General features: G+C 64.6%; 108 protein-coding genes and 1 riboswitch (2 of these 109 running past the window's edge). Of the genes, 51 read left to right on the top strand and 57 right to left on the bottom strand.

The features are described from left to right. The 3 genes from atpD to B6V72_RS12540 all read left to right on the top strand — a co-directional run. Window positions 1-780: the 3' portion of a F0F1 ATP synthase subunit beta gene (gene atpD, locus B6V72_RS12550; protein ID WP_075774504.1), read on the top strand. Its footprint begins 639 nt before the window's first position; 780 of the gene's 1,419 nt are visible here — the last part of the coding sequence; its start codon lies beyond the left edge, outside the window; it ends in the stop codon at window positions 778-780. A gap of 9 nt (window positions 781-789) precedes the next feature. Further along, entirely contained in the window at window positions 790-1,191 is a 402-nt protein-coding gene (locus B6V72_RS12545) for a F0F1 ATP synthase subunit epsilon (protein WP_088718889.1), read from the top strand. 106 nt (window positions 1,192-1,297) lie between these two features. Further along, a complete protein-coding gene (locus B6V72_RS12540) occupies window positions 1,298-1,648 on the top strand; it encodes an H-type lectin domain-containing protein (RefSeq protein ID WP_088735714.1) in 351 nt (116 codons plus the stop codon). A gap of 97 nt (window positions 1,649-1,745) precedes the next feature. On the opposite strand, the gene B6V72_RS12535 is transcribed toward B6V72_RS12540, so the two are convergent. After that, window positions 1,746-3,248, bottom strand: a complete 1,503-nt coding sequence (locus tag B6V72_RS12535; RefSeq protein ID WP_075774507.1) for a CoA-acylating methylmalonate-semialdehyde dehydrogenase — start codon at window positions 3,246-3,248, stop codon at window positions 1,746-1,748. A 115-nt stretch (window positions 3,249-3,363) separates the two neighbouring features. Between B6V72_RS12535 and B6V72_RS12530 the strand changes: the two genes are divergently transcribed. From B6V72_RS12530 to coaD, 3 genes are all read left to right on the top strand, one after another. Further along, on the top strand, window positions 3,364-4,263 hold the full coding sequence (locus B6V72_RS12530) for a LysR family transcriptional regulator (RefSeq protein ID WP_075774508.1): 900 nt from the start codon (window positions 3,364-3,366) through the stop codon (window positions 4,261-4,263). 89 nt (window positions 4,264-4,352) lie between these two features. After that, window positions 4,353-4,787, top strand: a complete 435-nt coding sequence (locus B6V72_RS12525) for a CBS domain-containing protein (protein WP_075774509.1) — start codon at window positions 4,353-4,355, stop codon at window positions 4,785-4,787. Window positions 4,788-4,877: 90 nt separating this feature from the next. Then, window positions 4,878-5,375, top strand: coding sequence for a pantetheine-phosphate adenylyltransferase (gene coaD, locus B6V72_RS12520; RefSeq protein ID WP_088721770.1), 498 nt, complete (start codon window positions 4,878-4,880; stop codon window positions 5,373-5,375). Here the strand turns inward: coaD and B6V72_RS12515 are convergent, their stop codons facing one another. The 7 genes from B6V72_RS12515 to purB all read right to left on the bottom strand — a co-directional run bounded on the left by B6V72_RS12515 (window position 5,376) and on the right by purB (window position 11,603). Beyond that, window positions 5,376-6,167 (bottom strand): YfdX family protein, encoded by a 792-nt coding sequence (locus B6V72_RS12515; protein ID WP_075774511.1) that lies wholly within the window; start codon window positions 6,165-6,167, stop codon window positions 5,376-5,378. Window positions 6,168-6,407: 240 nt separating this feature from the next. Then, window positions 6,408-7,409 (bottom strand): type I glyceraldehyde-3-phosphate dehydrogenase, encoded by a 1,002-nt coding sequence (gene gap, locus B6V72_RS12510; protein WP_088721768.1) that lies wholly within the window; start codon window positions 7,407-7,409, stop codon window positions 6,408-6,410. Between the two features lie 108 nt (window positions 7,410-7,517). Beyond that, entirely contained in the window at window positions 7,518-7,661 is a 144-nt protein-coding gene (locus B6V72_RS19200) for a hypothetical protein (protein WP_088718884.1), read from the bottom strand. A 31-nt stretch (window positions 7,662-7,692) separates the two neighbouring features. After that, window positions 7,693-8,694: a type I glyceraldehyde-3-phosphate dehydrogenase gene (gene gap, locus B6V72_RS12500; RefSeq protein ID WP_088726917.1), complete on the bottom strand. Its 1,002-nt coding sequence runs from the start codon at window positions 8,692-8,694 to the stop codon at window positions 7,693-7,695. 178 nt (window positions 8,695-8,872) lie between these two features. Further along, complete coding sequence (locus tag B6V72_RS12495; protein ID WP_240497731.1) at window positions 8,873-9,910, bottom strand: FliG C-terminal domain-containing protein; 1,038 nt, start codon at window positions 9,908-9,910, stop codon at window positions 8,873-8,875. A 135-nt stretch (window positions 9,911-10,045) separates the two neighbouring features. Beyond that, a complete protein-coding gene (locus B6V72_RS19195) occupies window positions 10,046-10,198 on the bottom strand; it encodes a hypothetical protein (protein ID WP_157771572.1) in 153 nt (50 codons plus the stop codon). Between the two features lie 100 nt (window positions 10,199-10,298). Beyond that, complete coding sequence (gene purB / locus B6V72_RS12490) at window positions 10,299-11,603, bottom strand: adenylosuccinate lyase (RefSeq protein WP_075774513.1); 1,305 nt, start codon at window positions 11,601-11,603, stop codon at window positions 10,299-10,301. Window positions 11,604-11,674: 71 nt separating this feature from the next. Between purB and B6V72_RS12485 the strand changes: the two genes are divergently transcribed. Both B6V72_RS12485 and B6V72_RS12480 read left to right on the top strand, forming a co-directional pair. Further along, window positions 11,675-12,091, top strand: coding sequence for a DUF6314 family protein (locus tag B6V72_RS12485; protein ID WP_088735713.1), 417 nt, complete (start codon window positions 11,675-11,677; stop codon window positions 12,089-12,091). A gap of 45 nt (window positions 12,092-12,136) precedes the next feature. After that, window positions 12,137-12,952, top strand: a complete 816-nt coding sequence (locus B6V72_RS12480) for a DUF3445 domain-containing protein (RefSeq protein WP_088735771.1) — start codon at window positions 12,137-12,139, stop codon at window positions 12,950-12,952. On the opposite strand, the gene B6V72_RS12475 is transcribed toward B6V72_RS12480, so the two are convergent. Then, window positions 12,949-13,263 (bottom strand): TM2 domain-containing protein, encoded by a 315-nt coding sequence (locus B6V72_RS12475; protein WP_075774515.1) that lies wholly within the window; start codon window positions 13,261-13,263, stop codon window positions 12,949-12,951. The two genes, B6V72_RS12480 and B6V72_RS12475, sit on opposite strands and share 4 nt — an antisense overlap. Window positions 13,264-13,659: 396 nt before the next feature. On the opposite strand from B6V72_RS12475, the gene B6V72_RS12470 reads away from it, so the two are divergent. After that, window positions 13,660-14,343 (top strand): sugar transferase, encoded by a 684-nt coding sequence (locus tag B6V72_RS12470; RefSeq protein WP_077701185.1) that lies wholly within the window; start codon window positions 13,660-13,662, stop codon window positions 14,341-14,343. 75 nt (window positions 14,344-14,418) lie between these two features. Here the strand turns inward: B6V72_RS12470 and B6V72_RS12465 are convergent, their stop codons facing one another. Continuing rightward, entirely contained in the window at window positions 14,419-15,108 is a 690-nt protein-coding gene (locus B6V72_RS12465) for a metallophosphoesterase (RefSeq protein WP_240497026.1), read from the bottom strand. A 226-nt stretch (window positions 15,109-15,334) separates the two neighbouring features. Here B6V72_RS12465 and B6V72_RS12460 point away from each other — a divergent pair, with 226 nt between their 5' ends. Together B6V72_RS12460 and B6V72_RS12455 are read left to right on the top strand one after the other, a co-directional pair. Then, a complete protein-coding gene (locus B6V72_RS12460) occupies window positions 15,335-16,531 on the top strand; it encodes a glycosyltransferase family 4 protein (protein WP_088735712.1) in 1,197 nt (398 codons plus the stop codon). 182 nt (window positions 16,532-16,713) lie between these two features. Next, window positions 16,714-16,983, top strand: a complete 270-nt coding sequence (locus tag B6V72_RS12455; RefSeq protein WP_088726797.1) for a hypothetical protein — start codon at window positions 16,714-16,716, stop codon at window positions 16,981-16,983. 5 nt (window positions 16,984-16,988) lie between these two features. Here the strand turns inward: B6V72_RS12455 and xrtD are convergent, their stop codons facing one another. Next, a complete protein-coding gene (xrtD, locus tag B6V72_RS12450; RefSeq protein WP_088735710.1) occupies window positions 16,989-18,569 on the bottom strand; it encodes a VPLPA-CTERM-specific exosortase XrtD in 1,581 nt (526 codons plus the stop codon). 81 nt (window positions 18,570-18,650) lie between these two features. After that, window positions 18,651-21,176: a tetratricopeptide repeat protein gene (locus B6V72_RS12445; RefSeq protein WP_088735709.1), complete on the bottom strand. Its 2,526-nt coding sequence runs from the start codon at window positions 21,174-21,176 to the stop codon at window positions 18,651-18,653. Window positions 21,177-21,420: 244 nt separating this feature from the next. Here B6V72_RS12445 and B6V72_RS12440 point away from each other — a divergent pair, with 244 nt between their 5' ends. The 8 genes from B6V72_RS12440 (at window position 21,421) to B6V72_RS12405 (ending at window position 29,058) form a co-directional block, all read left to right on the top strand. After that, window positions 21,421-22,377, top strand: a complete 957-nt coding sequence (locus B6V72_RS12440; RefSeq protein ID WP_168173048.1) for an AAA family ATPase — start codon at window positions 21,421-21,423, stop codon at window positions 22,375-22,377. Next, entirely contained in the window at window positions 22,377-23,885 is a 1,509-nt protein-coding gene (locus tag B6V72_RS12435; protein WP_088735707.1) for a hypothetical protein, read from the top strand. Before B6V72_RS12440 ends, B6V72_RS12435 begins: the two co-directional genes overlap by 1 nt. 15 nt (window positions 23,886-23,900) lie before the next feature. Next, window positions 23,901-24,758 (top strand): CpsD/CapB family tyrosine-protein kinase, encoded by an 858-nt coding sequence (locus B6V72_RS12430; protein WP_088735706.1) that lies wholly within the window; start codon window positions 23,901-23,903, stop codon window positions 24,756-24,758. A gap of 115 nt (window positions 24,759-24,873) precedes the next feature. Continuing rightward, complete coding sequence (locus B6V72_RS12425) at window positions 24,874-25,752, top strand: TIGR01459 family HAD-type hydrolase (RefSeq protein WP_088718872.1); 879 nt, start codon at window positions 24,874-24,876, stop codon at window positions 25,750-25,752. Between the two features lie 141 nt (window positions 25,753-25,893). Next, window positions 25,894-26,337 (top strand): MaoC family dehydratase, encoded by a 444-nt coding sequence (locus B6V72_RS12420; RefSeq protein WP_088735770.1) that lies wholly within the window; start codon window positions 25,894-25,896, stop codon window positions 26,335-26,337. Between the two features lie 29 nt (window positions 26,338-26,366). Then, window positions 26,367-27,305, top strand: coding sequence for a bifunctional riboflavin kinase/FAD synthetase (locus B6V72_RS12415; RefSeq protein ID WP_088735705.1), 939 nt, complete (start codon window positions 26,367-26,369; stop codon window positions 27,303-27,305). A gap of 257 nt (window positions 27,306-27,562) precedes the next feature. Continuing rightward, window positions 27,563-28,012 (top strand): YcgN family cysteine cluster protein, encoded by a 450-nt coding sequence (locus B6V72_RS12410; RefSeq protein WP_075774736.1) that lies wholly within the window; start codon window positions 27,563-27,565, stop codon window positions 28,010-28,012. After that, the gene (locus B6V72_RS12405) at window positions 28,009-29,058 is read left to right on the top strand and encodes a low specificity L-threonine aldolase (protein ID WP_088735704.1); all 1,050 of its coding nucleotides are present in this window, start codon (window positions 28,009-28,011) and stop codon (window positions 29,056-29,058) included. Before B6V72_RS12410 ends, B6V72_RS12405 begins: the two co-directional genes overlap by 4 nt. Before the next feature lie 13 nt (window positions 29,059-29,071). On the opposite strand, the gene B6V72_RS12400 is transcribed toward B6V72_RS12405, so the two are convergent. The 3 genes from B6V72_RS12400 to trxB are packed head-to-tail and all read right to left on the bottom strand — an operon-like array spanning window position 29,072 to window position 31,104. After that, window positions 29,072-29,617: a VOC family protein gene (locus tag B6V72_RS12400; RefSeq protein WP_088735703.1), complete on the bottom strand. Its 546-nt coding sequence runs from the start codon at window positions 29,615-29,617 to the stop codon at window positions 29,072-29,074. A 60-nt stretch (window positions 29,618-29,677) separates the two neighbouring features. Then, window positions 29,678-30,157: an RES family NAD+ phosphorylase gene (locus tag B6V72_RS12395; RefSeq protein ID WP_088735702.1), complete on the bottom strand. Its 480-nt coding sequence runs from the start codon at window positions 30,155-30,157 to the stop codon at window positions 29,678-29,680. Beyond that, window positions 30,154-31,104 carry a thioredoxin-disulfide reductase gene (trxB, locus tag B6V72_RS12390; protein ID WP_088718868.1) on the bottom strand — a complete coding sequence of 317 codons (951 nt, stop codon included), beginning with the start codon at window positions 31,102-31,104 and terminating at the stop codon, window positions 30,154-30,156. Before trxB ends, B6V72_RS12395 begins: the two co-directional genes overlap by 4 nt. Before the next feature lie 168 nt (window positions 31,105-31,272). Here trxB and B6V72_RS12385 point away from each other — a divergent pair, with 168 nt between their 5' ends. After that, entirely contained in the window at window positions 31,273-31,773 is a 501-nt protein-coding gene (locus B6V72_RS12385; protein ID WP_075774529.1) for an Lrp/AsnC family transcriptional regulator, read from the top strand. A 207-nt stretch (window positions 31,774-31,980) separates the two neighbouring features. On the opposite strand, the gene B6V72_RS12380 is transcribed toward B6V72_RS12385, so the two are convergent. Next, window positions 31,981-33,204: an MFS transporter gene (locus B6V72_RS12380; RefSeq protein WP_075774530.1), complete on the bottom strand. Its 1,224-nt coding sequence runs from the start codon at window positions 33,202-33,204 to the stop codon at window positions 31,981-31,983. 65 nt (window positions 33,205-33,269) lie between these two features. Here B6V72_RS12380 and B6V72_RS12375 point away from each other — a divergent pair, with 65 nt between their 5' ends. From B6V72_RS12375 to B6V72_RS12365, 3 genes are all read left to right on the top strand, one after another. Continuing rightward, entirely contained in the window at window positions 33,270-33,902 is a 633-nt protein-coding gene (locus tag B6V72_RS12375; RefSeq protein ID WP_075774531.1) for a DNA-3-methyladenine glycosylase, read from the top strand. Next, window positions 33,899-34,561 carry an alpha/beta fold hydrolase gene (locus B6V72_RS12370; RefSeq protein WP_088735701.1) on the top strand — a complete coding sequence of 221 codons (663 nt, stop codon included), beginning with the start codon at window positions 33,899-33,901 and terminating at the stop codon, window positions 34,559-34,561. Before B6V72_RS12375 ends, B6V72_RS12370 begins: the two co-directional genes overlap by 4 nt. Before the next feature lie 217 nt (window positions 34,562-34,778). Beyond that, window positions 34,779-35,378, top strand: coding sequence for an HNH endonuclease (locus tag B6V72_RS12365; protein WP_075774533.1), 600 nt, complete (start codon window positions 34,779-34,781; stop codon window positions 35,376-35,378). 96 nt (window positions 35,379-35,474) lie between these two features. On the opposite strand, the gene B6V72_RS12360 is transcribed toward B6V72_RS12365, so the two are convergent. The 4 genes from B6V72_RS12360 to B6V72_RS12350 all read right to left on the bottom strand — a co-directional run bounded on the left by B6V72_RS12360 (window position 35,475) and on the right by B6V72_RS12350 (window position 38,743). Next, window positions 35,475-36,953, bottom strand: coding sequence for a SulP family inorganic anion transporter (locus tag B6V72_RS12360; RefSeq protein WP_088735700.1), 1,479 nt, complete (start codon window positions 36,951-36,953; stop codon window positions 35,475-35,477). Between the two features lie 138 nt (window positions 36,954-37,091). Beyond that, window positions 37,092-37,769, bottom strand: a complete 678-nt coding sequence (locus B6V72_RS12355; protein ID WP_088735699.1) for a DUF1638 domain-containing protein — start codon at window positions 37,767-37,769, stop codon at window positions 37,092-37,094. Continuing rightward, the gene (locus tag B6V72_RS19190) at window positions 37,766-37,924 is read right to left on the bottom strand and encodes a hypothetical protein (RefSeq protein ID WP_166504540.1); all 159 of its coding nucleotides are present in this window, start codon (window positions 37,922-37,924) and stop codon (window positions 37,766-37,768) included. The genes B6V72_RS12355 and B6V72_RS19190 overlap by 4 nt, the downstream gene beginning before the upstream one ends. A 117-nt stretch (window positions 37,925-38,041) precedes the next feature. Further along, on the bottom strand, window positions 38,042-38,743 hold the full coding sequence (locus B6V72_RS12350) for a B12-binding domain-containing protein (RefSeq protein WP_088718864.1): 702 nt from the start codon (window positions 38,741-38,743) through the stop codon (window positions 38,042-38,044). Window positions 38,744-38,912: 169 nt separating this feature from the next. On the opposite strand from B6V72_RS12350, the gene B6V72_RS12345 reads away from it, so the two are divergent. Continuing rightward, window positions 38,913-40,007 (top strand): PA0069 family radical SAM protein, encoded by a 1,095-nt coding sequence (locus tag B6V72_RS12345; protein ID WP_088735698.1) that lies wholly within the window; start codon window positions 38,913-38,915, stop codon window positions 40,005-40,007. Window positions 40,008-40,128: 121 nt separating this feature from the next. Here B6V72_RS12345 and bmt read toward each other — a convergent pair whose 3' ends face one another. Beyond that, window positions 40,129-41,151, bottom strand: a complete 1,023-nt coding sequence (bmt, locus tag B6V72_RS12340) for a betaine--homocysteine S-methyltransferase (protein ID WP_075774538.1) — start codon at window positions 41,149-41,151, stop codon at window positions 40,129-40,131. A gap of 188 nt (window positions 41,152-41,339) precedes the next feature. Next, window positions 41,340-41,657, bottom strand: coding sequence for a DUF1476 domain-containing protein (locus tag B6V72_RS12335; RefSeq protein ID WP_075774539.1), 318 nt, complete (start codon window positions 41,655-41,657; stop codon window positions 41,340-41,342). Between the two features lie 270 nt (window positions 41,658-41,927). On the opposite strand from B6V72_RS12335, the gene purC reads away from it, so the two are divergent. The 6 genes from purC (at window position 41,928) to B6V72_RS12305 (ending at window position 50,453) form a co-directional block, all read left to right on the top strand. Next, window positions 41,928-42,689: a phosphoribosylaminoimidazolesuccinocarboxamide synthase gene (gene purC / locus B6V72_RS12330; RefSeq protein WP_075774540.1), complete on the top strand. Its 762-nt coding sequence runs from the start codon at window positions 41,928-41,930 to the stop codon at window positions 42,687-42,689. A 14-nt stretch (window positions 42,690-42,703) separates the two neighbouring features. Further along, on the top strand, window positions 42,704-42,943 hold the full coding sequence (purS, locus tag B6V72_RS12325) for a phosphoribosylformylglycinamidine synthase subunit PurS (RefSeq protein ID WP_075774541.1): 240 nt from the start codon (window positions 42,704-42,706) through the stop codon (window positions 42,941-42,943). Window positions 42,944-43,073: 130 nt separating this feature from the next. Further along, complete coding sequence (gene purQ, locus B6V72_RS12320) at window positions 43,074-43,742, top strand: phosphoribosylformylglycinamidine synthase subunit PurQ (protein ID WP_075774542.1); 669 nt, start codon at window positions 43,074-43,076, stop codon at window positions 43,740-43,742. 117 nt (window positions 43,743-43,859) lie between these two features. Beyond that, window positions 43,860-45,602, top strand: coding sequence for an ATP-binding protein (locus tag B6V72_RS12315; protein ID WP_075774543.1), 1,743 nt, complete (start codon window positions 43,860-43,862; stop codon window positions 45,600-45,602). 3 nt (window positions 45,603-45,605) lie between these two features. Next, on the top strand, window positions 45,606-46,937 hold the full coding sequence (locus B6V72_RS12310) for a sigma-54 dependent transcriptional regulator (protein ID WP_075774544.1): 1,332 nt from the start codon (window positions 45,606-45,608) through the stop codon (window positions 46,935-46,937). 597 nt (window positions 46,938-47,534) lie between these two features. Next, window positions 47,535-50,453 (top strand): Rne/Rng family ribonuclease, encoded by a 2,919-nt coding sequence (locus tag B6V72_RS12305; protein WP_088735769.1) that lies wholly within the window; start codon window positions 47,535-47,537, stop codon window positions 50,451-50,453. A 72-nt stretch (window positions 50,454-50,525) separates the two neighbouring features. Here the strand turns inward: B6V72_RS12305 and B6V72_RS12300 are convergent, their stop codons facing one another. Both B6V72_RS12300 and B6V72_RS12295 read right to left on the bottom strand, forming a co-directional pair. Further along, window positions 50,526-50,966 (bottom strand): 6,7-dimethyl-8-ribityllumazine synthase, encoded by a 441-nt coding sequence (locus B6V72_RS12300; protein WP_346394251.1) that lies wholly within the window; start codon window positions 50,964-50,966, stop codon window positions 50,526-50,528. 74 nt (window positions 50,967-51,040) lie between these two features. Continuing rightward, a riboswitch (FMN riboswitch) is annotated at window positions 51,041-51,187 on the bottom strand. 122 nt (window positions 51,188-51,309) lie between these two features. Beyond that, window positions 51,310-51,537 (bottom strand): sulfurtransferase TusA family protein, encoded by a 228-nt coding sequence (locus B6V72_RS12295; RefSeq protein WP_075774546.1) that lies wholly within the window; start codon window positions 51,535-51,537, stop codon window positions 51,310-51,312. A gap of 94 nt (window positions 51,538-51,631) precedes the next feature. Between B6V72_RS12295 and B6V72_RS12290 the strand changes: the two genes are divergently transcribed. After that, the gene (locus tag B6V72_RS12290; protein ID WP_088718859.1) at window positions 51,632-52,375 is read left to right on the top strand and encodes a cytochrome c biogenesis protein CcdA; all 744 of its coding nucleotides are present in this window, start codon (window positions 51,632-51,634) and stop codon (window positions 52,373-52,375) included. A 4-nt stretch (window positions 52,376-52,379) separates the two neighbouring features. Here B6V72_RS12290 and B6V72_RS12285 read toward each other — a convergent pair whose 3' ends face one another. From B6V72_RS12285 to B6V72_RS12230, 12 genes are all read right to left on the bottom strand, one after another. After that, window positions 52,380-53,804, bottom strand: coding sequence for a UdgX family uracil-DNA binding protein (locus B6V72_RS12285; RefSeq protein WP_088735696.1), 1,425 nt, complete (start codon window positions 53,802-53,804; stop codon window positions 52,380-52,382). Beyond that, window positions 53,804-55,039: a putative DNA modification/repair radical SAM protein gene (locus tag B6V72_RS12280; RefSeq protein WP_088735695.1), complete on the bottom strand. Its 1,236-nt coding sequence runs from the start codon at window positions 55,037-55,039 to the stop codon at window positions 53,804-53,806. The genes B6V72_RS12285 and B6V72_RS12280 overlap by 1 nt, the downstream gene beginning before the upstream one ends. Before the next feature lie 93 nt (window positions 55,040-55,132). After that, window positions 55,133-55,906 (bottom strand): DUF2189 domain-containing protein, encoded by a 774-nt coding sequence (locus tag B6V72_RS12275; RefSeq protein ID WP_075774550.1) that lies wholly within the window; start codon window positions 55,904-55,906, stop codon window positions 55,133-55,135. A gap of 105 nt (window positions 55,907-56,011) precedes the next feature. Next, window positions 56,012-56,749 (bottom strand): SDR family NAD(P)-dependent oxidoreductase, encoded by a 738-nt coding sequence (locus B6V72_RS12270; RefSeq protein ID WP_240497727.1) that lies wholly within the window; start codon window positions 56,747-56,749, stop codon window positions 56,012-56,014. A gap of 45 nt (window positions 56,750-56,794) precedes the next feature. Next, a complete protein-coding gene (locus tag B6V72_RS12265) occupies window positions 56,795-57,340 on the bottom strand; it encodes an AAA family ATPase (protein WP_075774552.1) in 546 nt (181 codons plus the stop codon). Between the two features lie 6 nt (window positions 57,341-57,346). Beyond that, a complete protein-coding gene (gene prfB / locus B6V72_RS12260) occupies window positions 57,347-58,471 on the bottom strand; it encodes a peptide chain release factor 2 (RefSeq protein WP_075774553.1) in 1,125 nt (374 codons plus the stop codon). Window positions 58,472-58,620: 149 nt separating this feature from the next. Continuing rightward, a complete protein-coding gene (gene tpiA / locus B6V72_RS12255; RefSeq protein WP_088726779.1) occupies window positions 58,621-59,364 on the bottom strand; it encodes a triose-phosphate isomerase in 744 nt (247 codons plus the stop codon). A gap of 83 nt (window positions 59,365-59,447) precedes the next feature. Beyond that, window positions 59,448-59,819 carry an iron-sulfur cluster assembly accessory protein gene (locus B6V72_RS12250; protein WP_075774555.1) on the bottom strand — a complete coding sequence of 124 codons (372 nt, stop codon included), beginning with the start codon at window positions 59,817-59,819 and terminating at the stop codon, window positions 59,448-59,450. A 24-nt stretch (window positions 59,820-59,843) separates the two neighbouring features. Next, window positions 59,844-60,587, bottom strand: coding sequence for a DUF3307 domain-containing protein (locus B6V72_RS12245; RefSeq protein ID WP_088735694.1), 744 nt, complete (start codon window positions 60,585-60,587; stop codon window positions 59,844-59,846). Next, entirely contained in the window at window positions 60,584-61,189 is a 606-nt protein-coding gene (locus tag B6V72_RS12240) for a hypothetical protein (protein WP_088735693.1), read from the bottom strand. Before B6V72_RS12240 ends, B6V72_RS12245 begins: the two co-directional genes overlap by 4 nt. A gap of 81 nt (window positions 61,190-61,270) precedes the next feature. Continuing rightward, complete coding sequence (locus tag B6V72_RS12235) at window positions 61,271-62,344, bottom strand: alkene reductase (protein WP_088735692.1); 1,074 nt, start codon at window positions 62,342-62,344, stop codon at window positions 61,271-61,273. 193 nt (window positions 62,345-62,537) lie between these two features. After that, on the bottom strand, window positions 62,538-62,903 hold the full coding sequence (locus B6V72_RS12230) for a DUF59 domain-containing protein (RefSeq protein WP_078519345.1): 366 nt from the start codon (window positions 62,901-62,903) through the stop codon (window positions 62,538-62,540). A gap of 387 nt (window positions 62,904-63,290) precedes the next feature. Here B6V72_RS12230 and prfA point away from each other — a divergent pair, with 387 nt between their 5' ends. From prfA to B6V72_RS12215, 3 genes are all read left to right on the top strand, one after another. Beyond that, entirely contained in the window at window positions 63,291-64,346 is a 1,056-nt protein-coding gene (gene prfA, locus B6V72_RS12225; RefSeq protein WP_075774738.1) for a peptide chain release factor 1, read from the top strand. After that, on the top strand, window positions 64,343-65,200 hold the full coding sequence (gene prmC, locus B6V72_RS12220) for a peptide chain release factor N(5)-glutamine methyltransferase (protein WP_088735691.1): 858 nt from the start codon (window positions 64,343-64,345) through the stop codon (window positions 65,198-65,200). Before prfA ends, prmC begins: the two co-directional genes overlap by 4 nt. 270 nt (window positions 65,201-65,470) lie before the next feature. Beyond that, window positions 65,471-66,241: a DUF4167 domain-containing protein gene (locus tag B6V72_RS12215; RefSeq protein WP_088735690.1), complete on the top strand. Its 771-nt coding sequence runs from the start codon at window positions 65,471-65,473 to the stop codon at window positions 66,239-66,241. A gap of 295 nt (window positions 66,242-66,536) precedes the next feature. Here the strand turns inward: B6V72_RS12215 and rsmA are convergent, their stop codons facing one another. From rsmA to lptF, 6 genes are all read right to left on the bottom strand, one after another. Further along, on the bottom strand, window positions 66,537-67,382 hold the full coding sequence (gene rsmA / locus B6V72_RS12210) for a 16S rRNA (adenine(1518)-N(6)/adenine(1519)-N(6))-dimethyltransferase RsmA (RefSeq protein WP_088735689.1): 846 nt from the start codon (window positions 67,380-67,382) through the stop codon (window positions 66,537-66,539). 9 nt (window positions 67,383-67,391) lie between these two features. After that, window positions 67,392-68,414, bottom strand: coding sequence for a 4-hydroxythreonine-4-phosphate dehydrogenase PdxA (pdxA, locus tag B6V72_RS12205; protein ID WP_088718850.1), 1,023 nt, complete (start codon window positions 68,412-68,414; stop codon window positions 67,392-67,394). Then, window positions 68,411-69,640 carry a peptidylprolyl isomerase gene (locus tag B6V72_RS12200; RefSeq protein WP_088718849.1) on the bottom strand — a complete coding sequence of 410 codons (1,230 nt, stop codon included), beginning with the start codon at window positions 69,638-69,640 and terminating at the stop codon, window positions 68,411-68,413. Before B6V72_RS12200 ends, pdxA begins: the two co-directional genes overlap by 4 nt. Window positions 69,641-69,732: 92 nt before the next feature. Continuing rightward, window positions 69,733-71,961 carry an LPS assembly protein LptD gene (lptD, locus tag B6V72_RS12195; RefSeq protein ID WP_088721737.1) on the bottom strand — a complete coding sequence of 743 codons (2,229 nt, stop codon included), beginning with the start codon at window positions 71,959-71,961 and terminating at the stop codon, window positions 69,733-69,735. Next, window positions 71,961-73,079, bottom strand: a complete 1,119-nt coding sequence (gene lptG / locus B6V72_RS12190) for an LPS export ABC transporter permease LptG (protein ID WP_075774566.1) — start codon at window positions 73,077-73,079, stop codon at window positions 71,961-71,963. The genes lptD and lptG overlap by 1 nt, the downstream gene beginning before the upstream one ends. Then, on the bottom strand, window positions 73,076-74,221 hold the full coding sequence (gene lptF / locus B6V72_RS12185) for an LPS export ABC transporter permease LptF (RefSeq protein ID WP_088735688.1): 1,146 nt from the start codon (window positions 74,219-74,221) through the stop codon (window positions 73,076-73,078). The genes lptG and lptF overlap by 4 nt, the downstream gene beginning before the upstream one ends. Before the next feature lie 179 nt (window positions 74,222-74,400). Here lptF and B6V72_RS12180 point away from each other — a divergent pair, with 179 nt between their 5' ends. The 3 genes from B6V72_RS12180 to B6V72_RS12170 are packed head-to-tail and all read left to right on the top strand — an operon-like array spanning window position 74,401 to window position 76,875. Further along, window positions 74,401-75,870: a leucyl aminopeptidase gene (locus B6V72_RS12180; RefSeq protein WP_088735687.1), complete on the top strand. Its 1,470-nt coding sequence runs from the start codon at window positions 74,401-74,403 to the stop codon at window positions 75,868-75,870. Window position 75,871: 1 nt separating this feature from the next. Then, window positions 75,872-76,330, top strand: a complete 459-nt coding sequence (locus B6V72_RS12175; RefSeq protein WP_088735686.1) for a DNA polymerase III subunit chi — start codon at window positions 75,872-75,874, stop codon at window positions 76,328-76,330. Between the two features lie 5 nt (window positions 76,331-76,335). Then, a complete protein-coding gene (locus B6V72_RS12170) occupies window positions 76,336-76,875 on the top strand; it encodes an N-acetyltransferase (RefSeq protein ID WP_240497725.1) in 540 nt (179 codons plus the stop codon). A gap of 3 nt (window positions 76,876-76,878) precedes the next feature. Here B6V72_RS12170 and B6V72_RS12165 read toward each other — a convergent pair whose 3' ends face one another. Then, complete coding sequence (locus B6V72_RS12165; protein WP_088735685.1) at window positions 76,879-77,694, bottom strand: MBL fold metallo-hydrolase; 816 nt, start codon at window positions 77,692-77,694, stop codon at window positions 76,879-76,881. A gap of 194 nt (window positions 77,695-77,888) precedes the next feature. Here B6V72_RS12165 and B6V72_RS12160 point away from each other — a divergent pair, with 194 nt between their 5' ends. Then, window positions 77,889-79,022 carry a sugar-transfer associated ATP-grasp domain-containing protein gene (locus tag B6V72_RS12160; RefSeq protein WP_168173047.1) on the top strand — a complete coding sequence of 378 codons (1,134 nt, stop codon included), beginning with the start codon at window positions 77,889-77,891 and terminating at the stop codon, window positions 79,020-79,022. A gap of 82 nt (window positions 79,023-79,104) precedes the next feature. Then, entirely contained in the window at window positions 79,105-80,232 is a 1,128-nt protein-coding gene (gene tgt / locus B6V72_RS12155) for a tRNA guanosine(34) transglycosylase Tgt (RefSeq protein WP_075774572.1), read from the top strand. Between the two features lie 7 nt (window positions 80,233-80,239). Here the strand turns inward: tgt and B6V72_RS12150 are convergent, their stop codons facing one another. The 7 genes from B6V72_RS12150 to cobA all read right to left on the bottom strand — a co-directional run bounded on the left by B6V72_RS12150 (window position 80,240) and on the right by cobA (window position 86,065). Next, the gene (locus B6V72_RS12150; RefSeq protein ID WP_088719388.1) at window positions 80,240-80,881 is read right to left on the bottom strand and encodes a hemolysin III family protein; all 642 of its coding nucleotides are present in this window, start codon (window positions 80,879-80,881) and stop codon (window positions 80,240-80,242) included. Window positions 80,882-81,268: 387 nt separating this feature from the next. Further along, window positions 81,269-82,087, bottom strand: a complete 819-nt coding sequence (locus tag B6V72_RS12145; RefSeq protein WP_088726766.1) for a ferredoxin--NADP reductase — start codon at window positions 82,085-82,087, stop codon at window positions 81,269-81,271. Between the two features lie 145 nt (window positions 82,088-82,232). Next, entirely contained in the window at window positions 82,233-82,604 is a 372-nt protein-coding gene (locus B6V72_RS12140; RefSeq protein ID WP_075774574.1) for a DUF934 domain-containing protein, read from the bottom strand. After that, on the bottom strand, window positions 82,601-83,371 hold the full coding sequence (locus B6V72_RS12135) for a phosphoadenylyl-sulfate reductase (RefSeq protein ID WP_075774740.1): 771 nt from the start codon (window positions 83,369-83,371) through the stop codon (window positions 82,601-82,603). Before B6V72_RS12135 ends, B6V72_RS12140 begins: the two co-directional genes overlap by 4 nt. Further along, window positions 83,358-85,025 (bottom strand): nitrite/sulfite reductase, encoded by a 1,668-nt coding sequence (locus B6V72_RS12130; protein ID WP_088735683.1) that lies wholly within the window; start codon window positions 85,023-85,025, stop codon window positions 83,358-83,360. Before B6V72_RS12130 ends, B6V72_RS12135 begins: the two co-directional genes overlap by 14 nt. Before the next feature lie 3 nt (window positions 85,026-85,028). Then, entirely contained in the window at window positions 85,029-85,316 is a 288-nt protein-coding gene (locus tag B6V72_RS12125) for a DUF2849 domain-containing protein (RefSeq protein ID WP_075774576.1), read from the bottom strand. Then, window positions 85,313-86,065, bottom strand: coding sequence for a uroporphyrinogen-III C-methyltransferase (gene cobA / locus B6V72_RS12120; protein WP_088735682.1), 753 nt, complete (start codon window positions 86,063-86,065; stop codon window positions 85,313-85,315). The genes B6V72_RS12125 and cobA overlap by 4 nt, the downstream gene beginning before the upstream one ends. A 141-nt stretch (window positions 86,066-86,206) precedes the next feature. On the opposite strand from cobA, the gene B6V72_RS12115 reads away from it, so the two are divergent. Continuing rightward, entirely contained in the window at window positions 86,207-86,668 is a 462-nt protein-coding gene (locus tag B6V72_RS12115) for an Lrp/AsnC family transcriptional regulator (protein ID WP_075774578.1), read from the top strand. Window positions 86,669-86,672: 4 nt separating this feature from the next. Here B6V72_RS12115 and B6V72_RS12110 read toward each other — a convergent pair whose 3' ends face one another. After that, window positions 86,673-87,863 carry a cytochrome P450 gene (locus tag B6V72_RS12110; RefSeq protein ID WP_088735681.1) on the bottom strand — a complete coding sequence of 397 codons (1,191 nt, stop codon included), beginning with the start codon at window positions 87,861-87,863 and terminating at the stop codon, window positions 86,673-86,675. Between the two features lie 121 nt (window positions 87,864-87,984). Here B6V72_RS12110 and B6V72_RS12105 point away from each other — a divergent pair, with 121 nt between their 5' ends. From B6V72_RS12105 to B6V72_RS12085, 5 genes are all read left to right on the top strand, one after another. Next, entirely contained in the window at window positions 87,985-89,733 is a 1,749-nt protein-coding gene (locus tag B6V72_RS12105) for an ATP-binding protein (RefSeq protein WP_088735680.1), read from the top strand. Beyond that, window positions 89,730-90,956, top strand: coding sequence for a sigma-54 dependent transcriptional regulator (locus B6V72_RS12100; protein ID WP_075774581.1), 1,227 nt, complete (start codon window positions 89,730-89,732; stop codon window positions 90,954-90,956). Before B6V72_RS12105 ends, B6V72_RS12100 begins: the two co-directional genes overlap by 4 nt. A gap of 220 nt (window positions 90,957-91,176) precedes the next feature. Then, window positions 91,177-92,187 (top strand): TRAP transporter substrate-binding protein, encoded by a 1,011-nt coding sequence (locus B6V72_RS12095; protein WP_075774582.1) that lies wholly within the window; start codon window positions 91,177-91,179, stop codon window positions 92,185-92,187. 113 nt (window positions 92,188-92,300) lie between these two features. Beyond that, window positions 92,301-92,984 carry a TRAP transporter small permease gene (locus B6V72_RS12090; RefSeq protein ID WP_075774583.1) on the top strand — a complete coding sequence of 228 codons (684 nt, stop codon included), beginning with the start codon at window positions 92,301-92,303 and terminating at the stop codon, window positions 92,982-92,984. A 3-nt stretch (window positions 92,985-92,987) separates the two neighbouring features. Beyond that, entirely contained in the window at window positions 92,988-94,376 is a 1,389-nt protein-coding gene (locus tag B6V72_RS12085; protein ID WP_088735679.1) for a TRAP transporter large permease, read from the top strand. A 315-nt stretch (window positions 94,377-94,691) separates the two neighbouring features. Here the strand turns inward: B6V72_RS12085 and B6V72_RS12080 are convergent, their stop codons facing one another. The 3 genes from B6V72_RS12080 to B6V72_RS12070 all read right to left on the bottom strand — a co-directional run bounded on the left by B6V72_RS12080 (window position 94,692) and on the right by B6V72_RS12070 (window position 97,401). Then, the gene (locus B6V72_RS12080; RefSeq protein ID WP_075774585.1) at window positions 94,692-95,237 is read right to left on the bottom strand and encodes a polymer-forming cytoskeletal protein; all 546 of its coding nucleotides are present in this window, start codon (window positions 95,235-95,237) and stop codon (window positions 94,692-94,694) included. After that, window positions 95,227-96,543: a M23 family metallopeptidase gene (locus B6V72_RS12075; protein WP_088735678.1), complete on the bottom strand. Its 1,317-nt coding sequence runs from the start codon at window positions 96,541-96,543 to the stop codon at window positions 95,227-95,229. Before B6V72_RS12075 ends, B6V72_RS12080 begins: the two co-directional genes overlap by 11 nt. Window positions 96,544-96,897: 354 nt before the next feature. Then, window positions 96,898-97,401, bottom strand: a complete 504-nt coding sequence (locus B6V72_RS12070; RefSeq protein WP_088735677.1) for a peroxiredoxin — start codon at window positions 97,399-97,401, stop codon at window positions 96,898-96,900. A gap of 179 nt (window positions 97,402-97,580) precedes the next feature. Between B6V72_RS12070 and B6V72_RS12065 the strand changes: the two genes are divergently transcribed. The 5 genes from B6V72_RS12065 (at window position 97,581) to lpdA (ending at window position 105,514) form a co-directional block, all read left to right on the top strand. After that, on the top strand, window positions 97,581-100,961 hold the full coding sequence (locus tag B6V72_RS12065; protein WP_168173046.1) for an AsmA-like C-terminal region-containing protein: 3,381 nt from the start codon (window positions 97,581-97,583) through the stop codon (window positions 100,959-100,961). Window positions 100,962-100,969: 8 nt separating this feature from the next. Next, window positions 100,970-102,031 (top strand): tRNA preQ1(34) S-adenosylmethionine ribosyltransferase-isomerase QueA, encoded by a 1,062-nt coding sequence (queA, locus tag B6V72_RS12060; RefSeq protein ID WP_088735675.1) that lies wholly within the window; start codon window positions 100,970-100,972, stop codon window positions 102,029-102,031. 87 nt (window positions 102,032-102,118) lie between these two features. Continuing rightward, the gene (locus B6V72_RS12055) at window positions 102,119-103,414 is read left to right on the top strand and encodes an MFS transporter (RefSeq protein WP_075774589.1); all 1,296 of its coding nucleotides are present in this window, start codon (window positions 102,119-102,121) and stop codon (window positions 103,412-103,414) included. A gap of 84 nt (window positions 103,415-103,498) precedes the next feature. Then, window positions 103,499-104,083, top strand: a complete 585-nt coding sequence (locus tag B6V72_RS12050; protein WP_075774590.1) for a DUF924 family protein — start codon at window positions 103,499-103,501, stop codon at window positions 104,081-104,083. A gap of 36 nt (window positions 104,084-104,119) precedes the next feature. Then, window positions 104,120-105,514: a dihydrolipoyl dehydrogenase gene (gene lpdA / locus B6V72_RS12045; protein ID WP_088735674.1), complete on the top strand. Its 1,395-nt coding sequence runs from the start codon at window positions 104,120-104,122 to the stop codon at window positions 105,512-105,514. A gap of 219 nt (window positions 105,515-105,733) precedes the next feature. On the opposite strand, the gene htpX is transcribed toward lpdA, so the two are convergent. Then, entirely contained in the window at window positions 105,734-106,675 is a 942-nt protein-coding gene (gene htpX / locus B6V72_RS12040; protein ID WP_088718832.1) for a zinc metalloprotease HtpX, read from the bottom strand. Window positions 106,676-106,805: 130 nt separating this feature from the next. Continuing rightward, a complete protein-coding gene (locus B6V72_RS12035) occupies window positions 106,806-107,174 on the bottom strand; it encodes a rhodanese-like domain-containing protein (RefSeq protein ID WP_075774593.1) in 369 nt (122 codons plus the stop codon). A 287-nt stretch (window positions 107,175-107,461) separates the two neighbouring features. On the opposite strand from B6V72_RS12035, the gene uvrA reads away from it, so the two are divergent. Next, window positions 107,462-110,323 (top strand): excinuclease ABC subunit UvrA, encoded by a 2,862-nt coding sequence (uvrA, locus tag B6V72_RS12030; RefSeq protein ID WP_088735673.1) that lies wholly within the window; start codon window positions 107,462-107,464, stop codon window positions 110,321-110,323. Between the two features lie 31 nt (window positions 110,324-110,354). On the opposite strand, the gene B6V72_RS12025 is transcribed toward uvrA, so the two are convergent. Continuing rightward, window positions 110,355-110,716, bottom strand: the 3' portion of a protein-coding gene (locus B6V72_RS12025) for a hypothetical protein (RefSeq protein ID WP_075774595.1). Its footprint extends 70 nt past the window's final position; only the last 362 of its 432 coding nucleotides appear in the window; its start codon lies off the right edge, out of view; its stop codon occupies window positions 110,355-110,357.

Genomic DNA, 110,716 nt, shown 5'->3' with positions numbered 1-110,716 from the left:
TACGGCCAGATGAACGAGCCTCCGGGTGCGCGTGCGCGCGTCGCTCTGACCGGTCTGACCCTGGCAGAGCAGTTCCGCGACCAGTCGGGTACCGACGTTCTGTTCTTCGTGGACAACATCTTCCGCTTCACGCAGGCGGGTTCCGAGGTGTCGGCACTTCTGGGCCGCATCCCCTCGGCAGTGGGCTACCAGCCGACGCTGGCCACCGACATGGGCGCGATGCAGGAACGCATCACCTCGACCAAAGCCGGCTCGATCACCTCGATCCAGGCTGTCTACGTTCCGGCTGACGACCTTACCGACCCGGCTCCGGCGACCACCTTCGCCCACCTTGACGCCACGACCGTTCTGTCGCGTGCGATTTCGGAACTCGGCATCTACCCGGCCGTGGACCCGCTGGACTCGTCCTCGCGTATCCTCGATCCGGGCATCGTCGGCGAAGAGCACTACAAGGTCGCGCGTCAGGTGCAGGAGATCCTTCAGCGCTACAAGGCTCTGCAGGACATCATCGCCATCCTCGGCATGGACGAACTGTCCGAAGAGGATAAGCTGACCGTGGCACGTGCCCGTAAGATCCAGCGTTTCCTCTCGCAGCCCTTCGACGTCGCGAAAGTGTTCACCGGTTCGGACGGCGTTCAGGTTCCGCTCGAAGACACCATCGCGTCGTTCAAGGCGGTTGTTGCAGGCGAATACGATCACCTGCCCGAAGCGGCCTTCTACATGGTTGGCGGCATCGAGGACGTGAAAGCGAAAGCCGAGAAACTCGCCGCTGCGGCGTAAGGAGGCATTATGGCCGACACGATGCAATTCGATCTCGTTGCGCCCGAGCGCAAGCTGGCCTCGGAAGAGGCGGCGGTCGAGGTCATGGTGCCCGGCGCGGATGGTGACCTCACGGTCATGCCGGGCCACGCCCCGATGCTGACCACGCTGCGTCCGGGAAAGCTGACCATGGTGACGCGGTCGGCAACCCAGAGCTACGCGGTGACGGGTGGCTTCGCCGAGATCACCCCCGAGGGGATCACGGTTCTGGCCGAACGTTCGCTGCCTGCGGAAGAGTTCACCAAGGAAGTGCACGAGCGCCTCATCGAGGAAGCCCGTCGCGTCCATGACGAGGCGCATCCTTCGGTGGCCGACATGACCGCGAAGCTTCTGGCCGACATGGAGGCCCTCGGCTCGCATATGCTGGGCTGAGAGCTTTCGCGATAAGATTTAGGAAGCCCCGGTTTTTCCGGGGCTTTTTATTGCCTGCAGTTCGAGTAAGCTCTGCCTCAGGTTGAAAGGAAGAGGCCCTCTCGCGATGATCACGATCGAAAGCCACCGTCTGGGAATGCAACGCGGCTCGCTCGTGCTGTTCTCCGATTTTCAGGATGGCGGCGCCATGTGGACGGGCGAGGGCCCGCGCGAGTTGCGCAAGAAGGTCGCCTTCCCCGAGCCGTTCCGCGCGCCCCCAATGGTGCAGGTCTCCCTGTCGATGTGGGACGTGGACAGCAAGCACAATTCGCGGATGGATATTTCGAGCGACGGCGTCACGCCCGAGGGCTTCGTGATCGTCTTTCGCACCTGGGGGGACAGCCGCGTGGCACGTGTGCGTGCCGACTGGCTGGCGTTGGGCGGGGTCTCGCATGAAGATGATTGGGATATCGACTGAGCCGCGTCGATAAGACCGATGAAAAACGCCCCGCCGATCGGCGGGGCGTTTTCCAATGTGTGGGGGAAGGCGGTTCGCAAACCGCCCCGCCTGACGATCAGTCGAGCGCTTTGAAGTTGAGCGCTGCGCCTTCGTCCTTGATGCCCGAGAACCAGCGCGCCGTAACGGTCTTGGTCTTGGTGTAGAAGCGGAAGGCGTCCGGGCCGTACTGGTTGAGGTCGCCGAAAGCCGACTTCTTCCAGCCGCCGAAGGTGTAGTAGCTCAGCGGAACCGGGATCGGGAAGTTGATGCCGACCATGCCGACATTGACGTTCGCCGCGAAGTCGCGAGCCACGTCGCCATCGGCGGTGTAGATCGCGGTGCCGTTGCCATAGGGGTTGTCGACCACCAGATCGAGCGCCTCGTCATAGGACTTCGTGCGCACCATCGACAGGACCGGGCCAAAGATTTCCTCTTTGTAGATGTCCATGTCGGGGGTGACGTTGTCGAAGAGCGACGGGCCGACGAAGAAGCCGTCCTCATAACCCTGCAGCGAGAAGTCGCGGCCATCGACCACGAGGTTTGCACCCTGCTCGACACCCGAATTGATGAGCGACTTGATCCGCTCCTGCGCCTGCTTGGTGATGACCGGACCGTAGTCCACGTCGTCGCCGCCGGTATAGGGGCCGACTTTCAGCTTCTCGATTTTCGGCACGAGACGCTCGACCAGCGCATCCGCCGTGCCGTCACCCACCGGAACCGCAACCGAAATCGCCATGCAGCGCTCGCCAGCGGCGCCGTAGCCCGCGCCGATCAGCGCGTCGGCGGCCTTGTCCATGTCCGCATCGGGCATGATGATCATGTGGTTCTTCGCGCCGCCGAAGCACTGCGCGCGCTTGCCGTTGGTGGCGGCGCGACCGTAGATGTATTGCGCGATCGGGGTCGAGCCCACGAAGCCAACGCCTTGGATCGTCTCGTGATCGAGGATCGTGTCCACGGCTTCCTTGTCGCCGTTGACGACCTGCAGCACGCCATCGGGAAGACCGGCTTCCTGCGCCAGTTCGGCGAGCATGATCGCCGTGGTCGGCACGCGCTCGGACGGCTTGAGGATCATCGCGTTACCGGCCGACAGCGCCGGGCCCATCTTCCAGAGCGGGATCATGGCGGGGAAGTTGAACGGCGTGATACCGGCCACGACGCCCAGCGGCTGACGCATCGAGTAGAGGTCGATACCGGGGCCTGCGTCGCCCGTGTATTCGCCCTTGAGCATCGCCGGCGCGCCCATGCAGACCTCGATCACTTCGAGGCCACGCTGCACGTCGCCCTTCGCGTCGGGGATGGTCTTGCCGTGCTCTTTCGACAGAGCCTCGGCGAGCTTGTCCATGTCGCGCTCGATCAGCTGACCGAATTTCATCATCACGCGGGCGCGGCGCTGCGGGTTGACCTTCTGCCACTCCAGCTGCGCTTTCGCGGCGTCCGCGATCGCTGCGTCGAGCTCGGCCGGGGTGGCCAGTGCGACCTTGGCGATCTGCTCGCCGGTAGCGGGGTTGAAGACTTCGCCGAAGCGGCCCGAAGTGCCCGCAACGCGCTTGCCGTTGATCCAGTGACCGATTTCTTCCATGAGACGCTCCTCCTACAGATAATCTTGGCTTGAGCGCACTCTAGCCTTGCGAAAATGAGCATAAAAGAGGAAGTAGCTCAAAAGCGTTTTGCGTTTTTGCAAAGAGGGGCGTGGTATGGATTGGGACGATCTGCGGATTTTCCTTGCCGTCGCGCGGGCCGAGAGCCTGTCGGGTGCGGGGCGGCGATTGAAGCTGGACGCGGCCACCGTGGGGCGTCGGATCGCGCGGCTCGAAGAGGGGATGGGCGCGAAGCTTTTCGTGAAATCGCCGCAGGGCTATGCGCTTTCCGAGTCCGGGGATCGGCTCCTGCCGCATGCCGAAGCGGCGGAGCAGGTCTTTGCGGGCGCGGACGAGGAAATGTCCGGGATCGCGGGCCAGTTGACCGGCCAGCTGAGGATCGGCGCGCCCGATGGCTGCGCGAATTACCTTCTGCCGCAGGTCTGCGCGAAGATCGCCGAAGAAAATCCGGGGCTGGAGATTCAGGTCGTCGCCCTGCCGCGCGTCTTCAACCTCTCGAAGCGTGAGGCGGATATGGCGATCGCGGTATCGCGCCCGACGGCGGGCCGTCTGACCGTGCAAAAATTGAGCGATTATCATCTCAGCCTCGCCGCCCATCGCGACTATCTCGCGAAAGCGCCGCCAATTACCTGCAAGGAGGATCTCCGTCATCACCGGATGATCGGCTACATCCCCGACATGATCTTCGACAAGGAACTGGACTACTTCGCCGAGACCGAGGCAGAGGTGATGGGGCTCGCCTCGAACTCGGCGGCGGTGCAGACGCGGATGATCGAGGCAGGTGCGGGTGTGGGGATCGTGCATGATTTCGCGCTTCCCTTCGCCCCCGGGGTGCAGCGGGTGCTGGGTGGCGAGATCCGGCTCAACCGCGCCTTTTGGTTGATCCGCCACGCGGACGATCGCCGTTCCGAGCGATTGACGCGCTTCGCGGAGGCGCTGGGGCAGGGGCTTCGCGACGAGGTCGCACGGCTCGAACACGCTGCGGTTGAAATATAACTGTTGGCCCCGTGAACCGCAAAGCCGTTGACAAATCTATGAAAGCAGTGGGACGCTCGAGTCTACACGACCTTTTCAGGGAGACGTCGATGCAGGTGATGCAGATTCTCAAGAACAAGGGCGAGATGGAAATTTTTACCGTCGCCCCGGACATGAAGCTGAGCGAGGTAATCGCCAAGCTTGCCTCGAAACGCATCGGTGCGGTGATCGTCTCGCAGGATGGCGAAACCGTGGACGGGATCGTCTCGGAGCGCGATGTCGTGCGCGAGATCGCCAAGCGTGGTGCGGAGTGTCTGGTGATGACGGCCGCGGATGTCATGACCCGTGACGTCAAGCACTGCGCCCCGATGGACAGTACCGAAGAGGTGATGAGCCTGATGACCGAGGGCCGTTTCCGCCACATGCCGGTGCGCGAAAATGGCAAGATGGTCGGTGTGATCTCGATCGGCGACGTGGTCAAGGCGCGCCTGAACGAGCTTCACATGGAGAAAGAGTCGCTTCAGGGCATGATCATGGGCAACTGATGCCGCATTGCAGCACCTTCCCGCTTGCATTTGATTGCGCAATATAGTTGCGTGCGCTGAGCTTTTTGGCGGGCGACGAGGGAGGATGCCATGCGGATCGGTCTTTACCCCGGAACTTTCGATCCGGTCACGCTGGGTCACCTCGATATTATCGAGCGCGCGATGGCTCTGGTGGATCGGCTCGTGATCGGGGTCGCGATCAACCGTGACAAGGGGCCGCTTTTCCCGCTCGAGGAACGCGTCGCCATGCTCCAGGAAGAATGCGCCAAGATCACCGACCGCCGCGGCGGCGAAATCGTCGTGCATCCTTTCGAAAACCTGCTGATCGATTGCGCCAAGGATGTCGGTGCGACCGTGATCGTGCGCGGGCTGCGTGCGGTGGCCGATTTCGAATACGAGTTCCAGATGGTCGGAATGAACCGCGCGCTCGATTCCTCGGTCGAGACGGTGTTCCTGATGGCCGATGCGCGGCGGCAGGCGATTGCTTCGAAACTGGTGAAGGAAATTGCGCGGCTCGACGGGGATGTTTCGAAATTCGTCACCCCCGCCGTGCGCGATGCCTTGATTAAGGCTTACGCCAACCGCTGATCAGCCTTTCGAGGCTGACTTGCCGGATTGCTGCGATTTCTGCTGCATCTGGGTGCTGCCGCTCGCATTCGCCGAGGCTTTGGCGGCGTTGCCCGCCTGCTGCGGCAGGTTGTCGAGCCCCCATTGGTCGATCACGACGGAATCCTCGACGCCTTTGAGCGCAAGGTTCGCCTCGTAGTAATTGCCCGACTTGATGAGCTTCGACGCATCCTGCAGATGGGTGAGCGAAGACTTCGCGGGCACCAACGCCGCCGAGATCGACACATCGATATCGTTATCCTTCAGCGTCTTGGCCGCCGCCTTCGCATTGCCTTTCGCCATCTGCTGATTGGCCTTGCCGACTGCCTTCTGGTTCTCCGGCGTCACGGTGAAGCTCTCGCCAAGCGCGATGGAGCTGTCGAAGGGCAGGTAGGTCACGCCTTTCGTGCCAGCCTTCGAGGGCACGCCCCATTGGCTCTCGGCTTTCTCGGCGGCCTGCATTTTCGCAGTGGCGTCCTTGGTCATCTTCGTCGCCATGTCGGTATTGCCGTCGAAGATCGCCAGCCGCGCGGCGCGTACTTCGCGCATCGCGGTGTAGGCGTCGTCGACCGTGGTCAGCAATTCCTTGTCGGTGGAACTCGCCGTGGTCTGCGAGACCGCGTCATTACTTTGGCTCTGGCTGCTCTGGATCGCGCTCCCCCCGGAATTGCTGTTGGAATTCGTCGTGGCCGCGGAGGCCATCTCGAAGCCCGCGGGACCCGCGATCAGCGCGGAGGAGAGGGCGAGGGCGAGGAATTTCTTGCTGCGTTCCATGGGATATTCCCTTTCGTGATGGGGTTCAGCTAAGGCGGAGCCGCCGGGCGGCGCGCTCCATGACCCTGAAACGTCCCCGATTTCAAAGGGTTCTATCACCACGCATCAAGGCTCACGGCGCGCCCGAGAGGGGCCGTGCGCCCTCTGTGAGCCGTGTGTGAGAGGTGAACGCGAAAAGGGCGGCCCAACTTGGACCGCCCTTCGTCATCTTCGCCTTGCCGGGGCAGCGCCCCGATCACGTCAGATCAGCTTGCCCATCGCGACGGCGGTATCCGCCATGCGGTTGGAGAAGCCCCATTCGTTGTCGTACCAGCTCAGGATGCGGACCATGCGGCCCTCCATCACCTTGGTCTGATCCATGTGGAAGATCGACGAATGCGAGTCGTGGTTGAAGTCGCTGGAGACGTTGGGCTTCTCGGTATAGCCGAGGATGCCTTTCAACGGGCCGTCCGCTGCTGCCTTGATCGCGGCATTGATCTCTTCGACGCTGGTGTCTTTTGCGGCCTCGAAGACCAGATCGACGACCGAGACATTCGGCGTCGGCACGCGGATCGCGACGCCGTCGAGCTTGCCGTTGAGCTCCGGCAGCACGAGGCCCACGGCCTTGGCCGCGCCGGTCGAGGTCGGGATCATCGACAGTGCCGCGGCGCGGGCGCGGTAGAGATCCTTGTGCATCGTGTCCAGCGTCGGCTGGTCGCCGGTGTAGCTGTGGATCGTGGTCATGAAGCCCTTCTCGATCCCGATCGCATCGTTCAGGACTTTCGCGACCGGCGAGAGGCAGTTCGTGGTGCAGGACGCGTTCGAGACCACGAGGTCGTCCGCGGTCAGTGCGCCGTCGTTGACACCGAACACGATCGTCTTGTCAGCGCCGCTGGCCGGGGCCGAGACCAGAACCCGCTTCGAGCCGTTCTCGAGGTGGAAGGCTGCCTTTTCGCGCGCGGTGAAGATACCGGTGCATTCCAGCGCGACATCGACATCGCCCCAGGGCAGTTCTTTCGGGTCGCGGATCGCGGTGACCTTGATCTTGCCGCGGCCGGCATCGATCCAGTCTTCGCCGGTCGTGACTTCCTGCGGGAATTTGCCGTGCACGGAGTCGAATTGCAGCAGATGCGCGTTCGTCTCGACCGGGCCGAGATCGTTGATCGCGATCACCTCGATATCGGTGCGACCCGACTCGATGATCCCGCGCAGCACGTTGCGGCCGATGCGACCGAACCCGTTGATGGCAACTTTAACCGTCATATCCGTCTCCTCTGGCTGGCTGCCCGGCAGGGAGTTGCACGGGCAGGTCTTCCGTTAACGCTAACAAGCGCGTTCAGCGCCAAAGGTCAACGGGGTTACACCCTGAAGCTAGCGCCAGAACGCGACATATTGAACGAGATCGACGATTTTTTTCGCCAGAAAGAGCAGGATCCGGCCGTCATCGGCCAATACATCCGCCAGAATGAGAAATATGAGGAGGCCCCCAAGCCAGAGCGCGATCCGATTGGTCATCTATTCCCTTCGCGCGCCCTTGCCCGGCGCGTCAATGCACAAGTCGCCCCATCGCCCCGGCCACATCGGCCATCCGGCAGGAGAACCCCCACTCGTTATCGTACCAGGCAAGGACGCGGACAAGCTTGCCCACGACCTTGGTCTGGTCCGGCGCGAAGATAGAGGATTGCTGGGTGTGGTTGAAGTCGATCGAGACTTTCGGCTCGGGGTCGTAGCCCAGCACCATGCCCATGTAGCCGGCGGCGGCTTCGCGGACGATCTCGTTCACCTCGTCGCGGGTCACGGACTTGCGGGCCTCGAAGGTCAGATCGACTGCGGAAACATTGGGGGTCGGAACGCGCAGCGCGGTGCCGTCGAGTCGGCCCTTCAACTCGGGCAGCACTTCTCCCAAGGCTTTGGCAGCGCCGGTCGAGGTCGGGATCATCGCCATCGCGGCGGCGCGGGCGCGGTAGAGATCCTTGTGGCGGCGGTCGAGCGTGGGTTGATCGCCGGTATAGGAGTGGATCGTCGTCATCACGCCCGATTCGATGCCGATCGCGTCGTTGAGCACCTTGGCGAGCGGGGCGAGGCAGTTTGTGGTGCACGACCCGTTCGAAACGACGTGATGCGCCTGAGTCAGTTCGCGATGGTTGACGCCGTAGACGACGGTCTTGTCGGCATCGGTCGCGGGCGCGGAGACCAGCACCCGCTTCGCGCCGCGACCCAGGTGGACTGCGGCCTTGTCGCGGGCGTTGAACTTGCCGGTACATTCGAGGACGACATCGACGCCGTCCCAGTCGAGTTCTTCCGGATCATAGGTCGACATCACGTCGATCGGGCCGCGCCCGAGGTCGAGCGTGTTGCCCGCGACTTTCACCTGTCCGCCGAACCGGCCGTGGACGGAGTCGTATTTCAGGAGATGCGCGTTGGTCTCGATCGGGCCGGTGGCGTTGATCTTGACGACCTGCACGTCGTTGCGTGCGGCTTCCGCGATATGCGCGAGCGTGCAGCGCCCGATGCGGCCGAAGCCGTTGATGCCGATGGTGACGGTCATGATGATCTCTCCGAAGCGCGTGATTTCGGCGCTGGATACCATTGCATGCAGAGTGAGAAAAGGTTTTGAAACAGTATGTTAGCGTAAACACGCGGTGTTTGCGATAACATTGCGGGGCAGGGCGGGACTTTGAGGTGAAGGGCTTCGCCAGACGGGACTCTGCGACAGAATCTTTCGTTCAATCCTCATCTTCCGCGACGAGGAATATCTCGCCCGCCGCTTCCATCTCCCGAATGGCGGCGACGACCGAGCTCATCGCCTCTTCGGCGTCTTTCTCCTTCACCTTGCCGAGATTCGCCATTTCGTCGCGCAGCGATTGCGCCATGCGCTGGGACATGTTCGTGAGAATGAACTCTGCCGAGGGTTTAAGCGACCCGGTCGCCCCGGCAAGTGCGACGGTCAGCTGCGCCTGATCGACGACTCGGAGCACTTTCGGGATATCGCGCGCGTCGATGCGGGCGGGGATGTTGGCAAAGGTGAAGATTGCCTTCTTCACCTCGTCGGCGAATGTCTTGTCCTCCTCCTCGAGCCCCTTGAGCACCGCGTCGCGGGTCGCAGATGCGGAGTAGTTCAGGATCGCGCCGACCCTTTCCACAGGACCGGCATCGAAAGCTTTCGGCGGGGCGGCATCGAGTTGCGCGGCAAGCGCCTGCCCGATGCGCAGCACCGTTTCCGGCGCGACATTCCCGGTCAGCGAGACGGCATAGGCGATCCGGCGCGCCTTCTCTCCCGGCAGGAGACCAAGCAGCTCCGCCGATTTCGCGACCGAGAGCTTCGACAGCATCACGGCGCCCACCTCGACGCTTTCGCCTTCCAACACGGGTAGAAGTACCTCTGCCGAGAGGCCCGCGATCCGCTGCCACGGGTCGCCCCGGGAGGAGCCGAGGGCCAGTCGGCGCAGTCGGTTCGAGGCCGAGGGCGAAAGCTGCCCATCGAGCAGCGACAGCGCCCCTTCCAGCCCACCGGGGAAGGCGAGGCCGACCGCCTCCAGTTCTTCGCAGAACTCCTCGACCACGCTGACGACGGTGTCGCGATCGACGAGGCGCAACTGCGCCACGGTCTCGGTCAATTCGGTCTGTTGATCGTCGCTCAACTCCGTCAGCGGAAGTTTCAGCCCTTCGGAGGCGAGCAGCCGCACGATGATCGCAGCTTTCTGGCGCCGCGACAGCGGCCCGGCGCGGGCAGCTTTGTCGCTGGCCGAGTCGGACCCGGGCATATGGCCGAGCGCCATGGGCGCGATCGCATTCACCGCGAGAACCTCCGTGCTGGGCATCGGCCGCGCGGGCGGCCAATGCGGTTTCGCGGTCAGCTTTGCACGGAGGACGTTAAGACGGACTTACCGTCTCAGCGGTCAGCTGGATTGCAGGACGCAGGCATTCGCGTCCTTATCCCAGACCTTGCCCTGCGGGCAGGACATGGAGGCCTGATGATCGCCGTAGCATTCGGCGGAAGCCACGAGCGGTGCGAAGATCAGCACGGTGGCTGCAAGGATGGTTCGGATCATCTGCAATCTCCCTTTGCCAGATGCCCTAGGGTAAGCCCGAATCACGCGCGCCGCCTATAGTCTGTCGACATAGGCGGCGCGAAACGGGCTTGGGTCTCGATTATTCGCCGAAAACGCGGGCAAAAATCGTGTCGACATGCTTGGTATGGTAGCCCATGTCGAATTTTTCGTTGATGCCGTCCACGCCGAGCGCGGCCACGACGTCCTTGTCGGCCAGCAGCTGCTCGCGGAAATCGACGCGGTCTTCCCAGACCTTCAGCGCATTGCGCTGCACCATCGCATAGGCGTCTTCGCGCGATACGCCAGCCTGGGTCAGCGCCAGCAGGACGCGCTGGCTCATCACGAGGCCGGGGAACTTGTTCATGTTCTCCAGCATGTTCTCTGGGTAGATAATCATCTTGTCGACGACACCGGCGAGACGGTTCAGCGCGAAGTCCAGCGTCACGGTGGCGTCGGGGGCGATCCCGCGCTCGACCGAGCTGTGCGAGATGTCACGCTCGTGCCAAAGCGCCACGTTCTCCATCGCCGGGATCACGGTCATCCGCACGAGGCGGGCGAGGCCGGTGAGGTTCTCGGTCAGGACCGGGTTCTTCTTGTGCGGCATCGCCGAAGAGCCCTTCTGGCCCATCGAGAAGAATTCCGCGCCTTCGAGCACTTCGGTGCGCTGCATGTGGCGGATTTCGATCGCGACGTTCTCGATCGACGAGGCGATGACGCCCAGCGTCGCGAAGAACATCGCGTGACGGTCGCGCGGGATCACCTGCGTCGAGATCGGCTCGGGGCGCAGACCCAGCATCTTGCAGACATGTTCTTCGACGCGCGGGTCGATATTGGCGAAGGTGCCGACAGCGCCCGAGATCGCGCCGGTGGCGACTTCTTCGCGGGCGGCCGCGAGGCGCGCCTTGTTGCGGTCCATCTCTGCGTAGAAGCGCGCGAATGTCAGGCCCATCGTGGTGGGCTCTGCATGGATGCCGTGCGAGCGGCCCACGCGCACCGTGTCCTTGTGCTCGTAGGCGCGCTTCTTCAGCGCTGCCAGAACCTTGTCGAGATCGGCCAGCAGGATATCGGCGGCGCGTACCAGCTGCACGTTGAGGCAGGTGTCGAGCACATCCGACGAGGTCATGCCCTGGTGGACGAAGCGCGCTTCGTCGCTGCCCACGTGCTCGGCCAAATGGGTGAGGAAGGCGATCACGTCATGCTTGGTGACGGCTTCGATCTCGTCGATGCGGTCCACGTCGAATTCGACATCCTTGGCCTTCCAGACGGCCTCGGCATTCTCTTTCGGGATCACGCCCAGCTCGGCCTGAGCGTCGCAGGCATGCGCCTCGATCTCGTACCAGATCTTGAACTTGGTGGCGGGTTCCCAGATGTCGACCATCTCTTTGCGGGCATAACGCGGGATCATCGGCGGCCTCTTGATTGCGTGTGGTTGCGCGCTTGTTAGACTGCACCTGCCTTTGGGGCAAGGGAGAGCCAATGCCGCAGCTGTCGGATTTCGAGGGGGACTGGGTGCTGACGCGCCGTATTCTGCATGCGGATGGCACCGAGGCCCGGTTCGAGGGCCGCGCCAGTTTCGCGCCCGAAGGGGTCGGGCTGCATTATCGCGAGAGCGGCGAGTTGATGATGCCGGGCGGCCAGAGCTTTCATGCCGAGCGCAGCTATTTCTGGCGGCTGGAGGCGGGGCAGATCGCGGTCGCGTTCGAGGATGGGCGGCCTTTCCACAGCTTCGATCCACTGAAGCCCACCGCAAGCCATTGGTGCGATCCCGATGACTACCGCGTCAGCTACGATTTCGAGGCCTGGCCCGCATGGCGGGCGATCTGGCGGGTGCAGGGGGCGCGCAAGGATTACCAGATGATCTCGGACTATGTGCGCGGCGCGGGGCCGCCCTGACGAGGGCCTCTTGTCGTGGGCCGCGGCGCGCGGCAATCTGCGGGGATGAAAGACCTTGTCGCCACACCGATCCTGCAAAACCGCCTGAGCTTCGCGCCTTGGGCCGATCCGCGCACTCGGCGGCTGCCAGGTGTGATCCCGGTGACATATGAGGACTGGCTGGAGGTCGATGATGCCTATGCCGCCCAGATGGGCCTGCGCGACCGGCTGATCGGGGAGGCGCGCGATCTGGTGCTGGGCCTGTCGGAGCACGGACGACCTGCGGCGGAAGAGCTCTACGATCTGATCCTGCCGATGCTTCCGGCGCTGGGATTTGCCAGCGACGCGGAGGCGGTCACGCGGCCCGATGGGGCGACAGTTGCGCTGGATCGCACGGACCCGCTCGCCACGCTCGGGCGGCTGCTGCAATGCGATCTATGCCTGATGGAAGCCGACCCCGACGCGTTCGGCCATCCCGAGCATGTGCTAACCGGCGGTGTGCTGTGTTTCCCGTCGGGCTGGACGCTGCGCGAGAAATTCATGCGCCCGATGATGCGCATTCACGAACCGATCGAGATCTACACCGATGATCTCGGCAAACGGGTGCAGCGCTTGCTCGATGGCGTGCGTGAGGGCAGGGGGCTGATGCGTGGAACTGCCTCGCGCTCGGCGGCACATCTGCATGATCCACGCTCGGAATACGAATTCGCCCACGCGCCCGCTGACGCCCCCTATATTAGGGTCGAGCGGCAATGCCTGTTCCGGCTGCCGCGCACGAATGCCGTGATCTTCTCGATCCACACGCAGGTCGTCCGACCAGAAAGCCTCAGCCCGGATCAGGCGCAGGCCTTGGCCGAGCACCCGATCCGGCAGGCGGATTAAGCTTCCTGCATCAGCCGCCAGCGCGTCTCTGCCATATCCTGCGAGACCATGCCGGGGATCAGCAGCGCGTCGATCAGCCACCACAGGCCTGCAAGGCCGAGCGGGATGAAGCCGATCAGGATGGGCGACAGAAGCGTGCCGATCCCGGTCAGCGCCAGCATCACCACGCCGGAGAAGACGCGCCCCATATACATCCGGTGCACGCCAAGCATGGGCAGCATGAACCACAGCACATAGCCCAGCAGGGCCGACTTCTTCTCATTCGCGACGCGCTGCTCGATATAGAGCGCGCGGGCATCGTCTCGGGTCATGTTAATCTCCATAACATCTTCTTAGCCGATATGGGCAGTTGCGCCGCGGGATCAAGAGGGGGCGAAAATTCCGCCATGGCGGCGGGGCGACGCAGGCGTCCGGATTTATAAGTATTTAACCAAAAGTTACCTAAGGGCAGCGTAGCGCCATTCGCCTTATGCGCGAGTGCGGCGAGGCTGCGGATTACCGCAGTCAGGAAGAAATGTAACATATAAAACAACAAGATAAAAAACGGTGATCAACGACTTGTGATTTTTTATCGAGATCCGTTTATGGGCCGGAGCCGCAACAATTGGCGGCTTTCGTCACAATTATGGACGAATCAAAGGTAAAAACCGGGTTAAAGAAAAGCGGGCTCGAAGGTTCGCACTTTGAGGCAGTCAATAGGGAAGAAAATGTCGGATCTCTCGACCAACTTCGAACTGGCAAATGCGACGGGCGCGACCCGGACAGGAGCGCGTATTCTGCGCTACGAAGGCATGGGAAAGCGCCTTTTCGACATTCTCGCCGTGGTCGCGATCCTTCCGGTTCTGCTGCCGCTGATCGCGCTTCTGGCGCTCGCGGTGCGCGCCGATGGCGGTCCCGCCTTCTATTCGCAGATACGCGTCGGGCAGGGCGGCAAGCGGTTCCGCTGCTACAAGCTGCGCACCATGCATGTCGATGCCGAGGCGCAGCTCGTGCGTATGTGCAACGAAAACCCGGCGCTCGCGCTGGAATGGTCGGTGAACCAGAAGCTCGACGACGATCCGCGGATCACGCGTATCGGCCGCTTCCTGCGCCGCACCAGCCTCGATGAGCTGCCGCAGTTCTTCAACGTGCTCTTCGGTTCGATGAGCCTTGTGGGGCCGCGCCCCTTCATGCTCGATCAGGAGGCTAGCTACAAAGGCGCCATGGGCCGGGCCTATTACAAGATGCGCCCCGGCATCACCGGGCTGTGGCAGGTCGCCGGGCGTTCGACCACCGCCTTCGTGGACCGTGTGCGCTTCGACGAACGCTACTACGCGAAACTGTCGCTGCTGACCGATCTGTGGCTCTGCCTGATGACCGTCGCCGTGGTACTGCGCCAGACGGGCAAGTAATTCCGACACCGGTTGCGAGAGAGAGACGGCTTGTAACCTGCCAACGGGCGCTCCCATCGGGGCGCCCGTCTTGGTTCAATTCGCGACTTGCAGGAAGCGCAGCCCGCCCTTGTCGAGCCATGCCGCGCTCAGGAGCCCGGTTTCATAGGCGCCGGTATCGACCGCGATGCGGCCCTGATCGGCCATGGGTTGATCGACGACCCAATGGCCGAATGCGATCCAGACCCCGTCGCGCCGCGTCATCTGCCCGAACCGGGGATGGCCCCAGAGCAGCGCATCGCGGCTTTGGCGTTCCATCGGGTGATAGGGATCGGCCCCGGCATGGGTCGCGGCGAACCGCCCCTCGCGCCACATCGCGGGCCGCGCATCGAGCCAGGCCAGCAGATCGGGCCCCAGCGCACGCGCGAGATCCATCCGCACCGCGTCGAGCACCTCGAGGTCGGTCTCGTTGGGATCGGGCGGCGCGATGCCATAGCTTTGCAGCGTCTGCGCCCCACCGACGCGCAGCCAGCCGGCCGTGCGTGCGTCGGGCGCGAGCAGGAAATCGAGCATCATCCGCTCGTGATTGCCCATCAGACAGATCATCCGCGAGGGGTTCGCAAGCTGCGCCGCATGGAGTGTCGCCAGCACCCGCGCCGAATTCGGGCCGCGGTCGATCATGTCGCCGAGCGTGATGATCCGGGCCTTTGCGCCTTCCGGTTCCTGCCCGATCCGCTCGAACATCTTGGCCAAGAGATCTGCGCGGCCGTGAAGGTCCCCGATCACGCAGATCGGCGCCTCCGGACGGGGCAGACCATTGGGTGCCGAGGAGGGAGCGGTCTCTGGTTTGAGACGGGAGAGTAGAGAGCGCAACATATGGGGAAATCCGGAGTTATGCGGGGTGGAAACCAACGCGTGGCTGGGACATAACCGTCGCAAGACGTGAGCGAAAGGGGCTCACATAAAAATGGGCGGCAAACCGCCCCCGTGGCAAGGGCGGGTCTTAAGCGGCATGGCGAGACGCATTCTGATCGTGGTGGAGAACCTGCCGGTGCCGCTGGACCGCAGGGTCTGGCTGGAGGCCACGACATTGCGCGCCGCGGGCTACGAGGTCTCGGTGATCTGTCCGATGGGGCGCGGCTGGGACGCGGCTTATGAAGAGATCGAGGGCATCCATATCTACCGCCATCCCGCACCACCCGAAGCCCATTCCGGCGCGGTCGCCTACGCGCGGGAATACTGGCACGCGATCAAGGCGTGGTTCCGGCTGGCGAAACAGGTGAAGCGCGAGCGCGGCTTCGACGTGATCCAAGGCTGCAACCCGCCCGACCTGATCTGGCTTCTGGCGTGGCGCTACCGGCTGTCGGGCGTGCGCTACATGTTCGACCACCACGACGTCTGCCCGGAGCTGTTCGAGGCCAAGTTCGGCAAGAAGGGGCTCCTGTGGGCCGTGATGCGCATCTGGGAGCGGATCACCTTCGCCAGCGCCTCGGTTTCGATGGCCACGAATGAGAGCTTCCGCAAGATCGCGATCACCCGCGGTGGCATGGCCCCCGAGGACGTGTTCGTCGTCCGCTCCGCCCCTCGCGTCGAGACCTTCTTGCCCGGACCCGGCGATCCCGCCTATCGCAAGGGCGCGAAGACCGTGCTTGGCTATATCGGCGTGATCGGCCAGCAGGAGGGGATGGACCTGCTGGTTCAGGCGGTGGAGCATCTGGTGCGCAACCTCGGCCATACCGATCTGCATGTGGTGATCGTGGGCTTCGGCCCCGAACTGCCTAACGTGGAGGCCGACGTCGCCGCGCGGGGCCTGAGCGAGTCTTTCACCTTCACCGGCCCGCTTTACGGGGAGGATATGCTCGCGGCGATGAATGCGATCGATATCGGCGTCGCGCCCGATCCGAAAAACGCGATGAACGACATTTCCACCATGAACAAGGTCATGGAATACATGACGCTCGAGAAGCCTTTGGTGCAGTTCGACCTGACCGAAGGGCGGGCCTCTGCAGGGGAGGCCGCGCTTTATGCACGTGCCAATGATCCGAAGGACTTCGCCGCCCGGATCGCGGCGCTGATCGAGGCGCCCGAGCGCGCGCGTTCGATGGGTCGGCTGGGCCGGGCGCGGGTGCTCGATGCGCTGTCCTGGGATTTCTCGGCGCGACAGCTCCTTTCGGCCTATGACCGGATATTCTCCAAGATGGAGAAATAAAGCCTGAGATCAGGCTAGACTGTTTCTCCTAAATCGTTACTTTCGCTTGATTTTCGCCAAGATTCCAGTTGCGCGCGGCCCCAATTGCGCCACAAACTCAAGGGGCGAGCAGCGTTGCGGTTCGCGCTGTTTCATTCGGCATTCGGCTTGGAACCTGTATGGCGCATTGGAGGACATCGGCGGTGGCGTTTGCCGCACTGGTTGTGACCGGTGTGGCCAGCTCTTCTTTCGCGGGTGATCTGCGCGAAACCGCTCCGACTTCAATGCCCGGTCAGACGGGCCGCTCGCTTTACGATCCGGTGGCCCATGCGCTCGCGATCGGGCTGACGCCTGCGATGGCAGATGCGCGCGTGGACCGCGCGATCAAAGCCGTGGAAACATGTCCGCTCGTCTTCGACACCCGTAACCCGATCCCGGGTTGCTGGGGCGGGACCGTCGCGCTGGGCTCGTAGGCCCGTCACTCTGGAATCGAGGCGCTCAGCCGGGGCAGGGACTGCCCGATGAAACGTGTAAGGCGCCGGTCGGCCGCGCGGATATCCTCATCCTGACGGATCGGCGTGACATAGCGTACCAGCGCGCCATCGGTTCGTCCGCGCGTGAGGCCATCCGCGATCACCGACAGCTTCGCGCGCCAGTCACTCGTCATCGCGCGGCCACGTCCGTCGAACCAGTAATACACCAGTTGCCTGTTGAGCCCCTTGGTGATGATCGCGCGGTTGACCTCGAAGGGGGCGCGGTGGGGCAGGGCAATGCGATGCGGGCGGAAGGCGCTGACCTCCCAGCCACCGACGGGCAGGCACACCTCGGGCGAGTGGATGCCGTCGCCTTGGCTCTGATCGGCATACCAGGCGACGAACAGGTTCACCGGCGCGTTCTGAGCGGGATCGGCATAGACCGCGTTGAGATAATCGCTCGCCGCTAGGACTTGCTCGGTCGCAGGCTCCAGCGGGCGGCGCGTGCCCTGCCAGCTATCGATCTGAGTCGGGAAGGACGACAGGGGCGCGCGCTCCGGCGGGAGCGTCGTCATCTGCGGCAGGCCCGACCAGAGCACCAGCGCGACCCCCGTGAGGATGACCGCCAACCCCAGATCGCGCGACGGTGCGAGGTTGCGCAAGCGGCGTGCCTCAGGCGCAAAGCGGCGATAGTCCAGATCGAGCGCCTCGGAGAGCGGTTTCGGCTCGGCCACGAGCCGCTGCAGCCCGATCGCGGTGAGGCTGAGGATGGCGATCGCCGCGCCGAAGATCACCCAACCCTCGAAGACATGCAGAAAGCCCTCGGCCTGCTCGATGCCGTAAGCGTCGACGAGGATCGCGACCATGCCGATGCGCAGCGAATTGAGCCCCACCGTCAGCGGCGCGGCCAGCGCGAACAGCACGGCTTTGTGCCAGAACGGCCCGCGATAGAGGATGCCGAACAGGTAGGAAAAGCTGAGGATCGGGAAGAGGTAACGCAGCCCCGAACAGGCATCGGCCACCTGCAGCTTGTAGACGCCGAGGTCGATGACGTTGCCGCTCAGATGCACTGGAATGTCAGCGGCGCGCACCAGCATCACACCCAGCTCGGACGAGACGAGCTGGAGGGCGATGGTGAGTTTCCAGTAGAGGATCTGCGGCAGCGGCAGCATGAAGATCAGATGCAGCACCGGCTTCCAATGGCGTTTGCCCGCCTGCCAGCCCATGCTCAGCAGCACCACGCCCATCGTCCAGATAATCAGCGCATAGGTCACGAGGTCGGCGATCTGCGCGCGCGCGCCGAAGACAGCGAGGGAGAGCGCCACTGCGATCACCGTGACGCCTTGCCAGCGCTGCGGGCGGGCGTCCAGTTGCTGCGGCGCGTGGTGCAGTTCGCGCGCGAAAAGATAGAGCGAAATCAGCGGGATCAGCGGCCCGTGGCTGTATTCCGGGGTGGACCACGCAGCCCCTAGGCTGGCCAGCCCCAGTGCGAAGAACGGATAGGAGAGAATGGCCAGCGTCAGCAGGCCGAGCGCACCCCATGGCAGGGCACGCACCTCGCGCAGAGGGGGGCTCGTGGTGATCATCTCGACTGCTCGCTCATAGGCCGTCTGACGCGGCGCTTTCACATGAGCTTACCCTGCGAGAGCTTTGATCCAAAGACAAAATCAGCGCTGGTCCGGGGCCCGGCGCGGGGTGTTGCCCGACGAGCCCGCCCGCGCGGTCCCGGTCAGCGCTGCAAGCTGCTCCTGCGCGCCTTGCATGGCGGGCGGCAGTTGCGCGCCGGCCAAGCGCAGCGCATCGCGCAAGGCGGCCTCGGCCAGGTCTGTCTCTTCCAGCGCGATCAGCACGGCGGCGTAGTGATATTGCGCCAGCGCGTTCTCCGGCAGCCCGGCCGCGGCAGCGGCAAGAAGGGGGCGCGCGGCGCCGTAATTTCCCAGCCGGTATTCTGTCCAGCCATAGGTGTCCTTGAAGGCAGGTTCAGGTCGCTCGCGGAAGCGTTTCGCGATCCGGGCCGCGCGCTCGAGGCTGGGCCGGTCGTCGCGATGGCTGCTCAGCAGGCTCGCAAGGTTATTGGCGACAATCAGGTCGCTGCTGTCGCGCGTGTAGAGATCGTCATAGGTCGCGATCGCCGCGTCGAACCGGCCCGATTTCTCTTCCGACCGCGCCCGGTAGAGCAGTAGCACCGGATCGGCCTGCGGAGCCTTCTCCAGAGCGGTCTGGATCACCGCAAGCGCGTCGCCTTCGCGCCCTTGAGACGCAAGCAGGCGATAGAGCTGGCGCGCGGGACGCGGATCGGCGGGGGTTTCATGCATCAGTGTGCGCAGCGCCGCCTCCGCCTGATCGGTGTCGCCCCGGATCGCGGAGAGATTGGCCGCCAGCAGGCGCAAGCCGCGATTACCGGGCTGTTGCTCCAGTTGAGCGTCGAGATAGGCGCGGGCCTCGGCCCCACGTCCGGAGGCCAGTTGCGCCTGCACCACCGCCGAGACCGCCGCTGCGGAGACTGCCGTGGCCGTTGTGATGCCGTCGTCGCCGGGGCCGGACGCCTGCACCAGAGTTTTCAACGTCTCTATCGCGCTCTCGCTTCGCCCGCGCCCGAGGAGGATCGCGGCACGGATCGACTGCGCCAACCCCTCGGTGCCCGGCGCGGCAAGCGCGGCGAGCCGGTCGGCACTGCGATGGGCGAGTGCCCAGTCGTGATCGGCCAGTGCCAGATCGGCCTGTCGCTTGAGCAGGCCCGGGCTGTTCGGAGTGACCTCCACGGCCTCGGCCAGAACCGTCCGCGCGGCACTGGCGCGGTCGTGCGCGAAGAGGAAATCGACATAGCGGATCGCCTCCGGCGCGGCGCGGCCCGCCGCGTCATAGGCTTGGCTGAACTGCCCCAGCGCGAGATCGGGGGCGCCGTCGCGCAGATAGGTCTCGCCCAGCAGGGTCAGGGTCTGCGGGTTGTCGGGGGACTGTTGCAAGGCGCTGCGCAGATCGGTGATCGCGAGATCGGTGCGATCTTCCTCGATCCGCCAAGTCGCGCGCTGTTGCAGGGCAGGGACGTTTGTCGGGTCGGTCTTCAGGATGGCCGCAATCTCGGCCTTCGCCTTTTCGCGTTGCCCGTCGTGGTCGAGCATACGGGCGTAAGCGGTGCGGACCTGACGCATCTCCTCGCTGTCGGGATGGCGGGTGATAAGTGCCTGCATCCGCGCAAGCGCCGCTGCCCGGTCACCCGCCTGAAAATCCAGATCGGCGCGCATCGCGGTGAAGATCGCCTCGTTCGGCTCGCCCTGCGACTGCGCGATCAAAGAATCGAGTTCCGCCCGCGCAGCGTCGGCCCCTTTTGCGCGGGCCAGAAAGCGCACCAGTTCCAGATAGCCGCTGGTCTGCCGGTCGCGATCGGTCGCGAGCTTGTGCAGGAAACGCGCGGCCCCCGCCGGATCGTCGCGCAGCACATACCATGCGATCAGCGCGGTGCGGGTCTTCGTGTCCTCGGGGAACAGCCTCTGCATCGCTTCGAGCTGTGCGCCGATCTCGGCGCTTGAGCCATGTTTCGAGATCAACTCCAGCTTAAGGACCTGCAAACGGTATTGCGCCGGGTCGCGGGTCAGCGCGGCATCGAGGGCTGTAAGCGTCGCCGTGTCATCGCCTTCCGCGTTTCGCGCGTCGATCAGTACGTGCCAGCCGGTCAGGATCTCCGGATGCGCTTCGGTCAGTGCTTCGGCCGTCGCTGCGATCTCGGAGCGGCGCGCGGTATCGCGCGACAGGCTGGCGTCCCGCAGGTCGAGCGCAAGCTGCACCGCCTGCGGGACGGGATCGTCGGGCGCGAGTTCCTTGACCGCGTCCACCTCTTCCTGCGCGCGGGGCAGGTTGCCTGTGCGCAGCGACAGCTCCGCAAGGATGCGATGGACATCGACGGTCTCTGGATATTGTTCGAGAAGGCGCAGATACTGGCTGAAGGCTTCCTGCAGCCGTCCCTGCGCCAGCAGCAGATCGGCATAGGCGCGCCGCGCGGCCTTATGCGTGCCGTCATATTCGAAGACATTGCGCAGCTCGACCATCGCGCGGACCGGATCGCCTTCGGCCAGAAGCGTCTTGGCCGATTGGTAATGGGCCTCGGCCTTGTCTTCGTCACTCTTGCAACCGCTCAATGCGAGCGCTGCGCAAAGCGCGAGACAGCTCGCGCGCGCATACTGGTATCGGGGCATCTGTCTTGCCTGTCTGCTGCTGCGCTCTGATCGGCGCTTGGCAAGAAGGCTAGCTGCTGCGACGTCAACTATAAAGAGATTTGAACATCCTACCCCTGTCTAAATGGCCAGTTTTTCGAGGGATAGACGCGTTTTTGCGACAGTTTGGCTGTAACTTCTCACGATTTCCTCACGAATTCTTGCGAAGTGCGGGGGGATGCCGCTTACTGGCGCAAATCCAAGAGGCCAAAGGCCCGGTACAGGCATGAACGAAATCTACACCGAATTCTTCGGACTGGCGGAGCGGCCTTTTTCGCTGCTGCCCGATCCCGACTTCCTGTTCTGGTCGCCAGAGCACAAGCACGCGGCGACGATGCTCGAATACGGGCTTTTCTCGCGCGCGCCGATCACGCTCATCACGGGAGAGGTGGGGGCGGGCAAGACGACGTTGCTACGTCACCTGATGGCGATCATCTCCGAGGATGTAACGATCGCTCTGGTCTCCAACGCGCGGGGCTCGCGCGATGACGTGATCCGCTGGATCATGCTCTCGCTCGGCCAGCGGGTGGAGGCGGGCGAGGATTACGTCCTGATCTACGATCGGTTCCAGCAGCTTCTGATCCAGGAATATGCTGCCGGGCGGCGCGTGGTGGTGGTGATCGACGAGGCGCAGAACCTCGATGCGGGCGTGCTCGAAGAGCTGCGCATGATCACCAATATCAACGCCGACAAAGACGAGCTGGTGCAGCTGATCCTGATGGGGCAGCCGGAACTGCGCGACCTGATCGCGCGGCCAGAGCTGCGCCAGTTCGCGCAGCGTGTGTCTTCCGGCTTCCATCTCGGGCCGATGCCCGCCGATTGCGCGCAGCCCTATGTCACCCATCGCCTGCGGGTTGCAGGTGCGACGCGGGAGATATTCACCCCCGAGGCCGCACAGAAACTGCACGCCCATTGCGGCGGCCTGCCGCGGCTGATGAACCAGCTGGCCGATCTGGGCATGGTCTATGCCTATTCGGCGCGTTCGGAGATCGTCACCGGCGAGATCATCGACCGGGTGATCGAGGACAATGTCTTCTATCTCCCGGTCGAGACGCAGCGCGCCAAGCCGCGCGTAATCGCACCCGCGCCGATCTCTGCTGCAAGCGCTGGGCATGCCGACCTTGCGCCCGGTCCCTCACAGCCGGAGCCCGCGCCCGCCTTTCTCCACAGGGGAGGGCGCTGATGCGGGAGCTCCGCTTCTACGCGGCCCTGTTCGCCCGGCGGATCCACTGGCTCTTGCTGGCGGTGCTGCTGGGGGCGCTTGTCGGGCTGGCGGCCGGACGGATGATCACACCGATCTACGAGGCCAGGGCGCTTCTGGTTGTCGAAGGCGATCGCATCCCCGACCGTCTCGCCGCCTCGACCGCGCACACCGATACCAACGCCAAGCTGCAGGTGATCCGCAAGCGCGTGCTCTCGCGTGAGAGCCTTCTCGACATGGCGCGTCGGATGGCGCTGTTTCCGGACCTGCGCACCGAGACCGGCGCGCGCGATGCCGACGCAGTGTTCGAGGCGCTGAAGAATTCGGTCGCGATCGAAATTTCCGAGCAGAGCAGATCGCGCTCCGCCCCCAAGGACGCGACTTTCATGACGGTGTCTTTCCGCGCCGGCGCTCCGGCCCGCGCCGCGCGGGTCGCGAACGAGCTGGTGACGCGCATTCTGAAGGAAGACGCCGATATTCGCACCAAGGCCGCGCGCGATACGCTCGATTTCTTCTCGCGCGAGGTGGATCGGCTGGAGGCGGAGCTGTCGAAATCCTCCGCTGCGATCTTGCAGTTCAAGCAGGAGAACGGCGACGCGCTGCCCGAGGAGCTGCCGCTGCTTCGCGACCGTCTCGCCGCGGTGCAGGCGGACGCGGAGACCCGGCTCGCGCATGTGAACGAGACCGAAACGGAGATCGACCGGCTGGTGCGCCTGCGCGAGGCGGCAGGGCGCAAGGTCGACCGCGACGCGATCTACCCGCCCGCAGCCCGCGAACTGTCCCGGCTGGAAGCGCAGCGCGACGCGCTCAAACCTCTTCTGCCCGCTGATGACGCGCGCCTCGCGGCGCTGGGGGCGCAAATTCAGGAGTTGTCGCAGCAGGCACAGCTACCGCTGCCGAAAGCGAAGTCGGCCTTCGAGAACCGTCTGCGCGAGTTGACCGATGCGCATTTCGTGGCGCAGGCTGCGGGCGAGGCCGCTGACTTGAAGATGACGCAGCTTCGCGAAGCCATGGCGAAAGTGCCCGCCAATGCATCGGCGCTCGAAGCGCTGCGCCGCGATCACGACAATCTCGCCGATCAGTACGACAGCGCCGTGCAAGCGCGCGCGGTGGCCGAGACGGGCGACACGATCGAGTCGCTGGCCAAGGGCGAGAAGCTGACCGTGATCGATCAGGCGGTGGCACCGGGCGAGCCGGTGAAACCCAACCGCAAGACGCTGGCGCTGGCCGGGGTCGGAGTGGGGCTACTGCTCGGCCTCGTCGCGATCGCGCTGAAGGAATTGCTCAGCACCGGTATCCGTCGCCCCGAAGACCTGCAGCGCCATTTGGGCATCGCGGCTTTCGCGACGCTGCCTTATCTGAGCGCGCCCGAAGACGCGCGCCGCCGTCGCCGCAAGGTGCTGGTCTCCGGCTCGATGGTCGGCGCAGCGTTCATCGCGGTCGTGGTGCTGTTCAGCGCGTTCTACATGCCGCTCGACCGGCTGTTTTGAGGCAAGGAGAGCGAGATGGCCGAAAGACTTCGAGATGCGATTGCCAAGGCCCGGGCCGCCCGCACCGGGCGTACGGCGTTCGAGCCTGCCGCGCGCGCGCCAGCGTATCAGGGCAGTGACAGTCTCACCGCGGACGCGTGGCAGGCGCTGACGCCGATTGCCCCGAACCTCGGGCGACTGCGCGGCAAGCGCATCGTCAGTCCCGACAGCAGCGCCGAGAGCGCCCCGATCGACCTGATGCGCACCAAGATCGTGCAGCAGATGCGGGCCAATGGCTGGCGGCGGCTGGCGATCACCTCGCCCTCGGCAGGCTGCGGGAAATCCACCGTCGCACTCAATCTCGCGCTGAGCCTCGCACGGCAAGAAGAGCGGCGCACCCTGCTCATCGAGGCCGATTTCCGCAAGCCCTCGCTTCTTAAACTGCTCGACGCGCCGCGCGGCCCGCAGGTTTCCGACGTCTTCGCAGGGGAAGCCGAGTTCGCCGATCACGCGCTGCGTCTGGGCGCCAACCTCGCGATCGGAGCAAACAGCAAACCGGTGGCGACCCCGGCCGAGCTGATCCAGTCGCGCCGCGCGACCGAGGCGCTGGAGCGGATCGAGGCTATCTACGCCCCCGACCTTATGATCTTCGACACCGCGCCCGTGCTTGTCAGCGACGATACGCTCTCGCTCGCCGCCCATGTCGATTGCGTGCTGATCATCGCCGCGACCGAAGAGACCACGATCCGGGAAATCGACATCTGCGAGCGCGAGCTGGCCGAGCGTACCAACGTGATGGGCGTCGTGGTCAACAAGTTCCGCTTCGCGGCCCCCGAATATGGCTATGCGTATGGTTACGGTTACGGTTACGGGGTCGTTTCGGACGCGAACTGAGCGGTGCCGCCGCTTTGCCTTCCGTCACGCCCGTGCCATATAGCCTCGGTAAGCGAGCGAGGTCCCGCAGGCCGAGGCTTCGGACCGCGCCAAACCCTGCTGACGAAAGGCCGATATGACCCGCATCATCTCTTCTCTCTCCGAGATTTCCGACTCGTATGACGCGCTGTTCTGCGATCTGTGGGGCTGCCTGCATAACGGGGTCGAGGCTTTCCCCGGGGCTGTCGCGGCGCTGCAGGCGTTTCGCGCGAAGGGCGGCAAGGTCGTCCTTCTGACCAACGCGCCGCGTCCGTCGAAGTTCGTGATGGAGTCACTCGACAAGCTGGGCTGTCCGCGCGACGCCTATGACCTCGTCGTCTCTTCCGGCGATGCCGCGCAGGATGCGATGTTCGCGGGCGCCGTTGGCAAGAAGGTCTGGCATCTGGGGCCGTCCAAGGATGACGGCTTCTTCACCGAGGTGCCGGAAGAATGGCAGGGGCAAGCCGAGATCACTCGCGTCGATTTCGACGATGCAGAGGGTATCGTCTGCACCGGTCCCTTCGACGAGGTGAACGAAGTTCCCGAGGATTACCGCCCGAAATTCCTGCTGGCGAAGATGCGCGAGTTGCCGATGCTCTGCGCGAACCCCGATATCGTCGTGGATCTGGGCGACAAGCGCATCTATTGCGCTGGCGCTTTGGCCGCGCTCTACGAGGAAATGGGCGGCGAGGCGATGTATTTCGGAAAGCCCCATCCGCCGATCTACGATCTCGCGCGGCGCAAGTTGAGCCGTCTGGGCGGCGCGGAGGATGCGCGCATCCTCGCCATCGGCGACGGGATCAATACCGACGTGGCCGGCGCCGCGGGGGAGGGGATGGACTGCCTCTTCATCACCGGCGGTCTGGCGCATGACCAGTTCGGCGCCGATCCGCAGAACCCCAATCCGGAGCTGCTGCGCACCTGGCTGGAGGCGCGTCAGCGCGATCCACTCTACAGCATGGGGCAACTGACCTGAGCGGAGCATCAAATTCTCTACGTAACTTTGTTGCGACTTTTGTCTCGGTAGGGTAAAAAAGTTGCGCAGGCGCCTTGCCTGTGCTCTGCCGCATGTGCTATGCCGCAGTGCAACATGAACTTCCGGCTGGGACCTATGGATATGCTCGACAACCTGCCCCGTGGCACGATCTGCATCGAAGATCTGGAAATCGGCATGGTGCGCTACCTCCGCAAGGAGGTCACCGACCGCGACATCGAGATGTTCGCGGAGGTTTCCACCGACCATAACCCGGTCCATCTGGACGATGCCTATGCGCAAGACACCATTTTCGAGGGTCGAATCGCGCATGGCATGCTGACCGCGGGTCTGATCTCGGCGGTGATCGGCGAGCAGCTTCCCGGTCACGGCACGGTCTATCTCGGCCAGTCGCTCAAATTCATGGCTCCCGTGCGCCCCGGCGATGTGGTCTACGCCGAGGTCAAGGTCACGGGGATCGACCATTCGCGTCGCCGTGTCACGCTTGAAACCCACTGCGCGGTGGGCGATACGGTGGTCGTGAAAGGCGAGGCGCTGGTTCTGGCGCCCTCGCGCAAGTTCGACTGACCCGGCGACCTCGCCGGAGGGCGGGGTGGATGAAACGCTTGACCACTTGGAAATCGCTGGAGACGTCTGCGCGCGGGGCCTCCGTCGCGATGGGCAATTTCGACGGCATCCATCTCGGCCATCAATCGGTGATCGATCAGGCGCGCGGGAAAGATGCGCCTCTGGGCGTCATCACCTTCGAACCCCATCCGCGCGAATTCTTTGCAGCGCGCGCCGGCAAGACCCTGCCGCCGTTCCGGCTGATGAACCCCGAGGCGCGCGCCAACCGGCTCGCCAAGCTCGGCGTCGATCGCCTCTATGAGCTGCCCTTCAACGACGAACTGGCCGATATGAGCGCCGACATGTTCGCCCGCGAGGTGCTGGCCGAAGGGCTGGGCGTGACCCATGTCGCGGTGGGCGGCGATTTCCGCTTCGGCAAGGGGCGCGAGGGCGACGTGGCGATGCTGACGGAGCTGGGCGCGAAATACGGCTTCGAGGTCACCGTCGCGCCGCTTCTGCATGTGGAGGGGGTCGAGGCGTCCTCGACCGCGATCCGCACCGCGCTGGCCGAGGGCCGTCCCGAGGATGCCGCCGCCATGCTGGGCCACCTGCACCGGATCGAGGGCGAAGTGCTCCACGGTGACAAGCGCGGACGCGATCTGGGTTATCCGACCGCGAACATGTCGATGGCCGGGCTGCATCTGCCCAAGCTTGGCGTCTATGCGGTGAAGTTCGACGTGCTGACCGGTCCCTACAAGGGTAGCTATCTGGGGGCGGCGAGCCTCGGAGTGCGTCCGATGTTCGGCGAGAACACCCCGAACCTCGAAACCTATGTCTTCGATTTCAAAGGCGACCTTTATGGCGAGCATGTCTCGGTCGCGCTGGTCGAATTCCTGCGCCCCGAAATGAAGTTCGACGGGCTCGAGGCGCTGGTCGCGCAGATGGATGCCGATTGCGTCCGCGCGAGGGAGATTCTGGCGGAGCGCTGAGGGCCGCGCCCGACCTCGGGTGGGCGCTTTATGTCGCCAGTGGCTGGGCGCTTTATCTCACAAGCCCGAATGACGCGTGAACCGCGACTCCCTCGCCAATGCGCCCTCCCGGGGGGAGGTCGGGCGCGGCCCGGGGCTGGTCGCCCCGCGCCAAAAGTCGTCGGTCTGCCCGTCCCGCCATATCCAAATCGCAGATCCGCTCACGATACGCCGATCTGCCCTTTCCATTTCCCCGCCGCTGCCCCATTTTCCGCGCTATGACCAAATTGCGCCCCGAGTTCTGGAAACTGCCGCTGAAGAAGCTCACCGCCCCCGAATGGGAGGCGCTTTGCGATGGCTGCGGCAAATGTTGCCTGAACAAGCTCGAATACGAGGATACGGGCGAGGTCGTCTTCACCCGCGTCGCCTGTCGGCTGCTCGATGGTGAGAGCTGCAGCTGCACGCAATATGACATTCGCCACCAGTTCGTCCCCGAATGCGTGACGCTGAGCCCCAAGACGATCCACAAGATCGCCTATTGGATGCCCGCGACCTGCGCCTACCGGCTGCGCTTCGAAGACAAACCTCTACACGACTGGCACTACCTGATCTCGGGGTCGCGCGAGACGGTCCATGAGGCCGGGGAGAGCGTGCGCGGCTGGACCGTGCCCGAGTTCGAAGTGCCCGAAGACGAGTGGGACGAATACACGATCGAGGATCTCTCATGAATTTTGCCTCCGACAACACGTCCGGCGCCCATCCCGCCATTCTCGAGGGCCTCACGGCTGCGAATGAGGGTCATCTGCATTCCTATGGCGACGATCCGATCACCGAGGGCGTTCAGGCGAAGATCCGCGAGATCTTCGAGGCACCCGAAGCGCGTGTCTATCTGGTCGCGACCGGGACGGCGGCCAATGCGCTCTCCTGTGCGGTGCTGACCGATCCCTGGGGCGCGATCTTCTGCCACCGCAACGCCCATATCGAGGAAGACGAGTGCGGCGCGCCGGAATTCTACACCAACGGCTCGAAACTGGTTCTGGTCGACGGGCCGGATGCGAAGATGGACGCCGACGCGCTGGCGCGCACCATCGCGCACACGGGCCGCGGCGGTATCCATAACGTGCAGCGCGGCATGGTCTCGATCACCAACTCGACCGAGGCAGGCGCGGTCTATTCGCCCGAGGACGTGAAGGCGCTGACCGATGTCGCACGCCGCTACCATCTGCCGGTGCATATGGACGGCGCGCGTTTTGCCAATGCGCTGGTCGCTGCGGGTTGCACTCCTGCGGAGATGACGTGGAAGGCGGGCGTCGACGTGCTCAGCTTCGGCGGCACCAAGAACGGCTGCATGGCGGTTGAGGCGGTGGTGATCTTCGATCCCAAACGCGCCTGGGAGTTCGAGCTGCGCCGCAAGCGCGGTGGCCATCTTTTCTCGAAACACCGCTTCCTCGCGGCCCAGATGCAGGCCTATCTGGCCGATGATCTGTGGTTGAAGACCGCGCGGCATGCAAATGAAATGGCACGCAAACTCTCGGAAGGCATCGGCCAGATCGAGGGCGCGAAGCTGATCCACCCGACGCAGGCCAATGCGGTCTTCGCCGCCTTGCCGCGCGGGGCGCATAAGCGCGCGATTGCGGCCGGGGCCTATTACTACCTCTGGCCGTTCGATCAGTCGCTGGAAGGCCCTGAAGACGAGCTTCTGGCCGCGCGTCTGGTCTGTTCCTGGGCCACAACGCCCGAGGAAATCGACACCTTCCTCAGCCACCTGGCGTAATCGGCGCCGAAGATCAGCGCCGCCCGGGCAGCTCGCGAAAGGCGATCTTCTCGGGCGGGCCATCCCATTCCGGATGCTCTTTCTGCGCGGCTCTCAGGGCCGCGCGGAACCGGCGGATCGCACCAAGGCCCGGAATGCGCGGGATATGTGCGAGCTCCCAGTGAATGCCGTTGATCGGATCGTCGAAGAACACCGCGTAATAGCCCGGCGCATAGACGGGATATTCCTGCGGGGCGTCGGTCACCGACAGCTCGCGCGGGATCAGGAAATCTCGGTGAAACGCATCCACTTCGGCGCGCGACTTCGCCCAGAGCGCGATGTGATGTATGCCCACCGCCCGCGCGTCATGATCCAGCTTCTTGCCGGAATGCGCGGGCTGGATGCCGATATAGGAATGCGGCATCGGGAAGCGCGCCATGTAATAGGTCGACCGATATCCGATATCGAGCGTCCAGAAGCTCTTATATCCAAGCCATCCGAACATCGCATCGTAGAAGGCGATCGACTTTTCATAGTCGAGCACCGAAAATTCGACGTGATTGACCCCGCGCCAACGCATGAGAGGCCTCCTTTCGGTTGCATTCACACTAGACGAGGCAGGCGACCATGCAATGACGCTTCACGCAGACGGGATAGGGTAGGGCGGCTGCCAGACCTTTGCGGGGGCAAGCTGCCGGACCGTCGCGGGGGTAACCTCGAACAGCACGAGATGGCTCAGATCGGGGCGCGAGCGCGACGCATAGAGCATCGCTTGCGCGCCGCTGTTCCGCGCTCGATCCGAGAAGTGCCAAGTGCACGAGGGCGCGCCGCTCGCCCTCTCATCCTGCCAGACCGCCGATGCCGCCGCCTGATCGGGCGTGCCTCGCAGGTCGTCCACCGCCTGCGCTGTGATCTCCAACGGAACGATCACCCGCGGCGGATCGCTCGCCCGCACGTAACGCCGCAGGGCTACGCCAGCCCCTTCGGCACTCAGCGAGGCATAAAGGGCTACCTGCCCGGAATGATGAAACCGGCCCTCCGGATGGCGGGCCGGTTCGCAAGCATCTTCGGCACGATCGGCAGAGAGGATCCGCCAGACCGTGCCGTGGAAAGAGATCACTCGGCTTCGCCCTGCTCGGCGAGGAATTTCTCGGCGTCGAGCGCGGCCATGCAGCCCATGCCGGCGGAGGTGACCGCCTGACGATAAGTGTGATCGGTCAGGTCGCCTGCCGCGAAAATGCCCGGCTGCGAGGTCCGGGTCGAGCCCGGCTCCACCCAGACATAGCCGCCCGATTGCATCTTCAGGCTGTCCTTGACCAGTTCCGACGAAGGCGCGTGGCCGATCGCCACGAAGAACCCGTCGCAGGGGATCACCTTCTCCGAGCCGTCCGCGGTGGATTTCACGCGCACGCCGGTCACGCCCAGCGGATTTTCGTCGCCGAGGATTTCCTCGACCGTGTGATTCCACTCGATCTCGACCTTGGGGTTCTTGAACAGGCGCTCCTGCAGGATCTTCTCCGAACGCAGCGTGTCGCGGCGGTGGATCAGCGTCACCTTGGACGCGAAGTTGGTCAGGAACAGCGCCTCTTCGACCGCGGTGTTGCCGCCGCCGATCACCACGACCTCCTTGCCGCGATAGAAGAACCCGTCACAGGTCGCGCAGGCCGAGACGCCGAAGCCCTTGAACTTCTCTTCCGAGGGGAGCCCAAGCCATTTCGCCTGCGCGCCGGTGGCGAGGATCACCGCCGAAGCCTCGTATGTCGTACCCGAATCGCCTTTTGCAACGAAGGGGCGCTTCGACGTGTCGAGCTCGGTGATCATATCCATGATGATCTCGGTGCCCATCGCGCGGGCATGCTCTTCCATCTTCACCATCAGCTCGGGGCCCTGGATCTCGCTCTCGCCGGGCCAGTTCTCGACCTCGGTGGTGATGGTCAGCTGGCCGCCCGGCTGCATGCCCTGCACCAGAACCGGCTCGAGCATCGCACGCGACGCATAGACCGCCGCCGTGTAGCCGGCAGGGCCGGAACCGATGATCAGAACCTTGGTTTTCTTCGTCTCGGACATGCCCGCCTCCTTGGAAATCTGCCCGACGGATATAGTCGGAGCGAAGCGCGCCGAAAAGCCCCTGCATGCCGCGACAAATAGCACTTGCGGAGCGTGTCGCGAAATATTATTGCGCCTCCTCTCTTCCGGCGGTAAGTTCTGCCGCAACGCACGAAGGATTATTTCAACATGGCCACCTCTCGGCTCGACGATATCGACCGCAAAATCCTTGCTGAACTGCAGGCGGACGGGCGGATGACGAATGTCGAATTGGCGAAACGCGTGGGGATTTCGGCTCCGCCGTGCCTGCGCCGCGTGCGCACGCTCGAAGAGGCGGGTTACATTCGTGGCTACCATGCCGATGTAAACCCGCGCGAACTGGGATTCGAGGTGCAGGTCTTCGCGATGGTGCGCCTGCACAGCCAGGCCGAGGCGGACCTGTCGAATTTCGAGGCGCGCTGCCGGGAATGGCCGCTCGTGCGCGAGTGCCACATGCTCAACGGCGAGATCGATTTCGTGCTGAAATGCGTGGCGCCCGACCTGTCGAGCTTCCAGAGCTTCCTGACCGGGCAACTTACCGCCGCCGAGAACGTCGCCAGCGTGAAAACCTCGCTGGTAATCCGCTGTGCCAAGGACGAGCCGGGCGTGCCCTTCGACGTGCTCGAAGAGCGTATCGCCAAACTGGCCTGAGCCTTGCCCTGATCCCATCCGTTGCCGGAGGGGCGCTGCCCCTCCCTTCGCTGTCGCGAATTCCCGCCCCGGGATATTTCGCCAAGCCGAAGGGGCGCGTGGCCGCTTCGCTCTTGAGAAATATCCCGAGCGGGCCGTAGGCCGGGGGGGCAGAGCCCACTTCTTTTTTTTGATATATGTCGCCGTCCGGCGACGGGGCGGCGCCCCTCAGCGCGTCTCTTTCGGGCGCAGCACCAGCCAGATCAGCGCGGCGCCGGCCAGCGTCAGAAACGGGATCATCGCGAGGTTGACTGCCTGCCAGCCCGCCTGGGCATTGCCGCTCTGGGTGCAGTTCATCAGCCCACCCGAGGCGAGCGAGGCGAGGAAGACGCCGCCGAACACCACGAAATCGTTCATCCCCTGCACATGCCCGCGCTCTTCCGGGCTATGGGCTGAGGCGAGCATCGCGGTCGCCCCGATGAAGCCGAAGTTCCAGCCGAGCCCGAGGAGGATGAGCGTGGCGTAGAACTGTGCGAGATCGACGCCGCTCAGCGCCATCGCACCCGCTGCGGCGAGAATGGCCAGTCCTGTGCCCACGATCGCCTCTTTGCCGAAACGGGCGATCAGGTGGCCGGTGAAAAAGCTCGGCACATACATGGCGAGCACATGCGCCGAGACGATATTGGCCGCGTCCGCTTGCTCGAACCCGCAGCCGACGACCGCGAGCGGCGTCGAGGTCATCACGAGGTTCATCAACGCGTAGGAGACCATGGCGCAGATCATCGCGACGAGGATGACCGGATCTTTCAGCAACTCGCGGCGGCTGCGGCCCTCGTGACGTTCGTGCTTCTTGCGCCGTCCCGGGGCGGGGATGTCGAGGAAGGAAAACAGGATCGGCCCGAGCGCATTGATCGCGATGATCGCGAGATATGTCGCCATGAAGGGGACGACCATCGCCTCGCTCGTGACTTTCACCAACTGCGGCCCGATGATCGCAGCCACCAACCCGCCCGCCATCACGTAGGATATCGCCTTGGGCTGAAACTCCGCGCTGGCGGTATCGGTCGCCGCGAAGCGGTAGAAGCCCTGCGCCGACATGTATGTACCGGTGAAGAACGACCCCAGCATGAAGAGCGCGAAGGAGCCGTGGAACAGCGCATAGGCCGCGGTCGCCGCCCCCAGCGCGCCCATCGCATTGGCGAGGATGAAACCCGCGCGGCGACCCTTCGCTGCCATGAATTCCGACATCGGCTGTGCCGAGAGGACCGAGCCAAGAATGATCAGCGACAGGGGCAGCGTCGCGAAGCAGGGGTTGGGCGAGAGCATCTGGCCCGCGAGCCCGCCCACGGTGAAGATCATCGGCATCTGCGCGCCAAGCAGCGCCTGTGCCAGGACCAGCACGATCGTGTTGCGCATTTCGCGCGTGGCGGGAGGGGCGGGAATGTCACTCATGACAGCTTGCTAGCGTGGCGATTGGGGGCTGGCAAGCGGGCGCGGCATGAGGCAGGGTGTCGCGCATGGTTGGACGTATCATTACCTGCGAAGACGACATTGCCGAAGGCACCGAATTTCTCTGCCGCGCCGAGCCGCGTTTTGCGGAGGTCTGTGCGCTGACGGGGCCTTGGCCCTTACGCCGCCGCGAGGACGGGTTCGAGGCGCTACGCGACGCGATCATCGGCCAGCAGGTTTCGGTCGCCGCCGCGAATTCGATCCGCAACAAGGTTATCGGCGCGGGCTTCGGCGATCCGGTCTCGATCGCCGGCGCCTCGGAAGAGGATCTGCGCGCCTGTGGCCTTTCGCGCCAGAAGGTGCGCTACCTGCAGGCGCTCTCCAATTCCGGTGTCGATTTCGAGGGGCTGCGCGCGATGCCCGACGAGGAGGTGGTCGCGCAGCTCCTGCCGATCCCCGGCATCGGGCGTTGGACCGTGGAGATGTACCTGATCTTCGCTCTGGGCCGCGCCGATGTTTTTGCGGTCGACGATCTGGCTCTCGCCGAAGGGGCGCGGCTGCTATTCGATCTACCCGAGCGGCCCAAGCGCAAGCAATTCAACGAGCTATCGGCGGCCTGGTCGCCGTGGCGCGCGGTTGCGGCGCGTGGCCTCTGGGCCTATTACGCGGCGTGTAAAGATCGTGAAGGAGTTGCCCCATGACCCGCAAGCTGGACGCCGGACGCAGAGAGCCGCAATCCGGTACGGTGAAATCCGCCGTGGTGTTTCTGCATGGCTACGGTGCGGACGGGGCGGACCTTCTGGGCCTCGCCGATCCGCTGGGCCAGCATTTGCCCGACACGCTGTTTCTCGCGCCCGACGCGCCCGAGCCCTGCCGCGCGGCCCCTTACGGTCGTCAATGGTTCCCGATTCCGTGGATCGACAATTCCAGCGAAGCGGAATCCGCTCAAGGTCTCAAGGATGCTGCAGCCGACGTGGATGCGTTCCTCGACTCCGTGCTGCAAGAGCAGGGGCTGACGCCCGCGCAGCTCGCCGTGATTGGCTTCTCGCAAGGCACGATGACCGCGCTCGAAGTGCTGCCGCGCCGCGCCGAACCGGTCGCGGGTCTGGTGGCCTTCTCGGGGCGTCTGCTGCGCCCGGAAGCCCTGGGCACTGAGGCGATCTCGAAGCCGCCGGTGCTGCTGATCCATGGCGATCAGGATCCGGTCGTGCCCTTTGCCGATATGGGCAAGGCTGGCGATGCGCTGGTCTCGGCGGGTTTCGACACTTATGCCCATGTAATGAAGGGCACCGGGCACGGAATCGCACCGGACGGCCTCTCGGTGGCGCTGGCCTTCCTGCAGGACAAGCTGCCCGGCTGATCGGCGGGGCATGCCGCAGCGCCGCGACGCCGGGCTCCATTCTCCGTCTTGGGCCGTCATTTCCTTGTCATGGCAGTTTGCTACCCATGCCGCATGGCAGCAATCGCGAGATCAAGAGGCTTGCCAGATCGCGAACGCCATATATAGTCATGGATAAGGCAGGGGCGGACCCCGCCCCTGAGCCGAGGCAGGCGACAGGGCGAGGACGGAGTCACCCATGCTGGACGAATGCGACAGGACCGATTTTCGAACGCAATTCACCCGTGAACCGGCGGCGCTGAGACAGCATCCGGCACTGGTGCTAAACGCTGATTTCCGGCCGCTCTCCTATTATCCGCTTTCGCTATGGCCTTGGCAGGAGGCGATAAAGGCGGTCTTCCTCGATAGGGTGACGATCCTCGCCGAATACGAAGAGGTGGTGCGCAGCCAGAGGCAGGCCTTCAAAATCCCCTCCGTCGTCGTCCTCAAAGAATATGTCCGACCTCAGAAGCGCGTGGCTTTCACGCGCTTCAATCTTTTTCTGAGGGACGAATTCAAGTGCCAGTATTGCGGCAAGAAGGGCGATCTGACCTTCGACCACGTGATTCCGCGCTCGCGCGGTGGAATCACCAGCTGGGAGAATGTCGTGGCAGCCTGCGCGCCGTGCAATCTGCGCAAGGCCAACAAGCCGCTGGAACGCTCGGGGATGCAGCTTCTCAAGCCCGCGCGCCAGCCCCAGCCCGAGGACATGCTCCGCATCGGGCGGCGCTTCCCGCCGGGCTATCTGCATGAAAGCTGGATGGACTTCCTCTACTGGGACACCGAGCTGGAAGCCTGAGAAAAAGGGCGCGCCTTATCCGACACGCCCTTCGTATTGGGGAAATATCCCAGGGGGCTTGCGCAGCAAGCGGGGGCAGAGCCCCCTCTGAGACCCTTAGTGCCCTACTGCGACCTGACCGCCATTCGACAGCTTGTCGATGATCGTCTCGGTCGCCTGGTTCATCCCCACGACCTTCACATCCGTTCCGGACATCCGGAACTTACCCACCGCTCGGTCGAGCGCCGATACCGAGGAAATGTCCCAGATATGCGCGTGGGTCAGGTCGATCACCACGCGGTCGAGCTTCTCCTGGAAGTCGAAGGCGCGATTGAACTCTTCGACGGTCGCGAAGAAGATCTGGCCCTTGATGTAATAGGTCCGAAGGTGATGCGCCTCGTTGTAGCGCGATGTGATCTCGGTCATCCGCGCGATCTTGCCCGCGAAGAAGATGCCCGAGAGCAGCACGCCCACCAGTACGCCGATCGCGAGGTTATGGGTGGCGACGACGAAGGCGACGGTGGCCAGCATCACCACGTTGGACGACATCGGCATGGTGCGCAGCTGACCCAGCGAGGCCCAGCTGAACGTGCCGATCGAGACCATGATCATGATCGCCACCAGCGCGGGCATCGGAATGCGGCCCACCCATTCGCCCAGAACCACACAGAAGATCAGCAGCGCGATCCCCGCGGTCAGGGTCGACAGGCGCGTGCGCCCGCCCGAGGTGACGTTGATCACCGACTGGCCGATCATCGCGCAGCCCGCCATGCCGCCGATGAAGCCGGTGCAGAAGTTGGCGATGCCCTGACCGAAGCATTCCTGACGACGGTCCGAGCGAGTGTCGGTCATCTCGTCGACGATGTTCTGCGTCATCAGGCTCTCCAGCAGGCCCACGACCGCCACGCCCACCGAATAGGGCAGGATGATCTGCAGCGTCTCGAAGGTGAACGGCACGTTCGGAATCAGGAGCGAGGGGAGCTGATCGGGCAGGGCCCCCATGTCGGACACCGTGTGCACGTCGTCGAGACCAAGCCCCATCGAGACCGCGCTGAGAACGAGGATCGCGATCAGCGGCGAGGGGATGGCGCGGAAGAAGCGCGGCAGCAGATAGATGATAGCAAGGCCAAGCGCGACGAGCGCATAGGTCGCCACCACCGGCACGTTGGCCGGGTTCAGCTCAGGCCATTGCGCCATGAAGATCAGGATGGCGAGCGCGTTCACGAAGCCGGTCATCACCGATTTCGATACGAAGCGCATCACCGTCCCGAGGTTGAGCGCCCCCGCGATCACCTGGATCACGCCCGCCAGCACCGTCGCGGCCAGCAGGTAATCCAACCCGTAGCTGCGCACGAGCGTGCCCATCAGCACCGCGGTCGCGGCGGTCGCGGCCGAGATCATGCCGGGGCGACCGCCGAAGAAGGCGGTGATCGTTGCGATCATGAAGGAGGCGTAGAGGCCCACTTTCGGGTCGACGCCCGCGATGATCGAGAAAGCGATGGCCTCGGGGATCAGCGCCAACGCCACCACGAGACCGGAAAGGATGTCAGCGCGGAAGTTGCCAGTCCACTGGCTGCGCCATTGCGACAGGGTCATAAGATCGTCCTGCAATTAGAAAGGCCCGCGACCGGGGAGGGGCGGGCCGGAGGATGTGAGATTTGGCGCAGCCAATACCCGGCTGACGTCGCGATGCCAAGCCCCGTAGGCCGGGTTTTAAGAAAAATTCAAAGAAGATCAGGTCGTGTTGCCCAATTTCGCGGCAAATTTCGCGAGACTGGTGGCGAGATCGCCATAGCCGGTAAAACGCCGCTCATAGCGCAGTCCGAGCCGCTCCGCCGCCTCGCGCGCCTTCGCATCTAGCGCCGGATCGTCGGTCTGGGCCTGATAGATCAGCCGGTCGTAATTGCCGAACATCATCGGGATCAGTTCCGGATGACGGTCGAAGCCCATCGGCTTCCAGACGAAAGCGTCGAACTGCCGCGTCAGGAAATCAGTGAGGTAGAAGGCCGTGATCTCCTCTTCCGCCGTTTCGGCGAAGGCGGCATTGCCTTCGAAAAACGAATAACAATGCGGGCCTTCGACCATCTCGACGCCCAGGGACTTGCACTTTTCCGACAATTGCCCGCCCGTGCCGCAATCGGCATAGACCACGAAGATATCGTCGTATTGGTCGCGATAATGCAGCACCGCCTCTTCGACGGCGGCGGTGATCTTCTCGGGGTATAGGTGCAGATTGGCGGGCAGGCAGGTTAGGTCGATATGATCCCAGCCATTGATCCGCTTGAGCGCGAGAATCTCCCGCGCGAGCGCCCCGCAGGCGATCAGCAGAAGCCGTCCCGACCCCTCGGGAGCTAAGCCATCTTTCGTTAAGGTCGTGTCGCCGGGAAGCGAGGCACCTGTCCGGGCGGTCATTCCACCCGGGCCATCATCCGGGCAACGCCTGCTGCGACGAGAACCATCAGCCCGAGCATCGCCATCGGGAACCCCGATGCGGCGAAGGCCCAGATCGTCAGGCCGGCCAGAACGATCACGAACAGGATCAGCAGCAGAAAATGTGGCAGCGGCATTTCGCGTTTCCCCCTTCCTTTCAAGTATGGGGCGGGGAAGGGCACATGAAAAGGCCCCGATGAAAAAATCGGGGCCCTCTCCATGTATGTCAGGCGTGATGCGGCCGCGATCGGCGATCAGGCGCTCATCTGGTTGTGCTTGCGAGCGATGAAATCCTTCGCCGTCTCGACCGCCACGGCGGCGTCGCGGCAATAGGCATCGGCACCGATCGCCCTTCCGAATTCCTCGTTGAGCGGCGCACCGCCAACCAGAACGATGTAATCGTCGCGGATGCCCTGTTCCTTCATCGTGTCGATCACGACCTTCATATAGGGCATCGTGGTGGTCAGCAGCGCGGACATGCCGAGGATATCGGCCTCTTCGCGGGCGATCGCCTCGAGATAGTTCTCGACCGGGTTGTTGATGCCCAGATCGACGATCTCGAAGCCTGCGCCTTCCATCATCATCGCAACGAGGTTCTTGCCGATATCGTGGATATCGCCCTTCACCGTGCCGATCACCATCTTGCCCATGCGCGGCGCGCCGGTCTCGACCAGCAGCGGCTTGAGAATGGCCATGCCGCCCTTCATCGCGTTCGCCGCCAGCAGAACTTCCGGTACGAACAGGATACCGTCGCGGAAGTCGTTGCCCACGATGGTCATGCCCGCGACGAGGGCCTTGGTCAGAATGTCATACGGCGTCCAGCCGCGGTCGAGCAGGATGCGGGTGGCCTCTTCGATCTCTTCCTTGAGACCGTCATAGAGGTCATCCATCATCTGCGCGGTAAGCTCGTCATCGTCGAGTTCCGAGAGGATGATATCGTCGTCGTCTTCGGCCATGTCCAATAGTCTCCTGCTAGCCGGTGTTACCCTGTGGTGGGGCCGTGGCCCCGTCAAGTCTTGGCGAATTGCGACATGCGCGGTGTTTTGTCCGACCTCGCATGGTGTTGCCGGGCGGATGCCCGGACTCTACTTGGCAAATGTTCTCATTTCGTTCTAAATTCCGGGCATGAGTCTGCCATTCGACCTTCCCCCCGCGAACCCGTCCGAGCGTCTGCGCGCGCGCGGCGCCGCGGCGCGCCCCGTGGGCCGGTTCGAGCCCTTCTCCCGCGCGCCCGAACATGACGGCTGGGACATTCCCGAAGAGGAGCGCCTGACCCGAACCGAAGTCTCGGTAGAGCGACCGCGCTCCGTCATCACCCGCAACCAGTCGCCCGATGTGCCCTTCGAGCGTTCGCTCAACCCCTATCGCGGCTGCGAGCATGGCTGCATCTACTGCTTCGCGCGCCCCAGTCACGGCTATCTCGGCCTCTCGGCTGGCTTGGATTTCGAGACCCGGCTGATTGCGCGTCCCGAGGCGCCGCAGGTGCTCGAAGAAGAGCTGCGCAAGAAAAGCTATCGTCCGAACGTGCTCGCCATCGGCACGAATACCGATCCCTATCAGCCGCTCGAGCGCAAGATGGAGATCATGCGCGCCGTGCTGGAAGTGCTGCAGGCCTATCGCCATCCGGTCTCCATCGTCACCCGCGGCTCGACCATCCTGCGCGATCTCGACATCCTCGCGCCGATGGCCGAGGCGGGATTGGCGCAGGTCGGCGTGTCGGTCACGACGCTCGACGCCAAGCTCGCCCGCGATCTGGAGCCCCGCGCCCCGAGCCCGCCGACCCGGATCCGCATGATCCGCGAACTGTCGCGCGCGGGCATCCCGGTGCGCGTCATGGCCGCCCCGATGATTCCGGGACTCACCGATCACGAGCTCGAAGCGATCCTGACCGAGGCGCGCAGGGCAGGGGCCAGGGCCGCCTCGATGATGCCGGTGCGCCTGCCGCACGAGGTGGCGCCGCTTTTCGCCGACTGGATGGAGCGGCATCACCCCGGCAAGGTCGAGAAGGTGCTGGGCCGGATCCGCGACATGCGCGGCGGCAAGCTCAACGATCCGCGCTTCGGCGAGCGGATGAAGGGCGAGGGAGAGATGGCTGAATTGTTGCAGCAGCGGTTCAAGCTGAGCTGCAAGCGGCTGGGCTTCTCGCGTCATCTGCCCGATCTCGACGTGACGCAGTTCCACGTGCCGCCCCGGCCGGGCGATCAGCTCGAACTGTTCTGATCTCGTCTGAGACGCGTGCATGCTCCATCCGCCGAGAAAAATCCCGGCCCTTCCTTCGTATTGGTTCAAATATCCCGGGGTGAGGCCGCAAGGCCGAGGGGCAGCGCCCCTCAAACCGCGCCTAGCTGCGCCGACGTCCCCGCCGTTCGCGCTTGGGCGCATCCCCGCTCAGGCCGTCATCCTCCGACGAGAACCCACCCAGAACCGAGGAAATCTGATCGAGCGTCGGGCGTTCGCCGCGCGGACGCGTCTCCAGCGCCTCGCGCATCGCGACCAGATGCTCGGCCATCGTGCCGCAGCAGCCGCCGATGATCGTGGCGCCGCAATCGCGCGCCATCACCGCATATTCCGCCATCAGCTCGGGCGTGCCGTCGTAATGGATATGGCCATCGACATATTTCGGGATGCCCGCATTGCCCTTGGCGATGATCGGGCGCTCGGTCCCGGTTGCGGCAAAGCCAAGAACGGTGCGCAGAAGGTCCGATGCGCCGACCCCGCAATTCGCGCCGAAGGCCAGCGGCGGGTGGGCCAGCTTGTCGACCATCGAGACCATCGCCTGCGAGGTCAGCCCCATCATCGTGCGCCCTGCGGTGTCGAAGCTCATCGTGCCGCACCACGGCATCCCCGCCAGATGGCAGGCTTCGGCGGCGGCCTTGTATTCTTCCTGCGCCGAGATCGTCTCGACCCAGAGGATATCCGCGCCGCCCTCTTTCAGACCCTCGGCCTGTTCGTGGAACATCTCGACCGCGAGTTCGTGGGTCAGCGTACCCATCGGCGCGAAAATCTCACCCGTCGGGCCCATCGAGCCCGCAACGACCACCGGGCGCGACTGCTTGTCGGCGACCTCGCGGCCGATCTCGGCGGCGAGGCGGTTCAATTCGCGTACGCGGTTCTGGGCGTTGTGCAGTTTCAGTCGCGAGGCATTGCCGCCGAAGCTGTTTGTCAGGAACAGGTCCGAGCCCGCATCGACGGCGAGCGAATAGAGCTTCGCGATCTTCGCGGGCTCGTCGGCATTCCACAGTTCCGGCGCTTCGCCCGAGGCCAGCCCCATGTTGAACAGGTTGGTGCCGGTCGCGCCATCGGTCATCAGCCAATCGCGGGTTTCCAGAAGGCGGCTCAGCGCGTCGGTTTTCGGGGCGGTCATAAGGGCCTCGTCAAATGCAAAAGGGCCGCGTCTGGCGCGGCGGTTGGCTTTGTCCTGCCATGACAGGCGGGATTTGGCAAATTCGTTTCCTTCATGTTCTTGATGAAGGGGCTGCGATCTCGGCTCGATATGCAAAAGGCCGGACGCGCAGGGCATCCGGCCTTTCAATCCGTGTCATGGGCGAGGGCTCACTCGGCCTCGTCGACCACCTGACGGCGCGCCTCGGCCATGCATTCGGCCATCTTCGCGCGGATCGTTTGTTCATCGGCTTTGTCGCCTAGATCGCCCGAGAGCTTGCGGTACACGTCTTCGTGGCCCGCTTCCTCGAAATCGGAGGTCACGACCTCGCGGACATAGGCATCGGCCTCGGGGCCGGTCTTGCCCAGAAGGCCCGCGGCCCATTGGCCCAGCATCTTGTTGCAGCGCGCATCGGCCTTGAACTGCAGTTCGGCATCATGCGCGAACTTGTTCTCATAAGCGTTTTCGCGATCGTCGAAGGTGGTCATGGCCCTCGTCCCTCCCGGTAAAGTCTCCGTTACCATCGATATGCACATGCACAGGGCGCGCCGCAAGAGGAAAGGGCCGCGATTTGGCCGGTTTGACGGGGCTGTGCATCCGCGTGAACGGCTGTGCGCTTTACCTTGCGAGACTCGCGGGCTTGTCCTATAGGGCGGGCGACACCCTTTCGCGGACGGCGCGCAGGGGCGGCGCGGTATTCCGTTCGGGATGTGGCGCAGGCTCCCACGACGTCCGCGCCAAGCGAGAACGGAGACGCGATGGCACCCCGGCGCAAGAAGATCTACGAAGGCAAGGCGAAGGTTCTGTATGAAGGCCCCGAGCCCGGAACGCTGGTCCAGTATTTCAAGGACGACGCGACCGCCTTCAACGCGCAGAAGCGCGATGTGATCGAGGGCAAGGGCGTGCTCAACAACCGCCTGTCCGAATACTTCATGACCGGCCTGACCAATATCGGCGTGCCGAACCACTTCATCAAACGTCTCAACATGCGCGAGCAACTGATCCGCCAGGTGGAGATCGTGCCGCTCGAGGTGATCGTGCGCAACTTTGCCGCCGGTTCGATCGCGAAGCGTCTGGGGCTGGAAGAGGGCACGCCGCTGCCGCGTCCGATCGTCGAATACAGCTACAAGAACGACGAGCTGGGCGATCCGCTCGTGCCCGAGGAATACATCATCGCATTTGGCTGGGCGAGCCAGCAGGATCTTGATGACATCGTGGCGCTGGCGCTGCGCGTCAACGACTTCCTGACCGGCGTGTTCTATGGCGTCGGCATCAAGCTGGTCGATTTCAAGATCGAGATTGGCCGGGTCTGGGACGGCGATTTCATGCGTCTGATCGTGGCCGACGAGATCAGCCCCGACAGCTGCCGCCTGTGGGACGTCAAGACGGGCCAGAAGCTCGACAAGGACGTGTTCCGCCGCGATCTGGGCAACCTGACCGATGCCTACACCGAAGTCGCCAAGCGCCTTGGCGTGCTACCGACGAATACCCAGCCGATCAAACCGACGCTGATCAACTGAAAGGACCGCTCGTGATGAAAGCCCGCGTTCATGTGATGTTGAAGGATGGGGTGCTCGACCCGCAGGGCGAGGCCGTGCGCCACGCATTGGGCCATATGGGCTTCGACGGCGTCGCAGGCGTGCGCCAGGGGAAGGTGATCGAGCTGGACCTGACCGCGACCGACGCCGCCTCCGCCGAGGCCGAGGTGAAGGAAATGTGCGAGAAGCTCCTCGCCAATACCGTGATCGAGAAATACACCATCGAGATCGCCTGATCCGGGCAGGGCAGGGGGCGCTGCCCCCCTTGGCCTGCCGGCCAATTCCCCCCGGGATATTTGTACCAAGCCGAAGGCCGCACAGGCCTTACCCGACAGGTTCGACCCTCAAGGCCAGGAGTTTGCGCCCATGAAAGCCGCCGTCATCACCTTCCCCGGTTCGAATTGCGACCGCGACCTGAGCATGGCCTTCGCGGCAGCCGGGGCGGATGTCGTCAAGGTCTGGCACAAGGAAACCGCATTGCCCGAAGGCATCGACATCATCGGTGTGCCGGGCGGGTTCTCCTATGGTGACTACCTGCGCTGCGGCGCCATCGCCTCGCGCTCGCCCATCGGGCAGGCCGTGGCGGATTTCGCGGGCAAGGGCGGCTATGTCATGGGGATCTGCAACGGCTTCCAGGTGCTGACCGAGATGCGGCTTCTGCCGGGCGCGCTGATGCGCAATGCGGGGCTGAAATTCGTATCGAAACCGCTGGCGCTGCGCGTGGCGACGACCGACAGCGCCTATACCTCGGGCTATGAGCTTGGGCAGGAGATCATGATCCCGGTCGCACACCATGACGGCAACTATCAGATCGACCCCGAGGGCCTCGCGCGTATCGAGGGCGAGGACCGCGTGGCGTTCCGCTATGTCGAGAACCCCAACGGGTCCGTCGACGATATCGCGGGCGTGCTAAGCGAGAACCGCCGGGTGCTGGGCATGATGCCCCACCCCGAACGCGCGATCGAGGCTGCGCAGGGCGGCGCCGACGGGGCGGCGCTTTTCCGCGCGTTGAGCGGGATGCTGGCAACCGCCTGATCTCGCGCGCTTGTTGCGCTCTGGGCCTTGGCTTAGACTTCGCGCATGACGCACGTGCAGACACGTTCGACGATTTTACCGGATGAGCCGCCCGAAGGTGAGGGCGGGCTCGGCGTTATGGCGCGCTCGCCGCGGGCCCGCTGGCTGCTGCGCATTGCGGTGGTGCTGATCCTCGCGCTGGCCGGGACGGTGATGTGGATCACCAACCAGTGGCTCACCCAGCGTTTCACCGAGACGACGCGCGTGCGCACCGAGCTGCGCCTCGCGCTCTACACCGGCAACATCATGTCGGAATTGCAGCGGACTTCCGTGGTGCCGCTGTTGCTGGCGCGCGACCCGCAACTGACGCAAGCTCTTGATACGACTGATTATTCCACTGCCTCCGCGCAGCTGATCACGGCCAAGAAAGAGGTCGCTGTCGCCTCGATCCGACTTTTGGACATGCAGGGCCGCGTTGTGGCCTCGACCAATCGCACGCAGATCGGCACGCCCTTTCCGAACGCGCCCTTCTTCGTCGATGCGACCCGTTCGCGCGGGACGATCTTCTCGGTCAACGAGCCCGAGGCAGGCGGCACCGAGTTCGACTACTCGCGGGCGGTGATCCAGAACAACAAGCCAGTCGGCGTGATCGTCGTCGAAGCGGACCTGTCGAAATTCGAGCGCGCCTGGGCGGGGATTTCCGATGCGCTGGCCGTGGTCGACAGCGAGGGCAAGATTATCCTGACGACCGAGCCGCGCTGGCGCGGCGTGACGATGTCGGAGGCGCTGGCCGCACGCTCGGCCCCCTCCGCGATTGAGCGCGCGCTGCAGGCGACCGCGGACTGGGCGAATGATGCGCCCGACGCCTATCTGAAGGGCCGTGCGGTGATGCGGACCGAGGCGCGCATTCCGTTCCGCGGCTGGAAAATGATCGCCTTTACCAGCTACGATTCCGTGCGCGAACGGGTGAACGCCGTGCTCGCGCTCGAGATCATGGGCTTCGCGATCCTGCTGGCGCTGGTCTTTTACGCGCTATCACGCCGGGCGCGGCGGCAAAGCCAGGAATTGCGGGCGGAATCGGCGGAGCTGCGCCAGTTGAACGCGCGTCTGAGCCGCGAGATCGCCGAGCGTGAGAAGGCGCAGCAGGATCTGGCAGTGGCCGAGCAGACGATCGCGCAAAGCTCGAAGCTCGCCGCTCTGGGCGAGATGTCGGCTGCCGTCAGCCACGAGTTGAACCAGCCGCTGGCCGCGATGAAGACCTATCTAGCTGGCGCGAAACTGCTGTTGCAGCGCGCCCGGGTGGAGGAGGCTTTGTCCTCCTTCCAGCGCATCGACGACCTGATCGGTCGCATGGGCGCGATCACGCGGCAGCTTAAATCCTATGCCCGCAAGGGCGGCGAGGCGTTCGAGCCGGTGGACCTGCGGGTGGCGCTGTCGGAGGCGCTCTCGATGATGGAGCCGCAGCTGAAAATTCGCAAATTGCACATTTCCCGCACCATGCCGCGGAGTCCTGTTATGGTTATGGCAGATCGCATCCGGCTGGAGCAGGTGATCATCAACCTGTTGCGCAATGCACTCGACGCTACCAAGTCCGTTGAGGAACCGCAGGTGGAGTTGTTGCTTACCTCGGGGGAAACGGCCGTTCTGAGCGTGCGTGACAATGGTCCCGGGATTTCGGACCTCGACAAGCTGTTCGAGCCGTTCTGGACCACGAAGAAACCGGGGGAGGGGACGGGGCTGGGCCTCGCGATCTCGTCCTCCATCATCAGTGATTTCGGGGGGCGTCTGACCGCCCATAATTCCGAAAGCGGGGGCGCGGTGTTCGAAGTGCAGCTGCCCCTTCTGGCGGACAAGAACAGGGCCATAAAGGCCGCGGAGTAAGACATGGCAAGACTAATGAAGGTAGCGATCGTCGATGACGAGGAAGACATGCGGCAGTCGGTCAGCCAATGGCTGGCGCTGTCGGGCTTCGACGCCGAGACCTATGCCAGCGCCGAAGATGCGCTGAAAGTGATCGGCCCCGACTGGCCGGGCGTGGTGATCACCGACATCCGGATGCCCGGCATGGACGGGATGGCTTTCCTCAAGCGGCTGATGGGCATCGATAGCGGTCTGCCGGTCATCATGATCACCGGCCACGGCGATGTGCCGATGGCGGTCGAGGCGATGCGCCTTGGCGCGATGGACTTCATGGAAAAGCCGTTCTCGCCCGACCGGATGACCGAACTGGCCAAGCGTGCGACGCAGGCGCGGCGCACCACGCTGGATAATCGCGCGCTGCGCCGCGACCTGGCCGAGGGCGAGAAGGTGATGGGCAAGCTGATCGGCACCTCCGAACCGATGGAACGCCTGCGCGAGGATATTCTCGATCTGTCTCAGGCTGATGGCCACGTTCTGATCGATGGTGAGACCGGCACCGGCAAGACGCTCGTGGCCCATGCATTGCACGCGACGGGTCCCCGCGCGGGAAAGAAATTCGTCATGGTCAGCTGCGCCGCGCTGACCGAGGAAGCCCTCTCTGCCAAGCTGTTCGGCCCGGTCGAGGAGGGCGGTCTGCCGCTGATGGAAGAGGCCCGCGGCGGCACGCTCTGTCTCGAGGATGTCGAGGCGCTCAGCCAGTCGCTGCAGGCGCGGCTTTTGCAATTCATCAACGATCAGGGCGCGCCGGCGGAGACCCGGATCGTCGCGATCTGCAACACCCATGGCGAGGGAAAGACGGTCGAGGACGCGCTGCGCCCCGATCTGTATTATCGTCTGGCCGCTCTGAAGATCACCCTGCCGCCGCTGCGTGCGCGCGGCGAGGATATCCTGACGCTGTTCAACCGCATGTCCGAGCAATTCGCGGACGAATACGGCTGCGACGTGCCCGAAGTGACCGCGCAGGAAGCGGCACAACTGCTGCAGGCCCCGTGGCCGGGCAATGTGCGCCAGCTGATCAACGTGGCCGAACGCGCGGTGCTGCAATCGCGCCGGGGTTCTGGCTCCATCGCGTCGCTCTTGATGACCGACGACGAAGAGGCGGGCCCGGCTGCGATCACCACCGAGGGTAAGCCGCTCAAGGAATATGTCGAGAGCTTCGAGAAGATGCTGATCGACAACACGATGCGGCGCCACAAGGGGTCGATCTCGGCGGTGATGGAAGAACTGTGCCTGCCGCGTCGGACGCTGAACGAGAAGATGGCGAAATACGGCCTCGCGCGCGCCGATTACCTGTGAGGCCTGCGCCCGCGCAGGCCCCCTCGATGCGGGCGCGTGCAGGCAGCTTTCGAACAAGACGACGTGAGCGGCGCGGGCCCGGATGGCACCGCGCCGCGGCATTTTCAGGCCCAGGGCGAAAAATCCCCGGGACGGGCCTGCCCAATCGTTGATCTTTGCCCGGAATCGGGGCGCGATTAACCCTTCCGTTACGAAAATTCGATTGTGTTCCCGGTGGCTGTGCCGCTATGGTCGAAACCAGTCGGTTTCACGCCAAACGTGTGAACCCTCCGAAATTCGCTGATGCCTTGGCCGATCCGGCGCAGATGATGCGCAAGGGGCCCCGGCTCAACCGATTGGCCGAAAGGCCGCAAGTTTGTCTCCCTCTGCCGCATATGCCGGGATGGAGGCCGTTAATTGGGCGCCAAGCGGCTAAGGCCGACCGCGCCTTGGAAAGAACCGCGATGATGCGTGACGGGATTTCGCAGATGAAGACGGGCAGGCTCGACGCCACCGCCGTCTGCGCGCATGTCCGCAGCCTCGCCTCAAGGACAGTTTCAGCCCAAGACAGCGCCGCGCCCCCGGGCCGGTCGCAAAGGGCTGACCTATTGGAATTACATGGCAAAGAAGATGCTTATCGATGCCACCCACGCGGAAGAGACCCGCGTCGTGGTGGTGGACGGCAACAAGGTCGAGGAATTCGACTTTGAGACCATCAACAAACGGCAGCTCGCCGGCAATATCTATCTCGCGAAAGTAACGCGCGTCGAACCGTCGCTGCAGGCGGCATTCGTCGACTACGGCGGAAACCGGCACGGGTTCCTCGCCTTCGCGGAAATCCACCCCGATTACTACCAGATCCCTGTCGCCGACCGCGAAGCGCTTCTCGAAGAAGAGCGACAGCTTGCCGAGGCCGCTGCCGAGGAAGAGGAAAAGCCGAAATCACGCCGCCGCCGCTCGCGCCGGTCCTCGAACAAGGCGGAAAAGGCCAAGCAGGACGACGCGGTCGTCAGCTCGGACGAGATCCCGGGCATGGGCGTCGTCGATCCCGAGGCGGAAGACGAGAACGCCGATGCCGCCAGCGAAGAGGCGGAAGCGGACGCGCAGACGGAAACCTCCAAAGCTCCGGCCGAGGAAGCGCCCGCTTCGGAAGCTGCTGAGAAAACCTCGGCTGTGGAAGCTGCGCAATCTGACGAGGATGACAGCGACGACACGGAGGACGATGACGACGACGCGGCCGAGGCCGATAGCGGCATCGAATCCGTCGCCGACGAGGATGTCGAGGAGGAGATCCGTCCGGCCCGCAAGCCGCGTCCGCGCCGCTACAAGATCCAGGAAGTGATCAAGGTCCGCCAGATCATGCTGGTGCAGGTCGTCAAGGAGGAGCGCGGCAACAAGGGCGCCGCTCTGACCACCTATCTCTCGCTGGCAGGCCGCTACTGCGTGCTCATGCCCAACACCGCGCGCGGTGGTGGCATCTCGCGCAAGATCACCAACGCCGCCGACCGCAAGAAGCTCAAGGAAATCGCGGGCGAGCTGGACGTGCCGAAAGGTGCCGGCCTGATCGTGCGTACGGCGGGCGCGCAGCGCACCAAGACCGAGATCAAGCGCGATTACGAATACCTGATGCGCCTGTGGGAGCAGATCCGCGATCTGACGATGAAATCCGTCGCACCGGCGCCGATCTACGAAGAAGGCGATCTGATCAAGCGCTCGATCCGTGATCTCTACAACAAGGATATCGACGAGGTTCTTGTCGAGGGCGAGCGCGGCTACCGCGCGGCCAAGGCCTTCATGAAGATGATCATGCCGAGCCACGCCAAGAACGTGAAGCACTACTCGGAATCGCTGCCGCTCTTCGCGCGCCATCAGGTGGAAAGCTACCTCGCCTCGATGTTCAACCCGACGGTTCAGCTGAAGTCGGGCGGCTATATCGTGATCGGCGTGACCGAAGCGCTCGTCGCGATCGACGTGAACTCGGGCCGGGCCACCAAGGAAGGTTCGATCGAGGAAACCGCGCTCAAGACCAACCTTGAAGCCGCCGACGAAGTGGCCCGCCAGCTGCGCCTGCGCGACCTCGCCGGGCTGATCGTGATCGACTTCATCGACATGGACGAGCGCAAGAACAACTCGGCCGTCGAAAAGCGCATGAAAGAGCGCCTCAAGACCGACCGCGCGCGCATTCAGGTCGGACGCATCTCCGGCTTCGGCCTGCTCGAGATGAGCCGCCAGCGCCTGCGTCCGGGCATGATCGAATCCACGACGCAGCCCTGCGCCCATTGCCACGGCACCGGCCTGATCCGCTCCGACGACAGCCTCGCGCTGAGCGTTCTGCGCGCGATCGAGGAAGAGGGGACCCGCAAACGGACCCGCGAGGTTCTGGTGCGTGCGCCCGTCGCGGTCGCCAACTACCTGATGAACGCCAAGCGCGAACATGTGGCAGTGATCGAGGCCCGCTATGGTATGTCCGTGCGCATCGAGGCCGCGCCCGAGCTAGTCTCGCCCGATTTCACCATCGAGAAGTTCAAGACCGCGACCCGCAATGTTGCGGAAGTGGACAGCCCCGTGGTGTCCGCGTCGGCAAGCCTGATGGCCGAAATCGACGAGGCGGAGGACGAGACCGAGGCCGAAGCCGAGGCGCAGACCCCGGAGGTCGAGACCGAGGCCGAGGAGCAGCCTAAGAAGAAGCGCCGCCGCCGTCGCCGTCGCAAGAAGTCGAATGGCGAGAACGGGGAGAATAACGGCTCTTCGGAGAACGGCGATCAGTCGTCGGGCGACCAGAAGTCGGACGATCAGAAGTCTGAACCGACCGGAGGTCAGGACGCGCCCGCCAAGGCCGAACCCGCGCAAGCGGCAGAGGCTCCGGCGGACGAGGCCAAGACCGAGGCGCAGACCGACGTCAAGACCGAGGCTCAGCCGGAGGAAGAAGCGCCGAAGCCGAAGCGCCGCTCGCGCGCCCGCAAGAAGGTCGAAGAACCGAAAGCGGACGCCGAGACCGCGGAAGCTGCGGTTGAGGGCACCGAGGCCAAGGCCGAGGAAGAAGCACCCAAGCCGAAGCGCCGCACGCGGTCGCGCAAGAAGGTGGATCCCGAGGCGGATGCGCAAGCCGCCGTCGAAGGCAGCGCCGCCGGCGCCAAGGTCGAGGCCGCAGCGGCGGAGGAAGAGGCGCCCAAACCCAAGCGCCGCTCCCGTGCGCGCAAGAAGGTCGAGGAGCCCGTAGCGGAGACGCCCGAGAGCCCTGAGCCGCCCGAAACCCCGCAGCCCGACGCGCCGACCGAGCCGCAGGAGACGCCGCAGCCCGACGCGCCCGTCGAGACGCCCGAGCCTACGCCGCAGGAAACCCCTGCCGACGTGCCGCAGGAAACGCCGCCCGCGCCCGAGCCCGAAACCCCGTTCGAGCAGCCTCCGGAAACGCCGCAGCCTGATGCTCCGGTCGAACTGCCCGGTGGTCCGGCCTTCGCGGAGACCGAAGCCGAGGGCGAAACCATGACCGAGGAGGCGCCCAAGCCCAAGAAACGGGGCTGGTGGAGCCGCTGAGCCAGCCTCAGATTTGAGAAAGGCCGGGCAGAGCGCCCGGCCTTTTTCGTTTTCATATCTGCTTATCCGCGCTCAGGCGGCCAGTTCCTGTGCATGGCGGGTCAGTTGCAGCGCCGCCCGCGCCGCCTCGCGGCCCTTCTCGACGAAATGGCTGCCAAAGATCGCCCGGTGGTGATCGGTCTCCTGGAACTGATGCGGTGTCAGCGAGACCGACAGCACGGGCACGCCCGTCTCCAGCCCCACCTGCATCAGGCCATTCACCACGGCCTGCGCCACGAAATCATGCCGGTAGATTCCGCCATCGACGACCAGAGCCGCGCCCGCGATCGCCGCGTAGCGGCCCGTTCGGGCCAGCTTCTGCGCCCTCAGCGGCAGCTCGAACGCGCCGGGCACGTCGAAGACATCGACCTGCGCCGCCGGGATCTCTTCGAGAAACCCCTCGAGCGCGCGGTCGATGATATCAGCGTGCCAATTGGCCTTGATAAAAGCGTAACGGGTGTGTGTCATCGTGATCTCCTTGCTAGCGACACGTCACCCAAGGCGATCACATACAGGCCGTGCCCGCGCGAGAAGGCGCGGGATCGGCTGCATATTCTCTTCCATCCGGACTGTAACCGTCGGCTCAGGCCTCGCACCTGATCTGCTGACCCTTGCACGACGGCGAGGCGCTCGCGGGCTCGCGGATTTCGCCGCATACCGCCGGTGGGGAATTTCGCCCCGCCCTGAGAATGGCCGGAGATTGGCACGCGCTTATGTCCTCGGCAAGGGGTTCAGTTCCTCGGCCAGCCATACCAGCATCGGGAGACTGATCATCAGCGGCGGGCCAACGCCGGGCAGGTGCGCAACGCGAGGGCCATCAGCCCTTGCGTACGAGATAGACCTTCACGCCTTCCCAATCCTCTGCCTCGACCAGTTCGTGTCCGCATTGCGCGCAGAAATGGGGCACGTCGATCCAGCTCGCCCCGTCGGTCGCGACCAGCTGGACCAGCGTGCCGGGCGCCGCCGCCTCTAACGCTTTGCGCAGGCGCAAGACGGGCAGGGGGCACAACAACCCCTTTGCATCGATTTCGACATCGGGTTTCATGCCGGAGGTTCTCGCGCGCCCGCGCTGATTTGTCCACGCTGTTGTTATCTCACGACCCGGTGACCGCGCGCGAGGAATGGGGTAGAGGAAGAACATGTTTGGAATCGATCTCGTCTCTGCCGCTTTCCTGCCCGCCGCTTTCGTGGCGCTCTTTGCGGGTCTGCTGTCATTCCTCAGCCCGTGCGTGCTGCCGATCGTGCCGCCCTATCTCGCCTATATGGGCGGGGTCAGCATGGGCGACCTGCGCGAGGGCAAACGCTCGGCGGCGGTGCCTGCGCTGTTCTTCGTTCTTGGCCTGTCGACGGTGTTCCTGTTCATGGGTTTCGCCGCCTCGACCTTCGGGCGGTTCTTCCTGACCAATCAGGTGCTGTTCGGACGGATCGCGGGCGGGGTGATCGTGATCCTCGGCCTGCATTTCCTCGGCGTATTCCGCATCCCGATCCTCGACCGCGAGGCGCGGCTGGACGCGGGCGACCGGGGCGGCTCGAGTTTGGGTGCCTATGTGCTGGGGCTCGCCTTCGCCTTCGGCTGGACGCCCTGCATCGGCCCGCAGCTGGGTGCGATCCTGTCGCTGGCCGCCCAAGGCGGCGATCAGGCGCGCGGCACCGCGCTGCTGGCGGTCTATGCGCTGGGTCTGGGCATTCCGTTCCTGCTGGCCGCGCTGTTCATCCAGCGTGCGATCGGGGTAATGAACCGGCTCAAGGCCTATATGGGCATCATCGAGAAGACGATGGGCGCGCTGCTGGTCGTCGTCGGGATTCTGCTGCTGACCAATGCGTTCTCGGCGATCAGTTTCTGGCTGCTGGAGACCTTCCCGAGCCTTGCAGTGCTGGGCTGACGCCTCACGCCACCATCTGCACCGCGCGGACAAGATCCGCCTCGAAAGCCCGCAGCATAGCGGGCTTTTCCATGTCGGGCAGGCGCAGCAGGTAGGACGGGTGCACGGTGATGAGCATCGGCGTGCCATCGTCGAGTACCTCCACCGTGCCGCGCCGCTTGAGAAGGCCGCGCCGATCCCCGGTGAGGCTCTCCAGCGCCGTCGCGCCCATCGCAAGGATCGCCTTGGGTTTCACCAACGCGCGTTCCCGGTCGAGCCACCAGCGGCAGTGATGAATTTCCTGCCGGTCGGGCGACTGGTGGATGCGCCGTTTGCCGCGCGGGGTGAATTTGAAATGCTTCACCGCATTGGTGATGAAGGCGCGGTCGCGGGACAGGCCAGCCCGCGCCGCCACCTCGTCGAAAAGCTGCCCTGCGGGGCCGACGAAGGGGCGGCCCTCGAGATCCTCGAAATCGCCCGGCTGCTCGCCCACGATCATCAGTGGCGCATCCAGCGGCCCTTCGCCCGGTACTGCCTGCGTTGCGTTCTCCCAAAGCGGGCAGCGGCGGCAGCCATTCAGCCCGGCGAGCAGCTCCGCGCGGTCACCCGCGGGCTGCGGCGTGGCGCGGTCGCTCGCCAGCCGCTCGGTGATCTTGCCAGCTCGGGCTGGGGCCAGCGTGGGGGCACTCAAAGCCATCTCCTCGGCGCGGGCCTGTGCGGTGGCGGTCATCTCGGGGATCAGGCTCGCTTCGGGGAGGTTATGCCAATATTTGCGCGGCATTTCGGATTGCATCGCGTCGACCTTCAGCCGCGCCGGGTTGAAGATGTTGCGGAAATAGGTGCGCCAGAGGTCTTCGGCGCCATCCTCGGGCAGATCGGGGCGCGGCTGCCCCTCGCTGAAGCGCAGTTTGCCCGCTTCGAAATGCGCCGTCAGATCAGGCGTGAAGATCGACCAGTCCATGTCGCCGAAACGTTTCACGAAGAACGGCGCGGTCAGTTCGCAGATGTAATGCGTGGGTTCGAACCACGCGGCAAAGCGGCGACGTGGGGCGTCGGGCGCCCCGATTTCGCGGAAGCGCACGAAGGCCGTCATCTTGTGGCGGTCGCGCGAGACCTCCTTGGCCATGCGGTTCAGTCGGTCGATGCGCGGATCGGCGCGGTCTTCCAGCAGGCGCTTGTCGGATCGCAGCCCCCAGAGCACCGCGTAAGCTCGGGCGAAACGTTCCGGGTCGCGATGACAGACCACGAGCCGGGCGAGGTCGACAAAGCCCTTTGGCACGCTCACAGTGCCGCCTGTGGGGGCAGGGGCGTCCTGCGCGAAGAGATTGGCCTCACCCGCCCCGCGATGCCAGAGAAGCTCCTCGGGCGGGATGCCAGCGCCCACGGCTGCGCGGGCCTCGTCTCGCCAGGCCTCGAACGTGCCGATCTCGGGCAGGGTGATCGTCCGCATCACAACAGCCGCAACTGCTGCGGCGGTGGGGCGAAACGGGCGCGCAAATCGGCTGCATCGGTCAGCGCGCGCGGGTGCCAATCCAAGAGCGTGATGAAGGGTTTCGCCTGCTTCAGATTCGCCCCCATGCGCCTCACGTCCTCGTAGCGCAGCGTCCGGTGGCGGCGGGTCGCCAGCACCCGGTTCACCGTCTTCACCCCCAGCCCCGGCACGCGCAGCAGCATCTCGCGCTCGGCCCGGTTCACGTCGAGCGGAAACAGATGCCGGTTCGCCAGTGCCCAGGCGAGCTTGGGATCGACCGTCAGATCGAGATTGCCGTCGGTGGCGCCTTGCGAAATCTCGTCCACGTCGAAGCCGTAGAAGCGCAGCAGCCAATCCGCCTGATAGAGCCGATGCTCGCGCATCAGTGGTGGCTTGATCAGGGGCAGGGCGGCGGAGCTGTCCGGGATCGGCGAGAAAGCGGAGTAATAGACACGCTTGAGCGCGTAGCTCGAATAGAGCCGCGTCGAGGTCTTCAAGATCGTCGTGTCATTCGCCCCGTCCGCGCCGACGATCATCTGCGTCGATTGCCCGGCGGGCGCGAATTTCGGAGGGCGCTTGCCGGTGAAGCTGCGTTCTTTCCGCGCCTCGCGCAGCACCCGCACGTCGCCCATCGCGCGGCGGATCTGCGCGGGGTCCTTTTCCGGCGCATAGTCCTGCACCGCGCGGTCGGTCGGCAGCTCGACATTGATCGAGAGGCGATCGGCGTAAAGGCCGGCCTCCTCGATCAGCTCGGGGGCTGCGTCGGGGATGGTCTTCAGATGGATATAGCCGCGGAAATTATGCTCGACCCGCAAGAGCTTCGCGATCCGCACCATGTCGGCCATCGTGTCATCGGGCGAGCGGATAATGCCGGAGGAGAGGAACAGCCCCTCGATATAGTTGCGGCGGTAGAATTCCAGCGTGAGGGTCACGACCTCCTCGGGAGAGAACCGCGCGCGGGTGACGTTGGAACTCACCCGGTTCACGCAATAGGCGCAGTCATAGATGCAGAAATTCGTCATCAGGATCTTCAGCAGGCTGATGCAGCGCCCGTCCGGCGTGTAGGCGTGACAGATGCCGGAGCCGGTGACCGAGCCGATCCCTTTGCCATCCTTCGAGTCGCGCCGCTGCCCGCCGCTCGACGCGCAGGAGGCATCGTATTTCGCCGCATCCGAGAGGATCGCCAGTTTCTGATCGAGGGTCATCCTTGCCATGTGTTCACTATATGTTCACGCCATCTGCCTTTCAATAATTCCATGACAAAGGGGCGCGAAATCTCGCGCCCCTCGGAAAACGGCGCCCGGACCTCAGGAAGTGAGGCGGCGATACATGTGCCAGCTGGCATGACCCAGAACCGGCAGCACGATGAAGAGGCCAAGGAACATCGGCAGCATCCCAACGAACAGGCTCGCCGCGATCACCAGTGCCCAGATCGCCATCGAGACCGGGTTGGCCGCGACTGCCCGCATCGAGGTGAGGATGGCGGTGATGATGTCGATCTCGCGATCCATGATCAGCGGCAGGCCGACCACGGTGAAGGAGAACAGCATCGCTGCGAAACCCGCCCCGATCAGGGTGCCGATGCTCAGCATCATCAGCCCGTTCCCGGTCAGAAGGATCTCAGGCGAGCTGGAGATGTTGGTGAAGGCCGACAGCCCCATGAACAGCGCGAAGGTGGTATGGGCGACGAAGACCCAGAACATGAACATCATCAGGATCAGCATCGCCATGGACGGCGTCTGGCGATCCTTCTCCGAGACGCAGCTGGCGATCACCTCGCGCCAGATCAGCGGCTCCTGCGCCTCCAGCTTGCGCGAGACGGTATAAAGCCCGATCGCCGCGAAGGGGGCGAGCAGCGGAAAGCCGAGCGCGAAGGGGATCAGCCACCATTCCTCGCCCTGCGCTGCGAACACCATCCAGAGCACGATGCCGCCGAGCACGTAAAAGCCCGAGAACATCAGACCGAAGGCCGGGGCGCGTTTGAAATCGTTCCATCCCGCCTTCAGGATGTCTGGTATATCCGAGGCCTGAAGGTCGCGGATAGGCGGCACCTCGGAGGGCGGCGACACGATCGTTTGCATTGCTTTTCTCCCTGACTGAGGGCCTCTCCCAAAGGCCCGCAACTTCACGTTGCGTCACGCGGACGTGATCTGTCCAGAGAATTGCTCGCTGCGTTGCCGCAAGGCTCAGCCGCCCATCCGTTTCGTCAGCCGCAGGGAGAGCGCATAGGGCAGGCGTTTCAGCAGCTTGAGCTGCCATGTCAGGCGGCGGGGGAAGTGAGTTTCGAACCGGTCCTTGGCCAGTCCCTCTGCGATGCGGCGGGCAGCCTCGTCGGCTTCGATCATGAAGGGCATGGCGAAGTCGTTCTTCTCGGTCAGGCGAGTCTTCACGAAGCCGGGAGAGATCAGCCGCACGTCGATCTTGGGCGCATATTCGACCCGCAGGCTTTCCACTAGGTTTATCACGGCGGCTTTCGAGGCGGAGTAGAGCTGCCCTTTCGGCAGGCCGAAGATGCCCGCGACGGAGCCGAAGATCACCAACTGCCCACCTTCGCGTAGCAAGCCGGGAGCGGCCTGCGCGAACCATAGCGTGCCGAGCAGGTTCACCTCCACCAGCTTGCGCGCCGCCTCCCGTTCGATCTGCTCCACGCGGCCCGGATCGTAAAGCGCGGCGGTGATGATCATCGCATCCAGCGGCCCGTGGCTCAGGATTTCGCCGCGCGCATCGTCGAGGCTTTCGGGATCGGCGACGTCGCAGGGTACCACCTCGCCCTGACCCAGTTCTGCCTTCAACGCGTCCAGCGGCTCGACCGAGCGCGCAGACAGCACCAGCCGCGCCCCGCGGGCGGCCAGTTCGCGCGCCAGCGCCTGCCCGATGCCCGAGCTCGCGCCCATGATCCAGATGCGTTTGTCCTTGAACTCCACGGCGGTCATCCTTTCGCTAGTGGTGAGGATACGCGCCAAACCGGATCAGGGTTTCATTCCGAGGGCCTCGAGGCACTCCGCCAGCAGTTCATCCAGCGGCCGTGTGCCCGAGAGGTCCAGTATCGGTTCAGACCGGCCCGCCAGCCATTCGTGATGGCGGCTGAGCGAGCGACCCGAGAAATACGGATCGTCATAGCCCGCTGCCCAGGTCAGGAAGGAGCCGTGATTGCCCTCCATGTCGCCGCCCTTGCGGATACGCGCGCCGAAGCGCATCGCCTCGCGCTTGCGCAGGCGCGCGAGGCGGATCGGCGTCGGAGCGGTGAGAAAGACGATAAGGTCGGCGCCCGCGATCGCGGGCTCCCCCCAACCGTCGAGCGAGCCGGAGATCACCCAGCCTTCGGGCTTTTTCGCCGCCTCCATCAAGGCGAGCCGCTCTGCGGGGCGGCGTTTGACGGTATAGGGCGGGTCGCTCTCGGCCCAATAGAATTCGTCGGTATCGAGATGGGTGACGCCCAAGCGGTCAGCCAGGCGTTCCCCCAAAGATGATGTGCCCGATCCTGCGGCGCCGGTGATGTGAACCCGCGCCGTCATCCGCGATCAGCTATCCGCCTGCGCGTCGGCGCGGGATTTGCCTTCGAGGCCGAGCGCCAGCGTCGCTGCCATGAACCCGTCGAGATCGCCGTCGAGCACGCCCTGCGTGTCCGAAGTCTCGTATTGGGTGCGCAGGTCTTTCACCATCTGGTAGGGCTGCAGCACGTAGGAGCGGATCTGGTTGCCCCAGCCGGCCGAGCCCTTGTTCTCGTGGGCTTCGTTGATCGCCGCGGTGCGCTTTTCCAGCTCCATCTGATAGAGCCGCGATTTCAGCGCCTTCATCGCGATGTCGCGGTTCTGGTGCTGCGATTTCTCGGACGAGGTGACAACGATGCCGGTCGGGTGGTGGGTGATCCGCACCGCCGAGTCGGTCGTGTTGACGTGCTGACCGCCAGCCCCCGAGGAGCGGAACGTGTCGATGCGGATATCGGCGGGGTTCACCTCGATCTCGATATTGTCGTCAACGACCGGGTAGACCCAGACCGAGGCGAAAGAGGTCTCGCGCGTGCCCTTGCCGAAGGGTGAAATCCGCACGAGGCGGTGCACGCCCGATTCCGATTTCAGCCAGCCATAGGCATTGGGACCGGAAATCTTGTAGGCGCAGGACTTGATCCCGGCCTCGGCACCCGGTTCTTCGGATTGCAGTTCGACCTCGTAGCCGCGCTTCTCGGCCCAGCGGACATACATCCGTTGCAGCATCGAGGCCCAGTCGCAGGCCTCGGTGCCTCCCGCGCCCGCATTGATCTCGAGGAAGGTGTCGTTGCCGTCGGCCTCGCCGTCGAGAAGGGCTTCCAGCTCTTTCGACGCGGCGGTTTCCTTCAGCGCGGCGAGCGACGCTTCTGCTTCGGAGACGACTTCCTCGTCGTCTTCCATCTCGCCAAGTTCGATCAGTTCGACATTGTCCTCCAGATCCTGCTTGATCCGGTTATAGGTTTCGAACTTGTCCATCAGTTGCTGCCGGTCGCGCATCAGTTTCTGCGCGCGCGCCTGATCGTCCCACAGGGTGGGGTCTTCGATCATCGCGTTGAATTCCTCGATCCGGTGCGGCGCGGTCTCGAGGTCCATCCGCTGGCCGAGCAAGGTCAGGGACTTGCGGATCTGTTCGACGGTATTCTGCGTCTCGGCGCGCATCTGTCATCCTCTTGAAAGCTTGGTCCGCGTGATACGAGATCGGCGCGGCGCCCGCAAGGCGGGGCGGGGGAAATTGCGTGGGCCGCGCGGCGTTGGAAAGCCGCGTGGCCCTTGTGTTCGAGGCCCCCGGATGCCGAGCGGGATGCGGCTCAGCTTGCCTCCAGCGCGGCGATGATCGCGCCGAAATCGCTGGCTTTGAGCGAGGCCCCGCCCACCAACGCGCCGTCGACGTTGGAGGTCGCGAAGATCTCCTCGGCATTGCCGGGTTTGACCGAGCCGCCATAGAGGAGCCGCATGCCGTTGCCTGCGTCGGCGAAGCGCGCGATCAGCGTGTTGCGCATGAAGTCATGGACCTCCGCGATCTGATCCAGCGTCGGCGTGCGACCCGTGCCGATCGCCCAGACGGGCTCGTAGGCGATCACGCAATTGGCGGCCGTCGCACCGTCGGGAACGGAGCCGGCAAGCTGTTCGCCGATCACGTCGAGCGTCTGTTCGCCGTCGCGCTGCGCTTCCGTTTCGCCCACGCAGATCACCGCGATCAGGCCTGCGGCGATCGCAGCCTCGGCCTTGGCGCGCACGATCAGATCGCTTTCATGATGATCGGCACGGCGTTCGGAATGGCCGACGATGACGTGAGAGCCACCCGCATCCGCGATCATCTGTGCCGAGATGTCGCCCGTATGTGCGCCGCTCTCGTTCATGTGGCAATCCTGCCCGCCGACCGCGAGCTTGCCACCCGCCGCTTCGGTCATCGCGCCGATCAGAGTCGCGGGCGGGCACAGGAGCACGTCACAGGCGGGCGAGGGATGCGCCTCGACAAGGGATTTCACCTCGCTCAGGTTGCTCTTGAGCCCGTTCATCTTCCAGTTGCCGGCGGCCAGCTTCTTGCGCATGCCTGTCTCCCTTATGTCATTCGGGCCGACATTAGGGCAGGGGGATCGCACTCGCAAAGGGCAAATTGGCGCGGGAGCGGGGCTCAGCCGTTGGTCTGGGGGGCTTCCATATCGGCGAATTTGATCGACTCGCCGCAGCCGCATTCATCGACGACGTTCGGATTGCGGAACTTGAAGCCGCTTTCGAGAAGACCGGTCTCGTAGTCGATCTCGGTGCCCAGCATGAACATCTGCGCCATCGGTGCGATCAGAACCCGGGCGGGGCCCTTTTCCACGACGATATCCATCGGACCGGCCTCGGCCGCGACCTCCATCGTGTATTCCATGCCCGCGCAGCCCCCTTTCTTCACGCCGATGCGGAAGCCAGCCGCGTCTTCGCGCGACATCAGCTTGGCGATCTGCGCGACGGCGGCGTCGGTCAGGGTTACGGGGTCTTGTCCGGGAACGTTGAACATGGGGGCTCTCCTTCACCGAGTAATTTAGTCGGGCACGGGCAGGATTCCAAGGGGCGGCAAATGTCCCAAAAGCGCGAGCGTGGCGTAAGAGGCGGCGAGCGCCCAGCCGAAGGAGGCCAGCGTGCCGATGATCACATATTCGGATTTCGGATTCGCGCCGTCTTTTGACACCGCCTCGAAGCGCAGGATCGACTTTGCCGCGATCAGGAAGCCGATGCCCGAGGGCTGTCCCGCCAGCACCAGCAGAAAGATCAGCCCGCGCTCGAGAAGCCCGATCATCCGCCCGCCCTGCGGCAACCCCTCGGGCGGTGCGTCCTCTTCGTAGCGCACCATCAGCATGCCCACCGCGAAACCGCCGGCGCGGGTGGTGATCAAAAGGCCGCTGGCGAGCGTCAGGACGCCGGGGAGCCATGAGAGGCTCGCCCAGAGCGCGTTGGCCCAGAATGTCGGGAAGGCGGTGGCGATCAGCGCGGTCGCAGCCAGATGGGCGGCCTGATCGCCAAGGAAGGCGGCGAGGGGATGTTCGCGCGGTGCGAAGCTCTTGGCCACATCGATCACCAGATGGCTGAGCGCGACCAGCGCCAGCACCCCGATCAGCGTCCACGACAGTTGCAGCCCTGCCAACAGCGTCAGCCCCGTGAGGATCGCGATATGCGCGGCCAGCGCGGCCTCGTCCCGCCCGGCCTTCTTCGCCGCCATGCCGCTGCTTTGAAACGCGAAATCTGTGAAGGCATGGGCAAAGACAAGCGCCGCGAAAGTCTCGATCATTGGGTCTCCTCGATCATCGCCAGGGCCTCCACGATGGCGGGGCAGGCCGCGCTTGCCAAGGCCTGTGCCAGCGATTGCCGGGTGATGCCGATCTCGGAGGCTGCGGCGGTCTGGGTCGGAGGTTTGATGCGCAACATCGGCGCGATCGCGCGCGCCTGCGCCGGGGTCCACGCCTCCGAGATGTGATCGAACAGGCGGAACGCCGCGCCAAGCGCCCCGCCCGCAGCATGGGCAATGCGCGGCCCCTCCAAGCTATCCAGCAGCTGGCCCGAGGCGGTGAAGGCCGGACCCGATGCCCCGTTCAGGTCGCCGTCCGCAGGCAGCGTGCCGTCGCCCTCGGCAATCGCGATCCGGGTCGAGAACGCCTCGCCCAAGACGCGCAACTCGGCCCGGATCAGCAGCGCGAGCCTAGCCTGAAGGCGCGGGCTGGGTATCGCGAATTGCCACCCATCTCCGCGATTGCGGGCAAAGTGACTTTCCCGCAGAAGCGGAGACAATGCCGCCGCCGCGCCCTCGATCGCATCGAGTGCCGCGCTCAGCTCGGAGGCCGAGAGCCGAGTCGAGGCGACGATATCGCCGGTGAGAACACAAAAATAAGCCATGCGCAGGTTTTAGCGCCTGCGCATGGCAGTATGCAAGTAAAAAAGCCTGCATCTAAAGCCTAGCAGGTAAAAATGCCTGCGTTATTCGTCGAGGAACGGGTAATCCGTGTAGCCCTGAGCACCACCGCCGTAGAACGTCTCCGAGTTCGGCTCGTTCAGCGGCGCGTCCTTCGCGAAACGCTTGGGCAGGTCCGGATTCGCGATGAAGAGCTTGCCGAAGGCCACCGCCGCCGCACCCTTTTTCAGGGCCGCTTCGGCCATCGCCTTGTCGTAGCCGTTATTCGCGATATAGGGCGCCTTCGACTTCGCGCGCAGCGTCTCTATCCCGTCCTCGGGCCACTCGCGCGGACCGCCGGTCTGACCTTCGACGAAATGGACATAGGCCATCGGCTTGGTGTTGAGGAAATCGACCACCGCGCCGAACAGCTCGGCCGTGTTGCTATCGATGCCCACGTTATTCGCGTTCGACCACGGCGAGAGACGGATGCCCACACGCTCGGCGCCCAGCACCTCGGTGACCGCATCGACCACTTCGCGCAGGAAGCGGGTGCGGTTCTCGATCGAGCCGCCGTACTCGTCTTCTCGTTTGTTCGAGGTGTCGCGCAGGAACTGATCGATCAGATAGCCATTCGCGGCGTGAATCTCGACGCCATCGAAGCCCGCGGCCTGCGCATTGCGGGCGGCTTTGCGGTAATCTTCGACCGTCGCTGCGATTTCCTCGACCGTCAGCGCATGCGGTGTGGTAGTCGCCACGAAGCCTTCGCCGTCGAAGGTCTTGGCCTCGGCCGAGATCGCAGACGGCCCGACCGGGTTACGCCCGTTCAGCAGCTGCGGCACCGAGATCCGACCGACATGCCAGATTTGCGCGACGATCTTGCCGCCAGCCTCATGCACCGCGTCGGTGACTTTCCTCCAGCCCGCGACCTGCTCCTCGCTGTAGATGCCTGGCGTCCAGGCGTAGCCCTGACCCATCGGCGAAATCTGCGTGCCTTCGGTGACGATCAGCCCGGCGCCTGCACGCTGGCGATAATACTCGACCGTCATATCGGTCGGGTGCAGATCGGGGGCACGGTTGCGGGTCAGTGGCGCCATCACGAAGCGGTTGGCGATCTCGATCGCGCCGAGCTTCGTGGGGGAGAATAGCGTATCAGCCATGTCAGTCCTCTCATCGGGTTTGACGTTCGGCCAGATGACATGGGGCTGCGCGGGCGGGCGGCAAGTCCATCGCAGTGCGAAGGTTGTGTGCGCAAATGCAAGGAAACAAAAAGGGAGCCGCGCGGCTCCCTTCCTCTTGGTCGGACAAATCCCGGAAGCACCCGCAGGGTGCGGGGCAGAGCCCCTCCAAGCCTCACATGAAGCCTAGTTCCAGCCGCGCTTCGTCGGACATCATGTCCATGCCCCATTGCGGATCGAAGGTCATCTCGACATCGACATCGCGCAGACCACCGACGCAGGCCACGGCATCGTGAACCCAACCCGGCATCTCGCCCGCGACGGGGCAGCCCGGAGCGGTGAGCGTCATGATCACCTTCGCGTCATTCTCAGGGCTGATCTCGATCGTGTAGACGAGGCCGAGATCATAGATGTTCACCGGGATTTCCGGGTCATAGACGGTGCGGCACGCTTCCACGACATTTTCGTAGAGCGGATGGTCGGTCGTCGAGGGCTTGATCAGCGGCGTGCCTTCAAGCGGCTCTTCGGGCGTGGCGGTCATGGCGGCTTCTTCCATCGGCAGGGGCGCCGGCAGGGCGCCTATCGAATTACTCGACTGTTTATCTAGGTGATAGGACCCGAGCCGTAAAGGGAGCTGTGGGCAGTCTGCTGATATGTGATGACGCAGCGCTGCGAAGAGGCAATGACGGAACGTTGTTTGTAAGGGACGCGTCCGAACCCCGGGTGGCGCGTGGCTTTGTGTGGGGCCGGGCGCTCAATCTCGCAAGCCCGGCGGGCGCTTGAGCCTGCGATGACATCGACAACGCGCCTTCCCGGGAAAGTTGGGCGCGGCCCGGGGCTGGTCGCCCCGGACCAACGAGAGGAAGCGGCGCTCTCTCCACAACGCTCGCCGCTTGACGCCCCGCACGCTTCGCGCCAAACCGATCCCATGTTGCCCGAAGAGAAACTCGACCAGATCCTCGCGCGCTTCGAGTACCTCGAGGCGCTGCTCAACGCTGGCGCGGAACCCGCCAAGATCGCCGAGATCAGCCGCGAATATTCCGAATTGAAGCCGGTCGTCACCCAGATCGAGGCATGGCGTCAGGCCCGCGCCGATCTGGCCGAGGCGGAAGGCTGGATGACCGATCCGGAAATGCGCGATCTGGCCGAAGAGGAATTGCCGCGTCTCAAAGCCCGTATCCCCGAGATGGAACAGGCCTTGCGCGTGGCGCTTCTGCCCAAGGATGCCGCCGACGCGCGCCCCGCGATCCTGGAGATCCGCCCCGGCACGGGTGGCGAGGAAGCGGCGCTGTTCGCGGGTAACCTGTTGCGTATGTATCAGAAATACGCCGAGAAACATGGCTGGCGTTTCGAGATGATGGAGTTGACCGAGACCGAGCTGGGCGGCGTCAAGGAAGCGGTGGCGCGCATCGAAGGTGAGGGCGTCTTCGCCCGGCTGAAATACGAATCCGGCGTGCACCGCGTGCAGCGCGTGCCGGAAACCGAGGCCGGCGGACGCATCCACACGTCTGCCGCGACCGTGGCGGTGCTGCCCGAGGTCGAGGCGGTCGATATCGACATTCCCGCCAATGACATCCGGATCGACACGATGCGGGCCTCCGGGGCGGGCGGGCAGCACGTCAACACGACGGATTCCGCGGTGCGCATCACCCATATTCCGACCGGGATCGTCGTGACTTCGTCTGAGAAATCCCAGCACCAGAACCGCGCCAATGCGATGGCCGTTCTGCGCGCGCGGCTGTTCGAGGCCGAACGCGACCGCGCGGCTTCGGAACGTGCCGAGACGCGGAAATCCCAGGTGGGTTCCGGCGACCGCTCGGAGCGCATCCGCACCTATAATTTCCCGCAAGGGCGGCTGACCGATCACCGCATCAACCTCACGCTCTATTCCCTTGATAAGGTTATGGAAGGCGAGATCGACGAAGTGGTCGACGCGCTGATCGCAGACGATCAGGCGGCCAAGCTCGCGGAGATGGAGGCGTGAGGGCGCAGGATGCGCTGGTCGCTGCGTCCCGCCGTCTGCGCGAGGCCGGGATCGAGGGTGCGCAAACCGATGCGCGCAGGCTGCTGGCCCATGCGCTGCAGATCGCACCCGACCGGCTGACGCTCGCCTTGCAAGACCCGCTGCCGGACGACGCGGCCGACCGGTTCGAGGCTGCGCTGACTGCCCGCGAGGCACGCCAGCCCGTCGCCCAGATTACCGGCAAGCGGCTGTTCTGGGGGCATGAATTCCGCGTCACCCGCGACACGCTCGATCCGCGCCCGGAGACGGAATTGCTGGTCGAGGTCGCGCTGGAGCGGCCCTTCGTTCACGCGCTCGACCTTGGAACGGGCACCGGCTGCATCCTGATCTCGCTGCTGAAATCCATGCCCTTCGCGGCAGGGACGGGGACAGACCTGTCTCAAGCCGCGCTTGAGGTCGCGAAAGCCAATGCCGAGGCGCTCGGTGTCGCCAAACGCGCCAAGTTCCTGATTTCAGACTGGTTTGCCAATGTGCCGGGGCGTTATGACCTCATCGTCTCGAATCCCCCTTATATTGCGGAAGACGAGATGGCGGGGCTCTCGCAGGACGTGCGTGACTGGGAGCCGCTCTCGGCGCTGACGCCGGGCGGGGACGGGCTCGACGCCTATCGCGCCATTGCCCGCGGCGCGGGGGCGCGGCTGATGGCGGGCGGACGCCTCGCGGTGGAGATCGGTCCGACGCAGGCGCAGGCGGTGAGCGATCTCTTCGCAGCGCAGGGCCTTGAGAACATCGAGACCCGCCGTGATCTCGACGGCCGCGACCGCGTCATTTTGGCGCATAAACCCGGTGATCCGGCGGATTGCGGCACGTCCTGAGCACGAAATCGCGCAAAAACTTGGGGAAAACCCCGCGAATCCATCGAAATCGCGGATTTGACCGATTTTCTGACTTGAAAGGTCGCCCCTCGCATGTTTAGTCAAGCCTGTGCAGGCCGGATATTGATCCCCCGCACGGCTCAGCTTCACAGCGCGGGTGTTTGGAACGAAACCGGGCAGGTATGCCCAGCGTGACAGTTCAGCCCGCAGGCCCTGCATTAGCGGCCATTTCCGAAAAGCCCGTGACAACGGGCCAAGAAAACGAAAGCCATGAGATCTTCGAAATCCCGTTCGCGTAACAAGTCGAACCGTCAACGGTCGATGGGCAATATCGTCAACCGCGTCTTCGACAGCTCCGGCCCCGAAGGCAAGGTGCGCGGTACGCCGCAACAGATCATCGACAAATATCTGCAGCTTGCGCGCGATGCGCAGCTCGGCAACGACCGCGTGGCCGAACAGAACTTCCTGCAGCACGCAGAGCATTACACGCGTATGCTGGGCGAGGCGCAGAAAGAACAGGCCCGCGAGCAGGAAGCCCGCAACCAGCAGCGCCAGCAGAACAACCAGAATAACGGCAACCAGAACAATGGTGGCCAGAATAATGGTGGTCAGAGCCACGGCGGCCACGGGCAAAGCGGCGGCCAGAACAGCGGTCAGAACGACAGTCAGCAGAATGACGGTCAAAACGAGACCGGCTCGAAAGGGGAGGCTCAGGACAATGCGTCCGAGCGCCGCGACGAGCGCTCCGAGGGCAAGTCGTCCGGGCGCAAGCGGAGCGAAAGCTCCGAGATGATGCCGCCGATGCCGCAGCTGGACTCCGATGACGATTCCACCCTCGTCGATACGCCCGAAAGCCGTAGTCGCGGCGACGACGCGCCGAAGGCGGAAGAGCCCTCCGAAAAGCCGGAGAAGGCCGAGAAAGCTGAAAAGGCCGAGAAGCCCAAGCGTCCGCGCGCCCCGCGCAAGCCGCGCGCTCCGAAAGCCGAAAAGGCCGAAAAAGCCGAGGCGAGTGCCGAGCTGCCGAAGGCTTCAGGCGAGTAAAGCCTCCCGAAAGATAGCGCGAGGCCCGCCAGGTTGGCGGGCCTTTTTGCATCTTGGGAGCGGGGCGGACGCTTAGCCCGTCTGGTCCGCGTGCGGATACACCCGGCCGCAGTTGCCATCCATCAGATGTGCCACGTGCAAGCCGACACGCGCGAACCGCGCAGCTCTCTCTATCGCGTCAGTTCAGCGGTGTGACCGGTCAGCATCGACGTGGGCAACTGGCCAATCCCGGAAATGAGGGAAGCGAAGACGATCTCGGCACCGCGAGGCAAGTCGTCCTCGCGCGCGGCGCAGTTCATTCCTGTCCCGCGACGATGCGCGCGAGGCGGCAGAACTGCTCCAGCGTGACCCGTTCGGCGCGTTCGGTGGGCGGGATCCCAGCCTGCTCCAGCTTCGCCTCGATATCAGGGGCGACACCCTTGAGCGAAGCCCGCAGCATCTTGCGGCGCTGGTTGAAGCCCGCAGCCACGACCCGGCTGAGCGTTGCCGCATCGGCCGGATAGCGCGGCTCGGGCAGGGCGCGCAGATGCACCACCGCCGAATGCACCTTGGGTGCGGGCGTGAATGCCTCGGGCGGCAGGCTCATTACGATCTTCGCCTCGGCGCGCCATTGCGCGAGGATCGCGAGGCGGCCGTAATGCTTAGAGCCCGGCTTCGCCACGATCCGCTCAGCCACCTCGCGCTGGAACATCAGCGTCAGGCTTTCCCAGAAGGGCGGCCAGTCTTTCGGCGTCAGCCAGCGCACCAGCAACTCGGTGCCCACGTTATAGGGCAGGTTCGCGGCGATCTTGATCGGGGGCGTGAGATGCGCGAGCGGATCGACCTGCAGCGCATCGCCATTGATCACTTCGAGACGGCCCGGATAGGCCTCGGCGATCTCAGCCAAGGCGGGCAGACAGCGTGTGTCCTTCTCGATCGCGAGCACCTTGCGCGCGCCCTCGGCCAGCAGTCCGCGCGTGAGGCCGCCGGGGCCGGGACCGACCTCCAGCACGTCCGCACCCGTCAGATCGCCCGCCGAGCGCGCGATCTTCGCGGTCAGGTTCAGGTCCAGCAGGAAGTTCTGCCCGAGGCTCTTCTTTGCCACCAGGTCATGCGTCTGCAGAACCTCGCGCAGCGGGGGCAGCCCGTCGATCGTGGCCATCACGCAGCCTCAGTCATGCCGGGCCGCTCCCATCCGGGCCGCCATCTCCAGCGCCGCGATCAACGAGGCGGGGTTGGCGCGGCCCTGACCCGCGATGTCATAGGCAGTGCCATGATCGGGTGAGGTGCGCACGAAGGGCAGGCCGAGCGTGATATTCACCCCGCCGTCGAAATCGAGCGTCTTGATCGGGATCAGCGCCTGATCGTGATAGGCGCAGATCGCCGCGTCGTAATTCTGCCGGGCGCGCGCGTGGAACATCGTGTCGGCGGGCATCGGGCCCGCAACCGCGTAGCCCTCTTCGCGCAGACCGTCGAGCGTGTCGGCGATCCAGTCGCCTTCCTCGATGCCCATCGCCCCGCCTTCGCCTGCATGCGGGTTCAGCCCCGCCACCGCGATCCGTGGGGCCGAGAAGCCGAAATCGCGCCGCAACCCTTCATAGGTGATCCGCACCGTCTCGCGCAGAAGCTGCGGGGTCAGAAGTTTCGGTACTTCGGAGAGCGCGACATGGATCGTGGCGGGCACCACGCGCAGCGGCGGGTCGACTCGCGACGAGGCGAGCATCATCACTACCCGCTCGACGCCCGCGAGATGGGCCAGATATTCGGTATGGCCGGGGAAGGTGAACTTTGCCCCGTCTTTCAGCGCTTTCTTGTTGATCGGCGCGGTGGTGAGCGCAGCCCCTTCGCCGCGCATCACCAGATCGACGCCGCGCGCGATCACGTCGATCACGGCTTTCGCATTTGCGGGATCGGGCTCGCCCGGAAGGGCGGCGGCGGGAAACTGGTGGGGCAGCACCGGCAGCCCGGCGCTCGCGTGGCGCAGCGCGTCGGCGGGTCGGTCGATCTCTCGGATCTTTGTGCCGCGCGGCAGATGCGCGGGGTCACCGATCCAGACAAAGGGCAGTTTCGCGCCGCAATGTTCCCAGGCGCGGGCGGCGATCTCGGGGCCAATCCCCGAGGGGTCGCCGCAGCTGAGGATCACGGGGCGGTCGGGCGCACGGGCCGCGGTGCGATCGGTCGGCTGGGCGCTCATTTGCGCACGATGACCGCTTCGGCTTCCAGATCGGCCATGTAGCCATTGGCGTAGGATTCCAGCGCCTTGTTCTCGAGAGCCGCGCGGACCTGATCGCGGTCGGGGGCCGATTGGTCACCTTGGGGCGCAACCTTGCGATCGCAGAGCATCACGAGCACGTCGTTGGCGCCTTGCGGGATCACTTCGGTCTCGCCCACATCGAGATGCGCCAGCGCGAGCCCGATATTGGTCGGCACCTGCGCCTGCGCCACGTCCTCATGCTTGGTGAGCGCGCTCGGCGGGAAGCCCTTGCCGATCGTGTAGAGCTGGTTGCATTCGCGCGCCGCGGCCACCTGGCTCTGGATCTTGGCCGATTGTTGCGAGCCGGTCGGGCCGATCGCGAAGGTCATGTAGCTGAGCGTCTGCGGGCCCGACGGCGCATCGCCGTCGCCGATCGCGCGCAGCATGAAGACCGCGACTGCGCCTTGCAGCTCGATCGGCTGGGTCGCGGTGCCGGGCTTGAGCTTGAGCACCACGCCGCGCAGTTGCGGCGGCAGCTTGTCGATCGGCATCCAGTCCAGACGCCCACCGCGTGCACGCGACGGCGCGGCCGAATATTGACGCGCGAGCGCGGCGAAAGCGCCTTCGCCCTGCGCGGCCGACAGCTGACGCGCTTGCCCCATCGCGGCCCGGGCGCGGCCCTGCGGTGCGGGGATGATCGCCTCCGATATCAGCACCTTCACGCCCTTGCCGGTCTGGCTCTCGGGCATCATCGCGCGGTCGACGTCGGATTTCGTGATGTTCACCTGCGGCCCGAAGCGTGCGCGGATCACCTGGCGCCAGACAAGGCCGGCTTCGGTGAAGTTGCGGAACGTGTTCGGATCGACGCCTTCCTTCTGCAGTGCCTGCACGAATTCGTCGCCGGTCATGTTCGCGCGGCCAGCGAATTCATCCATGCCCTTCTGGATCGCGGCTTCGTCGAGCTTGATGCCGATGCGCTTGCCGGCCCAGATCCGCAGACGGTCCTCGATCAGCGCCTTCTCGGCGTCCTCGCGCGTGTTCGCGCCGGCGTTCAGCAGCTGCATGAAGCGCTGCCGCTGGTTGATTTCGTAGTCGGTCACGCCCATGCCGTTGACGGTGACGACGGGCGCGAAGCTACCGCCCGATTGCGCCTGCGCCGTTCCTGCGGCGAAGGGCAGGGCGAGCATCAGCGCCAGAAGGGTGAGCAGTCGGGTCATCATCGTCATGAGCGTGCCTGTCCGTTTCGTCTCGTTCAGTCCTGGCCCTTGGGGCCTCGTTGATCCTCTGGGCCCGCTGGGCCGCTTTGCGATCCCCGGCCTCAACTTCCGCACATTCGCCGCGCGGGCGCACCGTCGCTCGCGCCGAAGCCGACGAGTTGGACGGATAGGCCGAAATCGGTCTCAGGGGCTACACTAGTGGATGACGTGAAGCGGCGCGAGAGGGAAAGATCAACCGCGATGCATTCGGTCTGGTAGCGCAGGCCGAGCTTGGCGCGCGCGGCGCGCTCGGCGGTGAAATCGTAACGTGTGCTCATCGTGCCCGACCAGCCGGCGCCCCAGCGCCACGCCGTGTCCAGCATCAGCTCGGACATGTTGTCGTCGCGTCCTTCGGCGGGGTTCTTCTCGAGCCAGAGATAGCCCGCCGAGATGTCGAAGTCAGTTCCGACCCGCGATAGCCGCACCTCGTCGCGCGACACGGAGAAGTTATCGTCGAACAGCGCGCGGTTCGACAGCGTCAGCCCGTTCGCGGTTGCGAGATGGGTCGCGAGAAGCCAGTCGGATTTCGTGCCCGACAGCCCGGTGCCCTGCGAGAACTGGTTCAGGTCGCGCTGGCGGAACACACGGCCCGCCGCGACGCCAAGCGACCAGCCGGAGCTGTCATAACGCGTCCAGCCGAGCCCGACATTGGCGCGCAAACCCGTCTCGCGGGCATCCTCGCCCGGAAAGCGGGTCAGCGAGAACAGGTTGCCGCCGTCGAATTCGGGCAGCTGGCTGTCCTCGTTGGGAGCGTCCTTCAGGTGATCGGGCGCCCAGACGACCTGCGCAACCGGCTCGATCACATAGGCCGCGCGACCGCTCGTCTTGACCCAGGGCCAGCGGATCTCCGCGGCGACGGTAGGCTGGCCACGCAGGATCGTTTCGCTGAAGGCGGGGTCCTGGTTGGTCTCGATGATGTCGCCCGCGAATTGGGTCTCGATCGACCCGAGCATGCCCGGCCCGAACAGCCAGTTGCGCCGCCAATCGGCGGTGAGCGAGCCACGCACCATGTCGCGCCCGTCGGGGCGACCGTCGCCGTTCAGATCGACCGTCGCATTCGAAGCGCGCCGCGTGGCGAGGGTGGAAAACCGCACGCTGGCCTGTCCGCCGATCCCGGCGGGGCGGAAGGTGCGCAGCCATTCTCCGGTGCCGCTCAGCATTGGCTCGGTGGCGTTGCTCTCACCCGCGCGCAGCGAGTGGACATTGCCGACGCGGGCCCAGATCAATTCGTCGCTGCGTACCCGTTCGAGCGTGACGCCCGACCACAGGCGGTCATCGTCGCTGAGACCGTAATTGAGCAGGTAGCTGTCGTCGCTGACCAGCCGAAGCTGCGCGGTCAGGCGAAACTCGCGCGGAAGCTGCGCCTCGAGATCGCCGAAGAGATAGCCGCGCGTGCCGCTGCGAATGTCGTCATTGCTCAGCGCGCCGGACCATTCCATCTTGCCCCAATTGAAGGCCTGCCGATAGCGCAGGTTCAGTGTCTCGGTGCGCGAAGTGGCGAAATAGGGCGTCACCGTCAGATCTCGGCTGGGTCCGAGCGCGATGAAATAGGGTACCAGAAGCCCCGGGCCGAGACCGCTCGTGGTGCGGAAACGCGGAGCGAGGAAGCCCGTCATCCGCTTCACGCCTGGCGCGGGCAGCCGCAGCCGAGGCAGGTAGGCGATCGGCACGCCGGCCGCGCGGAACTGGGCGTCCTCGAATACGATCTGGCGCGTCGTCGCGTTATGCACGACGCGGCTCGCACGGATTTCCCAAAGCGGCGTCGGATTGGTCCGGCATACCTCGCAAGACGACGCCACGACCTTGTCCATGATGGTGATCGCGCCCTCGCGCCGCTCGATCCGGGCGGCGGCGAGCTGCAATTCGCGCGCCATCACCATGCGCGCGCTCAGCAGGATGCCGTTTTGCAGGTCGGAGGACAGTTCTGCCTGCGAGGCGAGGATCACCGCCTGCGACTGGCCGGGCTGAACCAGCCGGATCGGACCTTCGAGGTAAAGCTTGTCGGCCTTCTGGTCATAGACCACGCGTTTTGCAGACAGTCGGTTCGACTTGTAGAAGACCTCGACATTCCCTTCTGCGACCAACTCGTTCTGGTTGCGGATCGCCACCCGATCGGCCAGCAGCGTCGCCAATTCGTCCGAGGCGGGGATCGCCGCACCCTGCGTTGCGGGGGCCGTATCGGTCGCTGTTTGGTCTTGCGCGCGCCCGGGCTGCGGCCCTGCCACGCCAAGCGCGACGATCAGCGCCAGAGCGCTCGCCCGTCCTGCCAAAGCGCCGAATTGCCGCCGCATCACCCATCCTCCCGGTGCAGAAGCCGCGCCAGCGGCAGCATCAACCCGATCACCGGCGGCGCCCAGGCCGCGAGTAGAACGGGAATCTGTCCGTTATCGCCCAGAACTTGCGCGATATTGCGCAGGAAGAACAAGCCCAGACCGGCAGCCAAGGCGAAAAGAACCTTCGCGCCGATGCCGCCGAAGCGCACATGGTCCATCGTGAAGCTCGCCGCAATCAGGACCATCGCAACGAAGAGCACCGGCAGCGCGAGCTCCATCTGCAGCCACACGATATGGCGGCGCGCGGAGAAGCCTGCGGCCTCCAGCGAGGCGATGAAGCCCGGCAATTGCCAGATCGGCACTGCGGAGGGCTTGCCGAAACTGTCGCGGATGCTCGCCACCGTCAGGTCGGAGGGCAGCGAGAGGCTGTCTTCGATCGTAGCGTCGCGCTCGGGGTTGGTGGAGTCGCCCAACGGCCAGTCTTTCACGTCCTGCAACTGCCACGCGCCCGGCACCAGCGTCGCGGTTTTCGCGTCGATCCGGCGCACCGGGCCGCGTTGAGGGTCGAAAATCAGGAAGGTCACTCCATGCAGCGTCGTTGCATCGCCATTCGCGCGATCGGCATGAATCACCGCCTGCGCGAGCGTTTTGCCGTCCGAGGAAAGCCCCGCGCTTTGTCGCATCCAGACGCCTTCGCGCCCGATCGACACGGTCGAGCCCCCATTGGAGGTGTAGTGATCCAGGAGGGTCTCATAGCGCTTCGACGTGGCCGAGACGAGCGGGTTGCCCACCAGCAGCGTCAGCAGCCCGAGCACCAGCGCCGCCGCGATCGGTGCGGCCAGCATACGCAGTGCAGATCGGCCCGCGGCCCGGATCACGACCAGTTCCGAACTGCGCGCGAGAGAGATGAACAGCGCCACGGAGGACAGCATCACGATCAGCGGCAGGATCGTGTAAAGCGTCTCCGGGATGTTTAGCGCGGAGAGCAACGAGACCTGCAAAAGGCTCAGCCCCTGATCGGAGAAGCGGCGGATTTCCTCGACCACGTCGATCAGGAACAGGATGCTCCAGAAGCTTGCCGCGACGATCAGGAAGCTGCGGAGAAACCGTTTCGCAAGATAGAGAGCAAGCGTCACGCGGCAGCCTCCCGCTTGGGCCGGATACGGCGCGGACGACCGGACCACCACAGCATGAACAGCACCATCACGATCCCGCCCAGCGTCGGCGCAATCAGGCTCGGCCAGAGCGAGGGGTCGCGCCCGGAACTGGTTTCGGCGGCGTTCTGAAGTACCTGCATAACGATCAGCCCGCCGATCGCGAGCGTCATCTGCCGCCACATGCCGAAGCGCGAGAAGGTGCCCATCATCAGCGCCGAGAATCCGATCAGCGCAGCGATCGGGGCCAATAGCGGTTGCGTGATCCGCCGAGCAAGCTCCAGTCGTAGCGCGTCGCGGGCGGCCTTGGCGCTGTCGGCGCCCGGAGTCGCCTCGAGACCGCTCCCCGCCATCATCGCGGCGAGGCGCGGGGTCATCATCTCGTCGATCTTCAGTGCCCGCGCTTTCCCGGCCTTGAGGAAGGAGCCGATGTCGTAGGTGAAATTGGCAAAGCGGGTGACAGACAGGTGATCGGAGGGTTTGCGCAGGGTCTGGGCCATACCCGAGAACATGATCAGTTTCGGCCCCGTCTCGGTCTTCACGATCACCCCCTTGTCGGCGGTATAAATCGTGCTCGTCTGTGCCGAGCGGCTGTCGGAGACGAAGATATCCTGCAACTCCCCCAGATCAGAAATGCGCCGTATATAGATCGAGATGCCCGGCGCGGGATGCTGGAACGTGCCTTCGGTGAGGAATTTCGCGGTCAGGTTCTGCGCGACCTCCTGCTGGCGCTCGGCCAGACGGGCCTTCGCGGCGGGGACGAGGAAGTTCACCAGCAACGCCATCATCACCGAGGCGATCAGCCCGAAGACCAGTACCGGACGCGCCAGCCGCCAGTTCGAGGTTCCGGTGGCGCGCATCACCACCAATTCGCTGTCCTGATCGAGCCGGTTGAACGCGTAGATCGTGGCGGCGAAGGCCGCGACCGGCAGCACGATGCGGATGACGTAAGGCAAGGTCAGCGCGGTGAATTCCAGCACCACCGTTGCGGTCTGGCCATCCGAAATCAGGCTGTCGAACATGATCACAGCCCGGTTGACCCAATAGACGGAGACCAGCACGAGCGCGAAAAACCCGAACAGCGCCATCAATTTGGACAAAACATATCTGTCCAGTCGCGTCACGACCCTTCAATACCCCCGAATATTTCCCTTTCTCTAGCCTGTCGGGCGAAGTGAGGGAAGGGCGCAGCGGGGGTGCTTTTCATTTTCCGGAGGCAGGGCTAGGCTCTCGCGCGAAATGATGCCAATCGCGACCGCGCGCCGCCGATCCGCGCGACGGTCCCATCTGCGGAGAGCCCCACATGACCCAACCCGTCGCCATCGCCTTCAAGGAAACCGATCCGGAAGGCTTTGCCACCCAAAGCGGGCGGATCGCTCTGATCGTGGGCGGGGACGGCAAGTTGGGCCAGGCCGGGCGCAAGCTGGACCGCGCGATGAAGGGCGCGATCAAGCGCGCGGTGGAGTCGGAAGCCTTCGCGGGTTTGGGCGCGGGCGAGGCGATGGATCTGAGCTGGCCCGCCGCGATCGCCGCCGAAGCGGTGCAGCTGGTGCGGCTCGACCGGAAATCCAGTGCCGACGAGGCCCGCAAGGCGGGGGGCGCGATCGGGGCCAAGCTCGGCGAAGCCGGGGTTCTCGTGGTGGCGCAGGGCCATCCGCGCGCGGCTGATCTGTCGCTGGGGCTAGCGCTGCGCGCCTATCGCTTCGACTATCACACCGGCGAGGGCAAGAAGGGCTTCGGCCCGGTGACGATCATGGTCGACAAGCCCGAAGAAGTCGCCGCTGCCGCCGCCCCGCATGCAGCACTCGCCGAGGGGGTGTTCTTCACCCGCGATCTGGTCAACGAGCCCGCAAACATCCTCACCACCGACGACTTCGCCGCCCGCCTCGCCGCGATGCAGGAGCTGGGCCTCGATGTCGAAATCCTCGAGGAAGAGGACATGAAGAAGCTCGGCATGGGCGCGCTTCTGGGTGTCGGCATGGGCTCGGAAATGCCCTCCAAACTCGTCGTCATGCAGTGGAAGGGCGGCGAGGAAGGTGAGGCACCCTTCGCGCTCGTCGGCAAGGGCGTCGTCTTCGATGCGGGCGGCATCTCGCTCAAGCCCGGCGCGGGCATGGAAGAGATGACGATGGATATGGGAGGCGCAGGCGTCGTCTCGGGCGTGATGCGCACGCTGGCGCTGCGCAAGGCCAAGGCGAATGTCGTGGGCCTCGTGGGTCTCGTCGAGAACATGCCCGACGGGCGCGCGCAACGCCCCGGCGATATCGTGACCTCGATGAAGGGCGACACGATCGAAGTCATCAACACCGATGCCGAAGGCCGCCTCGTTCTGGCCGATGTGCTCTGGTATGCGCAGGACCGGTTCAAGCCCAAGGCGATGGTCAATCTCGCCACGCTGACCGGCGCGGTGATCGTCGCGCTCGGTCACGAGAACGCGGGCCTTTTCGCCAATGATGACAAGTTTGTAGCCGACATTCTTAAAGCGGCGAAGACCGAGGGCGAGGGCGCGTGGCACATGCCGCTGCAGCCCGCCTATGACAAGGCGCTGAAATCGCGGCTGGCGGATATGCGCAATGTCGGAAACCGCTGGGGCGGCGCGATCACCGCGGCCGCTTTCCTGAAGCGCTTCGTCAAGGACGAGGTCCCGTGGTGCCATATCGACATCGCGGGCGTCGCGCTTCCGCCAAACGAGACCACGCTGGCCCCGAAAGGGCCGACTGGCTGGGGCGTGCGCATGCTCGACCGGCTTATCCGCGACAAGTTCGAAGCCTGAGATGGGGCAGGTCAATTTCTACCATCTGACCCGCTCCAGTCTCGAGGAGGTGGTGCTGAACCTCGCCTCCCGGGCGGTGGAGCAGGGTTGGAAGGTGGAGTTGCGCGGTACCGATTCCGCGCGCCTCGACTGGCTCGACCAGAGGCTCTGGCTGATGGGAAGCGAGGCGAGCTTCCTGCCGCACGGCCTCGCGGGCGGGCCACATGACGCGTTGCAGCCGATCTTGCTGGGCACCACGCCCGCAGGCGACGGGCGCGAGGCGATGATGGCCGTGGACGGAGCCGAGGTCGCGGCGGAGGAGACCGACGCCCATAAACGCGTCTGGATCCTGTTCGACGGCGACGACCCGCAGGCGGTGCAACATGCGCGCGGCCAGTGGAAGACACTCACCGGCGCGGGCGCGAAAGCGATCTACTGGTCGGAAGAGGGCGGCCGCTGGGAGAAGAAGGCGGAGAGTTGAGCCGGGTGGAGATCAGCGCAGGATATGCCGGAGATGCGGAGCGCTTCGCCGGTCTCTTCGCGGATAGCTTCGCAGCCTCCGAAGGCCCCGACGAAGGTACGCTGATCGGATCGCTCGTGCGCGACATCCTCGCCCGAACCGACCCCGGCGATCTGTACTGTTTCGTCGCGCGCGACGGAGAGACCCTCATCGGCGCAGTCTGCTTCACCCGCCTGCGCTATGTCGAAGATCCACGCCGCGTCTTTCTGCTTTCGCCGATGGCAGTCGCCCCGACGCGGCAACGCAAGGGCGTCGGGCAGAGGCTGATCCGTCATGCCCTCGCGGAGCTTTCATCGGCGGGTGTCGAGGCCTTGCTGACCTATGGCGATCCGGCGTATTACGGGCGGGTGGGATTTGATCCGATTGCCGAGGCCGCCATTGCTGCGCCCTATCCGCTGACGATCCCGCAGGGCTGGCTCGGCCAATCCCTGACGCCGACGCCGCTCGGCACCTTCGCGGGGAGGCCGCATTGCGTGGCAGCCTTCCAGAGACCTGAGATCTGGTGAGCGCTACCGCAGCCGGTCGGGCTCCAGCACCATCACGGTCGGCTCGCGCGGCAAGGTTCTGAGCGAGACGACCAGTTCGCTCACGCCGGGCCGCTCGACCGCGAAGACACCCTTCATCCCGTCGAGAAAGCTCTGCAGGGTCGGCTCGCCGAACCAATGGACCGGGATCACGATGCGTGAGCGCAACCGGTTCAGGATGCGGATCATCGTCGGCTGATCGACCGTGTAGGACCCGTCCACCGCTGCCATCACGACGTCGAGCCGCCCGAGCGCCGCATATTGCGCGGGATCGGGCTCGTGATGCAGGTGGCCCAGATGGCCGATACACAGCCCCGCCACCTCGAAGACGAAGATCGAATTGCCGTTCTCCTCGACCCCGCCCCAACTGCGGATATCAGTGGGCACATTGCGGATAAGCATCTCGCCCAGATCGAGATGATGCTCGGCAGCGATGCCGAACTGATCCGACCAGCCCTTAAGCGCCACCGTCCCGTCCGGGATCATATCGGTCATATGGCTCGAATGAGCATGGTTCATCGTGACGTAATCGGGCGCAAACCGGGCCCCGCCGGTCCAGCCGTTGAAATCGGTAATGACCGACAGCCCGCCCTCGGTCTGCAACAGCACCATCGAATGGTCGATGTAATGCAGCCGCACCGATTGCTCCGGCACCGGGTCGGACCAACTGGCCTTGTGCAGATATTCGATCCCGGGCGCTGCATCGGCGATCGCGATGCAGTGGCTGATCCGCTGGTTCTGCGCGGCCGCGACGACCGGCGCAAGCGTGGTGAAGAGGGCGAGAAGTAGGGCGCGGAACATGGCGAGCCTCCTTTTGCCTTAGCGTAAAGCGAAAAGCTGATTCCGGTCTATGCCCCTACGTAAGGGGCCGTGCGACCCCCGACGATTTCAAAGGGCTGACCGCGAAAAGATCGCCGCGTTGCCCAAGTTTTGCCGCGTTTCTTCATAGGATCAAATTCAACAAAAGATCGATGATTGTTTCACTTGGAGTCACCATGTCCCTCGCCACACTCGACCAGACCGCTTATCAGAGCGCGCGCGACAGTTCCTTCCAGGATCTTCTGGTTTACGCGGCCAAGAAGTCGGGCCGTTCGGTGTTGCAGGTGCTGCGCGACTATCGCCAACTTGCGAAGTCGGAGACGCGGATCAACCTCGTCGAATATGTGCGCTTCGGGCTTTACGACATTGCACGCCACGATCAGGCAGAGCGCGCGCGGTTCCTGTCCAACGACCTGCACTGGCCGATCGTCAATGTCGTGAACAACCGCGGCTGGTACAGCGCCGCAGAGGACAAGGCGCTGGCCTCAACGCTTCTTGGCGCCGCGGGGGTGCCGATCCCCGAGACTGTCGCTGTGCTCGACCCCTCGCAGCGCCTCTACCACGGGATGGGGGAGCGGATCAGCGATGCGAACCAGCTGAGGGCTTTCCTTCTCGCGCGCCCAGGGCAGCAATTCTTCGGCAAGATCGTGGATGGCATGGTCAGCTTCGGTGCGTTCCGGATCGAACACGCGGATGCCGAGATGATCCATTGCGCCGGCCAGGAGCCGATGAGCTACGACGATTTCGCCGAGCAGACGCTCGCCAAGAATGCCTATGTGCTTCAGCCGGTGCTCCACAACCACGCCGCCTTGCAGCCTTATGCCTCTGCGCTGGCCACGGTGCGGATGGTGAACCTGCTTACGAATGACGGGCTGCGTGTGCCAATGGCGGCGATCAAGCTGCCGCAAGGCGATAATATCGCCGATGCGTTCTGGCGCCCCGGAAATCTCGCCTGCGGAATCGACGTCCCGACTGGTCGCATTCGCACCGTCGCGCGACGCGGGATCGAGGTCGAATTCCTCGAAGATCACCCCGACCGGCCTGGCCTGATGGGGATGGAATTGCCTTTCTGGAAAGAACTCCTCGAAATCAACGAGCGGGCCGCGCGCAGCTTCGCCCCCGTCCGGTATCAATCCACCGATATCGCCATCACTGCGGATGGCCCCGTTGTGGTAGAGATCAACGCAGGCGGCGGGTTCGATCTTCCGCAATATTCCAATGGTCGCGGCATGCTCACTTCGGAGGTGCGCGCCTTTTTCGAAAGCTGCGGTGTGAAGTTCCGCCCGAAAAAGAGCCTGCTGCCCTTCTGATCGCTCTTCGCTCTGCTGCCGCGCGCGGCCTTCCCTTTGCGCCGCTTTGGGTCTATCAGCCGGGGCCGAAGGAGAGCCCCAGATGACCAAGTTCAGCTTCACCCTCAAGGCCACCGACGGCGCGGCGCGCACCGGGACGATTTCGACGCCGCGCGGCGAGATCCGTACGCCGGCTTTCATGCCCGTGGGTACCGCCGCCACCGTGAAGGCGATGATGCCCGAAAGCGTGGCCGCGACCGGCGCAGATATCCTGCTGGGCAACACCTACCATCTGATGCTGCGCCCCGGTGCAGAGCGCGTGGCGCGTCTGGGCGGGCTGCATAAGTTCATGAACTGGGACAAGCCGATACTGACCGACTCCGGCGGGTTCCAAGTGATGAGCCTCGCGAGCTTGCGCAAGCTGACCGAGGAAGGCGTGACCTTTGCCTCCCATGTCGATGGCTCGAAACATATGCTCTCGCCCGAACGCTCGATGGAGATTCAGAAGCTCTTGGGCTCGGACATCGTGATGTGCTTCGACGAGTGTCCTGCGCTGCCTGCGACCGAGGAAGAAGTGGCCAAATCCATGCGCCTCTCGATGCGGTGGGCGCAGCGCTCACGTGACGCCTTCGGCGACCGTCCGGGCCATGCGCTGTTCGGCATCCAGCAGGGCGGCGTGACGCGTGAGCTTCGCGAGGAAAGTGCCGAGAAACTCAAGGAAATCGGCTTCGAGGGCTACGCGGTCGGCGGCCTCGCCGTGGGCGAGGGGCAGGAGGCGATGTTCGGCGTGCTCGACTATGCGCCCGGCATGCTGCCGCAAGACAAACCCCGCTACCTGATGGGCGTCGGCAAACCCGATGATATCGTGGGCGCGGTCGAGCGCGGCATCGACATGATGGATTGCGTGCTGCCGTCGCGCTCGGGGCGCACGGGTCAGGCTTGGACCCGGCGCGGTCAGGTGAACATCAAGAACGCCCGCCATGCCGACGACCCGCGCCCCTTGGACGAGGCCTGCACATGCCCGGCCTGCTCGAACTACTCGCGCGCCTATTTGCACCACGTCTTCCGCTCCGGCGAGATGATCTCGGGGATGCTGCTCACCTGGCACAACCTGCATTATTATCAGGAACTGATGGCGGGCCTGCGCGCGGCGATCGACGAGGGGGCGCTGGCGCGCTTCGTCTCGGAATTCCACGAGACCCGCGCGATGGGCGATATCGAGCCGCTCTGAACCCCGCTCAGTGCGAGATCACGATCACCGCGGCGTAATGCGTCGCGGCTGCGGCCAGCACATGGCCGTGCCAGATCGCGCGCGAGAAGGGGATGCGTTCGGTCTGGTAGAAGATCACCCCGACCGTATAGGTCAGCCCGCCCACGACCAGCAGGATCAGCGCGGGCAAGGGCAGGGCCACGATCAACGGCCACATCGCGATCATCCCGAGCCAGCCCATCGCCAGATAGAGCCAGAACCCCGTGCGCTCCGCGCGGTGGAAGAAGCCGAGCTTCATCACGATGCCGAAGGTCGCGAGCGCCCAGACCGTCGCGGTCAGCGCCCAGCCCGCGATCCCGCCGAGGCCGATCAGCGCCATCGGCGTGTATGTGCCTGCAATCAGTAGATAAATCGCCGCGTGGTCGAAGCGCCGCAACACCGCACGCGTCGGTGCATGCAGCGTCAGGTTATAGGCGGCCGAGAGCGAGAAAGAGGCGATCAGCCCCACCGAATAGACCGCAAGCGGCCAGACGCGCCCCGCAGGTGCTGCGAGCGAGGCCCAGACGATCAGCGCGCTGACGCCTGCCACGGCGAAAACGACGCCCAGTACATGGACGACGCCATCGGCGACATGTTCGCGAAAGCTGTGGCTCAATTGGTGGCGCGTCATCGTGGTGATCCCCTCGGTCATCCTTTCAAGATAGCAACGATGAGGCGATCTCCCAAGCCGTGACGGAAAAAACGCTGGGTCACGAAGGGGCTCTGCGCCCGCGCGCTGGCGCCCCCCCCCCCAAGAGGATATATGCGCAAACCCGAAGGCATTAACGAGAATTCAACTAATTCGCGGCGATAAACGAAGCACGGTACAGGCGGGGAAGCCGATGACCGTCAAGACCGACGGCACCCGGCGCGACCGGTTCGGCCGCGCGTCGGGTGTTCCCATCGGGCTTGTTCAAATATCCCGGGGGTGAGGGCGAAGCCCGAGGGGGTAGAGCCCCCTCATTCTCTGACGTTTGCCGCCGTCCGGCGCCGGCGAGGGCAGCGCCCCCAGATATGCTCAGATGCCGTCGCCGACGAAGGCCTTCTCGACCACATATTCGCGGGGCTCGGAATTCGCGCCTTCGCGCAGGCCGAACCCTTCGAGCACCGCCATCACGTCCTTGTTGAAGGCGAGCGAGCCGCAGACCATCGCGCGGTCGGTCTCGGGGTTCATCGGCTCGAGGCCGAGATCCTTGAACACCTTGCCGTTCTCGAGATTGTCGGTGATCCGGCCCATATGGGGGGATTCCTCGCGGGTCGTGGTCGGGTAATATTTCAGCTTGCCCTCGACCATCTCGCCGATCAGCGGATCGTTGATCAGGTTCTCGACCAGCTGCCGGCCATATTCCAGTTCGGCGACGGTCCGGCAGGTATGCATCATGATGACCTCGTCGAACTTCTCGTAGGTCTCGGGGTCGCGCATCAGCGAGGCGAAGGGCGCGATGCCGGTGCCGGTGGCGAGGAACCACACGCGCTTGCCGGGCAGCAGCGCGTCATGGACCAGCGTGCCCACGGGCTTCGGACGCAGGATGATCTGGTCGCCCACATTGATATGCTGCAGCTTCGAGGTCAGCGGGCCGTCGGGCACCTTGATCGAGTAGAATTCCAGCTCCTCGTCCCAGTTCGGCGAGGCGATGGAATAGGCGCGCAGCAGCGGTTTGCCATTGTCGCCCATCAGTCCGATCATCACGAATTCACCCGAGCGGAAGCGCAGGGATTGCGGCCGCGTCACGCGGAAGGAAAACAGCCGGTCCGTCCAGTGGGTCACTTCGGTCACGGTCTGCGCGTCGGGCAGGGTTTTCACCTTGGGGATCTCGGTCACGGCGCTCTCGTTCATTGTCATATCTCTCTCGGGCCGGGGCAGGCGCCTCGGTCTGGCAAATATGCAGATCGGATACAGCTTGCGTCAGCGCTGGCCCTTGATCTGGCTCAATTGCCGGTCACGGGTGGGGTTTATCGGATATCGGATGCGGGCGAAAGCCTCAGCCGGCAAGCCGCGCGCGGTAGTCATGCGCGGCCCAGTCGGCGCGGAATAGCCATTGCGCCTGCGGTTGGCGCTCGGCCAGCTCCGGTGGGATTTCGACCTCGTCAAAGCCGACGCGCCGCGCCATCGCGTATTGATCCGCGATCAGCGGGCCCGCCGCGCGCAGCCGGCCGGAATAGCCGAGCGCACGGATGCGGCGCGCCAGCGAGAAGCCACGCCCGTCCGAGAAGGTCGGGAACAGGACGCGGATCATCTCGGCGCCGTCGATCAGCGCGGGCAGATATCCCGCATCGGTCTCCGGCGCGATATCGAGGCTCGCCCCGGTGAAGTCATCCTCGTGGAAGCCGTCGTCGCGAACGATCACGCTCATGCCACATTCTCCTTGTTCTCAATCACTTGGCCCTCACTGTTCACACGTACGGCCTTGCCGCCGATGAAGTGGATGCCGCATTCGGTCTTGGCGGCGCCGCGCCAGCGGCCCGCGCGTTCGTCCTCGCCCGGTTTCACAGGCGAGGTGCAGGGCGCGCAGCCGATCGAGGGATAGCCTTGCGCCACGAGCGGGTGGCGCGGCAGGCGGTTCTCGACCATGTAATCCTGCACGTCCTGCTTGTCCCAATGGGCGAGCGGGTTGATCTTCATCCGCGCCTCGGTCTCGACCTCAAAGAAGTCGAGCGCCGCGCGCTGGCCGCCCTGAAAGCGTTTGCGCCCGGTGATCCAGGCGTCATAGCCCGAGAGCGCGTTTTCCAGCGGCACCGTCTTGCGCAGTGTGCAGCAGGCATCGGTGCTGTACTGGTGCAAAGTGCCATCCGGATCGTCGCGGGCGATCGCGGCCCGATCGGCCTGGATCACCTGGACATTCGTCAGGCCCAGCTTGTGCGCGACGTCGCGCTGATAGGCGAGCGTCTCAGGAAACAGCATCTGCGTGTCGATGAACAGCACCGGCGTGCCGGGCGCGATCACCGAGACCATATGCAAGAGCACCACCGACTCCGCCCCGAAGGAGGAGACCAGCGCGACTTCGCCCACGTCAGCGTCCCGCAACGCCCGCTCCATCACCGCGGTCGCGGCGTGGTGGCGGTAGCGTTCGTTCAGCCCGGCGACGCGCGTTGCGATATCCGGGCGATCATTGAGCGGCATGGCGTTGAGCCTCTGCATAGAGCGCCTCTTTGAACGGGTCCGGGCCAAGGCGACGCAGCGCTTCGAGGAAGCTCTCGGTCGCGTTTTCGCGCAGTTCGAGATAGGCGCGCAGCAGACGCTCCAGCGCGGGGATCACCTCCGTATAGGCAAAGCCGGGGCCAGCGCGCTCGCCAAGCGCCATCGTCTCGGTCGCGTCGCCGCCAAGCGTGATCTGGTAGTTCTCCACGCCCGCGCGGTCGAGACCGAGGATGCCGATATGGCCCAGATGGTGGTGGCCGCAGGCGTTGATGCAGCCCGAAATCTTGATCTTGAGCGCACCGATCTCCTGCTCCAGCCCGAGGTCGCGGAAATGGGTCGCGATCTGCTGTGCCAGCGGGATCGAGCGGGCCGTGGCCAGCGCGCAGTAATCCATGCCGGGGCAGGCGATGATATCCGAGGTCAGGCCGATATTCGCAGTAGCGAGGCCGCCCTTGCGCAGGGCCTCGAACAGCGCGGGCAGATCAGCCTTCGCGATATGCGGCAGGATCACGTTCTGCTCGTGGCTGATGCGCAGCTCCGACTGGCCGTAGCGTTCGGCAAGCTCCGCCAACAGGCGCATCTGGTCCGAGGTGGCATCGCCCGGAGGCGCGCCGTGATCCTTCAGGCTGACCGTGACCACCGCGTAATCGGGGTTGTGATGGGGCGAGACCGAGCGCGCGGCCCAGTCCCGCAGAAGCGGGTCGACATTGCGCGCGGCTTCGAAGCTCTCGCTCTCGCGCGCAGGCAAAACGGGCGGCGCGAATTGCGCCTTGAGATCTGCGAGGATCGTCTGATCGGCACCTTTGAAGGCCGCGCGGCGGGCCGGGAATTCGGCCTCGACCATCTCGGAAAACGTCTCGATTCCAAGCTCGTGTACGGTGATCTTGATGCGTGCCTTATACTTGTTGTCGCGCCGGCCTGCGAGGTTCCAGGCCGCTACGATCGACTCCAGATAGGGCAGCAGATCGGCCACTGGCAGGAAGCTGCGCAGTTCCTTCGCGATCATCGGGGTGCGGCCAAGACCGCCGCCCACGAAGACCTGAAAACCGATCTCGCCATCGCGCTCGACCAGTTGCAGGCCGACATCGTGGCCGCGGATCGCGGCGCGGTCGGCGCGCGCGCCATTGATCGCGATCTTGAACTTGCGCGGCAGGAACTGGAATTCCGGATGGTCGGTGGACCATTGACGGATCAACTCCGCATAGGGGCGCGGATCGGCGATCTCGTCGGCGGCGGCGCCCGCAAAGGCGTCCGTCGTCGTGTTGCGGATCGCGTTGCCCGAGGTCTGGATCGCGTGCATGCCGACATCGGCCAGCGCGTCGATCATGTCCGGCACATCGACCAGCTTCGGCCAGTTGAACTGGATGTTCTGGCGCGTCGTGAAATGCCCATAGCCGCGATCCCAGACATCTGCGATCTTGGCGAGCTGGCGCATTTGCCGCGCGTTGATCGTGCCATAGGGGATCGCCACCCGCAGCATGTAGGCGTGCAGCTGCAGATAGAGCCCGTTCATCAGGCGCAGCGGCTTGAACTCGTCTTCGGTCAGGCTGCCGTCGAGGCGGCGCGCGACCTGATGGCGAAACTGCTCGGCGCGCGCGCGGACGGCGGCGCGGTCGAAATCGCTGGGTTGGAACATGGATCAGCTCCCGGGTAGCTCAATGGAAGGGCCGGAGGCGCGGAAGGCCTCGCGGAAATGCGCGGGCTCGGGGCCATTCGGGCCAAGCGTGGCGGGCGCGAGATAGGCGCCGACGACTTTGTCGGGCTGCGCATTGGCCAGATCGAGCCACATCTCGGCAATCACCGGATCGTCGAGGAAAGCGGCGTCGCTCAGGCGCAGAACCCATTGGCCCGCGTCGTTCATGTAGACGACATGGCCTTCGCGCAGATCGTTGGCGCTGATCACGCCGGGGATGAATTTCTTGCTCATAGCGCGACCTCCTTCAGGGCGATGCGGGCGTCGCGCGGGGCGAGGCCCAGCAGGATCACGGCGGGGCCCTTGGCCTCGGCGGTAACGGTGGGCAGGGTGGCGAGCGTCGCGGGGCGGATCACCTGATCGGCGCGCGAAGCGTTCTCGATCACGCAGGCCGGGGTCGCGGGGGAGGCGCCATGCATCATCAGGCGCCCTTGCACGTAGCGGGCCGCGCGCTTGCCCATGTAGATCGCCGCGACCGCGCCGGGACGAGCGAGCGCCGTCCAATCCTGTTCGGCGAGCCCGTCGGCGTCATGGCCGGTGAGCAGGCGCAGCTCGCGATTGCGGCCGCGTTCGGTCAGGCTCTGGCCGAGCGATGCGGCGGCGGCGGAAGCGGCGGTGATGCCCGGCAGCACGCGATAGGCGATCCCGGCCGCGTCGAGCGCGTCCAGCTCTTCGCCCAGCCGCCCGAACACACCCGGATCGCCGGATTTCAGGCGGAGCACCCGCTGCCCCTCGCGCGCGAGGCGGACGATCAGGTTCGAGATGTCGCTTTGCTTCATCGAGGGGCCGAAACCGGTCTTGCCGGTCTCGATCAACTTCGCCTGCGGACCTGCAAGTGCGAGCACCTCGGCGCTCACCAGCGTGTCGTGCAGGATGACATCGGCGCACGTCATCTCGCGCAGCACCGCCACGGTCAGCAGGTCCGGGTCGCCCGGACCTGCGCCGGCAAGGGTCACCTGGGTCTGAGTTTCGAGAGTTTCCATGTCACGCTCCTCGTCTGCGTCTTGAGCGTTAATATAGGAAAATGTTCTCGTTTTTGGCTATATGCCCTTGCCAATAAGGACATTTGTTCCTTATGAATTTGATGGGAGTAACAATCTTCTTTCTATCGGAGGGAAATCGGAATGGCGGTGCAGATCGACGAGCTGGATCGGAAAATCCTCGCGGAGCTACAGGACGATGCGAGCCAGTCGCTCGACGAAATCGCGCGGAAAACAGGCTCTTCCAAGACCCCGGTCTGGAACCGGATTCGCAAATTGCGCACGGCGGGGGTGATCGGAAAGCAGACCGCGATCCTCGATCCCGAGGCGCTTGGGTTCGACGCCTGCTTCTTCGTGCTGATCCGAACGTCCGAGCACGAGGCCGAATGGCAGGACAAGTTCCTCGCCACCCTGCGCGCGCGCCCCGAGGTGATGGAAGCGCACCGCCTTGCCGGCGATATCGACTACATCCTGAAAGTGCGGGTCGAGAATGCGCGCGCCTATGACCGCTTCTATCAGGCGCTGATCTCGGAAGTGAAAATTCACAACGTCACCGCGCTTCTGTCGATGGAAGAGCTGAAATCCACCACCGCACTGCCGCTGTGAGCGATCAGCGCTTGGTGTAGGTGGTCTCCAGCTTCTCCAGCCCGTGGAAATGGTAGAGATCGGCGTAATAAGGGCGGCGCGGCAGATCGAGCCCCTGTAGCCGCTCCATCAGAATCGGCAGCGCGAGTTTCAACTCCAGCCGGGCCAGCGGCGCGCCGATGCAGAAATGCGCCCCCGCGCCGAAACTGAAATTGATGCGCACCGGGCGGGACGGGTCGAAGGCGCTCGGATCGTCCCAAGCCGACGGGTCGCGGTTCGCACCGGCGAGTAGCAGCCCGATCCGTTCGCCTTTCCGCAGCATTTGCCCCTGAAACTCCATGTCCTCGTAGAGCCATCGCGTGAACAAGTGCAGCGGCGGATCGAAACGCAGAAGTTCCTCTACCGTGCCGTCGATCCGCTCTGGCTCCAGCCAATGCGGCGCGACGGTCTGCTCGACGAGGGTCTTCATGCTGTTGCCGATCTGGTGGACGGTCGCCTCGTGACCCGCGTTCAGGAGCAGGATCACGGTGGAAATCAGCTCGTCGCGGCTCAGGTGAACGCCTTCCTCCTCGACCGCGATCAGTTCCGAGATCAGATCGTCGCCGGGCGCTTTGCGGCGGGTCTCGATCAGATCCCCGAGATACTCCGCGAATTCCGCTGAGGCCCGCGCCGCGTCTTCTTCGAGGCTGATGTCGCGGCGGGCCTGATACATCTGCACCATGGCGTTCGACCATGCCAGAAGCTTGTCGGCATCCTTCTCCGGCACGCCCAGAAGCCGAGCAATCACGATCACCGGAAGGGGTTTCGCGAAATGCTCCAGCAGGTCGCAGCCGCCCTCGGGCAGTTCGTCGACCAGCCGGTGGCAGAGTGTCGCGATCTCGTCCTCCATGCCTGCGATCCGGCGCGGGGTGAAGGCCTTCGTCACCAACTTGCGCAGGCGGGTGTGGGTCGGCGCCTCCAACTCCAGCATCGAATGACGTTCGATCGCATAGAAGGGCTCGAGATGCTTCGGAACGTCCACCGCGTGTTCTGGCGGGGCTTCGCGCCCCAACCGCCGGTCCCGCAGCGCCGCGCCGACGATCGCGGCGCGCGCAGTCACGTGAAACCCGTATTCGGGCCATTGAACGAGAGGCGCGCCTTGACGCACGCGGTCATAGAACGGGTAAGGGTTCTGCACGAAATCTGGGTCGAGCGGGGATTGGGAAAGGGTCTGCATCGGCGCTCCGTTTGGTCGGAGGCCAGATTGGGCAGAAGGCGCCGCGGGATGCAAGAACAAGCGAACACGCCGCCTTGCATTGCCGCGCCGTTGGTCGCAAGGAAAGGGCGGGAGAGTGCTGATGCTGGGCCGTGTCGCCATATTGCTCATCTGGATCGCGCTGACGCTCGCCGCCTCGATCGGGGTGTGGCGGGTCTCGGCGCGCGAGGGTCTGGCGCGGATCGAGGCGCAGGGACAGTCCGACCTGCGGCTGGCCTCGGATCGTCTGGTGGCGGCCCTTCTGCAGTTTCGCGAAGTGGCCGTTCTGGCCGCCGATCATCCCGACGTGGTCGCGCTGGCGGGGCGTTTTGCCGAAGGGGGCAAGGCGGTCGGCACGTGGCGCGATGACGCGGTGAGCCTGACCTTGCAGCGCTTGGCCGACCACGCGGGCGCGCGCGACATCTGGCTGATCGCGCCGGGAGGCACGGTGCTCGCGGGCCCTGCGGACAGTCCCGATCGGGTCACGATGAACCGGGCGCTGGCCCGCGGCGCGCAAGGCGCGACTGGGTCAGAACATTTCGTCGATCCCGATACCGGCGACCGGCTGTTCGTCTTCGCCGCTCCTGTCTTCGCCTCTGGCGGCCGCGTCTCGGGGATCGTGCTGCTGCGGCTGAATGCCGAGGATGTCGAGGCCGAGGGGCGCGGTAACCCGGTGCCCGTCTGGTTTACCGATGCCGACGGGGTGAGCTTCCTGACCAATCGGACCGATCTGGTGCTGCTGTCCGAACCGGGCGCACGCCCCGATCCCGCGACCTATCCGGCGGGCTCGCTCGCCGGGGTGCTTCACTTGCGCGAACGCAATCTGGCGGGCCATCGTCTGGTGTCGGGGGATGGCTCGCTCGCCGGTCCCGCGCTGGATGTGTCGCGCGAATTGCCGGTGATCCAGATGGAGGGTCACGCGCTCGCCGCCGCCGATCCGGTTCTGCGTGCGGCGCGGCTTGCCGCGCTCTCGACGGCGGCCGGGTTTCTGGCCGTGGGGGCGGTGATCTTCGCACTCTGGGAGCGCAGGCGCGCGTTGGCAGAGGCAAATGCCGCGCTTGAGGTTCGCGTGGCGGAGCGCACGGCGGAGCTGTCGACCGCGAACGAGGAATTGCGCCGCACGCAGGCCGAGTTGGTGCAGGCGGGCAAGCTTTCGGCGCTGGGGCAGATGTCGGCGGGGATCAGTCACGAACTGAACCAGCCGCTGATGGCGATCTCGTCTTATGCAGAGAATGCCGAATTGCTGCTCGATCGCGGTCGGACAGAGGAGGCGGGCGAAACGCTCGGCAAGATCGGCGCGATGGCGCACCGTATGGCGCGCATCATCCGCAACCTGCGCGCCTTTGCGCGGCAGGAGAGCGAGCCCGCGACCCGCGTCGGTCTCGCGGCGGTGGTGGAAAGCGCGCTCGAGATGCTCGACGAACGGCTGAAGCGCGCGGGCGTCACCGTCGACTGGCAGCGTCCTGATTTCCCCGCGATCGTCATGGGTGGCGAGGTGCGGCTCAGTCAGGTCGTCATCAACCTGATCTCGAACGCGATCGAGGCGATGGAGGGCCAGCCCGAGCGTCGCCTGACGATCCGCATGGCGCGCGCGGATGGCATGATCCGCCTCAGCCTGCGCGACACCGGACCGGGCATCCGCGACCCCGAGCGTATCTTCGATCCGTTCTACTCGACCAAGGAAGCCGGATCTGCGGAGGGGCTTGGCCTCGGCCTTTCGATCTCTTACGGGCTTGTGCAAGGGTTCGGAGGCAACCTGCGCGGCGAGAATGTTCCGGGGGGCGGGGCGCGCTTCACCATCGATCTGCGCGAAGCTGCGAGCCAACCCAGACCAACCGAGGTGGAGACATGATGCGCCGGGTTCTCTTTGTCGATGACGACCGCGCGGTGCGCGAGGCGCTAGGCCAGACGCTGGAACTGGCTGGGCTGAAGCCGACGCTCGCAGGCAGCTATATCGAAGCGAAGGACCATATCTCGACCGAGTTCGAGGGGATCGTGGTCACCGATATCCGGATGCCCGGGAAGGACGGGTTCGCGCTGCTGGACCTCGTGCAGAAGGCCGATGCGGAGCTGCCCGTCGTCCTGCTGACCGGCGAGGCCGATGTGCCGATGGCAGTGCGCGCGATGGCAGCGGGCGCGTTCGACTTTCTGGAAAAGCCTTGCGCAGGGAAAGACTTGCTGGCCGTTGTCGAGAAGGCGCTGGAGACGCGCGCGCGCGTGATGGAAGCGCGGTTCTCGCGGGCCGCCGGCAAGCGTGGCGATGCCGCGGCACGGATGCTGGTTGGCGACTCTCCGGTGGCGGAGGGCCTGCGCGAAGCGGCCCGTCGCGCGGCGCGCTCGGGCGCCGAGGTGCTGATCACCGGCGCGCCGGGTGCGGGCAATTCCAAGCTCGCCGAGGTGATCCATCTGCTCTCTACCAATGCGCGCCGTCCCTTCGTTAAACTCGCCGCGGCGGGCCTCGACGTGGAGGCGCTGGAGGCCGGTTTCGCGCAGGCCGAGGGCGGCACGCTTTACCTAGACGAGGTGGCCGACCTGCCGCGCCCGGCGCAATTCGCGCTGATCGAGCTCTTGGAGACCCGGCCTGCCACGCGCCTTATCGCGGGCACCTATCGCGACCTGCCAGGCGAGGCGCGGGCAGGGCGCTTCCACCCCGATCTCTACTGGCGGCTGGAGGCGTTGAAGGTGCGTATCCCCTCGCTCTCGGAACGCCCCGAGGACATTCCCGCGCTGTTTCGCCACTATGTCGCCACCGCCTGCGAACAGGCCAACCTGCGCGCGCCCGAAATCCCGGCCGAGATGACCGCACAGCTGATGGCCCGCGACTGGCCCGGCAATGCCCGCGCGCTTATGTCGGAGGCGATGCGCTTCGCGATGGGGCTGGAGGCGGGCGAGCCGCCGGCGGAGCTGGGCCTGTCCGAGCGGATGGCGGCGGTCGAGAAGTCGCTGCTGGCCGAGGCGCTGACCCGCGCGGGCGGCAACGCGACCGAGGCGGCGGCCGCGCTGAAGCTGCCGCGCAAGACCTTCTACGACAAGCTCGCACGCCATGGGCTGCGGCCCGACGATTACCGCGACTAGGGGCGGGCGAGGATTCGCACGGAGCCGCCTGTATCTGTGCGGGATTTCGCACACCTCTCGTCGACGCGGGGTTGGGGATTTCTCGTAAGGCATGGATATAAATAGGTTAATCGGACTTGTCACAAGAGCTTCACGAAACAGTTGATCGGATCTCTCGGCGCCTTTCTGCTTGCCCCGATGCCGGGGAGGACCGGCGTGACATGAATACCGGGAGGACATTATGAAGAAATTTACCGCCGCCGTTTCGGCGCTCGCCCTCATGGCTTCGGCCTCGGTCGCAATGGCCGATCCGACGGGCTGCGACGAAGGCGAAATGGTCATCAAGTTCAGCCACGTCACCAATACCGACAAGCACCCGAAAGGGATCGCGGCGGCGCTGTTCGCCAAGCGCGTGAACGAAGAGATGGACGGCAAGGCCTGCGTCGAAGTCTACCCGAACTCCACCCTCTACAACGATGATCAGGTGCTGGAAGCGATGCTGCAGGGCGACGTGCAGATGGCTGCGCCCTCGCTGTCGAAATTCGAGACCTTCACCAAGAAATACCGCATCTTCGATCTGCCCTTCATGTTCAAGAACATGGAAGCCGTGGACGAATTCCAGAATTCCGAAGTCGGCCAGTCGATGAAAGAGGCGATGGTGCGTCGCGGTCTGCTGGGCCTCGATTTCTGGCATAACGGCCTCAAGCAGTTCTCGGCCAACAAGCCGCTGCTGGTGCCGGGCGACGCCAAGGGTCTGAAGTTCCGCGTGCAGCCCTCCGACGTGCTGATCGCGCAGATGGAAGCGCTGGGGGCGTCGCCGCAGCCGATGGCCTTCTCGGAAGTCTATGGCGCGCTGCAGACCGGCGTGGTTGACGGGCAGGAGAACACCTGGTCGAACATCTACGGGCAGAAGTTCTACGAAGTGCAGGACGGCATCACCGAAACCAACCACGGCCTGCTCGACTACATGGTCGTGACCTCGGTCGACTGGTGGGACAGCCTCGATCCGGCGATGCGTGACCAGATCAAGTCGATCCTCGACGAGGTCACGCAGGAGCGCAACGCCGCCGTGAACCAGGTCAACGAAGAGAACCGTCAGGCGATCCTCGATGCCGGTGCGACGATCCGCGAACTGACGCCCGAGCAGCGCCAGCAATGGGTCGATGCGATGAAACCGGTCTGGGACCAGTTCAAGGATGACGTCGGTCAGGAAAACATCGACGCAGCGCAGGCGATCAACGCCAAGCACTGATCCGGAACGGACGGGCGACGGACCCCACCCGTCGCCCGATCTCACGGCGCGCGCGGCCCCCACATCACCCGCGCGCGCCACTTTCACCTCTCGACCTCAGACCGGAGTGAGCCATGAGCCAGCGCTATGAGCCGCGTAACGGGTTTTCGCGGGCGATCCACAACCTCGAGGAGACGCTGATCGCGTTGATCCTCGGCGTCATGACGGTGATCACCTTCGTCAATGTCGTACTGCGCTACGTCTTCAACTCCTCGCTGATCTGGGGGCTGGAAACGACGCTGATCCTGTTTGCCTGGCTGGTACTTCTGGGCATGAGCTACGCGGTGAAAGTGACCGCGCATCTGGGCGTCGATGCAATTATCAACATGCTGCGCCCCGGACCGCGCAAGGCCATGAGCCTCGTCGCGGCGGGCCTGTGCATTCTCTACGCGGTCCTGCTGCTGAAAGGGGCTTGGGATTACTGGGCGCCGTTCGCCGGGTTCGAGCAGACCTCGGGGCGCTGGTTCCCGACCGGCTTCCAGGAGACGCGCGACCGCGCCTTCTACGAGACCGACCAGGTACCGATCGCGGATTGGCTCGCCGTCTGGCTCGGCGACCGGTTCAACATGGGCGAGGCCTATGACAAGTTGCCGCGTTTCATCCCCTATCTGATCCTGCCGATCGGCGTGACGCTTTTGCTGATCCGCTTCGTACAGGCGGCGATCGGGGTCGCCACGGGCACGCGTGCGGCGCTGATCGTGAGCCACGAAGCCGAAGACCAAGTGGCCGACGTGGCCCATTTCAACAAGGGTGACTGAGGCATGGATATTCTGTTCCTTTTCGTGATGGTGATCGGCTTCATGCTGATCGGCGTGCCGATCGCGGTCTCTCTTGGCCTGGCCTCGACGCTGTTCCTGCTGATCTTTTCGGACGCCTCGCTCGCCTCCATCGCGCAGTCGCTCTACGACGCGATGGACAACCACGCGACGCTGCTGGCGATCCCGTTCTTCATCCTCGCCTCGAGCTTCATGTCGACCGGGGGTGTGGCGCAACGGATCATCCGCTTCGCCATCGCCGTGGTAGGGCACCTGCCGGGCGGACTGGCCATCGCGGGCGTATTCGCCTGTATGCTGTTCGCGGCGCTCTCGGGCTCGTCGCCTGCAACCGTGGTCGCCATCGGCTCCATCGTCATCGCGGCGATGCGTCAGGTGGGCTACTCCAAGGATTTCGCCGCTGGCGTTATTTGTAACGCCGGCACGCTCGGCATCCTGATACCGCCGTCGATCGTGATGGTCGTCTATGCTTCGGCGACCGACGTGTCGGTGGGCCGGATGTTCCTTGCGGGCGTCATTCCGGGCCTTCTTGCGGGCGTGATGCTGATGGCCACGATCCTGTTCTTCGCGATCAAGCGCAACCTGCCGAAAGGCGAGTGGCAAGGCTGGGGCGAGGTCGGCGCGAGCTTCGTCGACGCGTTCTGGGGCCTGATGCTGATCGCGATCATCATGGTGGGCCTCTACGGTATCCCCGGCATCACGGGTGGTATCTTCACCCCCACCGAGGCCGCTGCCGTCGCCGCCGTCTATGCGTGGTTCGTCGCGAACTTCATCTATCGCGACATGGGCCCGCTCGACGAGGGCGAGCGAAAAACCTCACTTCTGAAGAAGCCGCAGGCACTGATCACCGCCATTTGGCACAAGGGCACGCGCGATACGCTGTTCGAAGCGGGCAAGCTGACGATCACACTGATGTTCATCATCGCCAACGCGCTGATCCTCAAGCACGTCCTGACCGACGAGCAAATTCCGCAGAAGATCACCGAGGCGCTCCTCGGCGCAGGTCTCGGCAAGATCATGTTCCTCGTGATCGTCAACGTCATCCTGCTGATCGGCGGGCAGTTCATGGAGCCTTCAGGCCTCATCCTGATCGTCGCCCCGCTGGTCTTCCCGATCGCGATGGAGCTGGGCGTCGATCCGATCCATCTCGGCATCATCATGGTTGTGAACATGGAGATTGGGATGATCACGCCGCCGGTGGGTCTGAACCTTTTCGTAACCTCAGGCGTGGCAGGAATGCCGATCATGCGGGTCGTGAAGGCGGCCGCGCCCTTCCTCGCCGTGCTCTTCGTCTTCCTGATCCTGGTCACCTACGTGCCGTTCCTGTCGACATGGCTGCCGACGATGGCGATGGGACCGGAGACGGTCGTGAAATAACCCGAGCGGGGCAGGGGCTGCTTCCGGCCCGATGTCCCGCCATTCCAACTAGGCGCGCCCGTGGCATCCCCACGCGGCGCGCTTTTCTGTGGGGTCGGTCTAGGGTGCTCTGCCCCCGCGCTGCGCGCGCGCCCCGGGATATTTCCGCCAGGGCGAGAAAACTGGATATTCTTTCGGCTTGGCGCAAATATCCCGGGGTGAATTCGCGAATGCGAAGAGGGGCAGCGCCCCTGCTGCCCGCTCGGAAATGGCACCGGCGCAAAATAAAAGGGCGACCCGATCGGCCGCCCCTCCTGCTCTGGCTATCGCCTGATTTTATTTCTGTTCCGAACCCGTCGGAGCCGCAGCGGCTGCAGCAGCCTCGGAGGCCGGCGGCGCGAGCTTCGGCGTGCCCTGACCGGTCTGCAGCGGGTCGTCCTGACGCTGCACCGAGCCTTCGAAATGCGCGCCGCTCTCGATCGCGATGGTTTTGTGAATGATGTCGCCTTCGACGCGTGCGGTCGAGGTCAGGCGCACCTTCAGGCCGCGCACACGGCCCACGACGCGGCCATTGACCACGACGTCGTCTGCCATGATCTCACCCTTGATCGTGGCGCTTTCGCCGACGGTCAGCAGGTGGGCGCGGATGTCGCCTTCGACGGTGCCTTCGATCTGAATGTCGCCGGTCGTCTTGACGTTGCCGGTGATGGTCAGGTCCGAGGAGAGAACCGAGGGCGCGGGCTTGGAGCGCGGCGCGGAGCTCGGCGTGTAGTCGCTCGAGCTGGACGTGGGGCGGCTCGGAGCGGTCGCGCTTTCAGCGGATTTGGGCTTGTCGCCGTCGGCCTTGGGGCCCGGTTCATGGATTTTCGATTTAGAAAACATTCTTACCAGCCTTGATGAAGGTCATCGGGTTAATTGGCTTGCCTCCGAGCCGGACCTCGTAGTGCAGATGCGGTCCCGTGGAGTGTCCGGTATTGCCCATATCAGCAATCCACTCGCCTTGCGACACCTTTTGCCCGACTTTCACGTGGAATTTGTTCAGGTGACCGTAGCGGGTGGTGATGCCGAAGTCGTGGCGGATCTTGATGATGTTGCCGTAGCCGCGCTCGTGCTCGGCCGCGATCACGACGCCATCGGCGGGCGCGTAGACCTTGGTGCCGATCGGAGCCGCCATATCGACGCCCTCATGCATCCGGCCCCAGCGCCAACCGAAGGGCGAGGAGAACCGGAAATGCGCCTTCACGGGCATCGAGAGCGGCAGCTTGTCGACGGCGATGCGATACATGTTCATCTCGTCGAGCTTGCGCAGGATGTTCTCGGCGCGGGCGGTGTCGCCGTCGAGATCGGCTGTGCCCTTGGTCGAGAGCGAGATCGGCGAGAGCGGCCCGCCGGTGCCCGAATAGCCGCGCTTGATCTCCTTGAGGACGTGATCGGGGTCCATGCCGGCCTGCTTGAACACCTTGTCGAGCGGCTCCATCGAGATTTTCACGGCGCCTTCGAGCGTGGTGAAGATCTCGTCGTTGCGCTGTTCGAGAAGCCGCTTCTGCAGCGCGATCTTGTCCATCTGCAGCTGCGCGGACTTGGCGTCGGCATTCGCTGTGTCGCGTTCCTTGGCTGTCTCTCCGAGTGCGCTGGTCAGCATGTCGACCGTTTTCGCCATGTCCTCCGCGCGGGCTGCCGGGGTGGGGCCGGCACCGGGGCCTTTGCCCTCGGCCTTGGCGAGTGCGAGGCGGGCGTTGTCGCGCTCTTCCATGGTGCGGCGCAGGGTCGCCTGAATCACACCGATCCCGGTTTCCAGCTCGCGCTTGCGCTCTTCCGAGGCGAGCAGCGTGGATTGCATCTTCGAGACCTGCTCGAGGGCGGTCTGGAAGCGGTCTTGAGCGGCGAGAGCCTCGGCCGCGCGGGCGTCGCGCTCTTGCGAGAGCGCGTCGAGGCGTCGCTCGAAAGCGATTTTCGCAACCTTGTCGTTCTGCGCGGCCCCGCCAGAGGAAATCCCGTCGATGAAGAGCATCGAGGTCGCGACCATCGACCACACGAATACGCCAGCGCCAATCGCCAAGACGCTCGCCTGCGTGAGGGGGCGCAGTCGGACGAACCGCGTGGCGCTGTCTGATTTCAGAAACAGCCGCTGTTCGGGCAGGATGCGCTCGAGACGGGTGTTCAGGCGGTCGAGAATGCGTCTAGGCAAGCCGGTCGGTCCTGTGTTTGTTTCGGATCAAGGGCGACCACGAAGGGGCCGCGCGTCGCTCGCGGCGGTGCACCCGTCCTGCTTGTGGATAAGTCCTCCGCCCTTGGCCAAAGGGATTACCAAGGGGGGCAGGTCCGGGCAACCTCTTTCCCGGGCACATTCGGTCACGGTTCCCTCGCGCGCGCGGTATGAGCGGTTTCTTGCCCAAAAGACGGGGTTTTCCGGCGGTTTAGGTCCTGCAGGTCATGCGGGCGTCACGTTGGTGTGATCCGCGCTTGCCGCTGGCGGTCGCCGTGCGACGGGCGCCGCGTCGCGAGGGTGGACGCCCGGGAAAGTCCCTTTTCGGGGTTTCGCTCAGCAGAGCTCTCGGACGGCGCCGAGCACCTCTTCTGCGTGGCCTTTGACCTTCACCTTCGGCCAGACCTTCGCCACCTTGCCGTCTGCGTCGATCAGGAAGGTCGCGCGAACGATGCCCCAGAAGGTCTTGCCATACATCGATTTTTCGGCCCAGACACCGTAAGCTTCGCAGGTTTCCGCATCATCGTCGGAGGCCAGATATATGCCCAGGTCATGCTTGGCGCAGAAATTCTCGTGCTTCTTCAGGCTGTCCTTGGAGATGCCGACAACGACCGCGCCTGCGGCGGCGAAATCCGGGGCGAGCCGGGTGAAATCGAGCGCCTCGGTGGTGCAGCCGGGCGTGTTGTCCTTGGGGTAGAAATACAGCACGACCGGACGGCCGGCGAAGGCCGACAGCGTCAGGTTGCCCTCCTCCGTGATCGGATTTCCGAGTGTTTCGAAGCTTTTGCCACCCGTGGCGGGCAGAGTGAAGTCCGGCGCTTTTTCGCCTGTCTCGATCATTGGGGAACCTCCTTGCAAGTTCGGGGCTTACTTTCCACGCCCGCTTGCGCGAGACTTAACCACGAGGCAGGAGACCCGGGCAAGACCGCGCGCGGTGGGCCCGGCAGATGAGACGGGGTCGGCACGCGCCGCTTCCGAGGGAGAAACGGCCCCGAGCCAACGGGCGCAAGACGAACGGTATGGAGAGAGAGCGTCCCGATAGCCGCGAAACGTCTGGCACGCCCGATAGGGCGGGCAAAGCGTCGAAGGGCGATGCCGAGACCGTCGCCACCGGGGCGGAAACGTCGGCAGGTCGCGGCCGCAGGGCGCGCACCGGGCTCTTGCTGGTTCTCAGCTTCCTGTTTCTCGGAATCGTGGCCGCCGGGGCCTTTCTCGTCATCACGCATCGCGCGGTCGCCGTACCGCAATGGGTTGTTTCCCGCATCGAGACACGCGCCAATGACGCGTTGCAGGGGCAGATGCGGGTTCGGCTATCCGGCGGGATCGATCTCTATATCGATGACGGGATCCGGCCCCGGATCCGGCTGAACACGGTGCGGCTCGAGCGGCCTTCGGGCCTGCCGATCGCGGTGTTGCCCGAGCTGCGCATGACGCTCTGGGCGGAGCCGCTGCTGCGCGGGCGGGTGGAGCCGCGTTCGTTCCGGCTGCGCGGAGCGAGCCTTTCGCTGCATCGCCTGCCCGATGGCAAGCTCGATCTCGATTTCGGCGGCGGCAATCGCTTCGCCAATATCGACCTGAACAATGCCTCCGATCTCATTGAGACCTTTGAAAAAACGCTCGAGGTTCCAGCGCTGTCCAAGCTGCAGCAGATCAGCGCCGAAGACTTGCAACTCCGGCTGATGGACGAGCGTCTCGACCGGCTCTGGAAGGTCAGCGACGGCAGGTTCAAACTGACGCAGAGCGATAGCGAAATCTCTGTCGCGCTTGGCTTCGATCTGGGTAGTGGTCGGGCGAAGCCGGCGCAGGTCGCGCTGTCGATGACCACGCAGAAGGCCAGCCGCGAAGCGAGTTTCGGGGCTGCCGTGACCGCGCTTCCGGCGCGCGATCTCGCGGTGCAGGCGCCGGCGCTCGCGGCGCTCGGCGTGCTCGATGCGCCGATCTCGGGGGCGCTGCGCTCCGGGCTGAACGACAAGGGCGAACTGACCGGGATGAACGCGATGCTCGAGATCGGGCGCGGTGCGATCCGGCCCAACGAGGGCGTGAAGCCGATCCCGATCGAGAACGGCAAGCTCTATCTCAGCTATGACCCGAAGCGGCAGCGCGTCGAGGTCTCGACGCTTTCGCTCAACAGCAGGGCATTGCGGCTGCGGGCGGCAGGCCACACCTATCTGCGCGATCTCGAGGGCGGCGTGCCGAAGGAGATCCTCGGCCAGATCGCGATTTCCGATCTGCAGCTCGACCCGGCGGGTCTGTTCGAGAGTCCCGTGCAATTCGCGCAAGGCGCGGTCGACTTCCGGCTCAACCTCGATCCGTTTCGCGTCGATATCGGGCAGCTGGAGCTGAACGATCAGGGCGACACAACGATTTCGGCGCGCGGCAAGGTTAGCGCCGAGAAGGACGGTTGGAAGGTCGCGCTCGATGCCGGGATCGACCAGATCGACCAGACCAAGCTGCTCGCGCTCTGGCCGCCGGCGGTGGTGCCGAAGACCCGCGAATGGCTCGAGAAGAACGTGACCACCGGCCAACTGCGTAATGCCCGCGTCGCGCTGCGGCTGGTGCCGGGGGCGCAGCCGAAACTGGCGCTTGGCTACGAGTTCCGCGGCGCGGATGTGCGGATCATCAACACCTTGCCGCCCGTTCAGCAGGGCCGAGGCTTCGCCACGATCATCGACACGCGTCAGGCGCTCAAGGTCGAGGAGGGGCATGTGACCGCGCCGTCGGGCGGCCGGATCGAGGTGACGGGCTCGTCGCTCATCGTGCCCGATATCCGCATCAAACCAGCCCCGGCGGAGGTCACGCTGATGACCCGCTCGCCGATCCCGGCGGCGCTGTCGCTGCTCGATCAGCCGCCTTTCGAGTTTCTCAGCAAGGCAGGCATGAGCACCGATATCGCGCAGGGTTGGGCCGAGGCGCGTTCGGTAATCCGGCTACCGCTTAAACCCAAGGTGCCGCAGGACGAGATCGGTTTCGATGTCACCGCCCGGCTGACCGAGGTGAAGACCGACACGCTGGTGCCCAACCGGACGCTGCGGGCCGATTTGCTGACGCTGAAGGCCGATCCCAAGGGGATGACGATTTCCGGCGAGGGGACACTGTCCGGTGTCGGGTTCGATGCAGCCTGGACGCAGAAATTCGGGCCGGAGCACAAGGGCCGCTCGGAGGTTGCGGGCACGGTCGATGTAAGCGCTGACGGGCTGGATCGTCTTGGGATTGCCTTGCCGAACGGTATGGTGGGCGGCGCGGGCAAAGGCCGTATCGCGCTCGATCTGCGCAAGGATCAGCCGACCGCCTTCACCTTCACCAGTGCGCTGCAGGGGGTGCGGTTGTCGATCCCGGAAATCGGGTGGAGCAAACCTGCGGGCAGCGCGGGCGATCTGAAGATTTCCGGCACGCTCGGCGCGCCACCCGATATCGACAGCTTGTCGCTGAGCGCGGCGGGGCTGAAGGCGCAGGGCGGGATCACGCTGAACAAGGGCGGCGGGCTGAACCGGGCGCGGTTCTCGAGCCTCAGCGTCGGCAACTGGTTCGATGGTAGCGTCGATCTGATAGGCCAGGGCAAGGCGCGCCCGCCGAAGGTGAATGTCACCTCCGGCGATCTGAACCTCGCACAGGCGGATCTGGGCGGCAGCGGCGGGGCCGGCGCAGGCGGTGGGGGCAGCACGTCGATTAATGCAGCCCTCGACCGGGTGCAGATAACGGACGGCATCGCGCTCACCGGGTTTCGCGGCGATTTCAGTACGCGGGGCGGTCTGTCGGGCCGGTTCCAGGGACAGTTGAACGGCAGCGCGCCGATCGACGGCACGGTGATCCCCGCCGCGGGCGGGCGCGTCGCAGTCCGGGCACAAACGCAAGATGCGGGACAGGCGCTGGCGGCAACCGGAATATTCACCAAGGCGCGCGGCGGGCAGGGCACGCTGGTGCTGACGCCGGTTGGGCAGAAAAGCTATGACGGCAAGCTCACCGTCGCGAACCTGCGGGTGAAGGACGCGCCGGTTCTGGCCTCGCTGCTGTCGGCGGCCTCGGGCGTGGGGCTGCTGGAACAGCTGAGCGGCGAGGGCATCCTGTTCAGTTCCGTCGATGGCGCCTTCCGCTTGACGCCCAACGGGGTGAGTGTCACACGGGGCGCCGCCGTAGGGGCCTCCATGGGGGTGACGATGACGGGCAACTACTACCCGCAATCGAAGACGCTGAACATGAAGGGCGTGATCTCGCCTTTCTATCTCGTGAACGGGATCGGTCAGGTCATCTCGAAGGCGGGGGAAGGGCTCTTCGGCTTCAACTATTCTCTGCGCGGAAGCGCCGACGCGCCGAAGGTCTCGATCAACCCGCTGTCGGTGCTGGCGCCCGGCGGATTGCGTGAGTTGTTCCGGGCGGCGCCGCCCAAGGTGCTGAGCGAATAAGGCTGAAGATGAAGCTAGACGATTTTGATTTCGAGCTCCCCGAGGGGCTGATTGCGACGCGACCTGCGCGCCCGCGCGATGCGGCACGATTGTTGTTAGCCGAAGGTGATACAATTCATGATCGCCACGTGCATGATCTGGTCGACATCTTCCGCCCCGGCGACCGGCTGGTGCTCAACAATACCAAGGTGATCCCGGCGCGGCTGGCGGGCACACGGACCCGGCAGAGCGCACAGGGCGAGGTGGTCGCGAAGGTCGAGGTGACGCTTCTGGAGCCCGCACCGGGCGGCGAATGGTCCGCGCTGGCGAAGCCTTTGCGCAAGGTGAAGGAGGGCGAGGAGATCGTCTTCTCCGACGCGCTTTCGGCCAAGGTCGAGGCGATCGAGGACGGCCAGCTGCGGCTCAGCTTCAATCTCACGGGCGAGGATTTCGACGCGGCTCTGGCCGAGGCCGGAGCGATGCCGCTGCCGCCCTATATCGCGGCGCTGCGCGCCCCCGATGACGAGGACAAGCGCGACTATCAGACCGTCTTCGCCCGCCATTCCGGCGCGGTCGCGGCGCCCACGGCCAGCCTTCATTTCACCCGCGAGTTGCTGGAGGCGCTGGCCGCCAAGGGTGTGGAGTTCACCGAAGTGACGCTGCATGTCGGCGCGGGCACCTTCCTGCCGGTGAAGGTCGAGGACGTCACCACGCACAAGATGCATTCCGAATGGGGCGAGGTGAGCGAGCAGGCAGCGGCCGAGATCAACGCGACCAAGGCCGCAGGCGGCCGCGTCATTCCCGTCGGCACCACCGCGCTGCGCCTGATCGAGAGCGCCGCACGCGCCGAGGGCGGCGCGAAAGGCCATATCGTGCCCTTCCGCGATGCCACCGACATCTTCATCTATCCCGGCTTCGAGTTTCGCATCACCGACGCGCTGATGACGAATTTCCACCTGCCGAAATCGACGCTGCTGATGCTCGTCTCGGCCTTGATGGGGCAAGATCGCATACGCAAAATTTACGATCATGCGGTTAAGACGGGCTACCGTTTCTTCTCTTACGGCGATGCGTCGCTTCTAATTCCCTAGAGTCGCTTTCAGGGCTTGGAAATGTTGTCGCCGCGGACTAGATGCCGCGGGACGACGCAATCCAATTCAGGCCCCCGGGAGACCGATATGCTGTTAGTGCTGCGCCAGACATGGCCGCTTTTGCTGGGCATCATGCTCTTGATGGTCGGCAACGGGATGCAGGGCACGCTGCTCGGTATCCGCGGCAAGATCGAGGGCATCAACACCTTCTACATGTCGCTGGTGATGTCGGCCTACTTCGCGGGCTTCCTGTTCGGGTCGCGCATGGTGCCCGAGATGATCGCGCGCGTCGGTCACGTCCGCGTCTTCGCGGCGCTCGGCTCGCTGATCTCGGCGGTGCTGATCCTCTACGCGGCATTCCCGAACTGGCCTGCCTGGGTCGCTATGCGCGTGCTGATCGGCTTCTCCTTCTCGGGCGTGTATATCACGGCGGAAAGCTGGCTGAACGCGGGCTCGACCAACGAGACGCGCGGCCAGGCGCTGTCGCTCTACATGATCATGCAGATGTTCGGCATCGTCACGGCGCAGGCGCTGCTGAACGTGGGCGATCCGGCGGGGTATCTCCTCTTCGTGATCCCCTCGGTTCTGGTGTCGCTGTCCTTCACGCCGATTCTGCTCGCAGCCTCGCCCGCGCCCAGCTTCGAGACGATCCAGCGCATGACCTTCAAGCGGCTCTGGGAAGCCTCGCCGCTGGGCATGGTGGGGCTCTTCCTGCTGGGTGGAATCATCTCGGCGATGTTCGGCATGGCCTCGGTCTGGGGTACCGCCGAAGGGCTCGACGTGAAGCAGATTTCGGCCTTCGTGGCGGCGATCTACGTTGGCGGCCTCGTGCTGCAATATCCGATCGGCTGGGCTTCGGACCGAATGGACCGGCGCCGCGTGATCATGGGGGCGGCACTCGCGGGCGCGGTGGTGACGTTCACGATCTTCGCGCTCAACCCACCCTTCTGGGTGCTGCTGATCGGTGCGACGCTGATCGGCGGTGTGGCCAATCCGCTCTATTCGCTCTTGATCGCCTATACCAACGACTATCTCGATTCCTCCGACATGGCGGCCGCCTCTGCGGGGCTGATGTTCGTAAACGGGCTTGGCGCGGTGGCGGGACCGCTGGTGACGGGCTGGCTGATGAGCGTCATGGGTCCGGGCGGGTTCTTCCTCTATATCGGTGTGCTCTGCGCCGCGATCGCTGGCTATGCAGTGTGGCGGATGACGCGCCGCGAAGCGCCTTCGGTGGACGAGACCGGCTCCTACACGCTGCTCTCGCCGACGGCGACCGCGGTGGCGGTCGAGGCGCGTCTGGAAGTCGCGCAGGAGGAGGCCGAAGCGGCCAGCGAAGAGGAAGCCGAGACCGAGGCCGCGAAGAACGAGGATGCCGCCGCCTGATGCAAGGCCCTTTGCCTGCCTCTGCGCTTGCCCTACCATGATTTGATGACAGCGGGGCAGGCACGGCAGGGGAGGGCCGTCACCATGGATCGCATCAACGAGATTATACGCTTCTGGCGTATCGAGGTCGGCGAGAAATACTGGTACCAGTCGAGCGAGCAGATCGACGCCGCGATCCGGCGTCGTTACGCGCCGCTCTGGCAGGTAGGCGCGCAAGGCGCGCTGACCGAATGGGAGCGCAACGCGCAGGGCGCGCTGGCGCTTCTGCTGCTACTCGACCAGTTCCCGCGCAACATGTTCCGAGACGATCCGCGCGCCTTCCAGACCGACCCGATGGCACGGCGCCATGCCGATCGCGCCATCGCCGAAGGGTTCGACCTGCAGATCGGGCCGCCGCTGCAGCAATTCTTCTACCTTCCTTTCATGCATTCCGAAGAGCTTGCCGATCAGGACCGGGCGGTGACCCTGTTCTCCGAACGCTGGCGCTCTGAAGATAACCTGCGCCACGCGCTCGCACATCGTTCAGTGATCGAACGGTTCGGGCGCTTCCCTTGGCGCAATTCCGCGCTAGATCGCGAGACAACGCCCGAGGAACAGGCATTCATGGAGCAGGGCGGCTACCGCAAGGCGCTTGCGGATGCGGATGAGTTGAAGCTGTCCGCAAAATAGTTTAATGCCAAACCAGTTTCTGACCGGAGGGAAGACATGGCATCGAAAACCTACGACATGATCGTGATCGGGGCAGGGCCGGGGGGCTATGTCAGCGCCATCCGGGGCGCACAGCTGGGCCTCAAGGTCGCGATCGTGGAGCGCGAGCATCTGGGCGGCATCTGCCTGAACTGGGGCTGTATTCCCACGAAGGCGCTTCTGCGCTCGGCCGAGGTGTTCCACCTGATGGAGCGCGCGAAGGATTTCGGCCTCAGCGCCGAGAAGTTCGGCTACGATCTCGACGCGGTGGTGAAACGCTCGCGCGGGGTGGCCAAGCAGCTCGCTTCGGGCGTCGGCCACTTGCTCAAGAAGAACAAGGTCGATGTCGTGATGGGCACCGCGAAACTTGCCGGCAAGGGCAAGGTTTCGGTGAAAACCGACAAGGGTAGCGAAGAGTTGACCGCCAAGAACATCGTGCTGGCGACTGGCGCGCGGGCGCGCAACCTGCCGGGGCTCGAGGCCGACGGCAAACGCGTCTGGTCCTACAAGCACGCGCTCAATCCGCCGCATGAGCCGAAGAAATTGCTGGTCATCGGCTCGGGCGCGATCGGTATCGAATTCGCCAGCTTCTTCAATACGCTCGGCGCCGAGACGACGGTCGTCGAGGTGATGGATCGCGTGCTGCCCGTCGAGGACGAGGAAATCTCGAAATTCGCCAAGAAGCAGTTCGAGAAACAGGGCATGACGATCCGCGAGAAGACCACGGTAACCAAGCTCGACCGCAAGGCCGACAAGGTGATCGCCACGCTCGACAAGGGCGGCAAGACCGAGACGCTGGAAGTCGACACTGTGATCTCCGCGGTCGGCATCGTCGGCAATGTCGAGGATCTGGGCCTTGAAGAGGCGGGCGTGAAGGTCGACCGCACCCATGTCGTGACCGATGAATACTGCCGCACCGGCGTCGACGGACTCTATGCAATCGGCGATATCGCGGGCGCACCGTGGCTCGCGCACAAGGCGAGCCATGAGGGCGTGATGGTGGCCGAGCTGATCGCGGGCAAGCACGCCCATCCGGTCAAGCCGGGCTCGATCGCGGGCTGCACCTATTGCCAGCCTCAGGTCGCCTCGGTCGGCATGACGGAAGCGAAGGCGAAAGAGGCGGGCTACGACATCAAGGTTGGCCGCTTCCCCTTCATCGGCAACGGCAAGGCGATCGCCTTGGGCGAGAGCGAAGGACTGGTGAAGACCGTGTTTGACGCGAAGACCGGCGAATTGCTGGGCGCGCATATGGTCGGCGCGGAAGTGACCGAACTGATCCAGGGCTATGTCGTGGGGCGCCAGCTGGAGACCACCGAGGAAGACCTGATGAACACCGTCTTCCCGCACCCGACCCTGTCGGAGATGATGCACGAGTCGGTGCTCGACGCTTACGGGCGCGCGATCCACTTCTGATCGGATGTGCCGGGAAGTGCGAAAGGCCGGGGGAGACCCCGGCCTTTTTGTTTTGGTGGTAAGGGACGCGCCCGAGCCTCGGGTGGGCGCTGCGCGTCGCCTGTGGCCGGGCGGTTTATCCTGCAAGTCCGCAAGTCGGATGCGCCTGCGCTGACATCGTCAATGCGCCCTCCCGGGGGGAGGGTCGGGCGCGGCCCGGGGCTGGTCGCCCCGTGCTGGTCATGACCAAGGTCCGTTCTTGCCTTTCCGGCGCACCTTCGGCATCGAGCGCGCACCGCTCCAATCGCCCGTAGCCGGCGCGGGGGCCGCGCGTTCCCGACGCGCACCCGCACCGCCCGCCATCTGCCGCAGCGCTGCAACGCGGTTCTCGGTAGAGGGGTGGGTGGCGAACAGGTTATCCGCGCCGTGCCCGCTCAGCGGGTTGATGATGAACATATGCGCGGTCGCAGGATTGCGCTCGGCGGCGACATTCTCGACCCGGCGCGCGCCAGCCTCGATCCGCTGCAGCGCCGAGGCCAGCCAGAGAGGGTTGCCGCAGATCGCAGCCCCTTCCTTGTCGGCCGCATATTCGCGGGTGCGCGAGATTGCCATCTGCACCAGCGCCGCCGCCATCGGGGCGAGGAACATCATCGCCAGCGTGCCCATGATCCCCATCCGCTCGCGCGAGCCGCCGAAGAACAGGGCGAAATTTGCCAGCATCGAAATCGCACCGGCGAAGCTCGCCGTCACGGTCATGATCGCGGTGTCGCGGTGTTTGATATGGGCCAACTCGTGAGCGATCACGCCAGACAACTCCTCGCGCGACAGGCTCTGCATCAGTCCGGCGGTTACCGCGACGGCGGCGTTCTCGGGGTTGCGGCCAGTTGCGAAGGCATTGGGCTGCGGCGTGTCGATCAGGTAAACGGCGGGCATCGGCAGGTCGGCATTCTTGGCCAGTTGCCCGACCAGCGCGTTCAGCCCCGCGCGGTCGCCCGGCGCCACCAGATGCGCGTTATGCATCCGCAGCACCATTTTATCCGAATTCCACCACGAATAGACATTCATCCCGGCGGCGAAGATCAGCGCGATCACCATGCCGGTCGCACCACCCATGAGGTAGCCCAGCCCCATGAACAGCGCCGTCATCGCCGCCATCAGCATCGCAGTCTTGGCATAACCCATTGTCGGTCTCACCCTTTGATCGTTACGCATCCGATATAGGCACGCGCCACGCCCACGCAATTCCATCGGCTGCGCAAAACAAAAGGGGTCCCGGCGGGACCCCTTCAAAATCATGCGACACAGTGCGCGATCAGCGCTCGATTTCGCCGCCGCCTGCGTGCCAGTCGCCCAGACCGCCGATATTGTAGACTTCGGCGTAGCCCATCTGGACCAGCATCTGGGCCGCACCTGCCGAGCGCCCGCCCGAGGCGCAATAGAGCGCGACCGGCTTCGCGGGGTCGAGGTCGGGATGCTTCTCCGGGCTCGACGGGTCGGCCTTCATGCGGATCGTCGCGAGCGGGATATGAAGCGCGCCCTTGGCCTTGCCCGAGCTTTTCACTTCCATGCCCTCACGCACGTCGACCACGGTGAGCTCACCGGCTTTCGCCTTGGCGACGGCGTCCTGCGGGGCAATGCGCTCGACCCGGTTGCCACCGGAAGGGCGAAGAAAATTCAGCATGTCGTTACCTCTTGCATTCGCGTGACCCGCAGGCCCGTTTCCCGGTTCATGTGGCAAATACCGGACCGCTTTCAAGAGTGATAGCGCGAAACCCGTCGAAAATACATTCAAGAAATGGAATTTAATGCCTAATTGCCGCAATTTTGATCGGGCTGCGAGGCGTGCAAGCGGCGCGACGGATACGCGCGACATTGCCGCCATGCAGAAAGTTCACATTTCGTTCGCAGATTTGGATTGGAGACTCGCGGGGAAACACCTATCTAGGGCTGGTGATAAAGGGGGCGTGGATGGCTGAACTGAAGTTCATCGAAGTGCGCGGCGCGCGCGAGCACAATCTCAAGGGCGTGGATGTCGATATTCCGCGCGACCAGTTCGTGGTGATCACGGGGCTGTCGGGCTCCGGGAAATCCTCGCTGGCCTTCGACACGATCTATGCCGAAGGGCAGCGCCGCTATGTCGAAAGTCTGAGCGCCTATGCGCGCCAGTTCCTCGACATGATGGGCAAACCCGACGTCGATCACATCTCGGGTCTGTCGCCTGCGATCTCGATCGAGCAGAAGACGACTTCGAAGAACCCGCGCTCCACCGTCGGCACCGTGACCGAAATCTACGACTACCTGCGTCTGCTCTACGCCCGCGCGGGCACGCCCTATTCGCCCGCCACCGGCGAGCCGATCGAGGCGCAGCAAGTGCAGGATATGGTCGATATCGTGATGCAGATGGAGGAGGGCACGCGCGGCTATCTGCTCGCCCCGATCGTGCGCGACCGCAAAGGCGAATATCGCAAGGAATTCATCGAGCTGCGCAAGCAAGGTTTCCAGCGCGTGAAGGTGAATGGCGAGTTCTACGAGCTTGAAGAACCGCCGACGCTCGACAAGAAATTCCGCCACAACATCGACGTGGTCGTGGACCGCGTCGTCGTGCGCGAGGGGATGGAGACGCGGCTGGCCGACAGTTTCCGCACCGCGCTCGACCTCGCCGACGGCATCGCGATCTTCGAGAGCGCGCCGCGCGAAGGCGAGGGGGAGCCCGAACGCACGACCTTCTCGGAAAACTTCGCCTGTCCGGTGTCGGGCTTCACGATCCCCGAGATCGAACCGCGCCTGTTCTCGTTCAACGCGCCGTTCGGGGCCTGTCCGGTCTGTGACGGCCTCGGCGTCGAACTGTTCTTCGACGAGCGCCTGATGGTGCCCGACGTGACGCTCTCGGTGCAGGGCGGGGCGCTGGCGCCCTGGGCGCGGACGAAATCGCCCTATTATACCCAGACGATCGAGGCGCTGTCGAAACATTACGGCTTCGATCCGAAAAAGCCGTGGAAGGATCTGCCGGAAAACGTGCAGGAGCTGTTCCTGCGCGGCTCGGGCGATGAAGAGATCAAGTTCCGCTTCGACGAGGGCGGCCGCGTCTACGAGGTCAGCCGCACCTTCGAGGGGATCATCCCGAACATGGAGCGCCGCTACCGCGAGACCGACTCTGCCTGGTCGCGCGAGGAGATGGAGCGCTATCAGAACAACCGTCCCTGCCACGCCTGCGGCGGCTACCGCCTGCGGCCCGAAGCGCTCGCCGTGAAGATCGGCGGCAAGCATGTGGGCCACGTGGTCGAGATGTCGATCAAGGAGGCCCATGAGTGGGTCGCCACCGTGCCGGGCAGCCTCTCGCACCAGAAGAACGAAATCGCGACGGCGATCCTCAAGGAAATCCGTGAACGCCTCGGCTTCCTCGTGAATGTGGGTCTCGATTACCTGACCATGAGCCGCGCGGCGGGCACTCTGTCGGGCGGCGAGAGCCAGCGGATCCGGCTGGCCTCGCAGATCGGTTCGGGCCTGACGGGCGTGCTCTACGTGCTCGACGAGCCGTCGATCGGCCTGCACCAGCGCGACAACGACCGCCTCCTCCAGACGCTGAAAAACCTGCGCGATCAGGGCAATACGGTGATCGTGGTGGAGCATGACGAGGATGCGATCCGCCATGCCGATTACGTCTTCGATATCGGCCCGGGCGCCGGCGTGCATGGCGGTCAGGTCGTTTCGCGCGGCACGCCCGAAGAGATCGCCGCCGATCCGGCGTCGCTGACCGGGCAATACCTGTCCGGCACGCGCGAGATCGCGGTCCCGGCCGAGCGGCGCAAGGGCAACAAGAAGAAGCTCAAGGTCGTGGGTGCGACCGGCAACAACCTCAAGAACGTCACGGCCGAGTTCCCGCTCGGCAAGTTCGTTTGCGTGACCGGCGTTTCGGGCGGGGGCAAGTCCACGCTCACCATCGAGACCCTGTTCAAGACCGCCTCGATGCGGCTCAATGGTGCGCGTCAGACGCCGGCGCCCTGCGATACGATCAAGGGGTTGGAGCATCTCGACAAGGTCATCGACATCGACCAGCGCCCGATCGGGCGCACGCCGCGCTCGAACCCGGCGACCTATACCGGCGCCTTCACCCCGATCCGCGACTGGTTCGCCGGTCTGCCGGAGGCGAAGGCGCGCGGCTACAAGCCGGGGCGGTTCTCCTTCAACGTGAAGGGCGGGCGCTGCGAGGCCTGCCAGGGCGACGGCGTGATCAAGATCGAGATGCACTTCCTGCCCGACGTCTATGTCGAATGCGAGACCTGCAAGGGCAAGCGCTACAACCGCGAGACGCTGGAGATCCAGTATAAGGGCAAGTCCATCGCGGATGTGCTCGATATGACGGTCGAGGACGCGCAGGAGTTCTTCAAGGCGGTGCCTTCGATCCGCGAGAAGATGGACGCGCTGATGGAGGTGGGCCTTGGCTATATCAAGGTCGGCCAGCAGGCAACGACGCTGTCAGGCGGCGAGGCGCAGCGGGTAAAGCTGTCCAAGGAACTGTCGAAACGCGCCACAGGTCGCACTTTGTACATTCTCGACGAGCCGACGACCGGTCTGCACTTCGAAGATGTTCGAAAACTGCTGGAGGTGCTGCACAGCCTCGTGGAGCAGGGCAACACCGTCGTGGTGATCGAGCACAATCTCGACGTCATCAAGACGGCCGATCATATCATCGATATCGGCCCCGAGGGCGGCGATGGCGGCGGCGAGATCGTGGCGGTCGGTACGCCGGAAGAAGTGGCCACCAACCCGCGCAGCCATACCGGCCATTACCTTGCGCAGATGCTGGGAGTGAAGGTCGCGGCGGAGTGATCCGCCGCGCTCTGGTCGCGGGCGCGCGGGCTCAGCGCCGTGCGGTGCGGCCGATGACTTCCATGACCTTGTGGTCTTCCGCGCCGACTTTGTAGATCACGCCGCGCACGTTGTAGTAGCGCCAAGCGCCGGTCACGATCGGCAGATCGTAGCGGCGCAGGTTCAGGATCATCGAGTGCTGATAGACTGGAAACACATCGCCGACGCTGAACTCGGGCTCCATCTGACCCTGCAGTACCCAGCGTGACGTGCCATTCGTCGTGGCGACCTTGCAGAACGTGTCGCCCGTCGTGAGCGTCTTGCACTCCGGCGCGGCCTTTGCGGAAGCTTTGGCTTCCTGCGCTGCGGGGCTACCCATGTCGATCTTTCCACCGCGCATTACCTGAACCCCTT

Origin of the sequence: Thioclava sp. F34-6, from assembly GCF_002213235.1 — a bacterium.
GTDB classification, from domain to species: Bacteria; Pseudomonadota; Alphaproteobacteria; order Rhodobacterales; family Rhodobacteraceae; genus Thioclava; species Thioclava nitratireducens.
This window is presented reverse-complemented; position numbering and strand designations above follow the sequence as displayed.

What these genes read in the sequence shown, in the direction of transcription:
- B6V72_RS12545 (WP_088718889.1), top strand. Translation starts at nt 790, where the DNA reads ATGGCCGACACGATGCAATTCGATCTCGTTGCGCCCGAGCGCAAGCTG.
- B6V72_RS12540 (WP_088735714.1), top strand. Translation starts at nt 1,298, where the DNA reads ATGATCACGATCGAAAGCCACCGTCTGGGAATGCAACGCGGCTCGCTC.
- B6V72_RS12535 (WP_075774507.1), bottom strand. Translation starts at nt 3,248, where the DNA reads ATGGAAGAAATCGGTCACTGGATCAACGGCAAGCGCGTTGCGGGCACT.
- B6V72_RS12530 (WP_075774508.1), top strand. Translation starts at nt 3,364, where the DNA reads ATGGATTGGGACGATCTGCGGATTTTCCTTGCCGTCGCGCGGGCCGAG.
- B6V72_RS12525 (WP_075774509.1), top strand. Translation starts at nt 4,353, where the DNA reads ATGCAGGTGATGCAGATTCTCAAGAACAAGGGCGAGATGGAAATTTTT.
- coaD (WP_088721770.1), top strand. Translation starts at nt 4,878, where the DNA reads ATGCGGATCGGTCTTTACCCCGGAACTTTCGATCCGGTCACGCTGGGT.
- B6V72_RS12515 (WP_075774511.1), bottom strand. Translation starts at nt 6,167, where the DNA reads ATGGAACGCAGCAAGAAATTCCTCGCCCTCGCCCTCTCCTCCGCGCTG.
- gap (WP_088721768.1), bottom strand. Translation starts at nt 7,409, where the DNA reads ATGACGGTTAAAGTTGCCATCAACGGGTTCGGTCGCATCGGCCGCAAC.
- B6V72_RS19200 (WP_088718884.1), bottom strand. Translation starts at nt 7,661, where the DNA reads ATGACCAATCGGATCGCGCTCTGGCTTGGGGGCCTCCTCATATTTCTC.
- gap (WP_088726917.1), bottom strand. Translation starts at nt 8,694, where the DNA reads ATGACCGTCACCATCGGCATCAACGGCTTCGGCCGCATCGGGCGCTGC.
- B6V72_RS12495 (WP_240497731.1), bottom strand. Translation starts at nt 9,910, where the DNA reads ATGCCCGGGTCCGACTCGGCCAGCGACAAAGCTGCCCGCGCCGGGCCG.
- B6V72_RS19195 (WP_157771572.1), bottom strand. Translation starts at nt 10,198, where the DNA reads ATGATCCGAACCATCCTTGCAGCCACCGTGCTGATCTTCGCACCGCTC.
- purB (WP_075774513.1), bottom strand. Translation starts at nt 11,603, where the DNA reads ATGATCCCGCGTTATGCCCGCAAAGAGATGGTCGACATCTGGGAACCC.
- B6V72_RS12485 (WP_088735713.1), top strand. Translation starts at nt 11,675, where the DNA reads ATGCCGCAGCTGTCGGATTTCGAGGGGGACTGGGTGCTGACGCGCCGT.
- B6V72_RS12480 (WP_088735771.1), top strand. Translation starts at nt 12,137, where the DNA reads ATGAAAGACCTTGTCGCCACACCGATCCTGCAAAACCGCCTGAGCTTC.
- B6V72_RS12475 (WP_075774515.1), bottom strand. Translation starts at nt 13,263, where the DNA reads ATGACCCGAGACGATGCCCGCGCGCTCTATATCGAGCAGCGCGTCGCG.
- B6V72_RS12470 (WP_077701185.1), top strand. Translation starts at nt 13,660, where the DNA reads ATGTCGGATCTCTCGACCAACTTCGAACTGGCAAATGCGACGGGCGCG.
- B6V72_RS12460 (WP_088735712.1), top strand. Translation starts at nt 15,335, where the DNA reads ATGGCGAGACGCATTCTGATCGTGGTGGAGAACCTGCCGGTGCCGCTG.
- xrtD (WP_088735710.1), bottom strand. Translation starts at nt 18,569, where the DNA reads ATGATCACCACGAGCCCCCCTCTGCGCGAGGTGCGTGCCCTGCCATGG.
- B6V72_RS12445 (WP_088735709.1), bottom strand. Translation starts at nt 21,176, where the DNA reads ATGCCCCGATACCAGTATGCGCGCGCGAGCTGTCTCGCGCTTTGCGCA.
- B6V72_RS12440 (WP_168173048.1), top strand. Translation starts at nt 21,421, where the DNA reads ATGAACGAAATCTACACCGAATTCTTCGGACTGGCGGAGCGGCCTTTT.
- B6V72_RS12435 (WP_088735707.1), top strand. Translation starts at nt 22,377, where the DNA reads ATGCGGGAGCTCCGCTTCTACGCGGCCCTGTTCGCCCGGCGGATCCAC.
- B6V72_RS12430 (WP_088735706.1), top strand. Translation starts at nt 23,901, where the DNA reads ATGGCCGAAAGACTTCGAGATGCGATTGCCAAGGCCCGGGCCGCCCGC.
- B6V72_RS12425 (WP_088718872.1), top strand. Translation starts at nt 24,874, where the DNA reads ATGACCCGCATCATCTCTTCTCTCTCCGAGATTTCCGACTCGTATGAC.
- B6V72_RS12420 (WP_088735770.1), top strand. Translation starts at nt 25,894, where the DNA reads ATGCTCGACAACCTGCCCCGTGGCACGATCTGCATCGAAGATCTGGAA.
- B6V72_RS12415 (WP_088735705.1), top strand. Translation starts at nt 26,367, where the DNA reads ATGAAACGCTTGACCACTTGGAAATCGCTGGAGACGTCTGCGCGCGGG.
- B6V72_RS12410 (WP_075774736.1), top strand. Translation starts at nt 27,563, where the DNA reads ATGACCAAATTGCGCCCCGAGTTCTGGAAACTGCCGCTGAAGAAGCTC.
- B6V72_RS12405 (WP_088735704.1), top strand. Translation starts at nt 28,009, where the DNA reads ATGAATTTTGCCTCCGACAACACGTCCGGCGCCCATCCCGCCATTCTC.
- B6V72_RS12400 (WP_088735703.1), bottom strand. Translation starts at nt 29,617, where the DNA reads ATGCGTTGGCGCGGGGTCAATCACGTCGAATTTTCGGTGCTCGACTAT.
- trxB (WP_088718868.1), bottom strand. Translation starts at nt 31,104, where the DNA reads ATGTCCGAGACGAAGAAAACCAAGGTTCTGATCATCGGTTCCGGCCCT.
- B6V72_RS12385 (WP_075774529.1), top strand. Translation starts at nt 31,273, where the DNA reads ATGGCCACCTCTCGGCTCGACGATATCGACCGCAAAATCCTTGCTGAA.
- B6V72_RS12380 (WP_075774530.1), bottom strand. Translation starts at nt 33,204, where the DNA reads ATGAGTGACATTCCCGCCCCTCCCGCCACGCGCGAAATGCGCAACACG.
- B6V72_RS12375 (WP_075774531.1), top strand. Translation starts at nt 33,270, where the DNA reads ATGGTTGGACGTATCATTACCTGCGAAGACGACATTGCCGAAGGCACC.
- B6V72_RS12370 (WP_088735701.1), top strand. Translation starts at nt 33,899, where the DNA reads ATGACCCGCAAGCTGGACGCCGGACGCAGAGAGCCGCAATCCGGTACG.
- B6V72_RS12365 (WP_075774533.1), top strand. Translation starts at nt 34,779, where the DNA reads ATGCTGGACGAATGCGACAGGACCGATTTTCGAACGCAATTCACCCGT.
- B6V72_RS12360 (WP_088735700.1), bottom strand. Translation starts at nt 36,953, where the DNA reads ATGACCCTGTCGCAATGGCGCAGCCAGTGGACTGGCAACTTCCGCGCT.
- B6V72_RS12355 (WP_088735699.1), bottom strand. Translation starts at nt 37,769, where the DNA reads ATGACCGCCCGGACAGGTGCCTCGCTTCCCGGCGACACGACCTTAACG.
- B6V72_RS19190 (WP_166504540.1), bottom strand. Translation starts at nt 37,924, where the DNA reads ATGCCGCTGCCACATTTTCTGCTGCTGATCCTGTTCGTGATCGTTCTG.
- B6V72_RS12350 (WP_088718864.1), bottom strand. Translation starts at nt 38,743, where the DNA reads ATGGCCGAAGACGACGACGATATCATCCTCTCGGAACTCGACGATGAC.
- B6V72_RS12345 (WP_088735698.1), top strand. Translation starts at nt 38,913, where the DNA reads ATGAGTCTGCCATTCGACCTTCCCCCCGCGAACCCGTCCGAGCGTCTG.
- bmt (WP_075774538.1), bottom strand. Translation starts at nt 41,151, where the DNA reads ATGACCGCCCCGAAAACCGACGCGCTGAGCCGCCTTCTGGAAACCCGC.
- B6V72_RS12335 (WP_075774539.1), bottom strand. Translation starts at nt 41,657, where the DNA reads ATGACCACCTTCGACGATCGCGAAAACGCTTATGAGAACAAGTTCGCG.
- purC (WP_075774540.1), top strand. Translation starts at nt 41,928, where the DNA reads ATGGCACCCCGGCGCAAGAAGATCTACGAAGGCAAGGCGAAGGTTCTG.
- purS (WP_075774541.1), top strand. Translation starts at nt 42,704, where the DNA reads ATGAAAGCCCGCGTTCATGTGATGTTGAAGGATGGGGTGCTCGACCCG.
- purQ (WP_075774542.1), top strand. Translation starts at nt 43,074, where the DNA reads ATGAAAGCCGCCGTCATCACCTTCCCCGGTTCGAATTGCGACCGCGAC.
- B6V72_RS12315 (WP_075774543.1), top strand. Translation starts at nt 43,860, where the DNA reads ATGGCGCGCTCGCCGCGGGCCCGCTGGCTGCTGCGCATTGCGGTGGTG.
- B6V72_RS12310 (WP_075774544.1), top strand. Translation starts at nt 45,606, where the DNA reads ATGGCAAGACTAATGAAGGTAGCGATCGTCGATGACGAGGAAGACATG.
- B6V72_RS12305 (WP_088735769.1), top strand. Translation starts at nt 47,535, where the DNA reads ATGGCAAAGAAGATGCTTATCGATGCCACCCACGCGGAAGAGACCCGC.
- B6V72_RS12295 (WP_075774546.1), bottom strand. Translation starts at nt 51,537, where the DNA reads ATGAAACCCGATGTCGAAATCGATGCAAAGGGGTTGTTGTGCCCCCTG.
- B6V72_RS12290 (WP_088718859.1), top strand. Translation starts at nt 51,632, where the DNA reads ATGTTTGGAATCGATCTCGTCTCTGCCGCTTTCCTGCCCGCCGCTTTC.
- B6V72_RS12285 (WP_088735696.1), bottom strand. Translation starts at nt 53,804, where the DNA reads ATGCGGACGATCACCCTGCCCGAGATCGGCACGTTCGAGGCCTGGCGA.
- B6V72_RS12280 (WP_088735695.1), bottom strand. Translation starts at nt 55,039, where the DNA reads ATGGCAAGGATGACCCTCGATCAGAAACTGGCGATCCTCTCGGATGCG.
- B6V72_RS12275 (WP_075774550.1), bottom strand. Translation starts at nt 55,906, where the DNA reads ATGCAAACGATCGTGTCGCCGCCCTCCGAGGTGCCGCCTATCCGCGAC.
- B6V72_RS12265 (WP_075774552.1), bottom strand. Translation starts at nt 57,340, where the DNA reads ATGACGGCGCGGGTTCACATCACCGGCGCCGCAGGATCGGGCACATCA.
- prfB (WP_075774553.1), bottom strand. Translation starts at nt 58,471, where the DNA reads ATGCGCGCCGAGACGCAGAATACCGTCGAACAGATCCGCAAGTCCCTG.
- tpiA (WP_088726779.1), bottom strand. Translation starts at nt 59,364, where the DNA reads ATGCGCAAGAAGCTGGCCGCCGGCAACTGGAAGATGAACGGGCTCAAG.
- B6V72_RS12250 (WP_075774555.1), bottom strand. Translation starts at nt 59,819, where the DNA reads ATGTTCAACGTTCCCGGACAAGACCCCGTAACCCTGACCGACGCCGCC.
- B6V72_RS12245 (WP_088735694.1), bottom strand. Translation starts at nt 60,587, where the DNA reads ATGATCGAGACTTTCGCGGCGCTTGTCTTTGCCCATGCCTTCACAGAT.
- B6V72_RS12240 (WP_088735693.1), bottom strand. Translation starts at nt 61,189, where the DNA reads ATGGCTTATTTTTGTGTTCTCACCGGCGATATCGTCGCCTCGACTCGG.
- B6V72_RS12235 (WP_088735692.1), bottom strand. Translation starts at nt 62,344, where the DNA reads ATGGCTGATACGCTATTCTCCCCCACGAAGCTCGGCGCGATCGAGATC.
- B6V72_RS12230 (WP_078519345.1), bottom strand. Translation starts at nt 62,903, where the DNA reads ATGACCGCCACGCCCGAAGAGCCGCTTGAAGGCACGCCGCTGATCAAG.
- prfA (WP_075774738.1), top strand. Translation starts at nt 63,291, where the DNA reads ATGTTGCCCGAAGAGAAACTCGACCAGATCCTCGCGCGCTTCGAGTAC.
- B6V72_RS12215 (WP_088735690.1), top strand. Translation starts at nt 65,471, where the DNA reads ATGAGATCTTCGAAATCCCGTTCGCGTAACAAGTCGAACCGTCAACGG.
- rsmA (WP_088735689.1), bottom strand. Translation starts at nt 67,382, where the DNA reads ATGGCCACGATCGACGGGCTGCCCCCGCTGCGCGAGGTTCTGCAGACG.
- pdxA (WP_088718850.1), bottom strand. Translation starts at nt 68,414, where the DNA reads ATGAGCGCCCAGCCGACCGATCGCACCGCGGCCCGTGCGCCCGACCGC.
- B6V72_RS12200 (WP_088718849.1), bottom strand. Translation starts at nt 69,640, where the DNA reads ATGACGATGATGACCCGACTGCTCACCCTTCTGGCGCTGATGCTCGCC.
- lptD (WP_088721737.1), bottom strand. Translation starts at nt 71,961, where the DNA reads ATGCGGCGGCAATTCGGCGCTTTGGCAGGACGGGCGAGCGCTCTGGCG.
- B6V72_RS12180 (WP_088735687.1), top strand. Translation starts at nt 74,401, where the DNA reads ATGACCCAACCCGTCGCCATCGCCTTCAAGGAAACCGATCCGGAAGGC.
- B6V72_RS12175 (WP_088735686.1), top strand. Translation starts at nt 75,872, where the DNA reads ATGGGGCAGGTCAATTTCTACCATCTGACCCGCTCCAGTCTCGAGGAG.
- B6V72_RS12165 (WP_088735685.1), bottom strand. Translation starts at nt 77,694, where the DNA reads ATGTTCCGCGCCCTACTTCTCGCCCTCTTCACCACGCTTGCGCCGGTC.
- B6V72_RS12160 (WP_168173047.1), top strand. Translation starts at nt 77,889, where the DNA reads ATGTCCCTCGCCACACTCGACCAGACCGCTTATCAGAGCGCGCGCGAC.
- tgt (WP_075774572.1), top strand. Translation starts at nt 79,105, where the DNA reads ATGACCAAGTTCAGCTTCACCCTCAAGGCCACCGACGGCGCGGCGCGC.
- B6V72_RS12150 (WP_088719388.1), bottom strand. Translation starts at nt 80,881, where the DNA reads ATGACGCGCCACCAATTGAGCCACAGCTTTCGCGAACATGTCGCCGAT.
- B6V72_RS12145 (WP_088726766.1), bottom strand. Translation starts at nt 82,087, where the DNA reads ATGAACGAGAGCGCCGTGACCGAGATCCCCAAGGTGAAAACCCTGCCC.
- B6V72_RS12140 (WP_075774574.1), bottom strand. Translation starts at nt 82,604, where the DNA reads ATGAGCGTGATCGTTCGCGACGACGGCTTCCACGAGGATGACTTCACC.
- B6V72_RS12135 (WP_075774740.1), bottom strand. Translation starts at nt 83,371, where the DNA reads ATGCCGCTCAATGATCGCCCGGATATCGCAACGCGCGTCGCCGGGCTG.
- B6V72_RS12130 (WP_088735683.1), bottom strand. Translation starts at nt 85,025, where the DNA reads ATGTTCCAACCCAGCGATTTCGACCGCGCCGCCGTCCGCGCGCGCGCC.
- B6V72_RS12125 (WP_075774576.1), bottom strand. Translation starts at nt 85,316, where the DNA reads ATGAGCAAGAAATTCATCCCCGGCGTGATCAGCGCCAACGATCTGCGC.
- cobA (WP_088735682.1), bottom strand. Translation starts at nt 86,065, where the DNA reads ATGGAAACTCTCGAAACTCAGACCCAGGTGACCCTTGCCGGCGCAGGT.
- B6V72_RS12115 (WP_075774578.1), top strand. Translation starts at nt 86,207, where the DNA reads ATGGCGGTGCAGATCGACGAGCTGGATCGGAAAATCCTCGCGGAGCTA.
- B6V72_RS12110 (WP_088735681.1), bottom strand. Translation starts at nt 87,863, where the DNA reads ATGCAGACCCTTTCCCAATCCCCGCTCGACCCAGATTTCGTGCAGAAC.
- B6V72_RS12105 (WP_088735680.1), top strand. Translation starts at nt 87,985, where the DNA reads ATGCTGGGCCGTGTCGCCATATTGCTCATCTGGATCGCGCTGACGCTC.
- B6V72_RS12100 (WP_075774581.1), top strand. Translation starts at nt 89,730, where the DNA reads ATGATGCGCCGGGTTCTCTTTGTCGATGACGACCGCGCGGTGCGCGAG.
- B6V72_RS12095 (WP_075774582.1), top strand. Translation starts at nt 91,177, where the DNA reads ATGAAGAAATTTACCGCCGCCGTTTCGGCGCTCGCCCTCATGGCTTCG.
- B6V72_RS12090 (WP_075774583.1), top strand. Translation starts at nt 92,301, where the DNA reads ATGAGCCAGCGCTATGAGCCGCGTAACGGGTTTTCGCGGGCGATCCAC.
- B6V72_RS12085 (WP_088735679.1), top strand. Translation starts at nt 92,988, where the DNA reads ATGGATATTCTGTTCCTTTTCGTGATGGTGATCGGCTTCATGCTGATC.
- B6V72_RS12080 (WP_075774585.1), bottom strand. Translation starts at nt 95,237, where the DNA reads ATGTTTTCTAAATCGAAAATCCATGAACCGGGCCCCAAGGCCGACGGC.
- B6V72_RS12070 (WP_088735677.1), bottom strand. Translation starts at nt 97,401, where the DNA reads ATGATCGAGACAGGCGAAAAAGCGCCGGACTTCACTCTGCCCGCCACG.
- B6V72_RS12065 (WP_168173046.1), top strand. Translation starts at nt 97,581, where the DNA reads ATGGAGAGAGAGCGTCCCGATAGCCGCGAAACGTCTGGCACGCCCGAT.
- queA (WP_088735675.1), top strand. Translation starts at nt 100,970, where the DNA reads ATGAAGCTAGACGATTTTGATTTCGAGCTCCCCGAGGGGCTGATTGCG.
- B6V72_RS12055 (WP_075774589.1), top strand. Translation starts at nt 102,119, where the DNA reads ATGCTGTTAGTGCTGCGCCAGACATGGCCGCTTTTGCTGGGCATCATG.
- B6V72_RS12050 (WP_075774590.1), top strand. Translation starts at nt 103,499, where the DNA reads ATGGATCGCATCAACGAGATTATACGCTTCTGGCGTATCGAGGTCGGC.
- lpdA (WP_088735674.1), top strand. Translation starts at nt 104,120, where the DNA reads ATGGCATCGAAAACCTACGACATGATCGTGATCGGGGCAGGGCCGGGG.
- htpX (WP_088718832.1), bottom strand. Translation starts at nt 106,675, where the DNA reads ATGGGTTATGCCAAGACTGCGATGCTGATGGCGGCGATGACGGCGCTG.
- B6V72_RS12035 (WP_075774593.1), bottom strand. Translation starts at nt 107,174, where the DNA reads ATGCTGAATTTTCTTCGCCCTTCCGGTGGCAACCGGGTCGAGCGCATT.
- uvrA (WP_088735673.1), top strand. Translation starts at nt 107,462, where the DNA reads ATGGCTGAACTGAAGTTCATCGAAGTGCGCGGCGCGCGCGAGCACAAT.